This is a genomic window from Clostridium lapidicellarium, from assembly GCF_041224415.1.
Lineage (GTDB): Bacteria > Bacillota > Clostridia > Clostridiales > Clostridiaceae > Clostridium_B > Clostridium_B lapidicellarium.
The window spans coordinates 1-115343 of the sequence record NZ_JBGFFE010000001.1 but is presented as its reverse complement, the minus strand read 5'-3'; the positions used below and the strand labels follow the sequence as shown (position 1 = coordinate 115343).

Genomic DNA, 115343 nt, shown 5'->3' with positions numbered 1-115343 from the left:
GGTGGATTACAATAGAGTGTCAGTTTTGATTTTAGATGAATTTAGAGGAGGAAAGCTAGGGTCTATCTCACTGGAGAGGCCATAGAGAACTGTAGATGGATGAGAAAAATTTTTATTGGGATAAACTGGATAAATATAAATTTGCGGATATAAAGAAAAAAATAGATTCTGTAAAGAAAAATTATTTTGATTTAAAAAAAGATTTTGTAAACTATATACTTGAAAATTTAAAATCTGACAGTAGAAAAAATGTAAATACCCTGGCAGCTAACCTTTATAATTTTATTATAAATAGGAAGAAAGAAATTGAAAGAGTTAAAGGAATGTATTCCTTTGATAAAAAAATCGGGAATTGTATAATATATACTGCAGGGGCAGATGAAGTGGGAAGAGGTCCATTGGCAGGACCTATAGCTGCGGCGGCAGTTGTACTGAACCTAAATTACAAATATGATAGAGAACTTATTTTAGGCATAAAGGATTCGAAGCAGCTCACTCCGAAACGGAGAAGCGAACTTTCAAAAGAAATAAAGCACAGGTCGTTAGGATATAATATTTCTACTATAAATAATGTAGAAATAGATAAAAGGGGAATTTCATGGTGTAATAACGAGGTATTGAAGAGAGCTGTGAGAGGGTTGAAATTGCCTGTAAATATGGTTTTATCTGATGGATATTCCATAAAGAGTTTACACAGTGACAATAAATTTATAATAAAGGGCGATACTAAAAGTGCAAGCATAGCGGCAGCTTCAATTATAGCCAAGGTCTACAGGGACAATATTATGGAAGAGTATTCACATATGTACCCTGAATATGGATTTGAACATAATTCAGGGTATGGAACTAGAGAACATATGGAGGCTATAAAAAAGTACGGTATCTGTAAAATACACAGAAGAAGCTTTTTGAAAAATATATTGTAAAATTATATTTGAAAGGCATTTTTAATGAGCCTGATAGATGGAATATTATTGTAGATGTTGAATATTATTTCTATAACGTCGAATCTAAAATTAAATTTATACAGCTTTTTTTTCATTATATACACAGTGGCTGTTTTACGTATTTTAGATTGCTTGGAGTAAGTTACGGCTTCACAGGGGTTTCCGTATAATTTACCATAACGGGATTTTACCTCTATAAAGCAAAGATAATTTCCATCTTTTGCTATGATGTCCACTTCTCCTGTTTTGCATTGAAAATTTCTTTCTAATATTATATACCCTATTTCTTTTAGATGATTCTCAGCTATGTCTTCACCGCGGGAACCTATATCCTTATTGGAAGAATGCATGGCTTTTCCCCTTCCTGTTTTTTAAAACTTTTTTTTATTATAGCATTTATATCGTTTATTTTCACTATGTATAGGATTACTTATCTCAGTTCGCTGATAAAATTCGGTATGTATACGTTTATGCAAATCAACAAGAAGAATATGGAAAGTACGCTTCCAATGCTTATAATATCTCTGCTTTTTCTTCTTATTCCTATAAGAATTAATACAATACCTATTATAAGACCCGATATAACTAAGAAAAAATACATGTGATATTCCTCCTAACACTGGATAAAAAATATCCTGAATTATTTATATTATACAATTATTGTAAATATAAATAAAGATATTTTTGGTAAATAATATTTTCAATTTTAAATAAAATCGTCATTTATGAATTTTCTGTAGCAAAGAGCTTCAGTTAAATGGGGTTCCTCTATGTATTCACTGTGATCTAGATCTGCTATTGTCCTGGATACTTTTAGAATTTTACCATAGGCCCTGGTGGTCAATTTATATTTGGAATAAATTTTCCCGAGTATTTCTGTAGATCTTTTATTGAGTTTACAGTATTTTTTAATGAGGGTACTGTTCATTTCTGAATTATATTGTATTCCCTGGCTTTTAAATCTTTTTTTCTGAATTTTTCTGGAAGCTTCCACTCTTTTTTTTATTGATTTAGAAGATTCACCTTTTTTGTAATTTTGGATATCCTTAAAATTCAGAGAGTTTACAAAAGTGAACAGATCTATCCTGTCCATGAGCGGACTGGATAATTTTGATATATATCTTTTTCTCTCATAGTCGGTGCATGTGCATGGTTTTCCAGAAGCAAAGTTTCCACAGGGACATGGGTTTGTAGCCATTATTGTCATGAAGTTGCATGGAAAAGAAACTCTGCCGGCGGCCCTGTTCAATATTATTTTTTTTTCTTCTAGAGGCTGTCTTAAAACTTCCAGAACATTTTTTTTGAATTCAAGTACTTCGTCCAGAAAAAGTACACCATTGTGAGCTAAGGATATTTCGCCGGGCATTAAATTATTTCCACCGCCTATAAGTGCAGCAGTTGTACTGGTATGATGGGGATTTCTGAAGGGCGGCTTGTTTATAAGCCCTTCACCTGTATTTAAATTTCCGGTGACACTGTATATTTTGGTAACTTCCAGAGAATTTTCGTAACTTAAATTTGGAAGTATTGTAGGAACCCTCTTGGCGAGCATGGTTTTTCCAGAACCGGGCGGACCAACCATAAGTACATTGTGGTTTCCGGCAGCAGCAACTTCTAGAGCTCTTTTGCAGCTTTCCTGGCCGAATACGTCTGAAAAGTCCAATGAAGGACGTGAAGTTTTAGATTGTATTTTTTTATGCTTATAAGGCAGTGAATTTCTATATTTTATAAAATGCACTATTTGTTTTAAATTTTCAAAGGCATAACAGTTTATTCCCTTTATGGAGGAACATTCTTCTGCGTTTTCAGCTGGGACTATGAAATTTTTTATATTATTTTTTATACCTTCCAATGTTATTGGAAGCACACCTCTCACTTTATTTAAATTGCCGGACAGAGATAGTTCACCCAGTATTATAAAATCATCACAGTCATCAAAATTCATTTGCCCTGTGCATATCAATATACCCAGGGCTATGGGCAGGTCAAACAGCGAGCCTGCTTTCTTCATATCTGCAGGAGCCAAATTAACTACTATTTTTCTTACAGGAAATTCAAATCCTGAATTTATTATTGAAGCTTTTACCCTTTCTTTGGATTCTTTTACAGATGTACCTGCGAGACCGACTATATTAAAGGAAGGAAGTCCCCTTTCAATGTCCACCTCCACTGAAACTATATTCCCTTCTATGCCTAAAAAAGAAGATGTATTTAGTTTGGTAGCCATATTATCACCTCTGCTTAATTCTTGACAATAATGTTTTATTTTAAACTTTTAAAATAAAACGCTGCTTTTTTTGAATAAAATGTCCTTATTATGAACATAATTTTTAGGTAATTATATTTAATGGGATGTGAATTATTTATGAATATATATGACCTGTGGTTTGCCTCTGTCAAAATGTCAAATAAGATAAAAAATTATCTGTTAAAAAATTTCAAAAGCACAAGAGAAATATATATACATAGCATTTTTAACAGGGATTCGATATTTGTAAGCAAGGACTATAATAAAATATATGGGGAATTGAAAAAAGCTTGGAATAGAGATAAGCTGGAAAGTTTACTTGAATACTCTTTAAATGAAGGTATAGAATCTGTAAATAGCTGTGCAGAAAAATATCCCTATAGATTGAAGAATTATGATGATTCACCGTCGGTTTTGTTTTATAAAGGGAATATCGATATTTTAAACAATGTAAGTGTGGCAATGGTAGGAGCTAGGGATTGCAGTTTGTATGGAAAAAATGTGGCTCTACTCATAGGGAGAGAGATTTCTATGAATAATTTGAATATAATAAGCGGTATGGCTAGGGGAATTGACGGCTGCTGCCATAGGGCTGCAGTTGAAAACGGCGGGTATACCTGTGCTGTACTGGGATCGGGGATAGATGTCGTGTATCCCAGGGAAAATAAAAAATTATATGATGATATCTTAAAAAAAGGATGTATATTGTCCGAATTTATCCCTCAAACAAAGCCATATCCATATAATTTTCCAATGAGAAATAGAATTATAAGCGGGCTGAGTGACTTGGTGATTGTAATTGAAGCAGGGAATAAAAGCGGTGCATTGATAACGGCCGGCTGTGCGTTGGAACAGGGGAAAGATGTCATGGCAGTGCCTGGTTCTATATTCTCCTCCAAGAGCAAGGGCACGAATACCCTTATAAGGGAAGGAGCTCATGTATTTACTTGCATGGAGGATCTGTTTCAGATATTGCCCGTAAAGTATATGAAAAAGAGGTATATGAAAAATCATAGATTAAACGTTGATGAGGAAAAAATATGTAAATTTATTGGACATATTCCTGTACATATAGATGAAATATGTAGGGTAACTGATATTGACATAAAACGATTATATGAGTTATTATTTGAATTGCAACTAAAAGACGAAATAATATGTCTTCAAGGAAATTATTATGCAAAAATTCAAGATGATGAGAATATTATTAAATAAGTGTTATGTTTAAATAAGGGGGGTGCAGACTCCGGAGCAAATAAGATATCCGGGGTATATGATATGGGACAAAAACTAGTTATAGTTGAATCGCCGGCTAAGGCTAAAACTATAGGAAAATATTTAGGAAAAAATTATGTGGTGAAGGCTTCCATGGGTCATGTTAAAGATCTTCCTAAAAGTCAATTGGGAGTTGATATAGATAATGAATACAATCCTAAGTATATAACAATAAGGGGAAAGGGAACACTTTTGGATAAGCTTAAGAGAGAAGCTAAAAAAAGCGATAAGGTATACTTGGCAACAGACCCCGACAGAGAAGGAGAGGCAATTTCCTGGCATTTATCTCATGTGCTTAAGTTGAGGGAAAGTGAAAAATGCAGGATAGAGTTCCATGAAATTACTAAAAATGCTATAAAAAATTCCATAAAGTATCCGAGAACTATAAATATAAATTTAGTAAATGCACAACAGGCCAGAAGAGTATTGGACAGATTGGTAGGGTATAAAATAAGTCCAATACTTTGGAGAAAAATCAAATGGGGCTTGAGTGCAGGAAGAGTTCAGTCAGTAGCTCTTAAGATGATATGTGACAGGGAAAAAAGTATAATTGATTTCAAACCCAAGGAATATTGGACTATAGAGTGTGAACTTCATAAAAAATCAGCAGTTAGATGTTTTAATGCAAAACTCACTACCTTTAATAGGAAGAAGATTCAAATTGCTACAAAGGAAGAGGCAGATAAAATCACGGAGGATTTGAAAAAAGGGCAGTTTATAGTAAAGTCAATTAAGACTACATGTAAAAATAAAACGCCCCTGCCTCCTTTTACCACCAGTACTCTGCAGCAGGATGCCTATAAGAGATTGAACTTTTCTACTAAGAAAACTATGGCTGTAGCTCAGCAGTTGTATGAGGGCGTGGATGTAAAGGGCTATGGTACCGTTGGACTCATAACCTATATGAGAACAGATTCAGTGAGAATTTCAAAGGAAGCGCAGGAGGACTGCAGAAATTTTGTAATAGATAAATTCGGGAAAAAATATGTGGAAGAAAAGCCCAGAAATTTTAAAAGCAAAAAGAAAAACATACAGGACGCCCATGAGGCCATAAGACCTACTTATATGAAGATAGAGCCGGATAAAGCGAAGGAAAATTTAAAACCAGAACAGTATAAACTCTATAAATTGATATGGAACAGATTTCTGGCGAGCCAAATGGCTTGTTCAAAAATTGATGTTACTTCCATAAGTATAGTTGATGGAAAATATGGCTTGAAAGTAAGCGGATCCAGAGTTAAATTTGATGGGTTCATGAAGGCTTACGAGTATACTACCGAAGATGAAAAATCCAATAAGGCACTTCCCAAACTGCAGGAAGGAGAGCTTCTTATTGAGAAATCCACAGAGAGCAAACAGCATTTTACACAACCTCCAGCTAGATTTTCAGAAGCTTCTCTTGTTAAGACTCTCGAAGAAAATGGGATAGGAAGGCCCAGCACTTATGCACCAATTTTGTCTACACTTTTGGATAGAAAGTATATACAGAGGGAAAAGAGGACTCTTATCCCCACTGAATTGGGAAACATAGTGAATAATATATTGAGTGAATATTTTAAACAGATAGTTGACGTGGAATTTACAGCTGAAATGGAATCCAAATTAGATGCTGTTGAAGACGGAAAAGATGATTGGAGAAAAGTAGTAGATGAATTTTATAAACCGTTGAAAAAATCCATTGATGTGGCAGAGAAGGAAGTTGCCAAAATTACTATAAAAGATGAGGTAACTGATATAAAATGTGAAAAATGCGGCAGAAATATGGTAATAAAACATGGACGGTTTGGAGATTTTTTAGCTTGTCCAGGTTATCCTGAATGTAAAAATACGAAACCCATAGTTGAGGAATTGGATGTGAAATGTCCTAAATGTGGAGGCAAGGTTTTAGTTAAAAGAAGTAGAAAGGGCAGAAAATTTTACGGGTGCAGCAATTATCCAAAATGTGACTTTGTGAGCTGGTATGAACCTGTGAATGAAAAGTGCCCTGCATGTGGAAGCTATATGGTAAAGAAGTATAACAAAACCAGGGGAAATTATTTAGAATGTTCTAACTCAGAGTGCAAATACAGAAAATATGATGTTGAAGAAAATAAGGATGAGAAAATCAAGTGATTCTAAGGCCTGGGTGGAGCTTGCTTACAGGAAATTCTTTTCTCCACCTGAACCTTATTAACAGTATTCTTAGTGCCTTTGGCACTTAGAATATGTTATCCTTTAAGTAGTGCTTATCTTCCGCTTTGAGAAGCTGGGAGTATTGGCAATGGCAGCGTTCGGATAAATAAATTTTGAAATAATTGGATGCAGGAGGCGGAATAGGATTTAAATTTAGAAAATATAGTTGAATTATAATAATTGTTATGTTATTATAATTATTGTGTAAAGAATAATTCAAAATATTTAAAAAAATCTAAAACATTAATCGAGTATATGGTCTAAAGCTCTAATTGAAAATCTTTTTACAAAAACTTAGCAGAAAGTCTGTTGGCTCCGTTTACGGGACAAATGATTATTCTGCTTAAAGTCTGTTGTAATATATAACAGGGTTTTGAGATGAGCCTGATACTATCGTTGATGGATGCACAGGTATTCTTAGATAGTGAAAGTCTTATAGAAATAGGCTGATCTTTATGTCACTTGTGATGTATTGGAAGTTTAGTATATAAGAACCTACTGGCGTTAGCCATGTGGAGTCTCAAATAATCTAAAATATGATGGATTGGAATCGCAGCATTTGTCGTAGAACAAATAAAATTAGTAGATACAAGGAGGATTATAAATGACAACACTATTGAACAAAACAAGGAAATTGAATAAGATATTACAAAAATCAGGAACAGAACCGGTAGTCTTTGATGATATATGTAAGTTATTAAGCGAGGTTTTAGGCTGTAATGTTTATATTATAAGTAGAAAAGGAAAAATATTGGGATATGATTTTCCAGATGGTTTTGAATGTGATACTGTTAAAGACAAGGTAATTAGTGAGATGAGATTCCCTGAACATTATAATAATAAATTATTAAATGCCCGTGAAACTATTCCAAATCTATCCAATCATGGAGTTTGTGTATTTGAAGATGGAAGTCCCTGCAACCTAGATAATAAAATTACAACTATAGTTCCCATAGTTGGAAATAGAGAAAGACTGGGAACGCTGCTGTTAGCAAGTTTTGGACAAAAATTTGTGGATGAGGATCTCGTACTGGCAGAATATAGTGCTACTATAATAGGACTTGAGATATTAAGGTCTAAAAATAACGAGATGGAAGAGGAAGCTAGAAAAAAAGCTGTAGTTCAGCTGGCAATTGGAACACTTTCTTATTCAGAATTGGAAGCAGTAGAACATATATTTAGTGAATTGGACGGAAATGAAGGTTTGCTGGTAGCTTCTAAAATAGCAGATAAAGTTGGAATAACCAGATCTGTAATTGTAAATGCGCTGAGAAAGTTTGAAAGTGCTGGAATTATAGAATCCAGATCACTTGGAATGAAGGGAACTCATATCAAAATATTAAATGATAAATTACTGGATGAATTGAAAAAAATAAAGTAGCAGGAATTAAATTGGTTTTTTTGTTGAATAGACGGAATTGTTATGATATACTACAAAAGGTAGTAAAATACACACATTATCTAATTCATAATAAGGTGCCTTTAGGTAGTTTGTGAATATGAGGATAATGGAGGTAAAAACCTAGGAGGGAAAATAAATGTCGATTATTTCTATGAAACAATTACTGGAAGCAGGTGTCCATTTTGGACATCAAACAAGAAGATGGAATCCTAAAATGGCTCCCTATATTTTTACGGAGAGAAATGGAATCTATATAATAGATTTGCAGAAAACGGTGAAGAAAATTGAGGAAGCTTATGAGTTCATAAAGGAAATTACGGCGGAAGGAAAGGATATACTGTTTATAGGCACGAAGAAGCAGGCCCAGGAAGCTATTGAGGAAGAGGCAAAAAGATGCAATATGTATTATGTGAACAACAGGTGGCTTGGCGGTATGCTCACTAATTTCGTTACTATAAAGACCAGGATAGGAAGATTAGAGGAACTGGAAAAAATGGAAGAGGACGGTACATTTGAGGTTCTTCCTAAAAAAGAAGTTATAAAGCTAAAAAATACCAAGGAAAAACTAGAGAAAAATTTGGGCGGAATCAAGAATATGGATGCTAAAAATTTGGGAGCATTATTTGTTGTAGATCCGAGAAAAGAAAAAAATGCTATATCAGAGGCTAAGATCTTGGGAATCCCTGTGATAGCTATAGTTGATACAAATTGTGATCCTGATGAGATAGATTATGTCGTACCAGGTAATGATGATGCTATAAGGGCTGTTAAATTGATTACTTCTAAAGTAGCGGATGCTGTAATGGAAGGAAGACAGGGAGAACAGTTAGCAGAAGAAGAATAGATTTTAGGATCAAATACAGATATGAGAGGAGTTGAAAAAACCGCTATTTGGAATAAGGTGAGCTTAGTGGGCTTGATGTGTAATTCCATGGTTTGTAGTTTTTTTGAAAATAGCGGAATATATTTATGATAACTGCACAAATGGTGAAAGAACTGAGAGAAAGAACTGGAGCAGGAATGATGAACTGCAAAAAAGCTTTGCAGGAAGCCAATGGTGATGCTGAAAAAGCCGTTGAAATATTGAGGGAAAAAGGGTTATCTGCTGCAGCCAAAAAATCCGGCAGGATAGCGGCTGAAGGATTGGTTAAAACCTATGTTTCAGAAGATGGAAAGACTGCATCGATAGTGGAAGTAAATTGTGAAACTGATTTTGTAGCAGTGAATTCAGATTTTGTAAACTTTGTAGACAATTTATCAAAGCAGATAATTGAGTCTAATTCTTCTACTGTGGAAGAACTACTTGAAGAGAAGTATAGGGCGGATGACAGTAAAACTGTTAAAGAGACATTAATAGCCTTAATCTCAAAATTAGGGGAGAATATGGCTGTTAGAAGATTTAGAAAGTTTTCTGTTTCGGATGGACTGATTGGAAGCTACATCCACGGCGGCGGTAGAATAGGAGTTCTGGTAAAACTGGAATGTGACAAACAGAACGAAATTTTAGAGGAAGTTGCGAAAGATGTGGCTATGCAGGCAGCTGCTACAAATCCATTGTTTTTGAATAGAGATTCTGTGGATGATGCTACTTTAAATAAGGAAAAAGACATATATAGAGCTCAGGCATTGAATGAGGGAAAACCTGAAAAAATTGTGGATAGGATCATCAATGGAAAAATTAAAAAATATTATAAAGAGAACTGTTTGATTGAACAGATTTGGGTCAAAGATTCCGATTTTACTATTGATAAGTATGTTAAGAGCAAATCCAGGGAAATTGGAGCACCAATAAAAGTTTCTGATTTTGTCAGATTTGAAAAAGGTGAAGGAATAGAGAAAAAGAAGGAAGATTTTGCCGAGGAAGTTCGTAAACAGATGGAAGGTAAATAGTTGCTGAAAAGAGAACACTGGGTGTTCTCTTTTTTTAGAATGTGAAAATTTGTAAATTTTGAGTTTTAAGTTTCACTTATGATAATTTGGAGGTATAATATATATGAGTTCAGCTAAATACAGGAGAATAATGCTTAAACTTTCAGGGGAAGCTCTTGCAGGGAAAAAGGGTTATGGAATAGATTTTAATGTAATGAAAAATATATCCATTGAAATAAAGGAAATCGTGGCTATGGGAGTGTCAGTGGGAATTGTAGTTGGCGGTGGAAATATATGGAGAGGCAGAAGTGGAATAGGAATGGACAGGACAACAGCCGATTATATGGGAATGCTTGCTACATGTATAAATGCACTGGCACTTCAGGATTCACTTGAAAATTTAGGAGTGACAACCAGAGTGCAGACAGCTATAGAGATGAGAGAAGTGGCTGAGCCGTTTATAAGGAGACGCGCAATGAGACACTTGGAAAAAAACAGAGTTGTCATATTTGCAGCAGGTACTGGGAATCCTTATTTTTCGACAGATACTACGGCATCACTCAGGGCGGCGGAAATAGAAGCAGATGTTATACTTCTTGCTAAAAAAGTGGATGGTGTGTATGACAAAGATCCACATAAGTACAGTGATGCAAAAAAATTTGACAAATTGACTTATATTGAAGTGCTTGAAAAGGGACTTCAGGTAATGGATTCTACAGCTACATCCCTTTGTATGGACAACAATATACCTATTTTAGTATTTGGTCTGGATAATCCGGAAAACATAAGAAAAATCGTGGCTGGAGAAAAAATTGGCACTATTGTTTGTAAAAAATAAAATGAGGAGGTATTTTGTATGATTAAAGATACTTTGAAGGATGCAGACAGAAAAATGGGGAAAACTATAGAATCTTTGAAAAGAGAACTAGCTTCAATGAAAGCTGGAAGAGCTAACCCTGCTATATTGGACAGGATAGAGGCAGAATATTACGGGAAAATGACTCCCATAAATCAGATGGGAAATATATCTGTTCCGGAAGCCAGGATGCTTGTGATACAACCATGGGATAAAAATGCATTAAAAGCTATCGAAAAGGCAATATTAAAATCCGATTTAGGTATAAATCCATCCAATGATGGAGAGGTTATAAGACTTGTTATACCTGAGTTGACGGAAGAAACCAGAAGGGAACTGGTTAAAAAAATAAAGAGATCAGGGGAAAATTCCAAAGTGGCTATAAGGTCAGTGAGAAGAGACGGCAATGACAAATTTAAGGAACTTAAGAAAGAAAATGATATTTCGGAAGATGAAATAAAAAAAGCTGAAGCTGAGATACAAAAGAAAACTGACAGATTTATAAAAGATATAGATGATATAGTTGAAAAAAAGGAAAGGGAAGTTATGTCATTATAATAAAATTTTAAAGGCCTGCCATATATCAGGTTTTTTATCAAGTGATTTTAATGAATGGAGACATATCTATGTTAAAATTTTTTAATAATAGTCAGAGAGAACGTGAAAATGAAGATATATCTATTGATTTGAATAATATTCCCAAACATATAGCTATTATAATGGACGGAAATGGGAGATGGGCCAAGGAGAGAAATCTACCCAGAGTGGCGGGGCACAAGGCAGGAGTAGAGGCTGTAAGAGAGATTGTAAAAGAATGCAGTACCTTGAAGGTGAAATATCTTACACTTTATGTATTTTCAACTGAAAATTGGAAAAGGCCTGTGGATGAGGTAAGTGCACTTATGAGCCTCCTCGCAGAATATCTGAAGAAAGAATTTAAAGAATTGAATGATAATAATGTGATAATAAATTATATTGGAGATATATCTAAATTACCGACTATATGTCAGAGAGAGCTTATTGCGTCCCATAAAGATACTAAAAATAACACTGGATTGACACTGAATCTGGCATTGAACTATGGGGGTAGGGCTGAGATAACCAGAGCTTTTAAGCTTATGTATAAAGATATAAAATTGGGTAAAATAAGTGAAAAGGATATAAATGAGAATATGATATCGAATTATATGTATACTAAAGATATGCCTGATCCCGATCTTATAATAAGACCAAGCGGAGAACAGCGCCTGAGCAATTTTCTCTTATGGCAGTGTGCTTATTCCGAATTTTGGTATTCAAATATAAAATGGCCGGATTTTAGGAAAAAACATCTCTATAGGGCTATTTATGATTATCAAAACAGAGATAGAAGGTTTGGAGGAATAAAATAGTACTTAATTGTAAATTGTAAATTGAAAATTACATATTGTGGAGGTGGATAAGTGAGTAACAGGTATTTAGGGGCAGCTACACTCATACCCTTTATTCTGATTTTGTTTTTAGGCGGAATTTATTTGAAATATGGTATTATGATTCTTTCAATTATGGGAATGTATGAATTTTACAAAGTTGTAAGAAAAAAAGGTATAAATACTGTAAATATAATAGGATATTTGATGTGTATAGCATATTATATCATGGCAGTGAATAGGGGAATAAACTATAAATTTATATTTTTTATTGTACTGATTTCAATATTCCTGTTATTGTGCATTCCTGTTTTGAATCCGGATTATGATTTCATAGACATAGCGTGTACTTTATTTGGCTTTTTATATGTGGCCGTATTTTTTAGTTCTGTGGTTTTGGTAAATAATATGTCCTATGGAAATTATCTTGTGTGGATTATATTCATATCTGCCTGGGTGTGTGATACGGCAGCCTATTATACAGGTAGATTTTTGGGAAGGAGGAAACTTTGCCCAAAAGTGAGCCCCAAAAAAACCGTAGAGGGATCCATCGGGGGAATATTGGGAAGTATAATTATCTGTACACTGTTTGGATTGTTTGCCATAAGAAAAGGCGTACCCATTGCACTGCATCATTATACTATAATGGGGGTGCTGTCCGGAGTTTTATGCCAATTCGGTGATCTGGCTGCTTCTACAATAAAAAGATCTGCAAAAGTAAAAGATTACAGCAATTTAATACCTGGACACGGCGGTATACTGGATAGATTTGACAGCATACTTTTTTCAGGGGTAGTAATATTATATTATTTAATGTTTATAGTGTCTATTTAGTAAGAGAAGTATATTTTATATGCTTCTCTATTATTTATTTTATAGGGTAAATATGGTATAGTTGATCATGTTAAAATCCAATTCAATTTTTGGTATGATTTAAAATAAGGAGTTGTTATTTATGAAAAAAATTTCAATACTTGGGGCTACGGGCTCTATAGGAACTCAAACCCTGGATGTATTGAGAAAAGATAGAGAAAACTTTCAGCTTATTGGAGTATCTGCAAATAGTAATTTTGAAAGACTTCTGAAAATAGTAAAGGAATTTAGGCCTTCCTATGCAGTACTGACTGAAAGGGAAGCTTATTTAAAATTTAGAGAATACTTTAAAAACGAAAATGTCAGTTTAAAAATATTATTTGGCAAGGAAGGATTGAACACTATAGCAAGTTTGCCTCAAGTTGACATGGTGGTTACCTCTATAGTTGGGATGTCGGGACTTATTCCAACTATAAAGGGCATTGAGTCGGGAAAGGATATAGCATTGGCCAACAAGGAAACTCTTGTGGTAGGGGGAAAGCTTGTTACAGAACTTGCAAAAAAGAACAATGTGAATCTGATACCTGTGGATTCAGAACACAGTGCTATTTTTCAGTGCCTTCAGGGAAATAAGCACAGTGATGTAGGAAAACTTATCATAACTGCTTCCGGCGGACCTTTTAGAGGAAGAGGGAGAGAAGAACTTTTAAATGTCACTGTACAACAGGCACTTAGGCATCCAAACTGGTGCATGGGGAAAAAAACAACTGTAGACTCTGCTACTCTTATGAACAAGGGTCTAGAAGTTATAGAAGCACACTGGCTTTTTGATTTCCCTTATGAGAAAATAAAAGTGGTAATTCACCCTGAAAGTATAGTCCATTCCATGGTGGAGTACAGAGATGGAAGTGTCATAGCACAACTTGCAAGCACGGATATGAGGCTCCCGATTCAATATGCCCTGAATTATCCTAAAAGGGGAAATGCCGCAGTGGACAAATTGGACTTTTATAATTTGAAAAAGTTGACTTTCGAGAAACCCGATATAGATACCTTCAGGTCATTGAAGTTGGCCTATGAGGCAGGAAAGATCGGAGGAACCATGCCTGCTATCTTAAATTGTGCAGATGAAGAAGCTGTGAAGCTTTTCCTTTTAAACAAAATTAAATTTTTGGATATAAGTTGTATAGTGGAGGAATGTATGAATAAATTTTCTTCTAAAGATGATTTTGAATTAAAGGATTTACTTTATATAGAAATAAAAGTCAAAGAATATGTAAAAACTAAATTCGGTAAATAAGAAATGTGATTGGGAGGAATAATTTTGTATATAATAGCAGCTATAATTGCCTTTGGACTATTGATTATAGTTCATGAATTCGGACATTTTATAATGGCAAAACTAAATGGGGTAAAGGTAGAAGAGTTTTCTGTAGGTATGGGTCCCAAACTTTTTGGAATAAAAGGAGGGGAAACTGAATATTTAATAAAGCTGCTTCCTATTGGTGGTTATGTAAGGATGCTTGGGGATGAGGGCAAAAGTGAAGATCCAAGAGCGTTCAACAACAAGAGTCCCGGAAGAAAACTCAGCGTTGTAATAGCGGGACCTATAATGAACTTTATACTGGGAATTATTTTGTTTTCAATCATAGCTTCTGCCAGGGGATATGTATCACCGGTGGTAAAAAGTACAATTTCAAATGAACCGGCAGCTGTGGCAGGCATTAAAGCAGGAGATAGGATAGTCAGGGTAAATAATTCTAAAATTTCAACTTGGCAGGATTTTGTAACTGAAGTATATACTGCAGAGGGAAATCCCATTAATATAACTTATGAAAGGCAAGGAACCTTGAGCCGTGCTAGATTAACCCCTATAAAAGACAAAAAGGAAAACAGATATATGGTTGGAATAGAAGGTACCATGGTAACCAGTCCTAATATCGGTCAGTCCATATCCTATGGATTCATAGAAACCAAGTCACTGATAAAGCAGACATTTACTTTTTTCAAGATTTTGTTTAGGGGCAAAGCTTCTATGAATGATGTGGGAGGTCCTGTAACCATAATAAAGATTTCTGGTGCAGCGGCCAAAGCCGGTATAATGAGTTTGCTTGCTTTTTCTGCCTATATAAGTATACAACTTGCCATATTTAATGTAATACCTTTTCCGGCATTGGACGGAGGATATATAATTTTGTTTTTGTTTGAAATAATAACCGGAAGAAGAGTAGACGATAATAAAGTTGGAATGATAAATTATGTGGGCTTTGCCATACTTATGGCTCTTATGGTAGTTGTAACCATAAAAGATATACTTTATCCTGTACAATTTTAGAAAATCAAATTATCATCCGGGGGTGAAACAAGTGAATAGGCTAAAAACTAGAAAGGTGAAAATAGGAGATATATTTATAGGAGGAAATTTTCCTGTAGCAGTGCAGTCTATGACTAATACGGACACGAGAGATGTGGAAACTACAGTGGCCCAGATAGATGAACTGAAGAGAAATGGCTGTGATATAGTGAGATGTGCTGTTCCGGATAAAGAAGCCTGCAGTGCACTTAAAAAAATCATTAAAAAGGTGGATGTACCACTTGTGGCAGATATACATTTCGACTACAAATTAGCTCTTGGTTCCATGGACAATGGTGTTTCAGCTCTTAGAATAAATCCCGGAAACATTGGTGATGCATATAAGGTGAGAGAAGTGGCTGCGGAAGCTGAAAAAATGAAAATTCCCATTAGAATAGGAGTGAATTCCGGTTCCTTAAAAAAGGATATTCTGAATAAATACGGAGGTGTATGTGCCAAAGCTCTGGTGGAAAGTGCATTGGAACATGTACGGATATTGGAAAATGTAGGATTTTACAATATAGTCATATCCATAAAATCCTCTGATGTTACTCAGATGGTGGAAAGCTATAGGGAAATATCCGGAATTGTAGATTATCCCCTGCATTTGGGGGTAACTGAAGCAGGCACTGTTTGGAGAGGAACTATAAAATCAGCTGTTGGAATAGGAACTCTCTTAATGGAAGGCATAGGAGACACCATAAGAGTATCTCTTACCGGAGATCCGATAGAAGAAGTAAAGGCTGGAAAAGAAATATTAAAATCCTGTGGCCTTCTGAAAGAGGGAATTGAATTTATATCTTGCCCAACCTGCGGCAGAACGGAAATTGATTTGATTGGTATAGCCAAAGAGGTGGAGACTAGGCTTTCAAATGTCCATAAGAATATAAAAATAGCTGTTATGGGATGTGCAGTAAACGGTCCTGGAGAAGCCAGAGAAGCTGACATAGGTATAGCAGGAGGCAAAGGAGAGGGGCTTATATTCAAAAAGGGAAAGATAATCAGGAAAGTTAGAGAAGAGGATTTGGTAGAGGCACTTATGGAGGAAATAGATAAAATTTGATTATCTGCCTTGTCAACTGTACATTGCTAACTGTACATTGTCAATTGTACATTGCTAATTGTATAAAGGGGGTATTTTGGGAATGAGCCTTGATGTTGTCAAAACTTTACAGAGGGACTTTAACTGTAATGGTAATAGTTTGGAAGAGAATATAGAACTTTTGAAAATACAGTACTTGAAAAAAAGCAATAAGTTGAAGGTAGTAGTAAAATCCAGAGAAAACTTAAATCAGGAAATACAAAATAGGATAAAAAATATAATAAATAAAAAACTCGGAAGTTCTTTTAATGTTGATCTCATATGTTATAGGGATATATCAAATGTATCCTTGAAAGAGATAAGTGAGAATTATTGGATTCAATTGGTGGATGTCATAAGTTCTTATATACCTGTTTGTAAGGAATTTTTACTAAAGTCCCCTAGAAAAGTAGAAAATGATGCAATTGAAATTTTTAGCGGAAATGAGTTCATATGTGGATTTTTGAAAAATAAAGGTATAGAAAAGCTTATGGGGAAAGGTATAAGCGATATATTTGGTGTGAATTGTTCCATAACATTAAATTATGATGAGAAATTAAACGTAGAGAATTATTTGGAGGAAAGTGAAAAAAAAGAAAAAAAGTATATAGCGGATATTTTAAATTGTAAAAATGTGAAAAATGAAAATTCCGATAATATACAGAGGTACAGACAAAATAAGAAATACGGTGGAAACTCACATAGAGAAACTGTGTCCAGCGGCGGTAATGTTATATTTGGTAGGAGCATAAGAGGTGATATTACCGACATACGCAGTATAACAGAAATTTCCAGATCAATTATTATAAAGGGCGAGATATTCAAAAGGGAGATTATAGAAACCAAAACTGGAAGGAAAATAATTGCTTTCTATATAACGGACTATACCAGTTCTATTATTGTAAAACTTTTTCCAAAGCCTAAAGATACGGACAGAATAATAGATGAGGTAAAAGAAGGTCTGTTTTGCATGGTCAGAGGGGAAGTTATAAACGACATTTATGCCAGAGAGCTGACTGTAATTGCCAGGGACATAGTCAAAGTCAAGAAAGTTGAAAAACTGGATAATGCACCTAAAAAGAGAGTTGAGCTTCATGTACATACCCAGATGAGTGCCATGGATGCAGTTAATTCTGCATCTAGTCTTGTTGAGAGGGCAGCCAGATGGAACCATAGGGCTATTGCCATAACGGATCATGGAGTTGTTCAGGCTTATCCGGAGGCTATGGAAGCTGCCCAAAAAAACAACATCAAAGTTATATATGGTATAGAATCCTATCTGGTGGATGATGGGATACCTATTGCTATAAATGGAGATGAAAGAACTCTGGAGGATGCTTATGTGGTTTTTGATATTGAAACCACAGGATTTTCCAGCATAAATGACAGCATAATAGAAATAGGGGCTGTGAAGGTAAAAAAGGGAAAAGTGGTAGACAGATTCAGCGAATTTGTAAATCCCGGAAAAGCTATACCCCAGCGTATCGTAGAACTCACGGGAATTACTGATGAAATGGTGTATAAATCCCCTGGTATAAGTAAAATACTGCCTAAATTCATGGAATTTATAGGAGATTCTGTGGTGGTAGCCCATAATGCCAGTTTTGATGTGGGATTTATAAAAAAGAACTGCGGCGATCTGAATTTAAAATTTGGGAATCCTGTCATGGATACCATCCCTCTCTGTAAATTTTTGTTTCCGGAACTTAAAAAATTCAAGCTGAATATAGTGGCGAAGCATCTGGGGGTATCCCTTGAGAACCACCATAGAGCAGTTGATGATGCAGGGGCCACCTGTGACATACTTTTAAAATGTTTTAAACTTTTAAGAGAAAGGGGAATATTCAATTTAGGAGACTTGAACAGAGAATTTTTGAGCAACATAGATGTAAAAAAACAAAATATGTATCATCTTATAATATTGGTTAAAAATCAAAAGGGACTTAAAAATTTATATAAACTTGTATCGGAATCTCATTTGAATTATTTTTACAAAAAGCCCAGAATGCCCAAAAGTCTGATAATGAAGTATAGAGATGGGCTCATAATAGGAAGTGCCTGTGAGGCAGGACAGGTGTACAGGGAAATACTCAGCGGCAAAAGCGATGAAGAATTGAAAGATATCCTGGACTTTTATGATTATTTGGAAATACAACCTATAGGAAATAACCAGTTTCTCATAAGAGAAGGGCTTGTTAAAGATGAAGAGGAATTGAAAAATATAAACAGAAAGATATGTGAATTGGGAAAAAAGAATAACAAACCTGTAGTGGCTACCTGTGATGTGCATTTCATGGATCCCAAGGATGAAGTGTTCAGGCGCATAATAATGTCAGGTCAGGGATATTCTGATGCTGACAATCAGCCTCCTCTTTATTTTAGAACAACAGATGAGATGCTTTCTGAATTTGAATATTTGGGCAGGGAAAAGGCGGAAGAAGTGGTTGTTGAAAATACCAACAAAATTGCAGATATGATAGGAGAAGTAAAGCCCATACCGGACGAGACATTTCCTCCTAAAATTGAGGGAGCGGAACAGCAGATAAGGGACATGACACTTAAGAAAGTACATTCTGTTTATGGAGAAAAACTTCCTGAAATTGTGGAAAAAAGGCTTAAAAGAGAATTGAGTTCCATAATAGATAATGGGTATGCAGTTCTCTATTTGATTGCGGAAAAGTTGGTGGCAAAATCCTATAAAGATGGCTATTTGGTTGGATCAAGGGGCTCGGTGGGTTCTTCTTTGGTTGCAACTATGTCGAATATAACGGAAGTAAACGGACTGCCGCCCCACTATGTCTGTCCAAAGTGTAAATATAGTGAGTTTTTTATGGATGGTTCTGTAGGTGCAGGTGCTGATCTGCCGGATAAAAATTGCCCCAAATGTGGTGAAAAGCTCAGAAAAGACGGTTATGACATACCTTTTGAGACATTTTTGGGATTTTCAGGAGATAAAGAGCCGGATATAGATCTGAATTTTTCAGGAAAATATCAACCTGTAGTTCATAAGTATACGGAAGTGCTGTTTGGAAAGGGCCACGTGTTTAGGGCAGGTACCATAGGTACTATAGCTGAAAAAACTGCTTATGGATATGTAAAAAAATATTTATCAGAAAAGGATATAGTGGTTCCGCAGGCTGAAATAGAAAGGCTCACGCGGGGATGCACGGGAATAAAGAGAACTACAGGCCAGCATCCTGGAGGAGTTATGGTAGTCCCAAGCGACAATGAAATATATAATTTCACACCTATCCAGCATCCGGCAGATGACAATGATACAGATGTGATAACGACTCATTTTGATTATCATTCAATAAGCGGGAGACTTCTGAAATTGGATATATTGGGACATGATGATCCTACGGTGTTAAGAATGCTTCAGGATTTAACAGGTGTTAACCCGAAGAGTATTCCCCTCGGGGACCCGAAAGTCATGAGCTTGTTTACATCTCCGGATGCACTCGGAGTTACAAAGGAGGAATTGGGATGCCCTGTAGGGACATACGGACTGCCTGAGTTTGGAACCAAATTTGTAAGGCAGATGCTGGTGGATACTCATCCTAAAACTTTTTCGGACCTGGTAAGGATATCCGGGTTGTCTCACGGCACTGATGTGTGGATAAACAATGCCCAGTACTATATAAAAGAAGGTTATACAGATCTTAAAGGATGCATAGCCTGCAGAGATGACATAATGATGTATTTGATTCATAAGGGTCTTCCTGCCAAAACATCTTTCACCATAATGGAAAAAGTCAGGAAAGGAAAGGGCCTTAAAGAGGAATATGAGAAGGAAATGAAAGCTCATGGTGTTCCAAATTGGTATATTGATTCCTGTAAGAAGATAAAATACATGTTTCCCAAAGGTCATGCCGTAGCCTATGTTATGATGGCGGTTAGAATAGCATATTTCAAAGTATATTATCCTAAGGCATATTATGCTACATATTTCACTGTGCGTGCTGATGAATTTGATGCGGATATAGTTGTTCAAGGAGAAGATGCCATAAAGAAAAAGGTAGATGAATTGTATGCCCTGGGGAATAATGCTACTCAAAAAGACAAAGGTCTGATTACCATATTGGAATTATGTTATGAGATGTATAAAAGAGGAATAAAATTTTTAAAGGTGGATTTGTATAAATCAAGTGCAACGAGATTTTTAATGGAGGATGAAGGTATAAGAATTCCGATAAATTCCCTTCCCGGAGTAGGGGAAAATGCTGCTCAAAATATAGTGGCGGCCAGGAAAAAAGGTGAATTTATTTCAAAGGAGGATTTGAGAATTAGAGCTAAAGTTTCCAAAACCGTAATAGAAACTCTGGATAAATATGGAACATTAAAGGGACTGCCTGAAACAAATCAATTGTGCTTGTTTGTGTAAATTGAGCCGTTTGACTTATAATTTATAAGCATATAAGCAAATTTTCTTGAAATAAAAAGTACAGTATGTTAAAATGAAAATGGTAAATCTACAGAAGTTATCATGACAGTTAAGAGTGGGTTTAAACCCGCTCTTTCTATTTGTAAAAAACGCAGCGAAAGTTGCGTTTTTAAATTATAACAGTTAATAATATTTTTAAATAGATATCTTTCATAGAGATGTGTAAATAAAAGGAGGATTTTAAGTGAGCAGAAATGCCTTAGTAGGGAAAATTACAAAATTTGTAGGGCCCGCAATCAATAATCTGGGTTATGAACTATATTATCTGGAATTTAAAAAAGAGGGAAAAAATAATTATTTGAGAATATATATAGATAAGGAACAGGGAAACATATCATTACAGGATTGTGAGAAGGTGAGCAGGACGGTCAGTGATATACTGGACAGAGAAGATCCCATAAAGGTTTCCTACTATTTGGAGGTTTCATCACCGGGTGTTGAAAGGAAACTTTATACTGACGAGCACTTAAAAAGATATATTGGACGTGATGTGGTAGTAAACATACGGGGGATTTTAATGGGCAAGAAAAAATATGAGGGAAAACTTCTAGGATTTGATAAAAACCAGCTAAAAATTGATTGTATAGATGGGAATACTAGTATTCCCAGGGAGAAGATCTCAACTGTAAATCTGAAAGGTGATTTCTAAGGGGAGGTATATTTTAAAATGAATAAAGAATTTATAGAAGCCTTAAGAGAAATAGTTAAGGAAAAAGGGATAAGCGCAGATTTGATGTTTGCTACCATAGAAGATGCACTTGTCGCTGCTTATAAAAAAAATTACATGGGACATGGAGTAAACAGCCAAAATGTTAAGGTTACTATGGATAGGGAAAATGGAGAGATTCATGTATACTCGCAAAAAAACGTAGTTGAAGAAGTAAACGATGAAGTCGGTGAAATAAGTTTGGAGGATGCAAAAAAAATAGATCCACATTATAATATAGGTGATACGGTTAACATAGAAGTTACTCCGAAAAAATTTGGAAGGGTGGCTGCACAGGCGGCAAAACAGGTCGTTATCCAGAGAATAAAAGAGGAAGAGAGAAGAATCATATATAATGAGTTCTCGGAGAAGGAACAGGATATGGTAACGGGAACTGTTATAAGAAAAGATAAAAACAATGTACTCATTGATTTGGGAAAAACAGAAGCGGTTCTTGGCCCCAATGAACAAATACCTGGTGAGAAGTATAATTTTAACGACAAAATTAAGCTGTATATTGTAGAGGTTAAAAACACTACAAAAGGAGCCCAGATCGTTATATCAAGGACACATCCGGGGCTTATAAAAAGATTGTTTGAACTTGAGGTACCTGAGATATTTGATGGAACCGTGGATATAAAATCCATCGCAAGAGAGGCGGGATCCAGGACGAAGATTGCCGTACACTCAAATGACGAAAATGTGGATCCGATGGGAGCTTGTGTGGGACCAAAGGGAATAAGGGTCCAAAATATAGTGAATGAACTAAAAAATGAAAAAATAGATATAATAAAATGGAGTAAGCTTCCAGAGGAGTATATAGCTAATGCACTTAGTCCGGCTAAGGTTCTGGATGTGAATTTGGATGAAAACATGAAGTTCGCACAGGTGGTTGTAGACGACAATCAGCTGTCTTTGGCCATAGGCAAGGAAGGTCAGAATGTGAGATTGGCAGCCAAACTTACTGGGTGGAAAATAGATATAAAGAGTAAATCCCAGATAGAATCAAAGAATAAGGAAGATGAGAAATAGAGGTGTATGTCATATGAAAAAAAAGAAAATACCCAAGAGAATGTGTACAGGTTGCATGGAAGTAAAACCTAAAAAAGAGTTGATAAGAATAGTTAGAAACAAGGAAGGCGAGGTCTTTGTGGATCCTACGGGAAAGAAAAATGGCAGAGGAGCCTATATATGTAGAAATATCCAATGCCTTGAAAAAGCTTTCAAGAGCAACAGACTTCAGAAAAATCTTGAAGTACAGATAGATGAGGACTTGTATAACAGGCTTAGGGAACAGATAGAAAAAGAGTAAAATGTGCAGAAGAAATTATTGAGAGATATAATAAGTAGAGAAAGTTTTACTGAGATTATGGAGAAAATGAGAAACTTTAGTTTCGGAGGTGAAGGATTTGTCAAAAATAAGAATTTATGAATTGGCTAAAGAATTGAATATACCCAGTAAGAAATTAATTGAATTACTGCAGGAGGAATTTGGAGTAAAAGTAAAAAATCACATGAGTGCCATAGAAGAGGAAGATGCGGATTTAATTAAGGAATTTATGGAGGAAAGTGAGGAAAAAGGGGGAGAAAATGATAAAAAATCTCATAAGTACAGAAGCAAAGATGAGAGTACCGGAGAATCCAATAAGAAAGGTAATAGAAAGAGAGAAAAAAATTTGAAGGACAAAGATTCGGAGAAGACCGTTAAAATAGAGGATACCATAACCGTAAAGGAATTTTCAGATAAGATAGGTAAGCCATCTACGGAAGTTATCAAGCAGCTTATATTTATGGGAGTAATGGCAGCTATAAATGACGAGATAGATTTTAATACAGCCCAGAAATTAGGTGAAAAATTTGATATAACCGTGCTGAAGAAGGAAAAGAATATAGATAGGGAAGCTGTAGAACAGCAGGAAGAAGAGGAAGATGACGATATCAATTTGGAAAAAAGGCCTCCTATTATAACTGTTATGGGTCATGTAGACCACGGCAAGACTTCTCTTTTGGATGCTATAAGAAAGTCGAATGTAATTGCTACTGAAGCAGGAGGGATAACCCAGCATATAGGTGCCTACACTGTTACTATAAATGGTCAAAAAATAACTTTTCTCGACACGCCGGGACATGAAGCTTTTACTGCGATGAGGGCCAGAGGAGCTCAGATTACCGATATAGTTATTTTAGTAGTAGCGGCAGATGATGGAATAATGCCCCAGACTGCAGAGGCTATAAGTCACTGTAAGGCTGCAGATGTACCTATAGTTGTAGCTATAAATAAGATAGATAGGCCGGGAGCTAATGTAGATAAGGTAAAGCAGGAACTCATAGATTATGATTTGGTACCTGAAGACTGGGGAGGAAAAGTCATATGTATACCGGTATCTGCACGTACCAAGGAAGGAATCAACACACTGCTTGAAATGGTGCTTTTAACAGCTGAAATGCAGGAATTGAAGGCAAATCCGCATAGGAATGCCAGGGGAACTGTTATAGAAGCAAGATTGGATAAGGGAAGAGGTGCCGTAGCCACCCTACTGGTTCAAAATGGGACACTTCATGTGGGAGATTCCATAATAGTGGGAGATACCTATGGAAGAGTCAGAGCTATGTTTGACGATAAGGGAAAGAAAATTAAATCAGCAGGACCTTCAATCCCGGTGGAAATACTTGGACTTTCTGAAGTGCCTGAAGCAGGAGATAGATTTCACCAGGTTAAGAATGAAAAGACCGCAAGGGAAATAGCCAATAAAAGGAAACAAAAAGTAAGAGAAGAACATCTCCAATCTGCCCATAAAGTTTCATTGGAGAACTTATATAATCAGATAAAAGAGGGAAAAGTAAAAGAGTTGAATATAATAGTAAAGGCAGATGTGCAGGGTTCAGTAGAGGCACTGAAACAATCTCTTCAAAATCTTTCCAATGAAGAGGTGAAAGTAAGGGTTATACATGGCGCTGTTGGGGCCATAACTGAAACGGATGTGACTTTGGCTCTGGCTTCAAATGCGATAATAATAGGATTCAATGTAAGGCCCGATATAAATGCCCAGAATGCTGCTGAAAAAGAATTTGTCGATATAAAGACCTATAGGGTCATATACAATGCCATAGAGGATGTAAAGGCTGCTATGCTTGGAATGCTGGAGCCCGATTATAAAGAAGTGGTACTTGGCAAAGCGGAGATAAGGCAAACCTATAAAATATCCAGTATAGGAACCATTGCCGGCTGTTACGTGATTCAGGGTAAAATGGTGAGAAATGCTAAAGCAAGGGTGATAAGAGATGGAGTAGTTGTATTTGAATCGGAGCTTGCTTCCCTAAAGAGATTTAAGGACGATGTAAAGGAAGTTGCAGAAGGATATGAGTGTGGACTTTCCATTGACAAATTCAATGACATAAAAGAGGGAGATATAGTAGAAGATTATACTATGAAAGAAGTCAGGAAAAAACAGTTATAGATTTAAGAGGTGATATTTTGTGGCTAACTATAGAATTGGGAGAATTAATGAAGAGATGAAAAGGGAGATAAGTGACATAATCCGAAATGATGTGAAAGATCCGAGGGTAACTGCCATGGTGAGCGTCACAAGAGTCGATGTTACAAGAGATCAAAAATACGCTAAAGTCTATGTGAGTATATATGGAAAAAACAAATCAAAAGAAGAGACTTTTGAAGCTCTCAAAAATTCAGAGGGATTTATAAGGAGAGAAGTCGGGCATAGGATAAAGTTGAGGAATACTCCGGAGATAATTATGAAACTTGACGATACCATAGAATATGGAATGCACATAGACAGCATTCTTCACAAGATAAAGGAGAATGAAAAGCATGATAATGAATGATATAGTCAATAAGATAAAGAATTCTGACAATATTGCAATTACTTTTCATTCCTCCCCCGATGGGGATGCTCTGGGAAGTTCATTGGCATTATTTCAAGGATTAAGGAAAATGGGTAAGAAAGTTGAAATCCTTTCAAGGGAAAAGGTATTGGAGGATTTTGAATTCCTGCCATGCAGCGAGGAAATAAATGGACAAAATTTCAAAGCGGGACCGGATGTCCAATGTGTAATAGTGCTTGATTGTGGGGATGTAAAAAGAATAAATGCAGAATTGGATTTTGAAAACAAATCGTGTAAAATAATAAATATAGATCACCATGCAACAAACGAGCTCTATGGAAATTTTAATTATGTGGATACGAATGCAGCTGCTGTAGCGGAAATAGTATATCAGGTTCTTAAACTGATGGATGTGGAGATAGATAAAAATATAGCGGAATGTCTTTATACATCTATAATTACGGACAGTGGTTCTTTTAAATACAGCTCTACTACTGCGGTAACTCATGCCATAGCAGGTGATTTGATAAATACAGGTATAGATTTCAGTGAAATTCACAGGATTATTTTTGAAAATAAAAAGTTCCAGAGAATAAAGCTTTATGGTAGAGCAATTGACGGTATGGAACTTATAGGAGATAAGATCTGCATTATGAGGATTACCCAGGATATGCTTTCAGAAGTTGGTATGGGTTCTGAAATTGATACTTCTGATATTGTAAATATCGGCATGAAGATAGATACGGTGGAAGTGGGAATCCTGCTGAAACAGGTAGAGGATGGAATAAAGGCAAGCCTTAGATCAAAATCGAAAGTGGACGTGAGAAAGATAGCGGAAATATTTAACGGTGGAGGTCATTTAAGGGCAAGCGGCCTTAAAATTGAGGGAAAGTCCATGGATGAAGCAGGAGATATGATATTGAAGGAAGTTGAAAAAGAGTTTGCATGATGGATGGTGTTTTTAATATAAATAAGCCTGAAGGTATTACATCCTTTGATGTAGTTAGGAAAGTCAGGCATTTGTCGAAAATCAGGAAAGTAGGCCATGCAGGCACTCTTGATCCAATTGCTTCAGGAGTACTGCCATTGTGTTTAGGTGGGGCCACTAAATTTGTGGACTATATAATGAAAGATGAAAAGGTGTATTTAACTTGCATGAAACTTGGAATAAGGACGGATACTTACGATAGAGAAGGCACTGTACTGGAAATTTTAGATTTTGATTTGAGTGAAAAAGACGTAGAAGATGTCATTTTGAGCTTTGAGGGAGAAATAGAACAGATTCCTCCCATGTATTCTGCCATAAAAGTGAACGGGAAAAGACTCTACGATTTGGCAAGACAGGGAATAGAAGTGGAGAGGAAAAAGAGAAAGATAAATATATATTCTATAAAAATTTTGAATATGGATTTACCTTATGTGATATTTGAAGTAAGATGTTCTAAGGGGACTTACATAAGAAGTCTTTGCAATGATATTGGAGATAGGTTAAATTGCGGTGCTGTCATGTGGAGCTTAAAGAGGACATCTACTGGAAATTTTCATATTTCGGATTCAATTGATTTGAAAGACTTAAATAGGGAAAATATACTGCAATATATTGCTCCTGTAGATACTGCGCTTACACAGTATCCCGCAGTCAACCTGGAGGATGTGTATATAAAAAATGTCTTAAATGGTATTCCAATAGCGGACAGAATGTTTTTAGATAAGATATCGAAAAATAGATTGTACAGAGTATATATATATAAAAATGAATTTGTAGGTCTGGGCATTTATAGGACCGTTGAGTTTAAAATGGTTAAGCTATTTATTAGGAGTAATCGATTATGAAAGTTATGGAAGATAATTTTAAAGAACATTTTAGGGAAAATACATATATAGCGTTGGGAAGTTTTGATGGACTCCATCTGGGTCATATGCGCCTTATAAATAAAACAATAGAGCTTGCTAGGAGCAGTGGGGCAGAGAGCATGGTGTTTACATTTAAAAATCATCCTCTCATGACTATAAATCCTGATTTGGCGCCTAAGATTTTAATGGATAATCAATCTAAAATAGATGTATTGAGAGATGCAGGACTGGATATAATAAACATGGTAAACTTCAATAGGGAATTCATGAAAATAGGTCCTGAGGATTTTGTAGTCAACCTTTTGAATAATTACAGGGCAAAGGGTTTTGTAGTTGGTTTCAACTACAGATTTGGATATAAGAATTTGGGAGACGTGGATTTATTGAGGAAGTTGAGCAAAAAATATGAGTTCCATTTAAATGTCATTGATTCTGTAAAATATAAGGGACATGTGGTTAGCAGTTCAATTATAAGAACCATTATAGCTGACGAAGGAGATATGGGAAAGGTAAGTAAACTTTTAACAAGACCCTTTATGATACAGGGCAGGGTAATGCATGGGAAGGAACTTGGAAGAAAATTGGGATTTCCTACGGTGAACCTGGATTATGATAAGAAATTCGTAATACCAAAAGGCGGAGTATACTATACTATGGTTGAATTTGATGGAAAAATATTCAAGGGTATAACCAATGTAGGATATAACCCTACTACTTATGACAATAAACTCAGCATTGAAACCAATATGCTGGGTTTTGAGGGAGATATATATGGTAAAAATATAAAAATATATTTTATTGAAAGAATAAGAGACGAGGTAAAATTCAATAGTTTGGCTGAATTGGCCCAGCAGCTGGAGATGGATAAAATGTACGTAAATAAAAAAAATGAGAATTAATTTTAAAAATTAATTTACAATATTGAGTTTATTTGCTATAATTACAGACGTGATCCTTATGCTAAGAATTTCGACTTGCCAACGTTGTTCTTGGAATAAAGGGGATTAACAATTGGAGGTGTAACAAAAAGTGGAAAAGGCAGTTAAAGAAAAAATAATAAAAAAATATGGAAGGCACGAAGGGGATACTGGATCTCCCGAAGTACAGATAGCTCTGCTTACGGAAAGAATAAATCATTTAAATGAGCATTTGAAAGTTCATAAAAAAGATCATCATTCCAGAAGGGGTCTTTTGATGATGGTTGGTAAGAGGAGAGGTCTTCTTAATTATTTGACTAAGCAGGATATTGAAAGATACCGTGCTATTATTAAGGAATTGAATTTAAGGAAATAATCTTGGGGAGCGGGCTTTTACCGCTCTATTATTTTAATAAAATTGTAATTCATTGGAAGGAGGTATATTTTTAATGAGTGAAATAGCTCAAACTACTGTAGCAGGAAGAACTATAAAAATTGATTATGGCAAAGTGGGTAGGCTTTCTGACTGTGCCTTACTCATAAGTTATGGAGATACAGTGGTTTTAATAAATGCGAATTCTTCGGATAAACCGAGGGAAGGAGTGGATTTTTTCCCTTTAAGTATAGAATATGAAGAGAGGATGTATTCTGTTGGCAAGATCCCTGGAGGTTTTATAAAAAGGGAGGGAAAACCCACGGAAAAAGCAATACTTCATGCCAGGGCGATAGATAGGCCGCTCAGACCGCTTTTCCCGAAGGGATATAGAAATGATGTCCAGGTAGTGTGTACTATACTGTCTGTCGATCAGGATAATGTACCTGACATACTGGCTATAAATGGAGCCTCACTGGCTCTTTGCATGTCTGAAAATATTCCTTTTACTACTCCTGTAGGAGCAGTTTCTGTAGGATTGGTAGATGACAAGTTTATAATAAACCCTGATCTTAAACAAAGGGAAAAAAGCAGCTTAAATCTCACAGTTTGTGCTACTAAAGATAGAGTTATGATGGTGGAAGCTGGGGGAGATGAGATACCGGAGGACATAATGTACAACGGTATAGTGTGTGGATTTAAAGAATGTAAGAAGCTGGTGGCATTTCAGGAGGAAATAGTAAAGAAGTATGGCAAGGAAAAAGTAGAGCCTGAATTATACAAAGCAGATGAGGAACTGGAGGGCAGGGTAAGAGAATTTGCCTTTGAAATGATAAAAGATGCCATGCATATAGAGAACAGAGACAGCAGAAATGACGCACTGAAAGCTGTGGATGACAAGCTGGAGGAGGAATTCCTAGAAGATGACCCTGACAGTGAAGCTGACATTTCAGATATAGTCCATAGGATAAAGAGGGAAATAGTTAGAGATATGCTTTTAAAGGAGCATAAGAGAGTGGATGGAAGAGCATTTGACGAGATAAGGCCTATAAGCTGTGAAGTTGGAATTCTTCCCAGAACTCATGGGACCGGACTTTTTACAAGAGGACTTACCCAGGTTATGACTGTTGCCACTCTGGGTTCGCTGGAGGATGTTCAAGTATTGGACGGTGTGGGACCGGAAGAGTCTAAAAGGTATATACACCAATATAATTTTCCATCTTACAGTACGGGAGAAACAAGGCCTCTGAGGGGACCGGGAAGAAGGGAAATTGGCCACGGGGCCCTGGCTGAAAAAGCGTTGAAGCCTCTTATACCAAGTGAAGATGAGTTTCCCTATACCATAAGACTTGTATCTGAAGTATTGAGTTCCAACGGTTCCACTTCTCAGGCCAGCATATGTGGGAGTACCTTGGCTCTTTTGGACGCAGGTGTTCCGATAAAGAGACCCGCTGCAGGAATAGCCATGGGTCTTGTGACAAGCGAAGATATGTCCCAGGAAGAAATATTGACCGATATACAGGGACTGGAAGATTTCTTTGGGGACATGGACTTTAAGGTCGCCGGAACGGAAAAGGGCATTACGGCTATTCAGTTCGATACAAAGATTCACGGCTTGTCTGGCAATTGTATAAAACAGACTCTCTACAGGGCAAGAACAGCAAGATTATTTATACTTAATAAAATTCATGAATGTATTCCCGGACCCAGGGCAGAACTTTCAAAATATGCCCCGAAGGCATTTACCATGTCCATAGATCCTGAAAAAATCAGAGATGTAATAGGTTCTGGAGGAAAGGTAATAAATAAAATAATAGCTGAAACGGGAGTTAAGATAGATATAAAGGAAGATGGAAAGATATTCGTTACCTCAGCCGATGTTGAAAGTGCAAAAAAAGCATTGAAAATGATTGATGATCTTACTAAGGACGTAGTGGTGGGAGAGATATATCTTGGCAAGGTCACTAAAACAACTAATTTTGGTGCTTTTGTTGAAGTTCTTCCAGGCAAAGAGGGACTGGTTCATATTTCAAAATTGGATTTTACCAGGGTAAACAAAGTGGAAGATGTAGTTTCTGTAGGAGATAGAATATTGGTAAAAGTAACTGATATAGACAATCAGGGAAGAATAAATCTTTCTAGAAAAGATGCTATAAGAGAGTCAGAAAAAAAGAATCTCAAGGAGAAGAACATTCAAAAGAAACAGTAAAATAGAAGGGCTTAGGTGCCTTTTTATTTTTTAACAGGATTTTTTGAAATTAATCATTTATGCGAAAGGGGTGAGATCTTCTGCTGTATAATGTCAATATTTCAGCAGTAAAAAAATGTATAATGTATTTGAATTGGATAATGGACTAAGGGTTGTGGTAGAAAATATAGACTATGTGAATTCTGTAAGTGTGGGTCTTTGGATAAAAAATGGATCCAGAAATGAAGAAAAATATGACAATGGTATTTCTCATTTCATTGAACATATGCTATTTAAAGGAACAACCGATAGGACAGCACTTGAAATAGCTGAATCCATAGAAGATGTTGGAGGACAGATAAATGCCTTTACTGGGAAAGAAGCTACATGTTTTTATGTAAAGGTGCTGGATTCACATTTGGATTTAGCTGTAGATGTTCTGGCGGATATGCTGTTTAATAGTAAATTTCTTTCTGAAGATATTGAAAAGGAAAAAGGCGTTATAATTGAAGAAATAAATATGAGTGAAGATTTACCAGAAGATGTACTTTCAGATCTTCACAGCAAAGCTATGTGGGGAGAAGATTCCATATCCCTTCCTATATTGGGGAATGCAAATACTATAAAATCCTTTAATAGAGAGCAGCTTCTAGATTACATAGGTTCACACTATATACCTGAAAATTCTGTAATATCCATAGCTGGAAGAGTAGATTTAAAAAATGTAGAAAAATTGGTAGAAAAATATTTTAAAGACTGGCACGGGAAAAATAAAATTATAACCGATTATTCTTTTCCCAAATTTTTAAGTAATCATCTTTTAAAGAAAAAAGACATAGAACAACTTCATGTGAGTTTGGGAATACAGGGAGTCAAAGGCGGCAGCGATGATATATATCCTCTTTTATTATTGAACAATATATATGGCGGTGGAGCTTCTTCCATATTATTTCAAAAAATACGGGAGGAGAAAGGTCTCTGTTATTCTGTGTATTCATATCTTACTTCTTTTAATAATAACGGTGCAGTTATTGTGTATACAGGTTTGAATGCAAAATATGTTTACGATGTAATATCCAGAATAAAAGAAGAGCTGAAATTATTTTCAAAAAATGGCGTCAAGGCCGATAAATTGAAAAAATCGAAAGAACAGTTAAAGGGAAATTATATACTGGGCATGGAGAGTGTAAGCAGCAGAATGTTCAATAATGGCAAATCTCTTTTATTTAACAACAAATTGAATACTCCCAAAGGTATAATAAAAAAGATAGATGAAATAGATGAGGACACCATAGAGAGAGTTATGAAGAATACTTTTTGTAAGGGAATAGTGAATTCTGCATTTGTAGGCGGTAATATAGACACGAAAATTGTGGAAAATTTATTGGATAAAGCTGTAAAACCTTTTCAGGGATCGAAGACGACACTTATATAATTATAATGTCTGTAGAATAAGTTATATATATCATTCATAGTATGTATTATATCAATAATGAAAATATAATTGGGGGGAATACTATGGATCAAAATATAAAATATTACAGTGAAATGGAAAGATATGAAATTATAAATATAAATGATGGAAATAAATATGATTATCTTGGAAATAATGATATAATAATTGATTCTGGAGGGAATTTAAAAATATTGATTTTAAGTGACAGTAAGTCCAAATTTAGTATTTTCGGAAAAAGTGAATTTATAGAAGTTTCCTGGGAATATGTTAAAAAAATAGGAACTAAGACAATTATAATAGATGCAGAAGAAAAGAATCTCAAAAAATTACACTGAACTTGTTCATTGACAGGTTTCAAATGGGAGGGTTAAAATGAAAATACTGGTTCAAAAATTTGGCGGAACTTCCGTTTCCACTCATGAAAGAAGAAGTAGGGTGGTGGATAAGATATTTAAGGCTAAAGACAAAGGATTTCTACCTGTTGTAGTTGTATCGGCCATGGGGAGAAAGGGTCAGCCCTATGCCACGGATACATTTTTGTCTCTGGTAAGTGAAAATTTTAAAGTCAATAATCCTTTAAGTGTGGATTTACTTATGAGCTGCGGGGAGACAATAAGCACCGTTATTATTGCAGATGAGCTTTCTAAGGCGGGTATGGAAGCTGTTCCACTAACAGGAGGACAAGCAGGGATAATTACTGATGACAACTATAACGACGCTGCCGTCTTGAAGGTTAAAAAAGACAAATTAATGGACATATTGGAAAGTGGAAAAATTCCTATAGTTGCCGGTTTTCAAGGAATATCTGAAAAGGGATATGTAACTACCCTGGGAAGAGGGGGAAGTGATGTCACTGCAGCTCTTTTAGGTACTGCCTTGAATTCGGAATCAATAGAGATATATACGGATGTGGATGGGATAATGACTGCAGATCCCAGAATAGTGTCGGATGCTTCACTGATTGAAAGAATAAGTTATAATGAAGTATTTCAAATGGCAGACCAGGGTGCCAGGGTTATACATCCAAGAGCTGTGAAAATAGCCATGGATGGCAACGTGCCTTTGGTTATAAAAAATACGCTAAATGATGGGAAGGGTACTATAATAACAAATTCTGCGGTAGAAGTACCTGGTAAAGTTGTAGACAGCATAACGTCCATGGACAACAGGGTTCAGATTACGGTAAAATATAGTGAAAACAAGGATTCCCCAAATTATTATACGCTGTTGGATGGACTGGCAAATAACCTTATAAGTCTTGATCTCATAAATGTATTTCCATATGAAGAAGTATTTACTATAGATGATGTGGATATGGACAATTTTGATATAGTGATGAAAAATCTCGGACTTAACTATACTGCCATAAGGGGATGTACTAAAATATCACTTATTGGCAGTGGCATGAGAGGAGTGCCGGGTGTTATCGCAAAAATATTGAAAGTACTGTTTGAGGAAAATATAAAAGTACTCCAGACTGCCGATTCCCATACTACTATATGGTGCCTTGTAAAAAGCGACATGGCGGGCAGGGCTATAAACGCCCTTCACAGGGAGTTTTTGTCAGATAAAAGATAAAGGGTATATGAATCTCCTAAAATGCATAAAATAAGTTCGTTTAAGGAGGAGATTTAAATGCCAGATAAAAACAGTCAATTGCAAAACATAAAAGAGCTGGGAGCACTTAATATTCCACAGCAGAAGGATAGTCCAATTCAGATACTTCCCATAATAGGACAGATAGAAGGTCATATGGTACTGCCTGCTGAAACAAAAACTACCAAATACGAGCATGTGATACCAAATTTGATTGCTGTTGAAAGCGACAGTAATATAAAGGGACTGCTTGTGGTTTTGAATACTGTAGGCGGTGACGTAGAGGCTGGTCTTGCAATAGCGGAGATGATAAGAAGTCTGAGTAAACCCACGGTATCTCTTGTTATAGGAGGAGGACATTCTATTGGTGTACCTCTTGCCACGGCATCCGATTACTCTTTTATATCTCCTACAGCTACTATGATTGTGCATCCGATAAGGATGACGGGAATGGTGATTGGGGTTCCTAAGACCTTTGAATATTTTAGTAAAATGCAGGATAGGATAAATGAATTTATAGTGAGGACATCTAAAATAACTGAAAAAAAATTAATTGAATTGATGCTTCAGACAGATGAGCTGCTAAATGATACGGGAACCATACTAATTGGTAAACAGGCAGTACAGCAGGGGTTGATTGATGAAGTGGGAGGAATAAGCAAAGCTCTCAAGAAATTAAATGAAATGATAAAATGATTGAGTTTGCTACCATAGGACTTATCCTGTGGCTACTTCTGCTAAACAGAAGTTTGCTCAAAAAATTATTAAAGGAAAAAAGAAAATAGTGTAGAATATCTACTAGGGTATACACTAATCATTTTTATAACTTAAATTAAATATTTCTTTTCACTTGAAGGAGGTGGTAACATATGTCTAGAAGTAAAAAAAAGCAGGAATATATTTTTAACAGGGATGTAAAAGGCATATTGCTTACTACATTGGGAATACTTATGGTAATAAGTGTATTTTCACCATCTTCCTCTGGAATAGCCGGGAGATTCGTAAAAAGACTTTTGATGGCTGTATTTGGACTGGGATGTTTTATTTTTCCAGTACTTATAATACTCACAGGATGCTGTTTTATTGTAAAAAGGGATAAGGTGAATTTCAGTAAGAAATTTTATGGAATTTTACTTTTCATTGTGAATACCCTCCTAGTTATACAGATGCTGGTAATGCCTGAATATTATTCCGAACGTGATTTATTTTTGGGAATAAGAAAATTATATAGTTCGAACACCGTATTTCATGGAGGAATAATAAGTTTTTTGATAGATGTTCCGTTATATAAGCTGTTTGGAAATATGGGGTGCTATATTATATTTGCAGCCCTTTATATAATTTCATTTATAATTATAAGTAAGATCACTATATATGATATACTACATAAATTAAAAATGATTTTCTCGAAAAAGAAGAGAAAAACCAGTAAGAATATTAAAATTAAAGAAAACAATAAGGCGGGAGATGAAGAATTAGAGAGCAGTAATGGCGGTGCTGAAAGAAATGAGAAAGCTGATTTTATTAAAAATCTAAATAACAGAATAAAGATATTGGATTTTATGAAATCTTCAGATCCAAAAGAAGAAAATAGCATGGGTAAATATTCACATGCCGGTACAGAGTTAAACAGCTTTGAAAGTGGCAAAAATGGTTCCGCTGAGAATAAGTCGGATTCCATAAATGAAGAGCTGGATAAGAAAATGACGGAAAGCGGGAAAAATCAAAACTCTTCGTATAAATTTCCCCCTGTAAATCTGCTGAATCAAAATATACAGTCCAAATTGAACAAGCAGGATAAAAGGGAACTTATAAATAGTGCAAATAAACTAGAAGAAACCTTGGCCAGCTTTGGTGTGGACGTAAAGGTGCTCCAGGTAAGCAGGGGGCCTTCTGTAACTAGATTTGAAATCCAGCCAAGTCCCGGGACTAAAGTAAGTAAGATCGTAAACTTGTCCGATGACATAGCTCTTGGGCTTGCTACTTCGGGGGTTAGAATAGAAGCACCTATACCGGGAAAATCCGCTATTGGAATAGAAGTTCCCAACAGGGAACTCACGCCGGTATATTTGAGGGAAGTTGTGGAATCTCATGAATTTATAGATTCAAAGGGCAAACTTACTTATTGTCTGGGAAAGGATATAGGTGGAAACTGCATTGTATCGGATCTTACAAAGATGCCGCATATACTCATAGCAGGTGCTACAGGGTCAGGTAAAAGTGTTTGTATAAATACTCTTATAGTGAGTTTGCTGTATAAGTATTCACCTGATAATGTTAAATTTTTGATGGTGGATCCCAAAGTGGTTGAACTGAGTGTGTACAATGGGATACCTCATTTGCTCATACCTGTGGTGACAGATCCTAAGAAAGCTGCAGGAGCCTTGAATTGGGCTGTCCAGGAGATGAACAGGAGATATAAGCTCTTTGCAGATAACAGTGTTAGAAATATAGAGGGGTATAATGAATTATTTAAAAATAAAAAAGTAGAGAGCAAAATGCCATTCGTGGTAATAATAATCGATGAGCTTTCGGATTTGATGATGGTATGTCCAAATGAAGTGGAAGATTATATAGGACGTCTTGCACAGATGGCAAGGGCTGCAGGAATGCATCTGGTTATAGCTACACAAAGGCCTTCCGTAGATGTGATTACAGGGGTGATAAAAGCCAACATCCCTTCCAGAATATCATTTGCAGTATCCAGCCAGATTGACTCAAGGACTATAATTGACAGCAGCGGGGCGGAAAAACTCCTTGGAAAGGGAGATATGCTGTTTTATCCTGTGGGAGAAGCAAAACCTATGAGAATACAAGGAGCTTTTATATCGGAAAATGAAGTTGAAAAAGTTGTGGATTATATAAAGAACAGACAGGGTGAACCTCAATATGAAGATAAGATAATAGAGCAGATAGACACCAATACAGCTAAAACAGATGGAGACTATGACGAGCTTCTCGACGAAGCTATCAAAATTGTATTGGATGCGGGACAAGCTTCCACGTCACTGCTTCAAAGAAGACTCAGAATAGGCTATAATAGGGCAGCTAGAATAATGGAGCAAATGGAAGAAAGAGAAATAATATCAAAAAAGGATGGAAGCAAACCCAGAAAAATACTTATTGACAGAAAGGATTGAATAGTGGAATTTATATATATAGTTTATTCTGGGAGTTGAAAAATTTTCACATAAAGGTTAAATTATATATTGTGTCAGGTAAAACTGGAATTGGATATTTAAAAATGTTTTAATAGGGGGAAATCTAGTGGATAAGTTGAGAGTTGGGCTGATAAGTTTGGGCTGCGATAAGAATAGAGTAGATTCTGAAATAATGTTAAATAATATTGAAACAGAGTATACTTTGGTGAAAAATTTGAAATCGGCCGATGTTATAATTGTGAATACATGCGGTTTCATAGAGGCTGCCAAACAAGAGTCCATAGATACTATACTTCAAATGTCGAATTATAAGGTGGAATTCAACTGCAAGCTTCTGGTAGTTACTGGATGCCTAGCTCAAAGGTATGGAAGGAAGCTCATGTCGCTGCTGCCGGAAATAGATGTGATGCTTGGAGTAAATGATTATGATAAATTGAATGATAATATAAAGAAGTGCATTGAAAATACGGATGATAAAATTTATAATTGTGATTACAGTGATTCAAATATAAATGAAGGCGAGAGAAAACTTACCACTCCTTTTTACAGCGCTTATTTAAGAATTGCCGAGGGATGCGACAATTCTTGTACTTATTGTATAATTCCAAAAATTAGGGGAAAATATAGAAGTAGGAGTATGGAAAGTCTGCTGAGAGAATGCAGCTCTCTTGCTTCGGAAGGCGTTAAGGAGATAATAATTATTGCCCAGGATACTACTGAGTATGGAGTTGACATATATGGCAGGGAAATGCTTCCTGAACTCATCAGGAAGGTGTCTCAAATTGACGGAATAGAATGGATCAGACTTCTTTATTGTTATCCTGAGGAAATAACAGATGCTCTCATAGATGAAATTGCTTCCAACGATAAAGTGTGCAATTATATAGATATACCTCTTCAACACATAAGTGACAATATATTGAAAGCTATGGGAAGAAAAGGCAGAAAGAAAGATATAATGGAAATTATAGATAAACTCAGAGCAAATATTAAGGATATTTCCATTAGAACTACCATGATGGTAGGGTTTCCAGGAGAGACCGAAAGTGATTTTGATGAGCTGAAGGGATTTATAAAATACGCAAAGTTTGAAAATATGGGAGTGTTCAAGTATTCGAGAGAAGAGGGAACTGCAGCTTTTAAGATGAAGGATCAGGTTCCGGAAGAATTGAAATCTATAAGAAAGGGAGAGCTGATGCTGCTCCAGCAAAAAATTGTTGAATCGGCTGGAAAAAGTAAAATAGGAAAGGTATATAAAGTAATTGTAGAGGGCAAGAAGGGAAATTTATGGTATGGAAGAAATTATGAAATGGCTCCAGACATAGATGGGCTTGTATATATAAAATGTGAAAGTGAATTGGAAAGAGGTACTATGATTGATGTAAAAATAATTCGTAGTATTCAATATGATTTGTTGGGAGTTGTATGTGATGAACTTGGCGAATAAACTTACAATACTTAGAATGTTGCTGATTCCATTTTTCCTGATATTCATGGCTGTAAAGGATATGCCATATGGGAAAATTATTGCAATAGCTATATTTATATTGGCATCAATAACAGATAAATTAGATGGGTACATAGCTAGAAGTAGAAATCAAGTTACTAAATTTGGTAAATTCATGGATCCTCTAGCAGATAAGCTTTTAGTTACTGCAGCCCTTATATCTCTGGTGGAATATCATATAATACCGACCTGGGTGGCCATGATAATAATAGCCAGAGAATTTGCGGTAACTGGTCTTAGAGCAATTGCAGCATCGGAGGGAGTTGTAATAGCCGCAAGCCCCTGGGGAAAAGCCAAAACTGTGACTCAGATACTGGCGATAATACTTGCACTTATAAATTTGGATTATAACCACGTATCTTTTGGGTTATTGAGGAGTCTATGGGATCATCCCCATAAAGTTTTGAACTGTATTACTTATGTTGCCATGACCATAGCAATAGTTATGACGGTTATTTCGGGTGTGGATTATTTTGTCAAAAATAAAGAGGTATTCAAGTCGGATAAATAGTGAACTGTTGATTAAGATCTAATTATGTTGTACATAATTAAAATATATTTCAGATATAAATTGTTGATTAAATATGTTGACTAGTTGAAGTGGATAGTATATAATTTATTTAGAACATGCGTTCGTATAAGGGAGGAAGTGATCTTTTGTCAAAATTAAGTGATGAAAAGTTACAGGCTATAGAATCTGCCATGGGACAGATAGAAAAACAATTTGGAAAAGGTGCTGTAATGAAATTGGGTGAAAACAGCGTGTTGAATGTGGATGCTATTTCTACAGGATCTTTGGATTTGGATATAGCGCTAGGTATTGGTGGAGTGCCTAGAGGAAGGGTAGTGGAAATATTCGGACCTGAATCTTCAGGAAAGACCACTGTTGCACTTCATATAATTGCAGAAGCACAAAAGGCAGGTGGGGCGGCAGCTTTTATAGATGCAGAGCATGCATTAGATCCCAGTTATGCAAAAAATTTAGGCGTAGATATAGAAAATTTAATTGTATCCCAGCCGGACAGCGGCGAACAGGCTCTTGAAATTGCAGAAGCACTGGTGAGATCAAATGCAATAGATGTCCTGGTAGTGGATTCAGTGGCAGCTTTAGTTCCAAAAGCTGAGATAGAAGGCGAGATGGGAGATCCTCATGTGGGACTTCAAGCAAGACTTATGTCCCAGGCACTTAGAAAACTTACATCTTCTATAAACAAGTCCAGATGTGTAACTATATTTATAAATCAATTGAGAGAAAAAGTAGGGGTCATGTTTGGAAATCCCGAAGTCACTCCTGGCGGAAGAGCCCTCAAATTTTATGCTTCTGTTAGAATGGATGTAAGGAGATCTGATGCTATAAAGCAGGGAGATACTATAATAGGCAATAGGACGAGGGTAAAGGTAATAAAGAACAAAGTGGCTCCGCCATTTAAACAGGCTGAGTTTGATATAATGTACAATCACGGTATTTCTAAAGAGGGAAATGTGCTTGATGTTGGAGTAAGAGAAGGGCTAATACAAAAAAGCGGCTCATGGTTTTCCTATAAAGAAACCAGGCTCGGCCAAGGTAGGGAAAATGCAAAGCAGTTTTTAAGAGAAAATCCTGATATTTCCTTTGAAGTGGAGAGTAAAATAAGGGAAAAATATAATTTGCCTGAATTAAAAAAACCTTCTATAAATGGCAAAAGGGAGAAAGATCCCAAGGCAGGCACTAAGAAAAATGAATCAAACAATTCTTAGTGATGGTAGAGTTGTCTGTAAAATCGCAGGTATTTGTCCTGCGATTTTGTTGATAAGATTGATTAAAATGTGTAAATTCTATCTGAACTCAAGAATTGCTTATTATCTGGAATAAGATGTATATAACTTGACAATAATTAAAATATAATATAAAATTAAGACAAATTCTGGTTTATCGTATATTTAGGAATTGCCAATTGAATAATATGACACCTTTTCTATGCTTGCATATTTAACTGTGATATATAAATAGATTTTATAATAGTAAAATAGAAGCAAAGGAGGTGTTCATGTGAATTCCGTGATAATATATGAGATTATTGCTGGTATACTAATAGCAATTGCCCTATTGTGTGAATTTAAAATTAGCAAAAATAAGGTAGATGCTATAAAATCACAGACTCAAAATGAGTCTAATAGATTAAAGGAAGAGGCTAAACGGGAAGCTGAATCCAAAAAAAAGGAAGCTATACTAGAGGCTAAAGAAGAAATTCATAGATTAAAAAATGATGTTGAAAAAGAATCTAGAGATAGGAGAAATGAATTACAAAGGCTGGAGAGAAGATTAATACAGAGGGAAGAATTGCTTGATAAAAAAAGTGATGCTTTTGAAAAAAAAGAAATTAATCTGGATAAAAAACAGCAGGAAGTCGGTAAGTTACAGTCAAAGGTAGATGAATTATATCAGAAACAAAGGGAAGAACTTGAGAAATTATCAGGTTTGAGCTCGGAGGAAGCCAAGGATATTTTATTAGAAAAAGTGAAAAAAGAAATAAAACATGAATCTGCTATGATGATTAAAGAAACTGAAACCAAAGCTAAGGAAGAAGCGGATAAGAAAGCTAGAGAAATTATAACTTATGCTATTCAAAGATGTGCTGCGGATCACGTAGCTGAAACAACAGTGCATGTTGTAAATCTGCCCAATGATGAAATGAAAGGAAGGATAATAGGGCGAGAGGGAAGAAACATAAGAGCTCTTGAAACTTTAACAGGTGTGGATCTGATAATAGATGATACACCTGAAGCAGTAATATTGTCGGGATTTGATCCTATAAGACGAGAAGTTGCAAGAATAGCGCTGGAAAAACTTATAATTGATGGAAGAATACATCCGGCTAGAATTGAAGAAATGGTTGAAAAAGCCAAGAAAGAACTGGAAAGCGATATTAAGGAAGAAGGGGAACAGGCTACTTTTGAGACAGGTGTCCATGGACTTCATGTAGAATTAATAAAATTATTAGGTAGGTTGAAATATAGAACCAGTTATGGTCAGAATGTCTTAAAACACTCTATAGAAGTTGCACATTTAGCAGGTCTTATGGCTTCAGAAATTGGTGTGGATCCCACAACAGCCAAAAGGGCTGGACTGCTTCATGATATAGGAAAAGCTGTGGATCATGAAATGGAAGGGCCACATGCTATTATAGGTGCGGAAGTTGCTAAAAAATATAGAGAATCGCCGGTAATCGTAAACGCTATTGCGGCTCACCATGGAGATGTAGAATTTCAATCTTTAGAAGCGGTGCTTGTTCAAGCGGCGGATGCAATATCTGCAGCAAGGCCAGGAGCTAGAAGAGAGACATTAGAGGCTTATATTAAACGCTTAGAAAAATTAGAACAAATAGCAAATACATGTGAAGGCGTAGAAAAGTCATATGCCATTCAAGCGGGAAGAGAACTTAGAATTATAGTTAAACCAGAAGATATTGACGATGCAGGGGCCTTTGAAATGGCAAGGAACGTAGTTAAAAAAATAGAAAACGAACTTGAGTATCCTGGTCAAATTAAGGTAAATGTTATTAGAGAAACCCGTGCAATTGAATATGCAAAATAGTAGATAAAATTTTTATTGAAAAGAAACCTTCCTTTTAGGTTTTGTAACCTTTACAAAACCTAAAAGGAATTTTTGATCTTTTGTAGAATACTTATATATAACAACAATAATAAACAACAATAAACAAAGATACTATTATATTATATAGGAGGGTTATTATGGAAGTATTAAAGGTTTCAGCAAAATCAAGTCCTAATTCAGTTGCAGGAGCATTAGCAGGGGTTTTAAGAGAAAGAGGAGCGGCAGAGATACAGGCTATAGGTGCAGGAGCATTGAATCAGTCGGTTAAAGCTGTAGCTATTGCAAGGGGGTTTGTAGCACCCAGTGGAATCGATTTAATATGCATTCCAGCGTTTACGGATATTGAAATAGATGGAGAGGAAAGAACTGCAATTAAACTTATTGTGCAGCCTAGATAAAAAATAAATTTTGCGTTTATGTTGGACTTGCAGATTTGTCTTTATGATTTATCTCAAGTCCTTTGTGTAATTTGAAGAGTCATTATGTTGACTATATGAAATACTGTGTTAAAATGTAAAAAGATATACAGTAATTTTAATAGTTGTGATAGTTTTATGTATAAAGTTTGGAGGAAAGATTATGGCGGCAGCAGTTGAGCTGATGAGACCTAAACAGTGGATTAAGAATTTTTTCGTATTTGCAGCAATCATTTTTTCAGGAAATTTTCTAAAATTAAACTTACTGAAAATCAATGTGATAACTTTTGTTCTGTTTTGTTTTACCTCTTCTATAATCTATATATTAAATGATATTGTGGATATTGAAAAAGATAAATGCCATCCAAGTAAAAGGAAAAGACCTCTTCCAAGTGGACGTATATCTAAGAGGACAGCAGTTGTTTTAGATATTGTACTGTTTATTTTGGTGGTATTTTTTTCCTGCATTTTTTTAAATGTAAAAATTTTATCGATATATTTAATATATATAGCGGTAAATATATGGTATTCTTTTATGCTCAAAAATTTAGTAATAATAGATGTTATGACTATTGCCTTTGGATTTGTTCTCAGAGTTGCAAGCGGAAGTTTGGCTACGGGGGTACAAGTATCACCTTGGCTTATTTTATGTACGGTGCTTTTATCCTTGTTTTTAGGACTTAACAAGAGGAAAAGTGAAATTATAGCTTTGAAAGACAAGAGCACTTCTTCCAGAAGAATACTTGAAAAATATTCTGTAAGAAATATCGACAAAATGCTTACTATAGTTAACCCATCCACATTAATGGCTTACTGCCTTTATACTTTTTCTTCTACACAGAGCAGAACGATGATGCTCACTATACCATTTGTATTATATGGGATATTTAGATATGAATATTTAATGGACAGGGAAAACATAGGAGAAAAACCGGAAGATGTATTTGGAAGGGATGTACCATTTTTAATAAATATACTACTGTGGATAATAGCTGTTATAATTATAATATATCTTAAACTGTAGGCAGAAGGGAAATCAATTTATAATGGAAATTAAAGGTTTTTGGAATAGTAGTGATGTTATAAAGGACGAAAATAGAAAAAATGGCGGTATATATTATAATGTGGTTATATTTCTGGGAATGGTATTATCCATACTGTGGATAATATTTGTAAAGTCAGTTCCATTTTCAGATTTCAGCTATTACTATAATTTGGCAGTAAGTATAGCAAATGGCGGCCAGTGGGGCGACACTTATACTTCGGTGGGGTATCCTATAGTACTGGCAGGTGTATTTAAATTATTTGGGGCCAGTATTTTTACAGCAAAAGTTTTTAATTTACTTTTTACTTTTATAAATTACATGTGTTTTAAATATATTTTATTTAAAGTGAAGTTGAGAGAGATAGACAAAAAAATTATATTTTTTATTTTTGTATTTTTCCCCAGCAATATAGTATATAATAATATTTTAGGTACGGAATTGATGTTTACAAGTATACTCTTTATTATAACTTGCCTTTATTTTGGAGATATAAAATATAAATACTTTTTAATGGGTGTGCTTACGGGATTGGATACCATGGTAAAACCTTTCTTTATTGTGTTTTTCTTTGCTGTATTTTTAGTAGATATTATAAAGTATAAAAAATTTTTTATGCCTTTGAAAAATTCCCTTGTAGTACTTGTAATGTGTGCAGTTGTCATTTCGCCCTGGATATATAGAAATACGAAATTAATGGGCCAGCCTACCTATGTTTCCAATAACGGCGGGATAGTCTTGTACATAAACAATAATTCAAGAAACAGTAATGGAAGATGGATGGATGCAAGTCAGGTTGAAAATTCTGTAGTAAAAACCGGCCAATATAAAAGTGCCAATAGAACTCAACAAAATAAGATGCTGCTGGATGCTGCAAAAAAATGGATAAAATCTCATCCTGCACAATTTATAAAACTTGGTTTTAAAAGATTGTTTAATACATATCTCTTTGGAGACGATATTTTATACAGCACCTATGGCAGTGGAATAAATAAAAATTTGAATAATCTAGTATTTTTAATCGGCAATTTTATACGGGTATTGGTTTTCTTACCTGCTGTAGTATTTATTTTAATTTATTTTTTAAAGACACTGTTTAGTATATTCAGAGGTGAAAGCCACTTGATGGATGAATTTAAATTGTATATGATGATGTTATTTTTCATGTTCACCTGTGTTTATTTTATAACGGAAGGGCAGGGCAGGTATGCTTTTCCTGAAACTTTTGTGTTCGTCTGTTATTTTTATTTTGCATTAAAATATATAGTATTTAAATTTAAGAGGATAAGATCATGATTTCATTGATATTGGTGTCGGTATTTTTAGGAGCGATAGGTCAGGTGCTTGTGAAATACGGAGCAGTAAATTTACAGCTGGATTTTACGTTAAAATATATATTGCCAAGTATTTTGTGCATATTGAAGAATATTCCCGTAATGCTTGGGATTATATCCTATGGATTGAGTTTTCTCCTGTGGATAAAAGTTTTGAGTAAAGTTGAATTGAGCTATGCATATCCTATGGTAAGTTTAGGATATGTGATAACTATGTTTTTTTCTTATTTTATATTCAAGGAAAATATAACTTTTATAAGAGTATTGGGAGTTGGTTTTATAATAATAGGGGTAATATTGATTTCGAGAAGTTGATGATTTGTAAACTGTAAATTAAATAAGGGGGAGAAATAAAAAATGATATTGTCGAAAAAAGCTGAAAAGATTAAGTCATCTATAACTCTGGAGATAACTGCGAAAGCTAATGAAATGAAATCCACTGGAATAGATGTAATAGGATTTGGTGCAGGAGAGCCGGATTTTAATACTCCGGAAAATATTCAGAGAGCTGCTGTAGATGCCATGAAGAAAGGTCATACAAAGTACACGCCGGCTTCCGGAATTCTGGAACTTAAAAAGGCTGTCTCGAGAAAATTCAAAAGGGACAACGGTTTGAATTACAATACAGATCAAATTATAATATCCACAGGGGCAAAGCAGTGCCTCTGCAATGCATTTGAAGCTGTCTTAAATCCAGGGGATGAGGTAATTATACCTGTTCCGTATTGGGTAAGTTATCCTGAATTAGTCAGGCTTTCAGATGGCGTTCCGGCATTTGTAAATACAAAAGAGGAAAATAATTTCAAATATACTGTAGAGGATTTAGAAAGGGCTTATACTGAAAGGACTAAAATGATTCTGATAAACAGTCCCAATAACCCTACGGGCAGCATTTATTCAAGAGAAGAGCTGGAAAAAATAGCTGATTTTGCAAAGCGCAGGGATATACTTATTTTGTCAGATGAAATATATGAAAAACTTATCTATGGTGACAGTAAACACGTCAGCATATCGAGTATATCTGAGGATTCCTATAAGAGAACAATTGTTGTAAATGGTGTTTCTAAAACTTATGCTATGACGGGATGGAGAATAGGCTATTGTGCAGCAGACAAGAATATAATCAAACTCATGTCCAATGTTCAAAGCCATACTACGGGGAATCCAAATTCCGTAGCCCAATATGCTGCACTTGCGGCTCTCAATGGAGAAAACAGTCAAGTTGAAAAAATGGTAAATGAATTTAAAAAGAGAAGGCAGTATATGATAGAGAAAATAGATACGATTCCAAGTCTGTCCTGTTTAAAACCAGAGGGAGCTTTTTATGTAATGCTGAATATATCGAAAACTTTTGGAAAAACTATTGACGGACAGAAGATAGGGAATTCACTTGAATTTTCTAATCTGCTGCTTGAAAAGGAAAAAGTCGCGGTAGTCCCAGGATTGGGATTTGGATTGGATGGATATGTAAGATTATCTTATGCTACTTCTATGGAAAATATAAAAAAAGGTCTGGATAGAATAGAACAGTTCGTAGATAAATTGAAATAAAATATAAAAATCAGTATTCAAATATGACTAAAAAATGGTATAATGATTAGGAAGATCTGAGATATGTTATAAAATACAATAATAAACTAAGATAGAGGTGTATTAGATGGTTTCTAAAGAAGTTATAGTTAAAAGCCCGACGGGATTACATGCAAGACCCGCAACACTGCTGGTTAAGAAAGCTTCTTCATTTAAGTCCGATTTATCAATAGAGTTTGATGGTAAAAAAGCGAATATAAAAAGCTTGATTGGAGTGCTTTCCTTAGGAGTGACCAAGAATTCAACTGTTAAAATAACTGCATCCGGCGGCGATGAATCACTGGCTATGGAAGAAATTATTAAATTGATAGATTCATTGGAGACATTGTAATAGATTTTACTGTTTATCAATGATTTATAAAAATTAATTGTTGGAAATGAAATAGAAGACCGGTTAAGAGGTCTTCTCATTTTGTTTTACAGCTGTTTTTAGTTTTAAAAAGCAATATTACCATGTCGATACCTGCCACACCTATGATTATATATATTATTCTTCCAATTAAATTGACAGGCTCTCCAAATATGATTTGAATTATGTTGAAATTAATCAGACCTACAAGACCCAGAATTATTGCACCTATGATGGTTAATATTAAGGAAATTTTATCTATTATGCTGAATTTATACATAACTTTATCTATTGAGGCAGAATTTATTTCAGCTCAATAAATATTCACCTCCATGCTATTATATTTTTCTAATTAAAGTATATTAGTAACTTGCTAAAATAGAACTATTTACATGTTTTTATAAATTTATACGAATATAATTATGTAATGTAAAATAAATATATGGTATAATGTGAATGAAAAGAAATAAATCATAGTATATGTACGGAGGTATTTTGCAATGAGAGATACATACAATAATCCATTAAATAAAAGATATGCTTCTCAAGAAATGAGCTATCTATTTTCTGATGATATGAAATTTAAAACTTGGAGAAAACTTTGGGTGGCCCTGGCAGAATGTGAAAAGGAGCTTGGCCTTAATATAACTTCTGAACAGATAGACGAGTTAAAAGCCAATGTGGAAAATATAAATTATGAAGATGCGGAAAAGAGAGAAAGAGAAGTACGCCATGACGTCATGAGTCATGTATATGCCTATGGACTCCAGTGTCCCAAAGCAAAGGGAATAATACATTTGGGTGCAACTAGCTGTTATGTAGGCGATAATACGGATCTTATAATTATGAGAAGGGCACTTTATTTAATAAGGGGCAAGATATTAAATGTGATAAACTACCTGAAAAATTTTGCATTGAAATATAAAGATCTTCCTACGTTGGGTTTTACACATCTTCAGCCTGCCCAACTCACCACAGTTGGAAAAAGAGCGTGTCTTTGGATACAGGATCTATATCTGGATATAGAGAATATTGATTTTGTCATAGATAAAATCAGATTTAGGGGAGTAAAAGGCACCACGGGAACCCAGGCCAGTTTTATGGATCTCTTTGACGGAAATGAGGAAAAAGTAAAAATGCTGGATAAAATGGTAACAAAAAAAATGGGGTTCAATCAAGAATTTATGGTTACAGGCCAGACTTACACCAGAAAACTTGATTCCATAATACTGAACACTCTTTCGGAAATAGCACAAAGTGCCTATAAATTCAGCAATGATCTCAGAATACTTCAGAGCATGAAAGAAATGGAAGAACCTTTTGAAAAAAATCAGATAGGATCTTCTGCCATGGCTTACAAGAGAAACCCAATGAGATCTGAGAGAATGGGTTCTCTATGCAGATATGTGATTGTAAATGCCTTGAATTCGGCGATAACTGCATCCACACAGTGGTTTGAGAGGACACTGGATGATTCTGCAAACAGGAGAATAGTTTTGCCTGAAGCATTTCTGGCACTGGATGGTGTTTTGAATTTGTATATGAATATATCTGAAAATATGGTAGTTTATCCGAAGACAATTGCATCTCATGTATTTAAGGAACTCCCGTTTATGGCTACGGAAAATATAATTATGGAAGCTGTTAAAAGAGGAGGGGACAGGCAGGAACTTCATGAGAGGATCAGAGTCCACTCCATGGAAGCAGCCAAAAGGGTAAAATCGGAAGGATTGGAAAATGATCTCCTGGAAAGAATTATAGAAGATCCGTTTTTCAAGATGAAAAGGGAGGAAATAGTATCCCTGGTAGATCCTAAAAAATTTGTCGGGAGGGCACCAAGCCAGGTAGTGGATTTTATAAAGGGGCAGATTGATCCGCTGCTTGAGGATAATAAAAAGTATCTGGGAAAGGAAGCCAAGATAAATGTATGACATTGCTATTATAGGTGCAGGTGTAGAGGGATCAGCCATTGCAAGAAGGCTTTCCAAATACAGGCTAAAAGTTTGTCTTATAGAAGAACGAGATGATGTATCCTGCGGTGCTTCCAAAGCTAACAGCGGTATAGTACATGGGGGCTATGATGATAGACCGGGTACTTTAAAGGCAGAACTGTGTGTAAGGGGAAACAGGATGTATGATAGGTTGAACAGGGAATTGAATTTTGGATACAGAGAAACAGGCTCCCTTGTAATAGCTTTCTCTGAAGAAGAGAAAAAACATCTCGAGAAGCTGTATGCCAGCGGTATAAAAAATGGTGTAGGTGGAATGAAGATAATAGATGGAAAAAGAGTGAAGCAAATGGAGCCATATGTCAATAAAGATGTTAAATGGGCTCTGTACTGCAGAAATTCAGGAGTTTGTTCTCCCTATGAATTTACCATAGCGTTGGCGGAAAATGCCGTGGAAAATGGAGTGAATTTGAAACTTGAAAATAAAGTTATAGGTATAGACAAAAGAAAAGATTATTTCGAAATAGTTACTAACCAGGAGAGGATAGAGTGTAAATATGTGATAAATGCAGCAGGTGTCTACAGTGATAAAATATCCAATATGGTTGGATTGGACTATTTTCATATAATTCCAAGAAAAGGAGAATATATACTCTTTAATAAAGATCAGTCCTATCTGGTAAACAGTATAATATTTCAAGTACCCACGGAAAAAGGTAAGGGTATTCTGGTGACTACAACTTATCATGGCAATTTGATGATAGGACCTAATGCCCAGGAAATTTCAGACAGGGAAGATGTAAACACCAATCAGGAAATTTTAAATTATATTGTCAAAACTGCCAGAAAATCTGTAAAGGGCTTTGACATGAAAAAGGCCATAACTTCTTTTGCTGGGATAAGGCCTACAAGCAGTACCGGAGATTTTATAATAGAAGAAACTGAAGTAAAAGGATTTATAAATGTAGCTGGCATAGATTCTCCAGGACTCACATCTTCACCAGCCATAGCAGAAAAAGTGGTGAACATACTTGACAATATGGGAGTCAAATTGGAGGAAAAGGACAATTTTAATCCCTATAGAAAACCTATAATAGTAAAAAAAGATAGAGAATTTGCAGGTGACATAAATGCGGTGGAACCTGATAAACATATTATATGCAGGTGTGAACAGGTGACAGAATCAGAAATTATAGATGCACTGCACAGATCCATAAAAATAATGTCTATTGACGGGGTAAAACGTCGTACTAGAGCAGGAATGGGTATGTGCCAGGGAGCGTTTTGCGGTCCAAGAGTCAGAAAAATTATAGCAAGAGAGATGGGTATACCTGAGGAGCAAGTCAGGCAGAGAGGGCCGGGTTCTTCCATACTTTCCGAAAGGGTAAGACGGGTGGATGTGATGAATATCAAATAACCCTTGAATTTCATATCTTGATAATATAGCAAACTTGATTTGGAGGTATTGATATTGAAAAGATCAAGAAATGATGCGGATGATCTGGTTCAGATTGCTCTTTATATGCTGCCTAAATATATCAAGAGGATAGAGAGATATGATAAGAGGTATTATGGTGACTCACACCACCATGACGGATCCCATCGTTACCGTGACCATGATGAATATGCTGATCTCAAGGATTTGATTGGATTCATAGAAAAAAATATCATCAATGACAGGGACAAGGGGAACGTACAGGGCAAAAAGACTGCTGGGGAAAATTCCAAAAATATGAATAAAGGTCCAATCACTGGTGAAATACAAAAAAAAGTATGGGAACAGATTGAAAAGATGGATCAGGATGACGAAGTTCAGGATAATAAAAACAGCATAGATACGGAAAATGTGAAGCAGGAGGACTTACAGGGGAATGATAAATTATTGCCTAAAAATGAAAGCTTTTCAGTATGCGGCGGCGAGATAAAAAATTTGCTGAATAAATTTGTCGATAAAAAGGTTGATCTTTCCGTTGAGGGAGTTGATAGCTGCAATTTTGAACAGCTGGATTTAATATGTGCAGATGAAAACTTGGCCGAGTTTAAAAACGTGAAAGGTGAAATTGTACTGGTGCCTGTGAAAAATATAGTTGGAATGATACTTCCTGAGCCTGTAAGTATAAGTGAAAGTTTTACCGAAGATGATATGACAAATTGCTGCCCTCTGGAAAAGTCTTTCCAAAATTATTTTAGCGAACTTGTCGGGAAAAGAGTGAGTATGCAGACACAGGGTCAGGGCAAATTCAGATATCTGTCTGACAGGGTTGTTACAGGTACGGGAAAGGGATTTGTCATTGTTGAGGATAAAACTGTTATATTGTTTTGCAAGATAGTATTTGTAAAAGAACCGAGATTAGATGGATGTAAAAACTCTTAAAAAAGTACCTGGAATTTCAGATCCAGGTACCTTTTATATCTATTTATTTGCATTTTTAAGCTTTTCAATTCCAATTTTTATTCTTTTTATTGATTCTTCTTTTCCTATGATATCTGCTATTTCAAAAGCTCCCCCGGGGGTGGATTTTTTACCTGAGAGTGCTGTCCTTATAGGCCAGAGCACCACTCCGTTTTTAACCTGCATATCCGATATTAAATTCATACAACATTTTTCTATATTTTCAAAAGTCCAGGGATTGAGTGCTTCCATTCTTGGAAGAAATTTTTCAAGTGTGACAAGTGAATTTTGTAAATTTGTTTTCATTCTCTTATGAATATACATATCCACAGGATAATCTGGAAGTTCCTGAAAGAAATCCAGAAAATTAGGTATTTCGGTAAGTACTTCAATTCTGGTTTTAAGCAATTTACTGATTTTCATAAAATCCAAATCTTTTGAAATAACTTTTTTGTAATAGGGAATGGCAAGAGAATTAAATTCTTCTAATTGCATATTTTTGATATACTGTCCATTCATCCATTTTAATTTTACCGTGTCAAATATTGCTGGCGATTTGTTTATATTTCTGTAATCGAAATTTTCCACCAGCTCCTTTAAATTGAAAATTTCCTTTTCACTTCCTGGATTCCAGCCTAAAAGGGCTATATAGTTTAAGACGGCTTCTTTAAGATATCCTTTTTCCAGCAGATCTTCAAAAGATGCATCACCATTTCTTTTACTCAATTTATGATGTTGGTCTTTCATTATTGGAGGACAGTGAATATATTTTGGAATCTGCCATCCAAAGGCTTCATATAACCTGTTGTATTTTGGAGCCGAAGAGAGATACTCGCTGCCTCTTACTACGTGGGTGATTCCCATGAGGTGATCGTCTATTACATTTGCAAAATTATAAGTTGGATAACCGTCGGATTTTATGAGTATCATGTCATCCAGTTCAGAATTGTCTACGGATATGTCCCCGTAAATTTCATCGTGAAAGGTTGTGACACCAGTTTCAGGATTATTTTGTCTTATAACATGGGGTACACCGGCAGCTAATTTTTCCTTTACTTCTTTTTCTGAAAGGTGAAGACAGTGTTTGTCATACTTATAGTCTCCTGATGTCTTGGAATTGGCTCTAAGTGTATCAATTCTTTCCTTTGTACAAAAACAATAATAAGCCTTTCCCGTTTCTATTAGTTTTTTTGCATATTTCAAATATATGTCGGTTCTCTGGCTTTGTACATATGGACCTACTGGGCCGCCTATGTCTGGTCCTTCGTCATATTTTAAACCTGTAATTTTTAAAGTATTGTAAATTATATCTAAAGCACCTTCTACAAATCTTCCCTGATCCGTATCTTCAATTCTGAGTATAAAGTCTCCTCCAGCATGTTTTGCTATTAGATATGTATAGAGGGCAGTTCTTAGATTGCCTACATGCATATACCCTGTGGGACTCGGTGCAAATCTAGTTCTTACCTTGGCCATTTTTTTTCACCCCTATTTATTTTAAAGTAAAAACCTCTCATCCGTTTGTTTTAGACGAAAGGTCATGAGTATGAGCTTGACGCTACCCTCTAAATGATATAATAATAGAGATCTTGTGTCAAGATATTTTTAATTTAGCTGCTTTGTAAATGCAAGTAAATTGGATTAAATATCTGAAATATATAGATCATTGTAATATTGCGGGCAAAAGTGAATTTGACATATATGAGTATTATTGATATAAATAACATAGCATATATGTTGCATATATAATATATATAGTATATAATTATATATATAAACATCATATATAAATGCGAAGAAAATAAATTTTAATGGTTAGGTAAGTATTTTATGGGAGGAAAAAAGTAATGTCTATAAGAGTTGCAATTAATGGTTTTGGAAGAATAGGAAGGTTGGTTTTGAGAATTGCCCAGGAGAGATTGAAAGGAACTGTTGACATCGTAGCAATTAATGCTAGAGCAAATGATGAAACTCTTGCACACCTTTTTAAATATGATTCCTCTTATGGTAAGTTTAGAGGAAATGTAAAAGTAGGGAAGAATTCCATGATTGTAAATGGTTCTGAAATAAAGATCTTTAGAGAAAAAGATCCTGAGAATTTACCTTGGGACAAGTTAAATGTGGATATAGTAGTAGAATCCACAGGAAAATTTAAAACTAGGGAAGGTCTATATAAGCATATAGAAGCCGGGGCAAAAAAGGTTATAATTACAGCACCTGCTAAAGGTGAAGATATAACAATAGTCATGGGAGTAAATGAAGAGGAGTTTGATGTAAAATCCCACAATATTATTTCAAATGCATCTTGTACAACTAATTGTCTGGCTCCCTTTGCAAAAGTGCTTGATGAAAACTTCGGTATTGTAAATGGTTTTATGACTACAGTTCATTCCTATACAAACGATCAGAGATTACTGGACAAAACCCATAAGGATCTGAGAAGGGCAAGAGCAGCTGGCCAATCCATAATTCCAACTACTACAGGAGCAGCTAAATCAGTTGCAAGGGTGCTTCCAAATTTGAAGGGGAAACTAAATGGACTTGCTTTTAGGGTACCTACGGCTACAGTGTCTGTTACAGATTTAGTATGTCAGCTTTCAAAACCTGTTACTGTAGAGGAGATAAACAAAGCTTTTAAGAGGGCAGCTGAAGGACCTATGGAAGGAATATTGGGGTATTCTGACGAGCCTCTGGTGTCAGTAGATTATAAGGGAGATGACAGATCTTCCATAATCGACGGCCTTTCGACTATGACATCAGGAAATATGGCTAAGGTAATATCCTGGTATGACAATGAGTGGGCTTATTCCTGCAGAACGGTAGATCTTGTCAATTATGTGGCAGAAGAAATGGAAAGGGAATCTGAAATCACTTCTGAAAAAGAAAAGGTTCCAGATAGAATATAATTTTAGCCAAATCATAAATTTTCCTATAATAATTAATATAAAATAATGGGTAGCTTCTTACAAGCTATCCATTATTTTTATAGATTTATTCCAAATATATTTTTTACTATTAAGCCCACGATGAAGGAAAAAAGAGCAACTCCCAAGCTTACCCCTGCCATTTGAGCAAATCTCTGCTTGAAATTGAATCCCTTTGCTACGGATATATAATAGTTGAAAATGGATATTATGATTATAGCGATGACAAGAGTCAAAATAAGTGCCGGTATATACATGTCTTTTGGCATAAGAAGAAATGGAAGTATGAGCAGGATAACGGTTATTAAATAGGAAGCTCCGGTATAAATACTGGATTTCATGGCGCTTTTTGTATTTTCTGCCTTCTCGGCAATATATTCGCTGGCAGCCATGGAAAGAGTGGCAGATGTTCCTGTGATTATTCCGGCCAATGCAATCACTTTGGTATTTGCCATGGAAAGAGTAAAACCTGCAACACTTCCCGTTATTTCCACAAGGGCATCATTTAGTCCAAGTACTATGGAACCTATGTATTTGAGCTTTTCCTCATCAAGCATGTCAAGCAATAGAAACTCATGTTTTTCTTCATCCTTTGCAATCCTTGAAAATTCCGGGAGAGGCTTTGACAGCTTACCATAACTGTAACCCTTTATAGCTTCAGTTTCTCGTCCTTCCATTTGCTTTACAGCAAAGGTAAATCCAAAAATCCTTGCTATAATAGAATAGAACCATACCTTCTTTTTATCAGGTGGGATCTCTTTATCGGTATATGTTCTTATAAATTTGTAATGCTGTTTTTCATCTTCCGCTATTTTTAAAAGTATTTTTTTGTTGCTTTCATCTTTTGCTATTTTAGCTACATTTATATATATCTGTCTTTCAGTTATTTCTCTCTGCTGCATTTTTACCAAAATTTCATTTAGATCACTGTTTATTTCCATTTTATCTACGACCTTTTTATATGTTTATTTTACTTCAAAAGGAAGTATGTAACATCTATTATAATACTGTAATTCTGTACTTACAAGTTGGAAACAACTTATAATGGTTATAATAATTATAAATGTATAGTAAAATAAGATTACGCAAAAAATAAGTAAATAAGTATAGGAGAAATTTATATGAATTTATATGAGGACGGGGCTCTTGAAGAGTTACTCCGGTGGAAGAAGGAAATGTTAAAAAAACCTAGCTCTACAAATGAATTTACAAAAAGAGTTCAGGAAAAATTAAACAGGTTCATCCCTGAAAAAGGTCAGAATATAATTACCAAGTCCATAAAAAGTATGGTCAAAACAGTTATATTTGGATATAAATATACCTCTGGAACTCCTATTCACAATATGAATTTAGAATCCAGGGAGAATTTAGTGAAGGGGAAAATGAAGTTTTACAGGAGTGCGGCTGCAATAAGCGGTGCAGGTACCGGAGGAGCTGGAATTATTGTAGGCTTAGCTGATTTTCCCATATTGCTTGGACTGAAAATGAAATTTTTGTTTGATACTGCCGGTATTTATAGTTTCAATGTAAAAAATTACAAAGAACGGCTGTACATACTGTATATATTCCAAATAGCATTTTCAAGCCAGAGCAGAAGGAGAGAAGTTTATGAGATAATTTCAGAATGGGATAGTTATTGCAGATCGCTTCCTAAAAACAGGGATGATTTTGACTGGAAGACATTTCAACAGGAATACAGAGATTATATTGACATTGCAAAGATGCTCCAGATTATTCCCGGCATTGGGGCGGCAATAGGGGCTTATGCCAATTATAAACTGATGAATCAGCTGGGTAGTACTGCCATGAATGCCTACAGGCTCAGGGTTTTTAAATAACTTTTATGAGTTTTAGTTCACTGATGATGTTATAATAAAAACAGTATACAGATTATAACATTATTTGGAGGAGGAATATCGTATGTCAGTTAGAACGGTAAGAAAAATAGTAAAGGGAAAAATACAGCAGGATGGTGCAGGAGTGAGGCTTTTACGGGTACTGGCACTGGATACAGTTGAAGAATTTGATCCTTTTTTGATGCTGGATGTTTTTGATTCGGAAAATCCAAAGGATTATGTAAAAGGATTTCCATGGCACCCCCACAGGGGGATTGAGACTGTTACCTATCTGATGAGCGGAAAAAATCGAACACGGAGACAGTCTTGGCAATAAAGGTGTGATTGAGGATGGCTGCTGTCAGTGGATGACAGCCGGAAGTGGAATAATCCATCAGGAAATGCCGCAGCCTTCGAAGAAAATGCTGGGATTTCAGCTTTGGATAAATATACCGCAAAAGGACAAGATGTGTACTCCAAAGTACAATGACATAAAAAAGGACAGTATACCTGAAATAAAAAGAAAAGATTTTAGCGTAAGGATAATTTCGGGACACTATGGGGACACTCATGGAGCTTTTAGAGGAGAGTATGTAAAAGCTGGCATTTTGGATGTTAATATGGAAAAAGATGCTGAATGGTCTATTAAAACTGATGCTGAATACACTGTATTTGTATATATTTTTAGCGGATATGGATATTTTGACAAAAATGAAGAACGTTGTTGTATTCAGGGAAAAAGTGCAGTTCTATTTAATACGGGAGAAGAAGTCAGGATTCATTCCGGAAAAGATGGAATGCGTTTTACGATATTTATAGCAAATCCTCTTAAAGAACCTGTAGCCTGGGGAGGACCTATTGTTATGAATACCAGGGAGGAACTTGAAAAGGCTTTTGAAGAAATTGACAGTGGAACCTTTATAAAGGACGCTAAAGATACTAACTAGGTCAGCTGCAGTTTTTGCATTAAAACAGCAGATAATTGTGTAAAATTATCTGCTTCACCAATTCCACGTCTGCATTATCATCCTTGTGGAAACTCTTCCAATTTTCAAAAATTAACCTGTATAAAGATATGTAGTTATTAAAACTATATGTTGAAATATATAAATATATATGATATTATATTCATATAAAAGATGCCAATTGTGCACTGTGCATTAGGTAAAGTAATAAATATTCAGATCGAAATTAAAAGGAGCAGATTATGCCTATTATAGAAGTTCTTCAAGAATGGTATAAAAATATATCCCAAAACAGCATGTGCATGGGAATACATATAGAAACCGTAGATAATTCCGGGTGGTGCGTATGCATTGACTTATTTGAAACGGCTTATGAAAATAGAAGTTTTCAAACTGTGTACATGAGAAAGAGCCGCAGCAATTGGTTTAAATGTACCAAAAAAAATGGACTGTTTAAGGGCAGCGGTGGAGTTCAGAACCTGGAGGATATTTTGAAGGTATTTTATTGCTGGATAAAAGCCAGAAAAGCTTAATTCGTGTATTTTGAGGGAGGTAAAATAATATGGAGACAAAAAAGAATTATAATTTAGTTGTTTTTGGTGATTCAATAACAGAAGGAGTTGTATATGACAGCAGAAAAAGAAGGTATTCAAATCTCAAAAATTGCTTTGCCAATCTAGTTGGAAGGCATATTAAGGGTACAGTATGTAATTCTGGCAGGTTTGGAAGTACAATCAAAAGGGGAGTAAAGAAAATGTACAATGATGTTATAAAAAAGACCCCGGATATCGTATTGATAGAATTTGGTGGAAATGACTGCGATTTTAACTGGAAAAATATAGCCGATGATCCTGATTCCAAACACAAGCCCAAGACAGATATTCTAACTTTTCGTGATATATTGTCCGATATGATATATACTTTTGACGAATCCAATATAACTCCAGTGCTTATGACACTTCCCCCAATAGATTATAAAAGATATTTTAATTGGATAACGAAAGGAAATGAGACAGCTGAAAAAAATGTTTTAAAGTGGCTGGGATCTAAAATAGAAATTTACAATTGGCACAGAAAATACAGCGAAATGATTACAAGGGTGGCACATAAGACAAAGACTAGTTTAATTGATGTACGATCTGGAATTCTCAAACAAAATGACTATAGTAAATTTTTATGTATGGATGGCATTCACCCCAACATGGAAGGGCATTCTCTTATTGCCAGCATAATACTCAATTTTGTCAAGGACAATTATAGCTTTTTATTGATTTGAAGAATAATGTGGGCATGATGAGCATATTAATTTTATGTGAATGTGAATATGCGTGGTTGGTGATTGCGTTTATGTTAAGAAGTCCTTTTTACAAAATATTTGACTGCCGTGGTGAAAAAAAACAGGATAATTTTCCAAAAGCATCAGGTACATTTATTCAACCTGATATGGTAACGGAATGGGACGATTTTCAGTGGCAGAGAGAACTTTCATATTTAAAAGAAGTTAAAATGAAATATATTGTAATGAATACTTTTGTGGTTCAAAATCAAAATATAAGAAGAGTGTATGGGATCTCAACGGAAAATGGTAACAGGGTGGAAAAAGTGGATATAGTTGATATCTGTCTGAGAAATTGTGAGAGGTTGGGCTTTAGAGTATTTCTTGGGATCGATTATAATGTTTTATGGTGGAAAATTGGGCCCAGAAAACCAAAATGGTTATATGAACAGATGAAGAAGGGAAATATGGTAGTGCGGGAACTGTATGAAAAATACCATGATAAATATAAAAATGCTTTTTATGGATGGTATTGGACTTATGAAGTGGATAATCTCAATTTTAAAAATTTCAGGGATTTTGAGATATTGGCCAATGCGGTGAATATAAATTTGAAATATATGGACAAAAATAATATGCGGCTGCCCTTTATGATATCGCCTTTTATGAATTCAGAATATTCAACTCCGAAGACCTATGCGGATAATTGGGAACATTTTTTTAAGACAGCTGGTTTGAAGAGAGGAGATATATTCTGTCCGCAGGATTCAGTGGGAGGCGGCGGACTTGATATAAACCAGGTAAAAAATTGGTTTCAAGCTCTTGGAGAAGCTGTAAAATCAAAAAAGAAAGTTTTATTTTGGGCCAATGTGGAGACTTTTGATCACAATAATTGGTCAAGTGCATTCATTAAAAGATTTATAAGACAGATGAAACTTGAAAGCCCATTTGTAGATGATATAATTACTTTTTCTTACAGCCACTATTATAGCCCTAGTAACATAAATGGTGGTTTTCACAGAGCTTATAAAAGATATTTGTACAATCATGAAATTTCCAATAGAAGACCGGAGCCACCTAAATGGGTTAAGATTGACAGGATGGACGGGAAAGTTTTAATTCGGTGGGAAATATCCGGAAATGCAGCAGGATACAGGTTATATTGCAATGGAAAAGAAATATATCACCCTGTTGTACAGAGAAAATATGGGGGGAATAAGGGACAGGTATTTGGAAAATTCGTGTATGAAGATATTTCGGTAAAATCTAAATATCAAATAGAGACCGTGGATTTTTGGGGTAATGTATCAAAAAAAATTACAGCGTAAAAGTATTGTATATTATCCTGGTATTGGGGCTATTGTCTTCATATTTTTTATAAAATATGTTATCCTATAATAAATGATATTCATTATCATCTATTATAGGATCTTTTATTTCTCAGAAAGCTGTATGACTTATTTTAGTTGAAATATTGAAAGGGGCGGTAAAATGGATGTCAAACAACCTGATTATGGGAACTGGGTTCCTCTAAAAATCATATATGTACTAGGTATCTTGTCTATTATAATGATATGTATCAGCATAGTTAGCTTTGGAAAATTTTCCTTTTTGATGAATTTACCTGTCTATATTTTATGGATCCTGCGAATACTTGCTTTGGCAATTACACTAATTGTTATGGCATTTTTGCTTTATATGCTGATCTCCCGGTACTTGTTTTCTTATAACGGAGGGGCTGTTTCTTCAAAAATACTGGATTATGTACTTGGACATCTACAATGGGACGGGAGCGGAAAACTTCTGGATATCGGCTGTGGAAGCGGGGCAATGACTGTAAAGGCGGCAAAAAAGTATCAAAGGGCAAAACTTGTGGGAATTGATTACTGGGGAATAGAATGGGATTATGGAGAGGCACAGTGCAGACGAAATGCCAGCCTTGAAAGAGTTGATGACAGAATTGATTTTACAAGAGGTGATGCAGCAGCTCTTCCATTTGAAGATGAATACTTTGATGCTGCCGTAAGCAATTTTGTATTTCATGAGGTAAAGAGCCAGAAAGATAAAAGATTGGTGGTGAAGGAAGCTCTCAGAGTAGTTAAAAAGGGAGGGGCTTTTACCTTCCATGATCTTTTTCTGGATAAAAATCTTTATGGGAATATAGATGAATTCGTTGAGGAATTGAAAAATGAAAATATATCTGAAATTGCAGTTATAAAGTCAGAAGATGAGATAAACATACCCAGAATACTTAAACTTCCATTTATGCTGGGCAGTACAGCACTGATCTACGGCAAAAAATAAATTGAATATTTTTAGTTCCCGAAAATATGAAGTGTTTTTTCTTTTAAAATCGTTATTATTATAGAGGGGAGGTGCAATTAAACACATATCCTAAAAATTAGAAAGGGGAAAGAGTATGGTAAGTCTTCTAATATTATTAATACCATTTTTTTTAGTAGCGGTATTAAATATTATGTTGAAGAAAAATAGTAAGAAGTTTGGAAAGAAAATATTATGGCAACACCGCTTATTCGGGTATCTTTTTATATTGTATCTTATGATTAATTTAGTACAAGTAGGTGTTCCTTCTTGGTTTGAATGTAAAATAAGTTTAAATCAAGGACAACCAATATTTCATACTGATAATATGAATTTAGTGCCCTTTAAAGATTCATTGGACATTACAAGTATACTAAATATTATATTATTTATGCCTTTTGGAATCTTTTTGCCAACTTTGTGGGATAAATACCGTAAGTTATTGCCAACATTTTGTTATGGATTCACTTTTTCTCTTATTATCGAAGTAAGCCAATTGTTTACAAGAAATCGTACTTTTGATATAAATGATTTAATTTTTAATACTTTAGGAACTGTATGCGGTTGGGTAGTTTTTAATAGTCTTAGAGAGATTTTTTATAAATTAGCTGATAAAACAGTAGTTAAAAGTTTACCTAGCGATACTTTTATTAGTAAATTAGAACCACATTTATACATTGTGATTGCTTTTATATGTGTTTTTTTTTCATATTAGTTTATCTGTAATGCTTTTATGATATACTTATAATTAATTTGTAAATTGTTTTGTAATTTGGAGAGTGTTGTAATGGGCAGGGCATATACGGAAGAAGAAAGAGAAAAACTTAAAATAAGGATCAAACAACTGGGAAAGGAAATGTTTGAAAAAGAGGGCTTTAAGAATTTCCGGATTCAGAAGCTGACTAAAGAGTCAGGGATTTCCCTGGGAGGGTTTTATACTTTTTTTGAAAACAAGGAATCCCTTTACAGGGAGATTTTAAATGATGAAAAAAATAGAATACGTGCAAAGATAATTGACTGGGTAAAAAAATGTCATATAAGACCAAGAGATTTTTTTATAGAGATTGCAGACAAGTTTCAGGAAAAAGCCAGGGAAAACAAATTGTATGAAGCCAGGGAATCATATAACCTTGTAGATGAAGTACTTCTTGATACGGAAGATACAAATAAAAGAGAAAACCTGGCTTTCATACAGAAGCTCAGAGAAATATGGGAAGAGAAGGGCATTTATTTAAATGGATCCAATGAGGAAATATATGGGATACTGGCCCTGTTTGGAGTTGTGGCCATGAAATGGTACGTAATGGATGAAAGTGTGTTTGAAAAATTATATGTGGAAGTCTGTGACAATTTAATTGGGAAAATAGCAGGAACAGCTGATTCTTAGCATGAGATAAGTTTTTTGCAGAACAGTGAAATTATGGTACATCTTATCTATGAAAAAATATTTACTTTTTCATAGATAAATAGTATAGTTAAAGCAGGTTATGAATAACTTGAAAGCAGGTTGATGATATGAAATCAGTGAGAACAATAATCATATTCATTGTCCAGCTGTGGTTGTTCAGACAGATGAATACCTTGTTTATTACGCTGTTTGTCATGGGAACCATTTCTCTTGCCGCCCTAAATTTAGTTAATAGAAATTTATTGAAAAGGAGTGAGTGATTATTGTGTATGTGGTAAATTTAAATAGAGTTGGAAAAGATGATGTCATGCTGGCGGGTGGAAAGGCTGCTAATTTGGGTGAGATGATTCAGGCGGGTTTTCCGGTACCGTCAGGTTTTTGTATAACCAGTGAAAGCTATGATCAGTTTATAAGGAAAAATAAATTTCAGAGTGTTATAGAAAAATATCTGAAAAAAATTTATCTTGATGGGAGCAGAAGCAGAGAATTATCACAGGAATTGATGGACTTGTTGTCCAGGGGAAGATTCCCGGAGGAAATGAAAGAAGATATTGTGAAGGAATATGAAAAGCTTGGAGAAAAGGTTCCCGCGGCAGTTCGCTCCTCAGCTACAGCTGAGGATCTGCCTGAAGCAAGTTTTGCAGGTCAGCAGGAAACTTATCTGAATGTCAGGGGCAAAGAAAACATACTTGATGCTGTGAAAAAATGTTTTTCATCCCTTTGGTCTGAGAGGGCAATAGAGTACAGAAAGAAAACAGGATATGACAGGAGAAAAATATCTCTAGCTGTTGTAGTGCAGGAGATGATAGAGGGAGATGTATCCGGAGTACTCTTTACTGTAAATCCAACTAATGAAAATACTCATGAAATGATGATAAATTCATCCTATGGACTTGGGGAAGCTGTTGTATCCGGAAAGGTCACGCCTGATATTTTTACCTGGGACAGAAAAGAAGGTAAAATCACAGACGAGATTTTAGGAAGCAAGAAAATGAGCATCCTGTACCGGAAAAACGGAGGTACAATTCAGGTGGAAAATGAAGAAAAAAATAGGAATAAATTTTCCTTGAGCCCCAGGGAAATTGAAGAGCTTGTGAAAACGGCAGCAAATATCGAAGGGCATTATGGTCATCCGCAGGATATAGAATGGGCGGTTAAGAATAATAAAATTTATATTCTTCAGTCTAGGGAAATCACTACACTCGGCAGGAATACAGAAGAGCAGATAAAAACTGTAAAGCTCTCTAAAACTCAGTCTGAAATTATGAACAATCTTATCGAACACTGCCCTACTCCAATTTATCCATTGGAGTTTGAACCTTTTAACCATATAACAAAAGTTAAATTGGAGCTGCTTTCTCAATTTGGCATTCTCATGAAAAGTCAGCTTGGTATGAGGGATGAAGGTACGGTATTTATAGAAAAATCAAGTATACATATTTCTCCTAAGATACTTAAGCTTCCCTTTAAGATAAAACATTTTCTGGACTATTCAAATAATTTGAAGCATACCAAAGATATTTTCAGCAGTGTGAATTACAGGCTTTCAAAAATAGAGAAAGATAAGATTCAAAACAATCTTCAGGAACCTTCCCTTGGAGAGCTGCTGGATTGCCTGGGGGAGATAATGAAAATTTCAGATGAAATTGTCTATGTGCGTTTCAGATATAATATATTCCCGGGTTTTTTAATAAGCAAGTTCATCCACTCAAAACTTCAGAAAATAAAAAAGGGCATGACGGAATACGACCTTTTAAGCAATTTAAGTTATAGAACCTGGAACATGAATAAGGCGGTAGAAAAGCTTGCTCAAATAGTAAATGAGAATGATAATTTAAAAAATGAGATTGTACAGCTGAAGTTTAAAGATAAAAGTGAGCTTGAAATGAAGCTGGAGAATATAGCATGCTCTTATAGAAAATTTGGGGACTTTTACAGGAACATACTGCAGGAATTCGGCTGGAAATCCATAAACAGCTACCAGGCGTTCAGCACGGTTTCCTGGAATGAGGACAAAGGCAGTCTCATTACCCTGCTCAAGGTGGCCATGAAGAGTAAAGCTGGAGAATATGATACAAATAAATATGGTGATATATGCAGCAGAATATGTGATATTTTTTCAAAGAGGACAGCTGATAAGCTGCTTGCAAAAGTAGCGCAGATCAGATCTTATCATGTAAACAGGGAAGAAAGTTTGTACATGCTTGAAGAATGTTATGGCCTTTCAAGAAAAATTCTTGGGGAAATTGCAGTTAAATGTCCTGAAGTATTCAAATATAGGAAGGATATATTGTATTTGACTTTAGATGAAGTATACAGACTTGACGAAGAGCAGGACAGAAAATTTTTTGTAAATAAAATTAAAATGAGAAAGAAAAGCCGTGGAAAAAATAAAATACTGTGGGAAAGTCTCCAGTTGGGCAGCCAAAATAATGGAGAAAATGTATTAAAAGGAGTCTGCGGCAACAGGGGGAAGGCTTCAGGGCAGGTTTGCATTGTAAAAGATATAGGTGAATTTTCAAAACTTAAAAGTGGGGATATACTGGTTTGCAGATATACGGATCCTTCCTGGACTCCACTGTTTTCCATTGCAAAGGCAGTGATTTCCGATACTGGAGGACCTCTTTCCCATAGTGCCATTGTAGCCAGGGAGTACAATATTCCTGCGGTGCTTGGCTGCGGTAATGCCACAAGTGTGCTCAAAGATGGAGACAAGGTAGTAGTGGACGGAGACAAGGGTACTGTGGAATTTTAGGGTTGCCTATTTAAAACTCTGAATATTTATTGCATTTTCTTTCAAAAGGTTGTATTTTAAAAAGAGAGGAATAATTATTATGACTACAGTTTATATGAAACCAAATTACATTTTAATAAATGTGGGATACAGACAACCTTCTGTTCACCATCATCTTGCCAAACATATTATATTGTCCCTTGATGGAGATTTAATATGTACTATAAATTCTAACGGAGAATAATTATTGATTCAAGTGTACTGCATACGGTTCAGTCCAGGAATAACAAACTGCTTGTATTTCTTATAGATGAGGCGAGCAGTCTAGCTCAAGACATGAAAAAAACCTATTATGTGGAGCATCTTATTCTATTATACCCCCGGAAATGGTTTGTAAAATGAGAAGAACTTATAAGAAATCTGTTGATTTGCAGGAAACCACAAGAAAGCAATATGATTACTTTTGCCACCGGACATTTTCACTGCTTAATTTGAATTTTGAAGAACAAATTGCTAAAGATGATAGAATTCAATGGGCGCTGAATCATGTTTCTAATGCAAGCAGTATTGACACTGAAACAATCTCTGCAATTTGCAGGAGTGTTCATCTTTCCCAAAGTAGATTTTCTCATCTTTTCAAAGAGCAGGTGGGTGTGCCCTTGAGCAGCTATCTGGCTTTGCTTAAATTGAGAAAGGCATATCAACTTTTATTGAAGAATTTTAATATTACTTTTGCCGCTATAACTGCTGGATTTAACAGCCCATCTCACTTTTCTTCCACCAGTAGAAAATTTCTCGGAATAACTGCCAGTGAGATTAAAGGGCAGTGTAAAATATTTTAAACGGTTATAAGAATCAGCATGTATTTGAAAGTCAGCTTATTATTTCTTTATTATAATAAAGGCATGGGCATCAGAGATAAAATATTACTGTTTCCATGTTCTTATTTATTTTTTGGAGATGATAAAATGAAAGCAAAAAAAATTTCCTTTAAGAAAGGACTATATCAGTTGAATTCAGAACCTAATTTTAACTTTCAGTTAAATAGAGTGATAATGTGGAATGGCGGGCGTTTAGAAGATATTGAGAAGATTGCTTCTAAGATTGTGAGCAGCAAAAGCTGGAAAGAAGAACTTATAAAACTGGCGTATGAAGCTGAAACAGAGGGGAGAATTGAAAATTCAATCGCCTATTACAGAATGAGTGAATTCTTTATGTATGATGGTGATCCTGATAAAGCAGCAGCATATTCAAAGGCTGCAAACATGTTTTATAAATTTTATTCAGATTACTTTTCGGATGGAGAGGTAAAGGTCTTTCAAGTTCCCTATGAAGATGTATATTTGCCAGTCATGTATGCAAAAGCTCAGGGGGTAAAAAAGGATACCATCTTGCTTCATGGAGGCAATGATTCATACTTTGAGGAATTCTTTTTTCCCATGCTGTACCTTTCACAGCGGGGTTTTGATGTATATCTTTTTGAAGGACCCGGCCAAGGTGGCGTATTGAGGCTGCAGGGCAAACATTTTACCTATAAATGGGAGCTGCCGGTAAAGGCAGTTTTGGACTATTTAAATATTGACGAAGTAACAATTATAGGTGCTTCACTTGGTGGATATCTTGCACCTCGGTCGGCTGCTTTTGAAAAAAGAATTAAAAGAGTTGTGGCATGGTCCGTTTTCCCTGATTTTTCAGACGTAGTAATGGGGGCAATTCCTCCTAGAGCTCAAAAGCTGATTCGATTTTTGTTTAAGTTAAGAGCCGGCAAGATCATAAATTTTATAATTGACAAAAAATTAAAACATGGTAATGAGATGATCAACTGGGGACTCAAACATGGGATGTATGCATATGAGGCCAATACTCCCTATGAATATCTGCAAAAAATAAGTAAATATAAAATGGCGCCAGTAGCGGATAAGATAAATCAAGATGTTTTAATTATTGGAGCATCCCGGGATCATTTTGTAGATTATCGAAAAGTTGGTCAGGAAATAAATATTCTTATCAATGTTCACTCCCTGACCTTTCGATTGATGACAGAAGCAGAGCAGGCAAGCAATCACTGTAATTGTGGAAACTGCAAATTAGTAATGGATACAATTGTTGATTGGATAATGGTGATGAAAAAAGAAAATAGCATTTAACATATCTTGACTGAATGTCAATTATACAATAAAATATGAAAATGGGTGGTGTTTATTAAAAACTGTACCAATATTATTTATATACATAAAGCCAATGCTTAGTAAAATCAAGCATTGGCTTAAAATTTTCAATTCCGGAAATTCAACTGCTGGTTGAATTTCTTCAATATGCTAAACCAGAAATCCATAGGTAAATTTAAGAAGCTGAGCTATAATGTGTTTGTAGGGCTCTATAATGTCAAACTTAAATTTCTACTAATTGTAAATTGCGAATTAAGTGAATATGGCAGCATTTGAATAAAAATATTGGAGGAGTGGATTGTGGACAGGTTACAGATAGGTGAAATAATATCAAAGCTTAGAAAAGAAAGACAGATTACTCAGGAACAACTTGGAAAATATATAGGTGTTTCTACAGCGGCTGTGTCAAAATGGGAGATGGGCAATTCTTATCCTGATATTGAACTCCTTCCGGAACTTGCTTCTTTTTTTGGGGTTTCCATAGATAGGCTTTTAAATTACAGAATACAGCTTTCCGGAGAAGAAGTAATGGATATATTTAAAAAATGTGAAGCACTTCTAACTGGAGAGGATATGGAAAAAGGCGTTGAGCTTGGCAAAAAATATATAGAAAAGTATAGTTCAAGTTATTTCCTGAAATTCAGGATAGGATTTTTATACGATATGTATTCCTGGAGAAGTAAAAATAAGGCAGAGGCAGATAAAGTGGAGGATTATGCTAAGAAACTGTTTGAAGATATAGAGAAAAACTGCAGTGATAAAAATATAATTGAACAGGCACTTTATGTACTGAGCAGCATATATTCATCAAGAGGTCAAGATGAAAGGGCAGTGGAGGTACTCAAAAAAATAAATAAAAGTGAATACCAGGTTGACTTCATGCTGGCAAATATATATTTGAAAAAGAAAGATACTTTAAATAAAGGGCGCAAAATCCTTCAGGGACAGCTCTGGAAGGATATTTTTTATATGAGTTTTATCTTGATGTGTCTTGCAAAATCCTATTGTGAAGACAAGAATAATCTAGAACTGGCAGAAAGATATCTTAATACGGCAATTGATATTAAAAGGGTATTTTCACCTGAAGCCGAGGCTGTACTTGGACTTCATATAGAATATATGGATTTTGCAAATATGTATTCAAAAATGGGAGAAAATGAAAAGGCTCTCGGCATGCTTGAAAAATGGGTGGAGTATATTGAAATGAACAATCTGAACGAAAAAAAGAGAATTTCTTCTGTATGGTGTTTTGATGAGCTTTCGGGAAATAGATCAGGTTTTACACTGGATATGTATGAAAATATGAGCAAGCTGCTTGAGGATGATATATTTGATCCTGTAAGGGAAGACGACAGATTTAGACAGATTTCAGATAAAGTGAATAAGATAAAAAAACATAAGTGATTTTAAGAAGGGAAGATGCAGAAATGAAATTAAAAGTTTTAGTGGATAATAATACATATATTGACCAATATTATTATGGTGAACCTGCTGTTTCATATTATATTGAAGACGAGGATACTATATTGTTATTTGATGTAGGTTATTCTGATATATTTCTCAGAAATTCCGCTTCATTAGGTGTAGATTTAAAAAAAGTAAGTGCTATTATTATTTCACATGGCCATAATGATCACACTGGAGGGTTAAAATATTATTTTGAGCAGCAGTATAAAAACAATATAAACATTATTGCACATCCGGATGCCTTTAGAGAAAAATTTGAAGGAAATTTAAAAATCTGTTCTCCCATTTTACAGGGGGAACTAGAGAAAAAGTGCAATTTAATACTTTCAAAAGAACCTAAAAAAATCAGTAAACACATAACTTTTTTAGGGGAAATACCGCAGACAAATGATTTTGAAAGAAGAAGACCTATTGGAAAACAAAATGTTGATGGAGTTTTGGTTGAGGATTATCTGATGGATGATACAGCACTTGCATATAAAAGTAAAAATGGTATTTATATTATTACCGGATGTTCTCATAGTGGAATATGCAATATAATAGAATATGCAAAGAAAGTATGTAAGGATAATAGAGTATTGGGAGTTATAGGTGGGTTTCACTTATTTGAAATAGATGAGCAGGTTAATAAGACAGTTAATTATTTAAGACAAAATAATATAAAAGAGTTATACCCCTGTCATTGTACATCTTTTACTGTTAAAGCGGAGATAAATAAATTTTTACCTGTGAGAGAAGTTGGGGTAGGATTAGAAATAAATTGGTGAATTAATTATTTTAGAGAGAAGTAAAAATAATTTAAGACATTTTGTAGATCAATCTTAATGTGATTATAATATAATTGTATCGGCTTAGACTGGTACAATTATTTTATTTTGATGGGAGATAGCACAGGTGATTACAGGTGAATTGAAAAATAAAGTAGATAAAATATGGGATATATTTTGGTCTGGTGGCATTACAAACCCTTTAGAGGCAATAGATCAGTTTACATATCTTCTGTTTATAAAGAGCCTGGACAATGTGAAATTCAAGCAAATATTTCCCAAGGATAAGCAGTACTTGAGGTGGGATATATTTAAAAATAGAAGAGCGGAAGAAATGTACAGGATAGTATCTGAAGAGGTTTTCCCTTTTATAAGAGGCATTCAGGAAAATAGAAATTCTGCATATTCGAAATGTATGTCCGATGCTGTTTTTAAAATACCCTCGCCTCTTATGCTGGTTAAAATAGTTGCTGCCATAGACAAGCTTGATTTAAAAGATGGGGATTCGGAGGGGGATCTCTATGAATACCTGCTTTCTAAAATTGCTGTTTCAGGTACTAACGGCCAGTTCAGGACTCCAAGGCACATAATAAGCCTGATGGTAAAATTAATAAAGCCTGTACCAAAAGACGTTATAGTTGACCCCGCCATGGGGACTGCAGGTTTTTTGGTGGGAGCAGAAGAATATTTGAGGGAAAATTATGGCGGTTCATTTAAAGATGATTTCAATAACAATATGTTCAATGGATTTGAAATGGATAGGACTATGCTTAGAATTGCTTCCATGAACATGATGCTTCATGGAGTTGAAAATCCCAATATTGAATACAGAAACTCCCTTTCTAAGGAAAATAAATACAGAGAAAAGTACACTGCTATTATTACAAATCCTCCTTTTAAGGGAAGTCTCGATTATGAAGCAGTTTCTCCGGAACTCCTAAAGGTCACAAAGACTAAAAAGACAGAACTTTTATTTCTGGCACTTTTTTTGAAAATATTAAAGACAGGTGGAAGATGTGCCTCTGTTGTTCCAAAGGGAGTGTTATTTGGCTCTACTAAAGGACATAGAGACATGAAAATGGAAATAATAGACAACAATAAGCTTGAAGCTGTTATAAGTATGCCAAGCGGAATTTTCAAACCCTATGCAGGGATATCCACTTCAATCATCATATTTACAAAGACAGGAGTCGGTAAAACTGACAAGGTATGGTTCTATGACATGAAATCCGACGGCTTTTCACTTGACGATAAAAGAGTTCCTTTAGCGGACAATGATATACCTGATATAATAGCTAGGTTCAATAATTTAAAAAACGAAATAGGGAGAAAGAGAACTGATCAGAGCTTTTTTGTACCTGTAGAGGAAATAAGAAAGAATGACTATGATCTTTCTATAAACAGGTATAGGGAAGTGGAGTATAGGGAAATTCATTACGATGAGCCCAAAGTTATCCTGGGTAAAATAAAGAAGCTTGAAAAAGAGATAGCAGACGGCATAGATGAATTGGGCAAGATGATTGATTAGCTTGCAAGAGCTTGATTATATGGTAATATATATTTAGTAATGGATCTTTGTCTATGAGAAGTTTTGCTATATGATAATCTTAAATTGTGGTGATATGGGGGGATAATAGTGGATAGGCAGGATTTGATAAAAGCGGCAGAGGATTTTGTCGAGAACTCAAAGTATAATTATATAGATGAGAAAGAAGCTATTTCAGAAGATGTCATAGGGATGAAAATTTTTGAGAAACCAATTTTTGCATTTGGATCTGCCAGTGACGAGTATTTTTTATTGCTAAAGAAACCGTCTGCAGTTGGAAAGCATTTTATGGCACCGAAGGAATGGCTTCCAAATTCTAGGACTGTTATATCCTTTTTTCTGCCTTTTAGTGAAATAGTAAGGAAGGGGAACAGAAATGATATGTTGTGGCCTTCTAAGGAATGGCTTCATGGGCGTATTGAAGGCCAAAATTTCTTAAATAAGCTTTGTAGTCATTTGAAATCAAAATTAATAGAAGAAGGATATGATAGTGTAGTACCTTCCTTGGATGAAAGATTTTGGTCAGTGAAATTTGAAGGTGGTCAACTACATCCTGAATTGTCTTTTACAAGCAACTGGTCTGAGAGACATGTAGGTTTTGTATGCGGTCTCGGATCGTTTGGACTTTCAAGAGGGCTTATAACTCAAAAGGGTATGTCCGGGAGAATTGGAAGCATTGTTACAGAATTATATTTATCTCCTGATGAGAGAAAATACAAGAATGTGTATGAATACTGCATAATGTGTGGAAAATGTGCTAAAAATTGCCCTTCACGAGCCATATCCATAGAAAGAGGGAAAGATCATATTGCCTGTGCCAGATTTTTAGATAAAACATCTGAAAAATATAAACCTAGGTATGGGTGTGGAAAATGCCAGGTTGAAGTACCCTGTGAATTTAAAATACCTAAGAAAAGTTGCTAGGTTAAGTGATTCTTAAGTTCAGATGCAGTTTTCTAATGGGAAATGCTCTTTTATATGAATCTTGTTCAAAATTTTGAAAAAAATATATAGAATAAACCTTCATCATTTTACCTAAAATATATGTGTGTTGAAATATTATGAAGGGAAGTTTTATAGTTATGGACAATGATTTACTGGAAAAGTTCAAGAATAAATTGAAATCACAAAAAAGGGAAGCAGAGGATCTATTGAGACAGATGGAAAGAAATGATACTATAAAGTCAAATGAAGAGTTTTCGTCTGAGCTTTCTGCCTATGATAATCATCCTGCAGACAGTGCCAGCAGTTTATTTGATAAGGAAAGGGGACTGGCTTTTCAAAAAAATGAGGAAGTTGTTATAGAGAAAATAGACAATGCTTTGAAAAACATAGAAAGGGGCACTTATGGAATATGTAAAGGCTGTGGCATGGAAATAGACAAAAAAAGGCTTGAATATGTTCCCTATGCGGAATATTGTTCCAGCTGTCAGAGGGATATAGATAATTTAAAGCCTGCAGAAACAAAAAACAGGCCTTCCGAGGAAGATGTAATTGAAGATACGATGGAAAATGGATGCGGCAGTCAGACGGAATTTGATGCAGAGGATAGCTATCAGGCAGTTGGGAAATTTAACGGTAGAAAGAATATAGTGGAGGAATATACGGATGAAGATGAGGAATATGTGGAGCCTGTAGAGTCTATAAGCAACGAACAGTATAAAAATCAGCTTCCATGATGCCCTTGATATTTTTGTATTTATATTGTTTGACCTCGGGCCAAAAAAAATGTTAAAATATTTCAGAACATAAATTAAGTATGTCCATTATATCAGGGAGGTATGTAGTTCAATGAATGCTATTTTGGAAAGAAAAAGCATACGAAAGTATACAGATAAAATGATTTCAAAAGAGATAATAGAAAAAATTTTGAAAGCGGGAATGTCTGCACCTTCAGCAGTTGATGAACAGCCATGGCAATTTATTGTTATAGATGATAAAGATACATTAAATGAAATCACTAAAATACATCCTTATTCACAAATGCTCAAGGAGGCCAGCCATGCGATTGTCGTATGTGGTGATATGAGGTTGAAAAAAGTTGATGAAGATTTTTGGATACAGGATTGTTCTGCTGCTGCAGAAAACATGCTTGTTATGGCACAAGCTCTGGGGTTAGGTGCAGTATGGCTTGGAGTATATCCGATAGAGGAAAGATTTGAAGGTATCGGAAAGCTTTTAAAGCTTCCTGAACAGATAATACCTTTTTGTGTAATATCCCTGGGCTATCCCGGGGAAAAGAAAAATGCAGGTGACAGATATAACCCTGAAAGGGTGCACTGGAATAAATGGCAGTAATGATGTGCTGCAGAGGTTGAAATGCAGAAATTTCAATCTCTGTTTTACTATAAATTGTGGAGAAAAGGGAGAGTAAATGGCAAATTTTTTGGAAAATGAAGATGTAATTAAAAAGCTGGAAGAATATTTACGGTGCTTTGAAAATGAGAGTATAGGTATAAGTATAGAAGAAGAAGGCAAGTCAGACAGGCTGTTATCCTATGATGAACCTATATTTTATAAAAATGGTGAAAGTATTATAATAAGTTTAAAACAGGGAAATAATAAATTTGAGATAAAGCTGTCTTCCATAAAAAGCTGTACTAAGGATGTCTGCGGGGGATTGCAGGATCTGTTGATAATATTACATGACAATACATATATACAGATTTATAATAAAAAATAATTTTGAAAATTTGTATAACATAAATTTCTAATATGATTATTTATTCATTTGTTCTTACAAATTTATGCTATTTATGATAAAATTGAAAGTAGTGATAAAAAGTATGTAAACCTTATAGATTTTCATATAAAATAGAGCATAATATAATGTTAAAGTCCGTATGGCTCAAACTATTAAAAACTAATAGATGCTTGAAAAGGAAATTTATGATAAGCTCTATGAGAAAACAAAAACTTGAAAAGACGAAATATCAATGTCTTTTACTTTATGATAAAAAATTTTTAAGAGGAGATTCAGATGAATTATAATTATATGTCAAACAACGTTCAACCAACTAGCTCAAAACAGGTTTATCACAGTATCCAAAACAGGATTTTAAATTTTGATTTGAAACCAGGGGAAAAAATCAGTGAAAATCAAATGTGTAAGGAATATGACGTTTCACGTTTTATAATACGTAACGTATTTACAAGATTGAACCAGTTGAAGTTATTGACTGTCTATCCGCAGAGGGGAACCTATGTGAGTTTGATCGATATAGGTTATATAGAAGATCTCATGGTACTTAGATCTGCAGTGGAAAAAGAGGTTTTGTATGAAATGCTTACAAGACTTGAAGATGACAAGAGACTTTCATTGGTGAGCAAGCTGGAAAAGAATTTGAAATTGCAGAATAATTGTCGAAATATGAAAGTATATAATAAAAAATTTCAGGATTTAGATACTGAATTCCACAAGATTATAATTGACAGTGTAAAACGCTATAGATTGGTAAAGATTTTAGAGGATCCAATGCTTCATGTCATGAGATGGCGTAATTTTGATGTGGCTTTTGTCAATAAAATACCTGAGGTAATAGATGAACATGAAGTTATAGCAGATGCAATTAAAGAAAAAGATTTGAACAAGGCTCAAAAAGCCATAGAAAAACATTTGACAACCGATTCAAATATGGTGGCAAGGGCAAAAAAAGAATATCCACAGTATTTTACAAAATAAAAATTGTACATGCTGTGCTGCAATTATGGAAAATTTGTACTCTGAACCATTCAGGAAATTGATATTGATTTAAATTAATCAATTCCCTGAATGGTTTTTTATTTTTTGCAATAATTTTAAATTTTTAATTTTGGGAAAGGCAGTATGGATATATGTTAAACAGCTGTTCTGGTCTTATAAATTAATTACATAAATTTCTGCAAATTTATTTACAAATAAAAAAGAGTGTGATACTATGTAATTGTGAACTTGTTAACAAGGATACAAGAAAACTAGACACCAAGATTTAAAGGGATAATAATTGATTTGTAGAGTCTGCTTTAAAGATAAGGGAGGAATCCTCAGATATGTATACATTGGGAGTTGATATAGGATCAACGACATCGAAATGTGTCATCTTGGAAGATGGGAAAAAAGTAATTGCTTCTTCTATTGTAACTGCAGGAACGGGTACAAATGGACCTGATAAGTCAAGAAAAGAAGTATTAGAAAAGTCCGGATTGAAACAAGATGATTTGAACTATGTTGTAGTTACAGGATATGGAAGATCTACCTATACTTATGCTGATGCAGAGATAAGTGAGTTAACCTGTCATGCATTGGGAGTTCAGCATGTATTTCCTGATGCAAGGACAATTATTGATATTGGTGGACAAGATGCAAAAGTTCTTAGCTTGAATGAAAAAGGTAGAATGGTAAATTTCCTGATGAATGATAAATGTGCAGCGGGAACGGGAAGGTTTTTGGATGTTATGGCTAGGATTTTGCAGCTGGATATTGGTGATTTGGAAGTCAAGGCGGCAGCGGCAAAACATCCGGTTAAAATTTCCAGTACTTGTACCGTGTTTGCAGAATCAGAGGTTATATCTCAACTGGCAGCTGGAGTTGAATTGAATGATCTTGTTGCTGGAATCTGCAGCTCCGTAGCAAGTAGAGTCGCTTCTCTTGCAAAGCGTATTGGGATAAGAGAAAAGGTTTGTATGAGCGGCGGTGTAGCCCGTAACGGCGGGGTCAGAAATGCCATGTCAAAGGAATTAGGTGTAGAAATTTTTTATTCACCTTCTGCTCAATTGATGGGTGCGCTTGGTGCAGCATTGGCTGCTTATAATAAAGTGAATTAAAAAGAAGGAGGAGTTAGAAATGGCTGAAGAAAAGAAAAAGAAGAAGAGAAGGGTTTTGGATCCTAATTCAGCTGCATATAAGCTGAATCAAATTGTTGTAAACCATTATAAGGGAGTTCAGGAAGCAAAAGACAGGGGAGAAAAAATTGGATGGTGTGCAAGCAATTTTCCACAGGAAATTTTTCAAACAATGGGAATTAAAGTCTGTTATCCGGAAAATCAGGCAGCGGCGATTGCAGCCAGGGGAGCAGGTGAAAGATTATGTTCCGAAGCAGAGAGCGAAGGCTATTCCAACGATATTTGTGCCTATGCAAGGATAAGTCTTGCATATACAAAATTGAAGGATGTCAAAGAACAGAATATGCCGCAGCCGGATTTTCTACTATGTTGTAACAATATTTGCAACTGCATGATCAAATGGTATGAAAGCATTGCCAAAAAACTGAATATACCGCTTATTTTAATAGATATACCGTTTAATCCTGATTATGAAGTATCTGATGCCCAGGTTGCCTATATTAAAAGTCAGTTTATAGATGCAATTAAACAGCTGGAAAAAATAACGGGAAAGAAATGGGACGACGATAAATTCAAGGAAGTTATGAAAGTTTCAAATCGTACTTCAAGAGCATGGCTCGAAGCTACCAGCTACACTAAGTATCAACCTTCTCCGTTAAACGGTTTCGATTTGCTGAATCATATGGCAGTAGCGGTATGTGCTAGGGGAACGGTAGAAGCTGCGGAGGCTTTTGAAACTTTAGTCAAGGAATATAAAAAGGCTGTTAAAGAAGGTACAAGCACTTTCCATGCAGACGAGAAATATAGAATTATGTTTGAGGGAATTGCGTGCTGGCCTTATCTTCGTGTTACGTCAAGAGGTCTTAAATCCAGGGGAATAAATATGGTAGCAACAATTTATGCAGATGCCTTTGGGTTCTTATATGATGATTTTGACGGTCTTGTAAAAGCTTATTGCAGAGTTCCCAATGCTATAAATTTGGAACTTGCCCGTGATAAGAGAGTTGCCCTGGCCAAAAAAACTGGAGCAGAAGGTTTGCTAGTACATACCAATAGATCTTGCAAGCTCTGGAGCGGATTCATGTATGAAATGAGCCGACAGATTGGGAAAGAATGTGATATACCTGTTGCATCCTTTGATGGAGATCAAGCTGATCCACGTAATTTCTCGGAAGCCCAGTATGAAACCCGTGTGCAGGGATTAACTGAAATTATGGAAGCAAATAAGGGGGATAAATAAAATGGATGTATTAAATAAATTGTTAGCGGAATTTCATGATATTGCTGAAAACCCGGATAAGCAGCTTCAGTCTTATCTTAGTGAAGGTAAAAAAGTGGTTCTCTGTGCACCTGTGTATACACCTGAGGAAATTGTACATTCTATGGGAATTGTTCCGATGGGAGCCTGGGGTGCAGATATTGAGATAAAGGAAGCCAAAAAGTATTTTCCTGCATTTATATGCAGTATAATGCAATCTATTTTGGAACTCGGAATTACCGGCAAGTATAAAGGAGTATCAGCTATTCTAATACCTTCCCTATGTGACTCACTGAAATGTCTTGGACAAAACTGGAAATATGCAGTGAAGGATATTCCCTTTATACCAATGACTTATCCACAGAACAGAGCCAGTGAAGCGGGGAAGAAATTTACCAGGGCTGGATATGAGAGAGTTATAAAAGATCTTGAAAAAGCAACTGGTGCATCTTTCTCCGAGGAATCACTTTGGAATTCCATCAGAGTATATAATACACACAATGCTGCAATGAGGAAATTAAGTGATCTGCTGGTTGAGTATCCACAAATAAATGCTTCACAGAGAAGCGACATATTCAAGAGTGCATATTTTATGAAAAAAGAAGAACATACTGAATTGGTAAATAAATTTGTACGGGCTCTGAGAGAAAGCAGCAAAGGAAAAGATAAAAAGATAAAAATTGTCACATCTGGAATTTTGGCTGACAGTAGAAACCTGTTGAATATTCTGGATGACAATAATATGCAGGTTGTGGGAGATGATATTGCAGATGAATCACGTCAGTATAGAGTAGATACGGACACAAAATCTGAAAAGTCGTCTCTGGATGCACTTAGTGCAAAATTTTCCGATATGGGCAATTGTTCCGTACTGTATGATGCAGACAAGAAAAGGGCTGACTATATTGTGAATTTGGCAAAGAATACAGGTGCAAACGGGGTAATTATTTTCATGACCAAGTTCTGTGACCCTGAGGAATTTGATTGTGTATTTGTAAGAAAGGCCCTTGATTCGGCAGATATTCCAAGTACAGTAATTGAAGTTGACAGGCAGATGGCTAATTATGAACAAGCTAAAACAGCAATTCAAACTTTTAAAGAAATGCTTAGTTAAGTTTTAGATTATTTACCTTAATTAGAAAAGGAAGATCTGATATATGAGATTGGAAAATATAACAATAGGGCAAGTTTTGTTACAGAGACTTAAAACTATGGCAGATGAAAATGCATTTGAATACAGGGATGCTTTTTATACATGGAGAGATTTGGACGAACTTTCCGACGTATTTGCGGTTAAATTACTGAAGTGCGGGATTAAATATGATACTCATGTTGCTATCTGGGGCGGCAACACTCCCAACTGGATAATTACCTATGTGGCGCTGGCTAAAATTGGAGCTGTATCCGTGTTGATCAACCCGAGATATAAAGAGGAAGAATTAGCTAAAACTTTTGAATATTCAGACGTGGAGTATGTTTGCTATGGTGATTGCTGCAGCAATAGTAAAAATATTATAGACCATTTGAATGATAGAAATATAGGGAAAGTAAAAGAGTATATGTATATGGGCAAAAATGAGCATTACAGGGAAGGCAGAGCTCAGATCTTGAAAAATTTAAATCCTTCCGATATGGAAAATCTGAAAAAAGCGGAAAATAAAGTTACTCCACAGCATATTGCCAGTATTGTGTTTACATCCGGCACTACATCTTTTCCAAAAGGTGTTATGCTCACCCACTACCAGCTTGTGAATATTTCAAGGGAAGCGGTGGAACAGATGAAATGGGAAACGGGTGATAGAATGTGCATGTCAGTTCCCTTATTCCACTGCTTCGGGTTGAGTACTGGTTTTCTTGCCAGCTTGAGAGTGGGGTTTTGCATTTATTTGCTTCCGGAGCTTCATACCTCCTGTATTTTAAAATGTATCCACAAGTATAAAATTACTATTTTAAATGGCGTGCCTACAATATTTCTGGCCCTGCTGAGCAATCCCGAGAGGAGGAAATACGATCTGTCCTCTTTGAAGTCGGGAATTATAGCCGGATCAAAGGTATTTAAGGAAGATTATTTAAAGATATGTAAAGAGCTAAAATTTAAAAAATTACAGCAGTCCTACGGACAGACGGAAACGTCTCCCTGTGTTACTTTCAATGGCTATGATGATTCAATGAATATTAAATGCATTTCCGTGGGAAAAGTGATCCCCAATGTGAAAATAAAAATTGTCAGTACAAAGGATGGGCATGATTTGGGGCCTTATGAGTCCGGGGAAATCCTGGTTAAGGGCTTCAATGTAATGAAAGGATATTATAAATGCACAAGGCAAAATTGCGAAAAGGTTAAAGATGGATGGCTCTATACGGGAGATATCGGCTATGTTGACAACTGTGAAAATCTTTATATTACTGGTAGAAAAAAAGATATTATAATAAGATCTGGAGAAAATATATCGCCAGTGGAAATAGAGGAGGCAATTTTGAGATATCCCGGTGTCCTTCAGGTAAAGGTGTTTGGAATACCCGTACCTGTTGTGCAGGAGGAAATAGCAGCCTGTATTGTTGCAGAGAATGGAAAACTGGATGTAGATGGTCTTGTGAGATATTTAAAAAAACATATTGCTGATTATAAGGTTCCAAAATATATTTATATTTTTAAAAAATTCCCAATGAATCTCAATGGGAAAGTGAATGTAAAACAGTTAAAAAAAGAAGTTCAATGGAAGGTAAGTAAGGAGGAAGATTATGATTTTAACAGAACAGCATCAACTGATTAGAAAACTGGCAAGAGGTTTTGCTGAAAAAGAACTTACATCTGATATTTTGGATGAAGTTGAAGCTACGGGAAAATTCCCTGAAGAGATTTTAAAGAAAATGGCCAAGGCAGGTTTCTTTGGAATAAAAGTTCCAAGGGAATTGGGAGGTGCCGGAGCTGATAATCGTGCCTATGTGATTGTAATGGAGGAAATTGCAAGAGTAAGCGGGGTTGCCAGCATATATGTTTCCTCTCCAAATTCTCTTTCTGGAGGTCCCCTGCTGCTGTCGGGAAATGATGAGCAGAAAGAAAAATATCTGAAGCCGGTGGTAACGGGAGAGAAAAAAATTGCCTTTGCATTGACTGAACCTGGAGCGGGATCCGATGCAGGTGGAATGTCTACAACAGCAGTTAGAGACGGAGATTATTATGTTCTAAATGGTCGTAAAACTTTTATTACAATGGCACCTTTAGCTGATTTTGCAGTGATCTATGCAAAAACAGACATGAGCAAGGGTACAAGAGGCATTTCTGCTTTTGTTGTCGATATGAAACAGGAAGGTGTGTCCTGTGGAAAGCCGGAGGCTAAAATGGGAGTAATCGGGTGTGCAACCAGCGACATTATTTTAAATAATGTCAGGGTACATAAGAGCAATCTTCTTGGAGAATTGAACAAAGGGTTTATAAATGCCATGAAAACTCTTGATGTGGGACGTATTGGTGTTGCATCTCAATCCATCGGTATAGCCCAGGCAGCACTTGATGAATCCATTAAATACGCGAAGGAGAGAAAGCAATTTGGAAGAAGAATTGGAGATTTCGAGGCCATTGCTTTTATGATTGCGGACATGGCTACAAAGTTAAAAGCAGCTAAAGAACTAGTCTATGATGCTGCATATCTCAAGGATACCAACCAGGATGCCTCGATGGCATGTTCCATGGCCAAGTATTATGCATCGGAAATCTGCAATGAAATCTGTGCAAAAGCCGTCCAGATTCACGGTGGGTATGGATTCATAAAAGATTATAAGGTGGAGCGTTTATATAGAGACTGCAGGGTATTTACTATTTATGAAGGAACATCTCAGGTACAGCAAATAGTAATTTCCAGGAAGCTGTTAAAGAAGTAGGAAGGGGAGTTGTAATTTATGAAGATTTTAGTATGTGTAAAACAGGTACCTGATACAAATGAAGTCAAGATTGATCCTGTAAAAGGGACGCTGATAAGAGAGGGAGTACCTAGTATCTTAAATCCCGACGATGCCAATGCACTTGAAGCTGCATTGACTATAAAAGATGATAATCCGGGTACAACGGTTGCTGTAATGACCATGGGACCTCCACAGGCATCTGTTATGCTGAGAGAATGTCTTGCCATGGGAGCTGATGAAGCGTATTTACTCAGTGATCGTGCTTTTGGAGGAGCAGATACTTGTGCTACATCCACTACTATTGCAGCAGGTATAAAAAAATTTGGACCTGTGGATGCCATTTTTGCAGGAAGACAGGCAATAGACGGCGATACAGCCCAGGTAGGGCCGCAGGTGGCGGAGAGACTTGGTCTGCCTGTAGTGACTTATGTACAGAATATAAAATTTGATGGAAATAAACTAGTTGTGCAGAGACAGCTGGAAAATGGATATGAAGTAGTGGAAGTTCAGGTTCCCTGTCTTCTTACAGTAGTGAAAGAACTAAATGAGCCAAGATATATGAGTATTTATAGAATTGTTGATGCTTATAAAAAAGAAATTACTGTGTGGAACCACGAGGATATATCCCTGGATCCGAAAGAATGTGGATTGAATGCATCACCTACACAGGTGTTTCGTTCTTTTACACCACCACCAAAGGGAAAAGGTGAAATGCTGAAAGGATCCGTTAATGAAATGGCATCTAGTCTTATCTCCAGGTTAAAAGAAAAACACGTATTATAAGAAAGGGCGGCTGAGTAAAATGACTATGAGAGTTTTAAAAGATAAATGCAAGGGTTGTACTAAATGTGTGCAGAACTGTCCTTTTGGTGCAATCACTATGAAAAATAAAATTGCTGATATTGGAGGAGCTTGCACTGGATGTGGGGTTTGTGTAAAAATATGCCCCTTTGGAGCAATAGAAAAAGTTGAAGAAGAAAAGAAATTAGTTGATCTAAGTGCCTATAAAGGCGTATGGGTATTTGCAGAACAGCGTCAGGGAAAGATTATGCCTGTAGTTATAGAACTTTTGGGAGAAGGTAAAAAACTTGCGAAAGAAGTTGGAACAGAGCTTTGTGCAGTGCTTTGTGGAAATAATGTAGGAAAACTGGCTGACAAACTCTTTGCCTATGGTGCCGATAAAGTTTATGTGGCAGATCATCCTGAATTGGAGAATTATCGTACCGATGCTTATGGCAAGGTTATTTTTGAAGCTATTTCAAAATACAAACCGGAAATAGTATTGTTGGGAGCTACACATATAGGACGTGATTTGGGACCCTGCCTTGCTGTAAAGTGCAGTACCGGATTGACTGCGGATTGTACTAAATTGGAGATTGATCCTGAAGACAAGAAAATAAAGCAGACAAGGCCGGCTTTTGGTGGGAATCTCATGGCTACCATTGTCTGCCCTAATAATCGTCCTCAAATGTCTACAGTAAGACCTGGAGTTATGGATAAAGCTGTTTATGAAAAAGGCCGTAAAGGACAGCTTGTAAAATTAAATGTTGAATTTGAGAAAGGTGACATCAGAACAAAAGTTGTGGATGTAGTGAAAAAAGTGGAGAATGCAGTTTCACTGACAGATGCAGATATTATTGTGTCCGGAGGTATGGGACTTGGCAAGTCTGAAGGATTCAAATTGTTGAAACAGCTGGCGGATAAATTAGGTGGAACTATTGCTGCTTCAAGGGCCTGTGTAGATGCAGGGTGGATTGATCACTCCTATCAGATAGGACAAACAGGCACTACTGTAAAACCCAAAATTTATTTTGCATGCGGTATTTCAGGAGCCATACAGCATCTGGCAGGCATGCAGAATTCTGATTATATAGTTGCCATAAACAAAAATGAAAATGCACCTATTTTCAAGGTAGCCGACTATGGCATTGTAGGTGATTTGTATCAGGCGATTCCTGCAATATTGGAAGAATTGGATAAATAATAATTTAGGAGGAAATGATTATGAAAAATAAACTATTGAAAGGTGTAAGAGTTATTGAGCTGGCAAACTTTATAGCTGCGGCAACTGCAGGTCGTTTTCTTGCTGATCTGGGTGCAGATGTTATAAAAATAGAAAGCCCAAAAGGAGATCCTATTCGGTATACGGCTCCAAGTGAAGGAAGACCCCTTGATATGCATGAGAATACCACATGGGATCTTGAAAATGCAAATAAGCGCTGCATTTCATTGAATATGAAAACTCCAGAGGGAAAAGAAGCTTTCTTTAAACTTCTGGATACGGCAGATATATTTATTACGAACTGGAGAGTTCATGCTTTAGAACGTGCCGGAGTAGATTACGATAGCTTAAAAGGCAGATATCCTAAGCTTGTTTATGCAATGTGCACCGGTTATGGAGAATATGGTCCTGACAAGGATTTGCCTGGATTTGATTTTACTGCTTTCTTTGCAAGGGGAGGTTATCTTGAAACACTGCGTCAAAAAGATTCCGTTCCCATGAACGTGGTACCCGGATTGGGAGATCACAATGTAGGTATGAACCTGGTAGCCGGCATTCTGGCTGCACTATATCAGGCAAAAACCAAGGGAAAAGGTGAAAAAGTCACTACAAGTCTGTTCCAGACTGCTGTTTTCAATATGGGAATGATGATTCAGGCTGCACAGTATAAGGATATTGGGACTCCATATCCTATAAATGTTCGTGAGGGCAATAATCCGCTTCTTGCAGCTTGGAAAACAAAAGAAGGAAGATATATACAGACATGTACACCTGATTATAATACCTATTATAAAAAATTCATGTCTGCAATCGGAAGAGACGATCTAGTTGATTCTGAAAGATATTTTCCAATTCAAAATGTACAAAAGGCAGGAGTGGGCTATGAAGTCTATGACATTGTAATGGAAGCTATTGGAAAGATGACAGTGGAGGAGTGCAGTGAGAGATTGACAAAGGCGGATATACCTTTTGCTCTTGCACAGTCACTAGAGGAAATACTTGAAGATAAACAGGCATGGGCCAACGAATGCTTCTACAGCATGAAATATGATAATGGAAATACCCGAACATTGGTCAGGCCACCTGTAAACTTTGCTGAAATGGGAGAGCCGGAGTATGTACGTGGACCTATGATAGGCGAGCAGGGCAGGAGTATTTTGAAGGAAATTGGATATACAGATGACCAAATCAATAAATTAATTGATGATAAGGCACTTTATATTGGAGAATAAATAAATTGATAATTTCATACCGGTATATGTTATGAAGGCAAATGTCCTGATATATACTGGCATGAAATAAAATTTTTAAAAGTGAACTGGTTGACATATTATTTGAATATTGACACAATTTTTTAATAGGATTACAGAATTAGGGAGGTGGATTTAACATGAAATTTATCGATTTTCCTTCTATGAATGTCAAAATCGAAGGTATGGAAAACATAAGTATACCTAAAATGATGAAAATAAGACAGATTTATGATTCTTTCAAGATTGAAAATTTAAAAGAGTGGATAGAAAGGGAGATGGAAAATAATCTTTCCCATAAGGAGAATTTTAAAGGAAAGAGGATTTGCATTACTGTTGGAAGTAGGGGAATTCCCGATTTAGACATAATTGTAAGGACTATTGTTGATAAGTTGAAAGAGTGGAAGGCTGAGCCTTTTATTATACCTGCAATGGGAAGCCATGCGGGTGGAACTGCGGAAGGTCAAAAGGATTTCATAGCAGGATATAATATTACAGAAAAAACTATGGGAGTTCCCATATTGTCTTCTATGGAAGTTGTTAAAATAGGCCAGCTGCCTGACGAGACACCGGTTTATTGTGACAAAAACGCCTATGAATCAGATGGAATCGTTGTACTCAATAAGGTAAAACCCCATACGGATTTCAGGGGGAAGCATGAGAGCGGCATGGCAAAGATGATGGCCATAGGTCTTGCAAAACATAAGGGAGCTTCCATGTTTCACATGAAGGGATTTTCATCTTTTGCAGAGAGAATTCCCCAAGTCTGTGACATCTTTCTAAAAAATGCCCCTGTTGCCTTTGGTGTTGGGATTGTCCAAAATGCCTATGATGAGATAAGCAATTTGGAAGTCATGGAAAAAGCTCATATTCTTGAAAGAGATGCCGCCCTGCTTAAAATAGCAAAGGAAAAGATTGCAAAATTTAAAATGCCTTCTATAGATGTACTCATTATTGATGAAATTGGAAAGAACATCAGCGGAAACGGATTTGATCCCAATATTGTAGGAAGGAGCAATTCTCCTGGATTTGATGATGTTATCGATTTAAAGAAACTTTTCATAAGGGGTCTTACAGAGGAAACACATCACAACGGATGCGGTTTGAGCAATGCGGATATTACTACAATAAAGTGTGTTCGTGACGTTGATTACGAATCTACTTGGATTAATGTATCCACTGCTACAATGCTGAACGGCGGACGTATTCCAATGTATGCTAACAGTGATAGAGAGGCACTTTTGATTGCCATTAGAACCTGTACGGGAATAGACTTTGACAAGGTGAAGGTGGTACATATAAAAAATACATCCTCAATGGACATAATTGAGGTATCGGAAAGTTATTACGACGAACTGAAAAACAGGGATGATGTTGAAATTTTAAGTAAACCAGAAGATATAAAATTTGATAAAGATGGATTTATGATTTAAAAGGAGGATCGTAAATGAAAATTTTAAAAACTGTTGAAAAAGTTCCAGGAGGGCTGATGATTATCCCTTTATTCCTTGGAGCAATAATAAATACATGTTTTCCTCAGATAATAAAAATTGGCGGGATTACAACGGCAACTTTTTCTACGGGTGCTCTGGCATTTATAGGATGCAATTTGTTATGTGTCGGTGCCCAGATAAATCTTAAAGGTGTGGCAGAATCGTTGAAACGTGGAGGAGTACTTACAATTGCAAAATTTCTTGCGGGTTTCATTCCTGCCATAATTGTAGTGAAGATATTTGGAAATGATGGTATACTAGGAATTACACCTATGTTGCTTCTGGCAGCTGTTACGAGTGATAACTGCGGTATATACCTTGGACTTATGTCCGAGATTGGTGATAAATATGATTTAGGTGCACAGGCATTGCTTGGCCTTACTGTAGGTCCCCTGTTCACACTGCTTGGACTGGGAGTTGCCGGATGCGGTTTTAACCCCATTGCTATAGTTGCATCAGTTGGAACAATGGTTGTAGGTTTTATACTGGGCAATCTTGATGAGGATATAAGAAATTTCTTAAAGAGTGGAATTATGTTCACGCTGCCCTTCTTGGGATTTTCCGTTGGAACCGGATTGAATATTGTAAACATAATTAGAGGCGGTTTCACAGGTATTTTGTTGGGAGTATTGGTTATTGTGCTGTCATTTATATTTTTGGTTCCTGCCGACAAATTTATACTTCGCCGTCCTGGATATGCTGCCGTTGCAAATTGTTCGTCTGCCAGCAGTTCCGTAGCAGTTCCTGCTATTGTGGCCCAGTCGATACCAAGTTTGTCTGGACAAGTTGCAACTGCAACTACTGCTATAGCAGCTTCAGCGGTAATAACTGCAATTGTATGTCCTATATTGACATCAGTTGTAGTCAAAAAGTGGGGATGGACAAAAGAGTCCGTTGAAAGTAGCAATATAGAAGATGCATGATTACTATAAATAAATGCTAATAATAAAAATAAAAGGCCGGCGGCAATTATTTTGACCGTCAGGCCTTTTTTATGGTATTGATGCAAATGGTAAATAAAAATGAGTAACAAATACAACTACTATACATAGACTATTATATATATGATGGTCTATTTTTTATTTATTATAGCAAATATATTGACATTACATAGATATTAGTCTATATTATAGATATAGATAATTATCTATGTATGGAGTGATTTTATGAATTTGGATTATGAATTAAACGCAAAAATATTCAAAGCACTGTCCGATCAGAACAGATTGAAAATTATTAATATACTTTCCTGTGGTGAAAAATGTGCCTGTGATTTACTGGAGTACTTTGATTTTACACAGCCTACTTTATCCCATCACATGAAAGTGCTTATGGACTGTAAACTTGTCAAGTGCAGGAAGGAAGGGGTCTGGAGCCATTATTCCCTGGATAATACTAATGCAAATAGGCTGGTGCTGTTTTTAATGAATATTGTAACGGATACGGAAGAGTGTATCTGTAAAAGCAGGAGTACTTGTTTATGTAAAATTGACGATGAGAAATAAATTTATGTGATAAGGAGAGATTTATATGAAAAAGATGATGATTTTTGAACCGGCGACGTGCTGTTCTACGGGATTGTGTGGACCGTCTATAGATCCTGAATTGTTGAGGGTTTCTACTGTTGTTGATAATCTTCGGAAGAAAGGTGTATCAATTGAAAGATATAATTTGACCGGCAGTCCCCAAGTATTTGTGGACAACAAAACAATCAATAAGGTGTTGAATAGAGAAGGTATAGAAATGCTTCCGATAACCATGGTGGATGGTGCAATAGTGAAGACAAAGGCATATCCAACAAATAGGGAATTTTGTAAATTGCTGGGTATATCAGAGGATTATCTAAAAACTGGACTTAAGGTAAAATCTAAAGGTTGTGACTGTGGAGGAAGGTGCTGCTGATGCTTAAAAAATTTGATCCCTGCAGTATGAATTTAACTGAATATTTGTTCTTCACAGGTAAGGGCGGTGTAGGCAAGACCTCCACTGCCTGTGCCACTGCTGTTGCCCTTGCAGATCAAGGCGAACAAATCATGCTCGTTAGTACGGATCCCGCTTCAAATTTGCAGGATGTATTCAATACGGAACTTGATAATAAGGGAGTTAAAATTAAAGAAGTGCCAAACTTGACAGTTGTTAATCTAAATCCTGAAAAGGCTGCCGCAGAGTATAGAGAAAATGTAATAGCCCCATATGCTGGCAGACTACCTGAAGCAGCTATAAACAATATGAAAGAGCAATTGAGTGGTTCCTGTACTGTTGAAATAGCTGCTTTTAGCGAATTCTCAAAGTTTATCACCGATGAGAAAATGGAGAGAAAATTTGATCATATAATATTTGACACGGCTCCAACTGGTCACACACTTAGGATGCTTCAGCTGCCTTCGGCCTGGAGCAATTTTATAGGTGAGAATACTCATGGAGCTTCATGTCTCGGGCAGCTGTCAGGACTTGAAGATAAAAAAACATTATATGGAGATGCCGTTGATACTTTATCAAATAAAACAAAGACTACTCTTGTACTTGTATCCAGACCTGAAGCCGCACCTTTAAAGGAAGCAGCCAGAGCTTCTAAAGAATTGAGAGATATAGGAATAAATAACCAAATGCTTATAATAAACGGTATTCTTAAAATTCATGACGATGACATTTCAGATTCAATCTACCTGAAACAGAAGAATGCGTTGGAAAATACGCCTGGGCTCTTGAAGAATCTTGAAACCTATGAAATACCGCTTAGACCATATAATGTAACGGGAATTAGAAATGTAAGGGCGTTTTTGGAAAAAGACGATATTGTTGAGTGCAGCAGTGCAAATTTAAATATAAATAAAATATTTAAATTAAAGGATATAGTTGATGACCTGTATAGGAATGATAAAAAAGTAATATTTACTATGGGAAAAGGTGGTGTGGGAAAGACTACCATTGCAGCTGCCATTGCTCTAGGACTTTCCCAAAAAGGTGTAAAAGTTCATCTGACCACTACTGATCCGGCGGCAAATTTGAAATCCGTCCTGGATAAAAGCTGTGGAATTACACTTAGCCAGGTAGATGAGAAGAAGGAGCTTGAAAAATATAAAACAGAGGTATTAAATAATGCCAGAAAAACCATGGACAAAAGTGATATGGCATATATTGAAGAAGATTTACGATCTCCGTGCACACAGGAAATAGCTGCATTCAGGGCTTTTGCAGAGATAGTGGAAAAGTCTAAGGATGAAGTTGTAGTGATAGATACGGCTCCTACAGGGCATACGCTGTTATTGTTGGATTCAACAGAAAGCTATAACAGAGAAATTAAGCGTTCAGAAGGTAATATACCCCAGTCTGTCAGGGAGCTTTTGCCTAAACTTAAAAATGCCAATGATACGGAAGTTATTATTGTAACTTTGGCTGAAGACACTCCAGTATATGAATCCCTGCGTCTTGAATCAGATCTGGAACGTGCTGGAATTGCAAGCAGGTGGTGGGTCATAAATTCCAGCATGTATGCATCTGATACTACAAATAATGTGCTCAAGGCCAAGGCAAGTAATGAAATACCGTGGATAAAAAAAGTTAATGAAATCTCCAATGGAAATTTTGCATTAATAAAATGGAAGGCGGAAGAAATTAAAAATGAAAAATTATTTGATTTACTTGGTTAGGGAAAACTGGAGGAAAAAATGAAACCCAAAGTGGCTTTTATATGTGTCCATAACTCATGTAGATCACAGATGGCCGAGGCAATAGGAAGGTTATATGGAAGTGAGGTATTTGATTCTTACTCAGCTGGCACTGAAATTAAATCCGGAATAAATAAAGATGCAGTCAGGGTAATTAAAAAATTATACGGTATTGATATGGGTAAAACTCAGCACGTTAAGCTGATTGATGATTTACCCGAAATTGATATAGTGATAAAAATGGGCTGTAATGCTGCATGTCCATTTTTGATGTCCAAATATGAAGAAGACTGGGGCTTTGAAGATCCTACGGGAAAAAGCGATGAGAAATTTATTAAAACAGCTAAAATAATTGAGAAAAGGGTAAAAAATCTAATAAAAGAGATAAGGAATAAAGCTCAGAGCATAATTTGAAGATAAAAGACCGACAGCAGTTATTTTGACTGTCGGGTCTTTTTTTATTTGTCCGTTCTAAAATGATATTGTTGCAGATAAGAAACAAAATTCATATTTGCAACAATGTAAAATGCATATTGCGGTTATAAGAGCTAAAGGTAAATTATTCATTTTTTTGTTCTATTAATGCAACAACAGTATATGGAAAATATCTGCAATCACTTGGTATAGGAATGTTTAACCGGTGGTATGATAGTTGCTTTCTCATAAAAAATACATGGAGAAATGGAGGGTATGATTATGAATAATTTAGATAAATTCAAAAATATAATTTGTGATACTTTAAATATAAAGAATGTAAAGAATATTAAGGATGAAATGGGACCAGATGAAATAAAAGATTGGGATTCATTGGCACACATGGAGCTGGTTACAGCATTGGGAGATGAATTCGGAGTAAATTTTGATGTGGTTGACATATCCAGAATGTATACTATTGGAGATATTAAAAAGATATTGAAAAAGTATGGGGTGAAACTATGACATTTACGGATTATGTGTTTGAAAAATCCAGGTATTTAAAGAAAACTGCATTAATATATGGCAGAAGCATTAGCTATGAGAAGGTTTACCACAGTATAAATTATGTATCCAATTTGCTTAATAAAAATAAATGTTCAAAGAAAGATAGCATACTTGTTATTTCTGATAATTCTGTTTTTTTTATAGAAACTTATTTTGGAATAATTAAAAATGGGAGTGTATGTGTTCCGATCAATCCCAGTATGTCTGAAGACGATGTGAAATATATTATAGATATTTTAAAAATAAAAATAATCTTTTGCCAGAAGAAATATGAAACCAGGATAAAAAAATTGATTTGTAATGACACAATTTTATACAGCGAAGAAAGCATGGGAACAAGTGAAAATGAGCTTGGTTCAGGTGATTCCATAGATGTAAAAAAAGATACAGCACTTATTATGTTCACATCGGGCTCTACTTCAAAACCGAAAGGTGTCATGCTCACGCATTACAATTTGATGTATAATACCAATTCTATTGTGGAATATTTGCATTTGACTGAAAAAGACAGGATAGAGGTTGTGCTTCCTTTTTATTACTGCTATGGGACATCTCTTTTGAATACACATTTTAGATGCGGCGGAAGCATTGTAATAAACAATAGGTTTATGTTTCCCCAAACTGTCATAGAGGACATAGAGAAATATAGCTGCACTGGTTTTGCAGGGGTTCCGAGCACTTACCAGATATTGTTGAGAATGACTGATTTTAAAAATGCCAAAATGCCGTCGCTAAGGTATGTAACACAGGCTGGAGGAAGGCTCCCGGAGGTATTTATAGTGGAATTGTATGAGGCTCTTAAGGGAGTGGACATATACATTATGTATGGGCAGACTGAGGCTACAGCCAGGTTGTCATATCTTCCGCCTTCTCAGATTAAAAACAAGCTGGGTTCTATAGGAAAAGGGATTCCGGGTACGGAATTAATGATCCTAAGTAAGAAGGGCCTTCCAGCTGAAATAGGAGAAGTGGGAGAAATAGCCGCTAAAGGCGGAAATGTGATGAAAGGGTATTTTAATGATGAAGTGGAAACAAAAAAAGTGCTTAGGGACGGTATTTTGTATACAGGTGATTTGGCCTTTAAAGATGGGGATGGATATATATTCGTGGTTTCCAGAGAGAAGAATATAATAAAATGTGCCGGAAACAGGATAAGCCCCAGGGAGATTGAAAATACCATATGTGGTATAAAACAGGTTGTGGAATGTGCTGTCATAGGGGTTGAGGATGATATTTTAGGTGAGGCAGTAAAGGCTTTTGTAGTTTTAAAAGATAGTAACAGCGGCATAGATTCAAAATATATAGTGGATTACTGTATGGAAAGGCTTCCAAGGTATAAGGTACCCAAATATGTACAGTTTTTGCCGTCACTTCCTAAAAATTCATCAGGTAAAGTACTGCTTAAAAATCTGAAGAATATGTAAGATAAAACAAGGCAGGTGAATATATGTGGAAATAGACCATTTGATACAAAACATAGTGTTGGGCAATCAATTTAAAGTACCTCAGGAAAAGAAGGGAGGTATACTGCTCGATATAATCAAAAAACAGCTTGAGTCCAACCAAATCAGTCCCAATATAAGCAGTATGTACAAAAAATTCTCTGTAAATATTCCAAAAATTTCAAGACTTTCAGAAGTTCCGTTCATTCCGGTAAACATGTTCAAAAAATTCGATCTTTTGACCTGCAGCAATGAAGATGTAATAAGAATTTTAAATTCCAGTTCCACTACTTCCGGAATTCCCAGCAAGATATATCTGGATAAAATTACATCGATAAGGCAGACTCAGGGTCTTGTAAATACTTTAAAGAATTTTATTGGGAAAAGTAGAAGGCCTCTTCTGATCCTGGATACGGAAGCCGTAAATAGAAAAAGTGATGTATTGAGTGCGAGAGGAGCAGCCATTAGAGGAATCAGCAGTTTTGCCAGCAGTATAACTTATGCTATGGATAGAAAAGGTGAAAATTTGGGAATAAATTTATCCAGATTGAAAAAATTTGAAAATGAAAATAGAGACAAAGAAGTATTGGTATATGGATTTACCTATATAATATGGAGTAAATTTGTAAAAGAATTGAAGAAGAGAAATATTAGTTTGTCTCTTCCTAAAATGAAACTTCTTCACAGCGGCGGGTGGAAAAAACTTGTTTCTGAAAGTGTTGGAAAAGAGGAATTTAATGGAAGGACAGCAGAGGTCTTTGGGACCGAAGAAAAAAATATACTGGATTTTTATGGTATGGTGGAACAACTGGGAGTGGTATTTGTAGATTGTGAATATGGGTATAAACATATACCGGATTTCGCAGATGTTATAATAAGAGACTTTAATACCTTGAAAGAAGTGGAGATCGGCCAGAGTGGAATTATAGAGGTCATGAGTATTTTGGGCTCCAGCTATCCTTCACAGGGTATTTTAACGGAAGATGTAGGAGAATTTATGGGTATTGACGATTGCAGATGTGGAAGACGGGGCAAATATTTTAAATTCAAGTCCAGAATGGAGAAAACTGAAATCAGGGGCTGTGGAGATACATTTGCAGAAAGGAGGGCCGTTAAATGATAGATTGTTATCTGCTGGATGGATCCTTTTATGAAGTGAAAAAAGTTTTTAGTGGATTTGATGAAATAGAAAATATTTTAAAAGAAAATGTAAAACTGTTAAATTCAATGCCGGTGGAAGCTGTTATTCTCATATTGGACGAATACAGCAAAAGGTTGTCTAGAGATAAACAGCTTCTTAAAATTACAGGGACAACTTATCTTTCGTTCTATTTTAGAAAATCAAATATAGAAAAATTGATAGAAATCAATTTGAAGGATAAAAAATATTTAAATGAATTTGTTCCCATAGGTAGCGGTAGATTCATAAGAGCCCAGGGGAGAGGAATCATCTGCCACTGGATTGCAGGAAATGTACCTACTCTTGCTGTCTATTCAGTTTTTCAGTCGCTTATAGCTAAGAATTCAAATCTTGTGAGACTGCCTAAAAAAAGCATTTCTATAGTTTTGAGATTGTTGAAACCTTTGGAAAATATAGAGGTAATTTATAATGGAAAAATATATTCTTCTGAAAACATGTTGAAAAACATATCTCTGGTATATTTCCCTAGAGAAGATGAATCGTTGAATAAATACATGTCGGCTGCTGCAGATTCAAGAATTATATGGGGGGGAGAAAGTGCAGTGAATCATATTACTTCGCTTCCTAAAAAGACCACCTGCAAGGATATAGTTTTTGGACCAAAATATTCTTTTGCCGTATTTGATAGATATGCTGTTGAAAGTGACAGCTGCAGTGAATATATAAACAAATTTGTAACGGATGTAGTTTTGTTTGGACAGAAAGCCTGTTCTTCACCTAATGTACTTTTTATAGAAAAAAGTAATATCCCTTTGAAACATATTGTCAAAGTACTTGAAAGATCTTTTCAAAAAATAGGTAAAAGGTATAAAAATATTCTAGATGAAAATACCTGCGCAGAAATTCTTAACAAGAGGGGGATGTACAGCCTCGATTTGACCAGAGACATTTGCTGCAGCGGTGGATTGGAATATACTATTTTAATTGATGATGAAGTAAAATTAGAAGAGCCTGTAGGGGGAAGATGCATTTTTGTAAAACAGGTAAACAGCATATTTGATGTAAAGGATTTGATTACCCGCAGAATACAGACTATAGGCTATGCCATTGATGACAAAGACAAACTTTTTAAATTTGCAGGTATGGCTACATCGGCAGGTGTGAATAGAGTAGTGGGTTTTGGAGCCATGAATAATTATGATTCTCCCTGGGATGGATGTTTTATGATAAATGAACTTGTATTGTGGTGTAGTCTAAATATTTAGATAGATTTTAGGATTGCCGGCAGGAGACCTTTAAAGTGAGGCTCCTGACTTTTTTATATAAGGGAGGTTGTATTATATGAGAGGATTGACAATTGATGAATTGAAGATTGGGGACAGAGCCTGTTTTGAAAAGATTGTATCTGAAGATGACGTATATTCGTTTGCTGAAATAACGGGGGATTTCAATCCACTCCATGTAGATGAAAAAAAATGCAAGGAGGTGTTCAGAAAAAGAATAGCACATGGAGCACTTATAGCTGGATATTTATCTGCCTGTATAGGAATGTATCTTCCAGGACCAGGTACTATTTATCTGAGTCAAAACTCAAAATTCAATTTGCCTGTGTATTTTGGAGATACCATAAAAGCGGAAGTGGAGGTTTTGAAAATATACAAAAATGAAAATATAGTGAAACTTAAAACTACCTGTACTAATTCAAAAGGCCATAGGGTCTTGACAGGTGAAGCTTTTGTCATGCCGCCGTCAATAGCATAAATTATTAAAATACGTTATTGATGTTTTAAAAACCAGAATTTACAGATGCTTTTTATCATAAAAATGGTTGAATTTATGATATGATTTTTTATGTGGAGTACTGCACATCTACTTATATTTTATCCGAACGCTACCATTGCTAATACTCCCAGCTTCTCAGAGTGGGAGATAAGCACTGCTACGCGCCTGGATAAGTTCTTTTAATGTTCAGGTGGAGAAAAAGTATTACTTATTTAGCAAACTTCGCCTGAGCCTAAGAATCACTTGATGTTATATGATTTTAAAAGGGGGTTTATTTCATGAAGGATGAAGAACTGGTAAGCTTTGATAATTTGCTGAAAGGAGACGTAAAATTTTTGAAATCCAGAATAAGACAGTTATATCAAGTTATTGAAAGCTCCTACGACGGGATATATATAACAGATGGAAATGCAAATACCATATTTCTGAATAAGTCCTATGAGAGAATCACCGGAATGAGAAAAAACGAAATGCTCGGTAAAAATATGAGATATCTGGAAAAAAATAATTATATATCCAAATCAGGGACACTTATGGTGTTGAACAGCAGAAAAAATGTTACAATCGAACAGAAGTTTAAAACAGGCAAGACGGTATTGGTTTCTAGCAGTCCCATATTCAACGAAGACGGTGAGATAACCATGGTGGTTACAAATGTGAGAAATGTCACGGAACTCTATGAATTGAAGGAGCAGCTGGAAAAGAACAGGGAGATCATGGGAAGATATCATTTGCAACTGGAAGCAATGAGACAGCAGATTCTTGAGTGTTCGGATATTATAGTGAAAGATGAAAAGATGATCAATACACTCAATATGGCAAAGAAAGTTGCAAAAGTAGATACCACTGTGCTTTTGCTGGGGGAAACTGGAGTTGGCAAGGAAAAAGTAGCTAAATATATACATAAAAACAGCAGGAGAAGCAATAAGAATTTTATAAAAATAGACTGCAGTTCTATACCTCGTAACCTTATAGAATCAGAATTTTTTGGCTACGAGAAAGGATCGTTTACAGGTGCAAGCAAGGAAGGGAAGATGGGTCTTTTTGAATTAGCTGACGAAGGTACGGTTTTCTTGGATGAAATCGGTGAACTCAGTCTGGATATGCAGGTGAAACTCTTGAGGGTGCTTCAGGAAGGGGAGATTAGAAGAGTTGGCGGTACTGATACTATTGAAATCGATATAAGGGTGATTGCCGCAACTAACAGAAATTTGGGAAAAATGGTTGCTGAAAAGAAATTCAGAAAGGATCTGTACTATAGGTTGGATGTAGTACCTATTACAATTCTACCACTCAGGGAAAGAAGGGGCGATATTGAACCTCTTATAAACTATTTTATGGGTGTATTTAATAAAAAATATAATTTTGATAAGATTATAACCGGTGCTGCAGTGGACTCCTTAAAGGAATACAGGTGGCCGGGAAATGTCAGGGAATTAAAAAATATAATAGAGAGAGTCATAATTATGACCTCAAGGGATAAGATACTTAGAAGTGATTTGCCTATAAGGGAAGTTTGGGACAGCAGCAAATTTGAAACCGATATGATAAAGAATCACTTAAATCTAAGGGATGCAGTTGAAAATTTAGAAGAATCCATGATAGAAAGTGCTTTTAGAGAGCATGGAAATGTAAGGGATGCGGCAAAGGAACTTGGAATAAATGCTTCCACTTTAGTTAGAAAGAGAAAGAGATACAGAAATAAATATATGTTGCAAAAATGAAATCAGTTGCAATTATGCAAATAAGAGATATATTTAATAAACTGCGTAAGTAAAAAAATAATGTTGCGATTATGCAATAAATACAATTGTAGTGTTTTTATAATACAAAATTCATATGGTTCTGTAATTGTCTTTAATTAAGGGCTATATGAATTTTTTATATTTTGTATAGAGAATTGGTATCAAAATTGCTTGAATATGATTGTGTAAGTAAAAAAATTATATCTATATGAAATGAAAGGAATGATTGCAATGTCTTTAATGACAGGAGAAGAATATGTGGAAAGTTTGCGTAAACTAAAGTTAAACGTTTATTATCTGGGGAAAAAGGTGGAAAGCCCCGTAGATAATCCTGTAATTCGTCCATCTCTTAATTCTGTTAAGATGACTTATGATCTGGCCCAGCAGCCGGAGTATGAAGATCTTATGACGGCAAAGTCAAATATAACAGGTAAAAAAGTAAACAGGTTCACTCATTTACATCAAAGTGCCGAAGATCTGGTAAAGAAGGTAAAAATGCAGAGACTATGCGGGCAGAAAACTGCTGCCTGTTTCCAAAGATGTGTTGGAATGGATGCTTTTAATGCAGTATACAGCACTACTTTTGAGATAGACAAACAGTACAATACCAATTATTTTGAAAATTTCAAAAAATATCTGGCATATGTTCAGGACAAGGATCTTACAGTTGATGGTGCAATGACAGATCCCAAGGGAGATAGAGGATTATCTCCGAGCAAACAAGTTGATCCGGATTTGTATTTGAGAGTCGTGGAAAGAAGACCGGACGGGGTTGTAGTTAGAGGGGCAAAAGCCCACCAGACAGGAATCTGCAATTCTCACGAAGTGCTTGTAATGCCTACACAGGCTATGAAACCTGAGGATAAGGATTATGCAATATCTTTTGCGGTGCCTACTGACACAAAGGGGATAACCATGATAATTGGGAGGCAGTCCTGTGATACTAGGAAACTGGAGAAAGATGCTGACATTGATGTAGGCAATAAGAATTTTGGCGGTGTAGAAGCACTTACAGTATTTGATAATGTATTTGTTCCAAACGACAGGATATTTTTAAATGGTGAGACTGAATATGCGGGTATGCTTGTGGAAAGGTTTGCAGGATATCACAGGCAGAGCTACGGCGGTTGTAAAGTGGGAGTGGGAGATGTACTTATAGGGGCTGCCGCACTGGCTGCTGAATATAATGGAGTGCCTAGAGCATCACATATAAAGGACAAATTGATAGAAATGATGCATTTAAATGAGACATTATATGCATGTGGAATTGCCTGTTCATCCGAGGGATATCCTACAAAAGCAGGTAACTATCAAATAGATTTGCTGCTTGCAAATGTATGTAAGCAGAATGTAACAAGATTTCCCTATGAAATTGTAAGACTGGCGGAAGATATAGCAGGAGGCCTTATGGTAACAATGCCTTCGGAAAAGGATTATAAAAATCGTGAAGTAGGAAAATATGTAAAGAAGTATCTGGTGGGAACTGCATCTGTTCCTGTGGAGAACAGAATGAAAATACTTAGGCTTATAGAAAACTTGAGCCTTGGTACTGCAGCAGTGGGCTATAGGACTGAGTCAATGCATGGAGCAGGTTCGCCGCAGGCACAGAGAATAATGATATCGAGACAGGGAAATCTGGGCCAGAAGAAATCACTGGCAAAAGCCATAGCAAGGATAGAAGAATAGTAAATATGAAAATGGGGTGATTTTCACCCCATACGTAAAATGGCGAGGTGCTGCATTTATGAAGAAAAAAATAATGGAGGTAATTGATAAAAGCATAAGACCTTATTTAAATAGTCATAATGGTGATATCCAGCTTGTTGGAGTGAAAGATGGAGTGGTTAAAGTCAGACTTTTGGGGCAGTGCAGCAATTGTGCCTTATCCAGGGATACTGTTAAAAATGTGATTGAAACTTCTTTGAAATTAAAAATCGAACAGGTGAAAGAGGTGGAAGTTGTAGATTATATAAGTCAGGACACTTTAGAGCTGGCAAAAAAAATATTGAATAAGGGTTTGGGTGACTAAGTGCTGAATGTGGGGATTAAATATTGCGGAGGATGTAATCCCAGATACAACAGAAAAAAATTTTTAAATGATTTGGAAAGAAGTTTTAATTATAGTTTTGAAGTGGCTCAATTAGGTAAAATATACGATATATTGATAATTTTATGTGGATGTAATAGTTGCTGTGTTAACTACAGCGAACTTAAATTTAAGTTTAAAAGAATATTGGTGAGATCTGAAGAGGATTTTAATGAAGTTAAAAATCTGCTGGATCGATATTCCGATGAAATATAGGGGGGAAATTATCTTTATGAATTGGAAGAATATATATAAGGAAAAATTGGTGAGTGCAGAAGAAGCCGTTTCCAAGATAAAATCTAATGACAGGGTAGTTATTGCACATGCTACTGGAGAACCGTTGAATATAGTAGATGCGATGGTTAAAAATAAGGAAAATTATGAAAATGTTGAGATAGTTCATATGGTAGCTATGGGTAAGGGCGAATATGCTAAACCCGGAATGGAGAAGCATTTTCATCACAATTCACTATTTGTAGGGGCTACCACCAAAGATGCTGTAAATTCAGGCAGAGGTGATTATACACCCTGTTATTTCTATGAAGTGCCGGGTTTATTTAGAGATGGCTATTTACCGGTGGATGTGGCGATAATACAGGTAAGCAAGCCGGATAAATATGGCTACTGCAGTTTTGGAGTTTCCAATGATTATACCAAGCCGGCAGCGGAAAGTGCAAAACTTGTAATTGCGGAAGTAAATGAAAATATGCCGAGGACTTTGGGGGATTCATTTATACATGTATCGGATATCGACTATATAGTGGAAGTTTCACATCCGTTGATAGAACTAAAACCGGCTAAATTGGGAAAAGTAGAAAAATCTATAGGAAAATACTGTGCATCCCTGATTGAGGATGGTTCGACTCTTCAGCTTGGTATAGGTGCTATTCCGGATGCTGTACTCATGTTTTTAAAAGATAAGAAGGATTTGGGGATACATTCTGAAATGATATCAGATGGAGTGGTGGATCTGGTTAATTCGGGAGTTATCAACAATAGCAAAAAAACTCTTCATCCCGGCAAGATAGTTGTGACATTTTTAATGGGAACGAGAAAATTATATGATTTTGTGGATGATAATCCTATTATAGCTTCTTATCCGGTAGATTATGTAAATGATCCTCGGGTCATCATGCAAAATTACAAGATGGTATCGATAAATTCCTGTGTTCAGGTGGATTTAATGGGCCAGATATGTTCTGAAAGTATAGGATTGAAGCAGATAAGCGGAGTTGGAGGTCAGGTGGACTTTATAAGGGGAGCCAATATGGCCAAAGATGGTAAAGCCATTATTGCCATACCTTCTACTGCAGCAAAGGGAAAGGTTTCCAGGATAGTCCCACTGCTGAATACCGGGGCCGCAGTTACCACTAACAGATGTGATGCTGATTATGTGGTTACAGAATATGGCATTGCCCATCTTAAGGGAAAGACTTTGAGAGAAAGGGCCAGAGCTTTGATAGATATTACTCATCCTGATTTTAGAGAACCGCTAATCAAAGAATTTGAGAAGAGATTTAATGATAAATTTTAAAAAATAGAAAAATAAAAAATGAGTAAAGGAGAATAATTCCATGGCACATAAAAGAGAATATGGGAAAGAATGTCCTTATATACCGGCAGGTCCGTTTAAAATACGTGTTCCGGGGGTGCACTACAGGTTTGAAATTGCAGATTATGTTCAGGGACTTTTAATGTGTGCTGTTTGTCTCAGTGCTATTCCAATGCTTCAGCAGTATTTGGGAATGCCCTTTGAAGTTGCATTGGCTATTGTTATTCTTAATGGAATTCTTTATTGTACTCATGTCCTTTTGGGTGATCCAGTTGTACCGGGATGGGTTACTCCCGCTATACCACTTTTGATGTTATATGTCAGTGAATTTCCTATGGGACCTGAAAGAGTACAAGCGCTTATTGCATTTGAATTGAGTTTGGGTATTTTTGCTGCACTTCTTGGCATTACAGGATTAGGCAAGAAAATAATTACACTGATACCAAACTGCATGCAAGCCGGTATTATAATGGGAGCTGGCATTGCAGCTGTAAATACCGTATTTGGTAAACAAGGTTATTTTGAAAAATATCCATGGTCAATTACAATCTGTATAGGCTTGGCATTTTGGCTTTTATTTTCAAATTATTTCAAAAGCCTGAGAAATAAAAATAAAGTTCTTCAAGTTATTTCAAATTTGGGAATTTTACCTTGTATACTGCTGGCAGTATTAGTAGCACCGCTTGTAGGTGAAACTATGTGGCCAAGTATTAAATGGGGATTTTCAAATCCTTCTTTTGGAGAATTGTGGAGCCATTGGACATTCTGGTCCGTAGGATTTCCATCGGTGAAAATGTTTGTACAGGCTATACCTATGGTATTTTCAGCTTATGTAATATTATTTGGTGAAATGATTCAGGCACAGGCATTACTGGAAGATGCAGGAAAAGTTCGCCCGGATGAGCTTGTAGACTATAATCCCAACAGGTCACATTTGATATTTGGACTGCGTAATTGTCTGATGTCGATTATAGGACCTGATATAACTATGTGCGGCCCTCTATGGGCAGCTATGCAAGTTGTGGTATGTGATAGATATAAGCATGGTAGAAAAGCTATGGATTCTATAAATGGAGGCGCGGGTTCATTCAGGTTCGGTACTTTGACAGGCTATTTTTTGATGCCTATAGTTACTCTTGTCACTCCAATTTTAAATATAGCGCTGGCTTTGACAATGATGGTTCAAGGATATGTTTCTGTAAGAATAGGTATATTAAAGGCACGTACTATAAATGATCTGGGAATTGCAGGTGTGATGGCTGCTGTAATAGTTGCTAGAGGTGCTGCATGGGGTCTTGCCGTAGGCATAGTATTGAGTTTGTTGGTCTTGCTTGGCAATAAAAAGAATCTAGATGTAAATATTTTTGTTAGAGAAGATAAAAAAACTGAAGTTAAGGAAGAAGTTTAAAATTTATATATTTTTTAAATAAGAAAGAGTTTTCTAAAGGTCAAAAGTTACATGATTTTTGGAAAACTCTTATTTAATTATTTTTGTGACAATGTGATTAATTCATTTTTCATAATTTTATAGTCTATCAAAAAGTGACATTTTGTAAAGTTAATCTCAAGGTGACATTATCACAAGTTAACAACAAATTCATAATATAACGTTGTAAATTTGAATTGTATAATTTATGGTATAATGAGTTTATTAAATTGAATATGTTGATAAAACTTTTAATTGATATTAATGTAGAGAAGAAATTTTTAAATGATAAAAATTTCCTTTTTTATCGGATTAATTGAATCGGCGGCAATTTTTATAATTTGCGTGCTATTTAATAGATTATATGCTGGGTTTAAAATTTTAGGTATTATAGGCTTGTTCTTTCTGGTTTTGTCAGCAATATTATCTGGAAGTTTAGCAAAGTGGAGAAAGAATAAGATTAAATTATGCAGTTGAAGATAAAAGTGTACGTAAGTATAGAATAGATTTTCATATTAGTACTTTTTTGATAGGAATTACTAATATGATATTCAGTTTAATTTCATATTTTATTCAATAACAGGATGTGAAATCATGCTTGAGGTTTTGATTTGTGAGGACAATGCGGTCTATAGGGAAAAATTTAAAAATGTTGTTGAAGATATTATATTAAAAGAGAATATCGATTTAAAAATATCCCTGTGTACCGAAAATCCCATGGAAGTAATTGAATATATAAAAAGGCGGGATATTACAGGTATTTATTTTCTGGATGTGGATTTGAAGTGCAGTATGAATGGCATAAAATTGGGTGAGAAGATAAGAGATTTTGATCCACGGGGATTTATAATTTTTACTACAGTTCATATGGAAATGAGCTATATGGTGTTTAAATACAAGGTGGAGGCCATGGATTATGTGGCAAAAGACGAGGAGAATTTTACAGACAGAGTGAAAGACTGCATGCTTAAAGCTTATGGCGATTACTATAGGGAGAGTTCAAAGGACAAGTATATCTCTATAGATGAAGACTGCAGGATTATCAATATAAAATTGAGAGACATCCTTTTTATAGAAACCAGTGCCGCAGCGCACAGGATAAGGGTTCATGAAGAAAACAGACAGATTGAATTTTACGGAAGTCTGAAGGATATACAAAAAAAGCTTACTTCCAATTTTTACAGGTGCCATAAATCCTATATTGTCAACAGGGATAAGATTGCTGAAGTGGACATGAAGTCAAACAGGATAACCATGACAAATGGAGAAAAATGCTATGTTTCCTTCAGATACAAAAGGGGGCTTAAAAGGTGATTATAAAAGAATTCCCCTTAAGTAAACTTTTCACGGAGCTTGTGCTTCCTCCCATACCTGTCAGTATATTGTGCTGCATTTCAATATGGATCTTGTCCGGATACAAAACCGACTTTCACAAAGCTGAAAAATATTTTTTAACTTCTTACCTGATAGGAATGGTACTTCAAACAGGCTCTTATGTCATAGTGTTTCCATTGCTCATTGCTGTGACAATAGCTGAGTTAAAAAACAGTAAAGATATGATGGATACTTTGAAGGTACTCATGGCTATATTTTCCATATACTTTGTAGAAGTCATGCTCAAAGCCCTTAACGGGGCTTATTTTTACTGGAAAGACAGTTCCCGTATAAAAAATTATGCAATGGTGTATGCAGTAGTACCTGCAGGTGTATTTTTAATATCTATACTTAAGAATACTGTTTTTAAGGGAAGAAACAGATACGCGAAAGATTCACTCTGGAGAGCAAGGCTCAGATTGATGTTTGCTCTGAGCATACCCATAATGGTGAGCATAAGGCTTATATATCCCTACGTGAATTCCAGAAGTTACGGCAGCTTTTCCTTTGTAATAGACTGGTATATACCAATTGCAATACCTCTTTTTTCAATTGTGCTCATACTATTCATAATATACAACTATGAAAAAAGCATAGGCATACAGGTGGAACTAAAAAGGGAAGTTGAAGAAAGACATCGTCTGGAGGAATATGCCTCTGTAGTTGAGGAAATGTACGGCCAGACGAGAAAATTCAAGCACGACTATAAAAACATGCTTTTGCCCCTTAAAGGATATATAGATAGTGAAGATACAAAAGGACTTAAAAAATTTTTTTATGAAAATGTGATGCATATAGATGACCACATAAATTGGAGCAGTACGAATATAGACAAACTCGGGTATATCAGGATTTCAGCTTTGAAGGCTCTTATATCCGCTAAACTCATAAAAGCACTTTCAAAGAATATAGATGTGAGAGTAGAAATAGTTGAGAATATATCCAGGGTTGACATGAATATAATGGATTTGTGCAGAATAGCTGGAATACTTATGGACAATGCCCTTGAAGGTGTAGAAAAGTGTGACACGCCCCGCTTGTATTTTTGCGCCTTCAACAGAGGGTCTTATGTGGTCCTGGTTTTTAAAAACAATTTCAAAGGTGAAAAACCTGTGATCCATAAAATATGGGAGAAAGGTTTTTCTACTAAAGGAGAGGACAGAGGCCTGGGACTTTATACGGTAAAGAACATAATAGATGAAAAATACAACAATGTTTTTATGAATACAAGTGTTGAAGACAGCCAGTTTATCCAGGAATTATGGATTAAGGATACAACTTCACCAACGTAAAATTTCTATTCTTTACCGTAATAATCAGTATGCTTTTATGAATCCACAGCGGCTGATTCGGAAATATGGATAAAATTGAATATGATATCTGTTAACATTTAAACCGGGAGCTCAAGGGTATTGATATCTTGAAAGTTTCCGGCTTTATTTTTTAGATCAGGAGGGAAAACATGGAGCCTATTTTGGAAGTTAGAAATTTGAACAAATTCTATAAAAACAAACAGGTACTTAAAAATATCAGCATGAAAGTATTCAAAGGTGATATATACGGATTTATAGGTCCCAATGGTGCTGGAAAAACTACCACTATAAAGAGCATACTGGGGCTTGTAAGGCCCTCCAGCGGTAAAATTTATATTGAGGGAAGAGATATTGTCAAAGATAAATATAAAAACCCGGGGGATATAGGTGCAGTGATAGATTATCCAAGTTTTTACAACAATCTGTCCGCCTTCAGAAATTTGAAATTGTATGCCAATGTACTGGATATAAGAGGGGATAGGATAATGGAAGTCTTAAATATGGTACATCTTCAGGAATACAAGGACAGAAAGGTTTCAAATTATTCCATGGGGATGAGACAGAGGCTTGCGGTGGCCAGGGCATTTTTATCCAAACCTGAAATTGTGATATTGGATGAGCCCACCAATGGTCTGGACCCGGAAGGTGTGAGGGATATAAGAAATCTGATAAAAAGGCTTTCAGAAGACGAGAAGGTTACTTTTATGTACTGTTCTCATATTTTAAATGAAGTGCAGAATCTGTGCAGCAGGGTGGCAGTCATAAATAAGGGCTCAATTCTGGCGGAGGGCTGCGTGGATGAACTTTTGAACGCTGACAGGGAAAGGTACAGCATATTTACGGGTGAAGCGGAAAAATTGAAAAAGGTGTTAAATGGCTATTGCCTGGAAATGCATGATATTGAAGGTGGAGTTTCCATAGAAATAAACAGGGGAGATTTCAAATTGATAAATAAAGTTATGGCAGAAGAAAATGTGGAGATAAATGATATTGTCAAAAAAAGCATTTCTCTTGAAGAATATTTTATGGAGGAGGTTGGATACTGTGGGTATGATAAAAAATGAGCTTGTAAAATTTTTTGTCTCTTCCAGAATATTTATCTATGGAGGCACAATACTTCTATTTATATTTGTTGACAATATAGTATTTGGAGATAATTCTGCAAAGGGGATGATTTACCGCAATTTTTTGAAATCCAACATGGAAACCCAGATCTTTGCCATACCTATAATTCTGGCACCTGTAGTTTCAGATATATTTACACAGGACTACAGAAGCGGCTGCATGAAATTTTTTATGATCTACAAAAGGAGAGAAAAGGTGTTTGCAGCAAAGGCGGCGGCACTTGTTTTTATAACGGAAACCATGCTACTTCTTGTTTTTGGAGTTTTGACAATCATTTATTTGTGCAGAAATGGCGGACAGGTTTATGGCTGGAAAGTGGAGCTTTTGAGGGAAGCAGCTTTATTTACTGCAGCCCTGATACCTGTGCTTCTCATATATATCATGATCTGCATACTGTTAAAAAACAGCGGAATAATATGCGTACTGGTGTTTCTGCTTCTTATAATGTCCGATTTCATTCCAAAGGTCATGGGGAATATAACTCCCAGGAGATTTCTGTGGGGGTGGGTTTTAAATAATGGGTATCACAGCTTCGATATTGTGCTGTTTTTGGCATATTCAATTTTTTTCGCCTTCATTGATATAAGGCTTTTTGTAAGAAAGGAGATTTTATGTTGACCTGGAAATTTCTAAAAAACGAGATTGTAAAGATTGTGTATTCCCAAAAGACCTGCATACTGCTGATATTTGTGCTGTTTATGATTGGAGCCATATGTTACATGATGCACCTTGATAAACTGAATATAATAAACGGTGTGCCGAAAACAAGAAACTACAGTACACAGCTTAGAATGGAGATATTGAATATGAACAGTATCGTATTTTTGAAGCTGTTCAGCACGGAATTTGTGTTCAGAACAGTGGTACCCTATTTTGCATTTTTTATGGTGGTGGTTTCAGTGGAAATTTTCGGTGAAGACTTCTTCAGCGGAAATATGAAATATTTTATAAGATTATCCGGGGGAAAAGGACAACTTTTTAAAGCTAAAGTACTGGCTGTGATCTTTTATTCATTTTCAGTGGTTGTGGTGACTTTCCTGCTTGGTTTTGTCATAAGTTCCCTGGTATTTGCACTTAGCTTTCACGGCTTTTTCAGGATTATGATCATCTACCTGTCGGCAGCTGTGCCTGTGGCATCTTTCGGTCTTATAATAGGACTTATGTCCATGTTTATAAGAAATAAGAATATGAGTATAACGATAGGTATTATCCTCTCCATATTTCTGACTGTTTCGGACAGGCTTACGATTACGAGCAGTTTTTCACCCATAGGTGTCCTGGGACTTATGGAGAAAATGAGGGCGGACAATGTATCCCTGATTTCCCTGCTTATGGCAGATGTAACTTCTGCAGTTTATCTTGCGATTGCTTATTTTGCAGGCAGAAAAATTTTTAAAATGAAAGAATTCAACTGCTGACCTTATAGAATCCTTATAATTGTCTGCTATCATCTTTATACAGGAAAGGATGATTGAAATGGATAATTTGATTTTGGAGACCAGTGATCTCTGTAAAACTTTCAAAGGGGAATATGCGGTGAAGAACATATCCCTCAAGATAAAGAAAAATTCCATCTATGGACTTCTGGGACCCAATGGGGTTGGGAAATCCACCACACTGAAAATGCTGACAGGTATGCTTCGCCCCACAAGCGGGAAGATCTTATTCGAAAACAAGTCCTGGAGTAGGGGCAATTTGAAGGATATAGGAGCCCTTATTGAATCCCCGCCTCTTTATGGAAACCTTACTGCAAGGGAAAATCTCAAGGTGAGAACTACTGTTTTGGGTTTGGCGGAAAGCAGAATTGATGAAGTGCTGAGCATAGTTGATCTTAAAAATACAGGGGAAAAAAGAGCACATCAGTTTTCAATGGGCATGAAGCAGCGCCTTGGTATAGCTCTGGCCCTTATAAACAAACCCAGGCTTTTAATTTTGGACGAGCCCACTAATGGACTTGATCCTTTTGGAATACAGCAGTTGAGAGAACTTATAAGATCATTTCCAAAGCAGGGCATAACAGTTATACTGTCAAGTCATATATTGAGTGAAGTAGAACAGGTGGCCCAGGAAATAGGAATTATTTCAGGTGGAGTTTTGGGATATCAGGGAGACATGAAAGCAGGAGAGGATCTGGAAAAACTTTTTGTGGAAGTTGCAGGAAAATACAGAAGGGAGGGCGAATAGCATGGCAGCATATTTTAAGTCCGAGGCTTTGAAGGCAAGACATAGTTTTTCAAAAAAACTTGTTTTTCTGGCACCTGCTTTTACCATAGCAGCGGTACTTTTTCTTTCTAGAGCCTATTTCCATCAGAATGTCTATAACTGGTGGTATGTAATGATACTTCCGGGAATGATATCCGTAGTGTGTACCCTTGTGGCAGGACAGGATGGTAAAATGAAAAACATGGCGGTGATGTCACTGCCGGTGGATCTTAAAAAAGTGTGGATGTCCAAGATACTTTTGTGCATGCTTATTGTGGTGGAAGCTTCAGCTGTTATTCTGGCCGGTGCTGTAGTAATCGGGAACCTCCTGGGCGTAGGTATTTTCAAATTGCCTCTTTTAAACCAGTTTGAAGGAATTTCAGTGCTCGTACTCACCTTTTTATGGCAGATCCCCCTTTGCCTTTTTCTTGGAAGCAAAATGGGAATGTTTCCTACAATTATTATAAATATGACAGCTTATATGGTGCTCGGGATATTGTGTGCAGTGAAGGGTTTGTTCTGGATGGTACCCTATGCCATTCCCGCAAGACTCATGTGTCCCATTTTAAAGATTCTTCCAAATGGCCTGCCGGCTGCACCGGGAAACCAGACCTTCAGGCCGGAGCTTCTTTCAAAAGGTGTCATCCTGCCTGGAATTGCAATTACACTGGTTTTGCTTTTAGTACTTGTATTTGTAACTTCAAAGTGGTATGAAAGACAGGAGGCAAGATAGATGGTTCAGTTCTTTAGGCTTGTCAGGGCAGATTTCCAGAAAATAAAGAGGAGCTCTCTTTTATGGATTCATATTCTTGTACCGATTTTTATAGCAGCGGCATTTGTTGCCTACTATTCATTTTCTTCTGTAAAAGAAGTTTCAAAGATATCCGGATATTTCGAAGTATTGTCCATAGGATTTCCCCTCATAATTGGAATAGTGACTAGTAATGCACTTGAGCAGGAGGAAGATGCGGGGAATTTTCAGCAGCTTTTGACGGCAGAGTGCAGAATGGCCGGATTTTTAAGCAAAATAGTAATGCTCTTTTTGCTGGAATTATTTTCCCTGTTCATTGCATCAGGTCTTTTTACAGCTGGAATGAAGTTTTTAAATGGTGACAATCTAATTACTGCAGCAATTTATGGGAAAATTGTTTTACTGCTTTTTTCGAGTATGATATTTTTATACTTTCTCCATGTACTCTGCAGTCTGAAATTCGGCAGCGGGGCGTCCATAGGTCTTGGAATCGGTGAGAGTTTGATTTCGGCTCTAATGCTCACGGGTCTTGGAGATAAGATATGGAAGTGGATTCCCTGTGCCTTTGGGGTGAGATTTTCCGATTATTATATTGCCTTAAATGCAAATACTACAAACAGGGCTTATATTATGGGGGATTTTAAAAGTGGAATTTGTACCTGCACTGTAATGACAACTGTTATAATTATAATAAGTGTGGTTTTCTTTTACTCTTTTGAGGGAAGAAGCGGAGATTGAGCAGATGAGGTGATAAAATGGCTAAGATACTGGCAATTGACGATGAAGAGGGGATTCTCGAAATTATAAAAACTGCGCTTTCCAGAGAAGGGCATGAAGTTACTGCTGTCAGCAATTTTTCAGATTTTACGGTGGAAAGATGTAGAGATTATGATCTGATACTTCTGGATATAATGATGCCGGATATGGACGGGTTTACACTCTGCAGGAAAATCCGGGATCTGGTGGATTGTCCTATTATATTTTTGACGGCAAAGACTTCTGAAAGTGACATTATAAAAGGGCTTGGACTGGGTGGAGATGATTATATCACAAAACCCTTTGGAATTGGGGAGCTGAGATCCCGTGTGGCGGCCCATCTCAGACGGGAGCACAGGGAAAAGAGCAACAGTTTTGCCCTGGGAAGTGTTAAATTTAAAATGTCTGCAAAAGAAGTGTATGTAAAAGATAAAATGGTGCCTTTGACAAAGAGTGAGTATGAAATCAGTGAATTTTTAGCCTTAAATCATGGCCAGGTGTTTTCAAGGGAAAAGATATATGAATCCGTGTTCGGATTTGACAGGGAAAGTGACAGCTCTGCCGTAGTGGAGCATATAAAGAACATAAGGGCAAAATTTGACAGGGTGAATTGCAATCCAATAAAGACAGTCTGGGGGATTGGCTACAAATGGCTTTAAAGAACAGTGTGAGTTTTAGAAGTTTGTTTGTGAAATATATTCTATATTTTATTTTCGGTACTTTTATGCTTTTTCTGTTTGTCTTCTTTGGACTTGATTTTATACTCAAAGCAAATATTGTGTTCCCCGCCAATTATTTTGAAAAGAAGGTTGAACAAAACAGGTATGAAATTACAAGGGCGAAAAAAGTAACTGAAGTTTTGGTGCCTGAAGGCTGCCAATATGGTGTTTACAGCAGGCGGGGCAGGATTCTCTATGGGAATTTTAAAGTCAGAGAATTTCAGAAGGTATGGAGGGATTTTGAAAACAATAAAGTGACTTCAGGGAGAAATCGTTATTACAAGTTTTTTTACAGAAGTAATGAAATCTGTATTGTCAGGTATCCACTGAGGGCGCAGTTTACAAATTTATTTCTCAGGAAATATTTTCCTGATATCGAAAATTTATTATATATTCTTGCATTCTTAATTTTTATAACATACGTGCTTTTGCTTTCCGCAAAGTTCGGCAGATATGTTTCAGGAGAAATGAATGTTCTGATGAAAGTAACAGAAAAAATAAAACATCACAATCTTGATTTCAATCCAAAACATTCAAGAATCTATGAGATTGACAGAGTTATAAATTCTTTGGATGATATGAAAAGGGCATTGAGAGATTCACTGGAAAGACAGTGGAATATGGAAAGTGCAAGGAAAAATCAAATTTCTTCACTGGCCCATGACATAAAGACACCTCTTACCATTATAAAGGGAAATGCAGAGCTTATGAAAGAGAGCTGCAGTGATTACAATGTTGCAGAGTATAATCAACATATCCTTAAAAGTGCCGGTGAAATTGAACGTTATCTGGAGCTGCTTATAAATATGATAAAGTCGGAAGTCAGTATTGCTTTTAATCCGGTCAAAATAAATGTGAAAACATTTTTTGAAAAGCTGGAAACTCAGGGGAAGGTTATTTCGGAGAGAAAAAATATTCAGTTTGTGGGCAGCAAAGAGAAAAATGTACCGGAATTTTTTCATGGAGATGAAGAGCTGCTGTACAGGGCCATTGTAAATGTGATATCAAATGCGGTTGAATATTCCCAGGAAGGTGGAAAAATTAATTTCAAATTAGGGAGAAAGAATAGCAGTATAAGTTTCTCAGTTGAAGACAGTGGTAGGGGATTTTCAAAGGAGGAACTGCAGCTGGCCGGGGAACAGTTTTACAGGGGTGACAGCAGCAGAAACTCAAAGAATCATTACGGCATGGGACTTTTTATTGCCAAATCCTTTGTAAGGCTTCATAGGGGCTGTATAAAATTGTCAAATTCTAAAATTACGGGAGGAGCCCTCGTAATACTTGAAATACCGTTTGATGAATTTTGAAGTGCTGTACAATTATTTTAAAAAGTAGTTGTACAGCACCCCTGAATTTCAAATCACAATTTTTCGTCATCTATTGAGTTAAACCAGTTATTTATAGGTTTCATAATTGAACTTATACATCCATCTTCAAAAGGAGATTTGAGATTAGCCAGTTTTACCAATTCCAGAAATGACTTTGTGCCTCCAACCTTGCATATTTTTATATAGTCCTTCCACGCGGAGTTTTTGTCTACTGCTGCTTTTTCCCAGAACTGAAGTGCGCATATCTGTGCCAGTGCATAATCGATATAGTAGAAAGGTACGTTGAATATATGGGACTGCTGGAACCACCAGCATCCTCTTTCGAGAAAATCACATCCGGTATAATTTTTATGGGGAAGATATTTCTTTTCTATATTCCTCCAGGCTGTTTTTCTGTCCTTTGGAGATGCTTCCGGGTTTTCGTATACGTAGTGCTGAAATTCGTCCACGGTAACACCATAGGGAATAAACTCTACAGCACTTTCCAGGTGGGCAAACCTGTATTTGTCTGCATCCTCACTAAAGAAAAGCTCCATCCATGGCCAGGTAAAAAATTCCATACTCATGGAATGTATTTCACAGCTTTCATAAGTTGGAAAGATACATTCCGGAATTTCAATCCATCGGGAGAGGTAACTTTGAAAAGCATGGCCGGTTTCATGAGTCAGTACGTTCACATCTCCCGAAGTGCCGTTGAAATTTGAGAATATGAAAGGTGTCTTGTAATCCGGTATATAAGTACAGTATCCGCCGCCCGCCTTGTTTTCTTTAGTTACCAGATCAAGAAGATTTTTATCTAGCATGAAATTAAAGAATTCTCCAGTTTGAGGAGACAATTCGGAATACATTTTAAATGCATTTTTGACTATCCATTCCGGTCCGCCTTTTGGTATGGCATTTCCCGTATTGAATTTGAAATTTTCATCATAATAGAAAAGACTGCTGAGTCCCAATCTTTTTCTCTGCCTTTCATAGAGTTTTGAAGCGGCGGGTACGAGATATTTTTTCACCTGCTTTCTAAAATTGGCCACCATTTGAGGATTGTAATCACTTCTCTTCATTCGTATATAACCGAGCTTTACGAAATTTTCAAATCCCAGTTTTCTGGCTATCTTAGTTCTTATTTTAACAAGATTATCATATATTCTGTCAATTTCATCTTCATGATCTGCGAAAAATTTATATTTTGAATCTGAAGCATTTTTCCGCATTTCTCTGTCTCTACTCTGCATGAAAGGTGTTAACTCTGAGAGATTTCTGGTTTCACCCATAAATGTAATTTTTGCAGAGGCCAATAATCTGGTATACTTGGAGGATAGTTCATTTTCAAGCTGTAAGTCTTCTATAATATTTGGCGAAAAGGATTTTAAAGAAAATTCTGCTAAAGTGAAAAATTGTCTTCCAAGTTTTTCTTCCAGCTTTTTTCTAAATTTAGAATGAATCAGCTCTTTGTAAAATTTAAAATCAAGTTCTTCATATAATGGCGAGTATTTATCCCAGTAATTCTGCTCTTCATCATAATATCTATCTTTTGTATTTATACTGTGCCTTATTTCAGCCAGAGTTCCCATTGTTTCCAGATGGTTTCTAATATGGTTTATATGATTTATGCATTCAAGTTGATTTTTACAGCTGTTGGAAACTTTCAATTCATGTATAAGAGAATCGAACGATACTTTGATCTTTTCATAATCAGGCCTTTCATATTTAAATTCGCTGAATTTCATTTAAATTAACCTCCAATATAATTTGAACTTATTAATATTATAGTATAGATGGAGGAATTTTCAAAATGGATAATTTGATGTTTGAAATTAAATTTGGTAAAATATAAGTAAAATAATGAAAGGATAAGGTATGTAATTGATGAAGATTAACTAATTCAGCTTTTTGAATTAAATTTATATGTGATTTTGTGGGCCGGAGGGTCTTTATTTTGCTGGATTAGTTTAAATGGAATTACAATAATGTGATACTGCAGCTGCAGTAGTCTTTTATATATTTGTTTTTTGTTTATCTTTCCAGCTTTGCGAAGAGGAGAGATTTTTTTATGCTTATCTTAGAAATTAACAATTTAAAAAAGTATTTTAATGACAGGTTAATTGTTTCTGTCGATAATCTAACTATAAGCAGTGGAGACAAAATAGGTGTTGTTGGGAGAAATGGTGCAGGTAAGACCACTTTTTTAAATATACTGGCAGGGGAGGAGAGCTGTGAAGGTATAGTAAAAAGGAACTGCTCAATTTCCTATATAAGACAGTTCCCCAGGGAAAATATAAAAGCTCATGGCAAAATATTGAGTGAGTTTGGAATTGGCAGAAAGGCTGGCATAGATGACTTAAGCGGTGGAGAATATACTAAACTAAATATTGCAGCTGCCCTTAGCGGTGAAGGCGAACTACTTTTAGCAGATGAGCCCACCTGTAATCTGGACTATGAAGGTATCAGCCTTTTACAAAAGAAGCTTGAGAAAATTGAGACTTTTGTATTGATAAGTCACGATAGGGAGCTGATGGATTCACTCTGCAGCAGGATAATTGAGATAGAAGATGGTAAACTTGCTTTATATGAAGGCAACTATTCGAGTTATAAGAGACAAAAAACTTTGGAAATGCAGTTTAGACAGAAAAAATATGAGCACTATATAAGTGAAAAATCGAGACTGCAGAGAACAATTGAACAGACGGAAAAAAGTTCAAAATCGATGAGAAAAGCTCCAAGACGGATGGGTAATTCTGAAGCAAGGCTTCATAAGGGAAGTACAAGTGAAAAAAGAAAAAAAATAAGCAATTCTGTGAGAAGGATGAAAGTACATCTGAAAAATCTTCAGGTTGAAAAAAAACCTTATAAAGTTCCCGGAGTCAAGTTTGACTTTTCACTGGTGAATCCTCCTGAAAATAAGATAGTCATATCAGGAAAAAATATATGCTTTAATTATGGCAGTGTCAATGTTTTAAAAGATGCAGACTTTGAAATTTATAATGGAAGCAAAACGGCAATTGTGGGATCAAACGGTTCGGGGAAGACTACTCTTATGAATCTCATGGAAGGTGATTCTAAGTCAGTGTACAAAGTGCCGAAGGCTGTAATAGGGTATCTTTGCCAGGATTTTTCGAATCTTGACAGTGAAAAAACTGTAATTGACAATGTAATGAGAGATTCCGTGCAGGACGAGATTTCGGTGAGAACTGTTCTGGCAAGGCTGCTTTTTACAGGAAGTGATGTGTATAAAAAGGTTTCTGTGCTCAGCGGGGGAGAAAAAATAAAAGCTTCTTTTGCGAAAATTTTTGTTTCAGATGCAAATATACTTCTTCTTGATGAACCTACCAATTATCTTGATCTGCAGTCTGTTGAATCACTTGAGGATATCCTTGAATCCTACCTGGGAACGGTGGTATTTGTATCCCATGACAGAAAATTCATAAATTCAATTGCAGATAGAATGATGTTATTGAAAGACGGGAAGATAACTGAATTTGGTGGAAATTTGAGGGAATTTGAAAGACATCAGAAGTTGAAAAAGGACAGTGAAGGACATAGAGTGGAGAAATCGGTTTTGCAGATGAAGCTTACTGAAATTATATCAAGAATGTTGCTGCCGGGCAGCGATAAGGAAATGCTTGAAGTGGAATATAAAGATGTTTTAAATAGATTAAAAAACTTAGATAAAAAATAATATAATGGAGAGAATATGAATATTACAATAATTTCTGTAGGAAAATTGAAGGAAAAATATTTAAAAGATGCGGCGGCGGAGTATTCCAAAAGACTTTCCAGATACTGCAAACTGAATATCATTGAAGTCATGGATGAAAAGGTTCCGGAAAAGACTTCCGAGAGGGAAAAAGATCTTATAAAGCGGCGTGAAGGCAAGAGAATATTAAAGTATTTAGATAATAGAAGTTATATAATATCCCTTGACTTAAAAGGAAATATGATGACCTCCGTAGAGTTTGCCCGCAGTATAGAACAGCTGACATTGAAGGGAAACAGCAGCATAATTTTCATAATTGGAGACTCTCTGGGAATTTCTGAGGAAATTTTACAGAAGTCAGACTATAGATTATGTTTTTCTAAAATGACTTTTCCCCATCAGCTTTTCAGAATAATGCTTCTGGAGCAGATTTACAGGACATTTAAGATATTGAGGGGGGAACCTTACCACAAATGACGGAGGTTTTTTGTGTAATGGGTTGATATGAGCGGGATTAAGAAGCTATACTAAAGATAATGCTTAATAAAAGTTTTATAAAAATATGATTTTAAATCATAAAATGTGTTATAATATAAATACAAAGAGAGAAAATAAAAACAGGATGCTGAGAACATCCTGTAGTGTACAATCTAGTTGCTTAGGCAACTGGTAACACTAGATTTTTAAAATAAAAAACAGTAGTCTCCATTTGCGGACGGGGCTACTATTTTTTTATTTCTTTAATAAGTAAAACTATAAATGTTAACAGTGAAATGAGGAATAATCCTGCTTCAAAAAGTAACATTAAGATGTCTTTCATTGTATCACCTCCCTTCAGCAGGGATGAGTGATACCAGTAGCCCACATGCAACGTATTCAATTGTACCAGTAAATTATAGCATGTCTTTTGATTTAATTCTATAGATAATATGATTTTGATCGTGTCAATTTACTGTAGGTTAAAAAGCTACAGACTTTCCC

General features: G+C 35.7%; 110 protein-coding genes and 1 pseudogene (1 of these 111 running past the window's edge). 103 read left to right on the top strand and 8 right to left on the bottom strand.

Translation table 11 applies throughout. The features are described 5' to 3' along the window. Positions 1-85, top strand: partial view of a ribosome biogenesis GTPase YlqF gene (ylqF, locus tag AB8S09_RS00555; RefSeq protein ID WP_294180468.1) — the final stretch only. Its footprint begins 758 nt before the window's first position; only the last 85 of its 843 coding nucleotides appear in the window; its start codon lies off the left edge, out of view; it ends in the stop codon at positions 83-85. Positions 86-95: 10 nt separating this feature from the next. Next, positions 96-926, top strand: coding sequence for a ribonuclease HII (gene rnhB, locus AB8S09_RS00550; protein WP_294180470.1), 831 nt, complete (start codon positions 96-98; stop codon positions 924-926). 2 nt (positions 927-928) lie between these two features. On the opposite strand, the gene AB8S09_RS00545 is transcribed toward rnhB, so the two are convergent. The 3 genes from AB8S09_RS00545 to AB8S09_RS00535 form a co-directional block, all read right to left on the bottom strand. After that, positions 929-1297, bottom strand: a complete 369-nt coding sequence (locus tag AB8S09_RS00545) for a YraN family protein (RefSeq protein WP_294180471.1) — start codon at positions 1295-1297, stop codon at positions 929-931. Between the two features lie 80 nt (positions 1298-1377). Continuing rightward, on the bottom strand, positions 1378-1548 hold the full coding sequence (locus tag AB8S09_RS00540; RefSeq protein WP_294180473.1) for a hypothetical protein: 171 nt from the start codon (positions 1546-1548) through the stop codon (positions 1378-1380). Between the two features lie 105 nt (positions 1549-1653). Beyond that, a complete protein-coding gene (locus AB8S09_RS00535; RefSeq protein WP_294180476.1) occupies positions 1654-3174 on the bottom strand; it encodes a YifB family Mg chelatase-like AAA ATPase in 1521 nt (506 codons plus the stop codon). 138 nt (positions 3175-3312) lie between these two features. On the opposite strand from AB8S09_RS00535, the gene dprA reads away from it, so the two are divergent. The 38 genes from dprA (at position 3313) to AB8S09_RS00345 (ending at position 46779) form a co-directional block, all read left to right on the top strand. Further along, complete coding sequence (gene dprA, locus AB8S09_RS00530; protein ID WP_369868309.1) at positions 3313-4410, top strand: DNA-processing protein DprA; 1098 nt, start codon at positions 3313-3315, stop codon at positions 4408-4410. A 63-nt stretch (positions 4411-4473) separates the two neighbouring features. Next, the gene (gene topA, locus AB8S09_RS00525; protein ID WP_294180480.1) at positions 4474-6582 is read left to right on the top strand and encodes a type I DNA topoisomerase; all 2109 of its coding nucleotides are present in this window, start codon (positions 4474-4476) and stop codon (positions 6580-6582) included. A gap of 664 nt (positions 6583-7246) precedes the next feature. After that, positions 7247-8023, top strand: a complete 777-nt coding sequence (gene codY, locus AB8S09_RS00520; RefSeq protein WP_294180481.1) for a GTP-sensing pleiotropic transcriptional regulator CodY — start codon at positions 7247-7249, stop codon at positions 8021-8023. A gap of 157 nt (positions 8024-8180) precedes the next feature. Next, on the top strand, positions 8181-8888 hold the full coding sequence (gene rpsB / locus AB8S09_RS00515) for a 30S ribosomal protein S2 (RefSeq protein WP_294180484.1): 708 nt from the start codon (positions 8181-8183) through the stop codon (positions 8886-8888). A 125-nt stretch (positions 8889-9013) separates the two neighbouring features. Further along, the gene (gene tsf / locus AB8S09_RS00510) at positions 9014-9934 is read left to right on the top strand and encodes a translation elongation factor Ts (RefSeq protein ID WP_294180485.1); all 921 of its coding nucleotides are present in this window, start codon (positions 9014-9016) and stop codon (positions 9932-9934) included. Between the two features lie 103 nt (positions 9935-10037). After that, complete coding sequence (gene pyrH, locus AB8S09_RS00505; RefSeq protein WP_294180487.1) at positions 10038-10751, top strand: UMP kinase; 714 nt, start codon at positions 10038-10040, stop codon at positions 10749-10751. 18 nt (positions 10752-10769) lie between these two features. Beyond that, on the top strand, positions 10770-11327 hold the full coding sequence (frr, locus tag AB8S09_RS00500; RefSeq protein ID WP_294180488.1) for a ribosome recycling factor: 558 nt from the start codon (positions 10770-10772) through the stop codon (positions 11325-11327). A 68-nt stretch (positions 11328-11395) separates the two neighbouring features. Next, positions 11396-12160, top strand: coding sequence for an undecaprenyl pyrophosphate synthase (gene uppS / locus AB8S09_RS00495; protein ID WP_294180490.1), 765 nt, complete (start codon positions 11396-11398; stop codon positions 12158-12160). A 51-nt stretch (positions 12161-12211) separates the two neighbouring features. Next, positions 12212-13012, top strand: a complete 801-nt coding sequence (locus AB8S09_RS00490) for a phosphatidate cytidylyltransferase (protein ID WP_294180492.1) — start codon at positions 12212-12214, stop codon at positions 13010-13012. A gap of 121 nt (positions 13013-13133) precedes the next feature. Then, positions 13134-14291, top strand: coding sequence for a 1-deoxy-D-xylulose-5-phosphate reductoisomerase (locus AB8S09_RS00485; RefSeq protein WP_294180494.1), 1158 nt, complete (start codon positions 13134-13136; stop codon positions 14289-14291). Positions 14292-14315: 24 nt separating this feature from the next. Next, positions 14316-15326 (top strand): RIP metalloprotease RseP, encoded by a 1011-nt coding sequence (gene rseP / locus AB8S09_RS00480; RefSeq protein WP_294180496.1) that lies wholly within the window; start codon positions 14316-14318, stop codon positions 15324-15326. A 31-nt stretch (positions 15327-15357) separates the two neighbouring features. Further along, positions 15358-16407 carry a flavodoxin-dependent (E)-4-hydroxy-3-methylbut-2-enyl-diphosphate synthase gene (gene ispG, locus AB8S09_RS00475; RefSeq protein ID WP_294180498.1) on the top strand — a complete coding sequence of 350 codons (1050 nt, stop codon included), beginning with the start codon at positions 15358-15360 and terminating at the stop codon, positions 16405-16407. Positions 16408-16489: 82 nt separating this feature from the next. Next, positions 16490-20809 (top strand): PolC-type DNA polymerase III, encoded by a 4320-nt coding sequence (locus AB8S09_RS00470; protein WP_294180500.1) that lies wholly within the window; start codon positions 16490-16492, stop codon positions 20807-20809. A gap of 244 nt (positions 20810-21053) precedes the next feature. Next, on the top strand, positions 21054-21518 hold the full coding sequence (gene rimP, locus AB8S09_RS00465) for a ribosome maturation factor RimP (protein ID WP_294180501.1): 465 nt from the start codon (positions 21054-21056) through the stop codon (positions 21516-21518). A gap of 18 nt (positions 21519-21536) precedes the next feature. Next, the gene (gene nusA, locus AB8S09_RS00460) at positions 21537-22607 is read left to right on the top strand and encodes a transcription termination factor NusA (protein ID WP_294180502.1); all 1071 of its coding nucleotides are present in this window, start codon (positions 21537-21539) and stop codon (positions 22605-22607) included. A gap of 13 nt (positions 22608-22620) precedes the next feature. Continuing rightward, positions 22621-22887 carry an RNase P modulator RnpM gene (gene rnpM, locus AB8S09_RS00455; protein WP_294180504.1) on the top strand — a complete coding sequence of 89 codons (267 nt, stop codon included), beginning with the start codon at positions 22621-22623 and terminating at the stop codon, positions 22885-22887. A gap of 97 nt (positions 22888-22984) precedes the next feature. Further along, on the top strand, positions 22985-25033 hold the full coding sequence (infB, locus tag AB8S09_RS00450) for a translation initiation factor IF-2 (RefSeq protein WP_294180505.1): 2049 nt from the start codon (positions 22985-22987) through the stop codon (positions 25031-25033). Between the two features lie 19 nt (positions 25034-25052). Then, the gene (gene rbfA / locus AB8S09_RS00445; protein WP_294180507.1) at positions 25053-25418 is read left to right on the top strand and encodes a 30S ribosome-binding factor RbfA; all 366 of its coding nucleotides are present in this window, start codon (positions 25053-25055) and stop codon (positions 25416-25418) included. After that, positions 25405-26367: a DHH family phosphoesterase gene (locus AB8S09_RS00440; RefSeq protein ID WP_294180509.1), complete on the top strand. Its 963-nt coding sequence runs from the start codon at positions 25405-25407 to the stop codon at positions 26365-26367. The genes rbfA and AB8S09_RS00440 overlap by 14 nt, the downstream gene beginning before the upstream one ends. Next, the gene (gene truB / locus AB8S09_RS00435) at positions 26367-27251 is read left to right on the top strand and encodes a tRNA pseudouridine(55) synthase TruB (RefSeq protein ID WP_294180656.1); all 885 of its coding nucleotides are present in this window, start codon (positions 26367-26369) and stop codon (positions 27249-27251) included. The genes AB8S09_RS00440 and truB overlap by 1 nt, the downstream gene beginning before the upstream one ends. After that, positions 27248-28171, top strand: a complete 924-nt coding sequence (locus AB8S09_RS00430; RefSeq protein WP_294180511.1) for a bifunctional riboflavin kinase/FAD synthetase — start codon at positions 27248-27250, stop codon at positions 28169-28171. Before truB ends, AB8S09_RS00430 begins: the two co-directional genes overlap by 4 nt. 130 nt (positions 28172-28301) lie before the next feature. Continuing rightward, positions 28302-28565 carry a 30S ribosomal protein S15 gene (gene rpsO / locus AB8S09_RS00425; RefSeq protein ID WP_294180513.1) on the top strand — a complete coding sequence of 88 codons (264 nt, stop codon included), beginning with the start codon at positions 28302-28304 and terminating at the stop codon, positions 28563-28565. A 73-nt stretch (positions 28566-28638) separates the two neighbouring features. Continuing rightward, positions 28639-30771: a polyribonucleotide nucleotidyltransferase gene (locus tag AB8S09_RS00420; RefSeq protein WP_294180514.1), complete on the top strand. Its 2133-nt coding sequence runs from the start codon at positions 28639-28641 to the stop codon at positions 30769-30771. A 115-nt stretch (positions 30772-30886) separates the two neighbouring features. Further along, a complete protein-coding gene (locus tag AB8S09_RS00415) occupies positions 30887-32185 on the top strand; it encodes a M16 family metallopeptidase (RefSeq protein ID WP_294180516.1) in 1299 nt (432 codons plus the stop codon). A gap of 83 nt (positions 32186-32268) precedes the next feature. Continuing rightward, positions 32269-32541, top strand: coding sequence for a YlmC/YmxH family sporulation protein (locus tag AB8S09_RS00410; protein ID WP_294180518.1), 273 nt, complete (start codon positions 32269-32271; stop codon positions 32539-32541). Positions 32542-32578: 37 nt separating this feature from the next. After that, a complete protein-coding gene (dapG, locus tag AB8S09_RS00405; RefSeq protein ID WP_294180519.1) occupies positions 32579-33784 on the top strand; it encodes an aspartate kinase in 1206 nt (401 codons plus the stop codon). Positions 33785-33841: 57 nt separating this feature from the next. Next, the gene (locus tag AB8S09_RS00400) at positions 33842-34498 is read left to right on the top strand and encodes a ClpP family protease (RefSeq protein WP_294180521.1); all 657 of its coding nucleotides are present in this window, start codon (positions 33842-33844) and stop codon (positions 34496-34498) included. Positions 34499-34671: 173 nt separating this feature from the next. Continuing rightward, positions 34672-36942, top strand: coding sequence for an FtsK/SpoIIIE family DNA translocase (locus AB8S09_RS00395; protein ID WP_369868308.1), 2271 nt, complete (start codon positions 34672-34674; stop codon positions 36940-36942). Between the two features lie 127 nt (positions 36943-37069). Beyond that, positions 37070-38410 carry a 30S ribosomal protein S12 methylthiotransferase RimO gene (rimO, locus tag AB8S09_RS00390; RefSeq protein ID WP_369868307.1) on the top strand — a complete coding sequence of 447 codons (1341 nt, stop codon included), beginning with the start codon at positions 37070-37072 and terminating at the stop codon, positions 38408-38410. Then, positions 38394-38981 carry a CDP-diacylglycerol--glycerol-3-phosphate 3-phosphatidyltransferase gene (gene pgsA, locus AB8S09_RS00385; RefSeq protein ID WP_294180527.1) on the top strand — a complete coding sequence of 196 codons (588 nt, stop codon included), beginning with the start codon at positions 38394-38396 and terminating at the stop codon, positions 38979-38981. The genes rimO and pgsA overlap by 17 nt, the downstream gene beginning before the upstream one ends. A 116-nt stretch (positions 38982-39097) precedes the next feature. Next, entirely contained in the window at positions 39098-40207 is a 1110-nt protein-coding gene (gene recA / locus AB8S09_RS00380) for a recombinase RecA (protein ID WP_294180529.1), read from the top strand. A gap of 292 nt (positions 40208-40499) precedes the next feature. Then, complete coding sequence (gene rny, locus AB8S09_RS00375; RefSeq protein ID WP_369868306.1) at positions 40500-42044, top strand: ribonuclease Y; 1545 nt, start codon at positions 40500-40502, stop codon at positions 42042-42044. A gap of 158 nt (positions 42045-42202) precedes the next feature. Beyond that, positions 42203-42463 (top strand): stage V sporulation protein SpoVS, encoded by a 261-nt coding sequence (gene spoVS / locus AB8S09_RS00370; RefSeq protein ID WP_294180531.1) that lies wholly within the window; start codon positions 42203-42205, stop codon positions 42461-42463. A gap of 181 nt (positions 42464-42644) precedes the next feature. After that, positions 42645-43505, top strand: a complete 861-nt coding sequence (locus AB8S09_RS00365) for a decaprenyl-phosphate phosphoribosyltransferase (RefSeq protein WP_294180533.1) — start codon at positions 42645-42647, stop codon at positions 43503-43505. Between the two features lie 22 nt (positions 43506-43527). Then, a complete protein-coding gene (locus AB8S09_RS00360) occupies positions 43528-44820 on the top strand; it encodes a hypothetical protein (protein ID WP_369868305.1) in 1293 nt (430 codons plus the stop codon). After that, positions 44817-45173 (top strand): EamA family transporter, encoded by a 357-nt coding sequence (locus AB8S09_RS00355; protein ID WP_369868304.1) that lies wholly within the window; start codon positions 44817-44819, stop codon positions 45171-45173. The genes AB8S09_RS00360 and AB8S09_RS00355 overlap by 4 nt, the downstream gene beginning before the upstream one ends. 42 nt (positions 45174-45215) lie before the next feature. After that, on the top strand, positions 45216-46409 hold the full coding sequence (locus AB8S09_RS00350) for a pyridoxal phosphate-dependent aminotransferase (protein ID WP_369868303.1): 1194 nt from the start codon (positions 45216-45218) through the stop codon (positions 46407-46409). A gap of 106 nt (positions 46410-46515) precedes the next feature. After that, on the top strand, positions 46516-46779 hold the full coding sequence (locus tag AB8S09_RS00345) for an HPr family phosphocarrier protein (RefSeq protein ID WP_294180537.1): 264 nt from the start codon (positions 46516-46518) through the stop codon (positions 46777-46779). A 76-nt stretch (positions 46780-46855) separates the two neighbouring features. On the opposite strand, the gene AB8S09_RS00340 is transcribed toward AB8S09_RS00345, so the two are convergent. After that, positions 46856-47077, bottom strand: coding sequence for a DUF378 domain-containing protein (locus tag AB8S09_RS00340; RefSeq protein WP_294180538.1), 222 nt, complete (start codon positions 47075-47077; stop codon positions 46856-46858). A 220-nt stretch (positions 47078-47297) separates the two neighbouring features. Between AB8S09_RS00340 and purB the strand changes: the two genes are divergently transcribed. Genes purB through AB8S09_RS00325 form a run of 3 tightly spaced genes read left to right on the top strand, consistent with a single transcriptional unit; the run spans position 47298 to position 51120 of the window. Continuing rightward, entirely contained in the window at positions 47298-48728 is a 1431-nt protein-coding gene (purB, locus tag AB8S09_RS00335; RefSeq protein WP_294180539.1) for an adenylosuccinate lyase, read from the top strand. After that, on the top strand, positions 48721-50163 hold the full coding sequence (locus AB8S09_RS00330) for an NAD(P)/FAD-dependent oxidoreductase (protein ID WP_294180541.1): 1443 nt from the start codon (positions 48721-48723) through the stop codon (positions 50161-50163). The genes purB and AB8S09_RS00330 overlap by 8 nt, the downstream gene beginning before the upstream one ends. 54 nt (positions 50164-50217) lie before the next feature. Then, positions 50218-51120: a hypothetical protein gene (locus tag AB8S09_RS00325; RefSeq protein ID WP_369868302.1), complete on the top strand. Its 903-nt coding sequence runs from the start codon at positions 50218-50220 to the stop codon at positions 51118-51120. 39 nt (positions 51121-51159) lie between these two features. Here AB8S09_RS00325 and gltX read toward each other — a convergent pair whose 3' ends face one another. Further along, complete coding sequence (gene gltX / locus AB8S09_RS00320) at positions 51160-52614, bottom strand: glutamate--tRNA ligase (protein ID WP_294180544.1); 1455 nt, start codon at positions 52612-52614, stop codon at positions 51160-51162. 371 nt (positions 52615-52985) lie between these two features. On the opposite strand from gltX, the gene gap reads away from it, so the two are divergent. Next, positions 52986-54044 carry a type I glyceraldehyde-3-phosphate dehydrogenase gene (gene gap, locus AB8S09_RS00315; protein WP_294180546.1) on the top strand — a complete coding sequence of 353 codons (1059 nt, stop codon included), beginning with the start codon at positions 52986-52988 and terminating at the stop codon, positions 54042-54044. Positions 54045-54121: 77 nt separating this feature from the next. Here gap and AB8S09_RS00310 read toward each other — a convergent pair whose 3' ends face one another. Continuing rightward, the gene (locus AB8S09_RS00310; protein WP_369868301.1) at positions 54122-55003 is read right to left on the bottom strand and encodes a VIT1/CCC1 transporter family protein; all 882 of its coding nucleotides are present in this window, start codon (positions 55001-55003) and stop codon (positions 54122-54124) included. A gap of 180 nt (positions 55004-55183) precedes the next feature. Here AB8S09_RS00310 and AB8S09_RS00305 point away from each other — a divergent pair, with 180 nt between their 5' ends. From AB8S09_RS00305 to AB8S09_RS00025, 57 genes and pseudogenes are all read left to right on the top strand, one after another. After that, positions 55184-55900, top strand: coding sequence for an EcsC family protein (locus AB8S09_RS00305; protein ID WP_294180549.1), 717 nt, complete (start codon positions 55184-55186; stop codon positions 55898-55900). An 82-nt stretch (positions 55901-55982) separates the two neighbouring features. After that, a pseudogene (locus AB8S09_RS00300) lies at positions 55983-56844 on the top strand (pirin family protein). 260 nt (positions 56845-57104) lie between these two features. Beyond that, positions 57105-57395, top strand: coding sequence for an Imm53 family immunity protein (locus tag AB8S09_RS00295; RefSeq protein WP_369868300.1), 291 nt, complete (start codon positions 57105-57107; stop codon positions 57393-57395). Between the two features lie 29 nt (positions 57396-57424). After that, positions 57425-58138 (top strand): SGNH/GDSL hydrolase family protein, encoded by a 714-nt coding sequence (locus AB8S09_RS00290; RefSeq protein WP_294180554.1) that lies wholly within the window; start codon positions 57425-57427, stop codon positions 58136-58138. Next, positions 58135-59466, top strand: coding sequence for a DUF4434 domain-containing protein (locus AB8S09_RS00285; protein ID WP_369868299.1), 1332 nt, complete (start codon positions 58135-58137; stop codon positions 59464-59466). The genes AB8S09_RS00290 and AB8S09_RS00285 overlap by 4 nt, the downstream gene beginning before the upstream one ends. A 163-nt stretch (positions 59467-59629) precedes the next feature. Beyond that, complete coding sequence (locus AB8S09_RS00280; protein ID WP_369868298.1) at positions 59630-60442, top strand: class I SAM-dependent methyltransferase; 813 nt, start codon at positions 59630-59632, stop codon at positions 60440-60442. Between the two features lie 115 nt (positions 60443-60557). Further along, positions 60558-61175 (top strand): VanZ family protein, encoded by a 618-nt coding sequence (locus AB8S09_RS00275; protein WP_369868297.1) that lies wholly within the window; start codon positions 60558-60560, stop codon positions 61173-61175. Positions 61176-61247: 72 nt separating this feature from the next. After that, positions 61248-61847: a TetR/AcrR family transcriptional regulator gene (locus AB8S09_RS00270; RefSeq protein WP_369868296.1), complete on the top strand. Its 600-nt coding sequence runs from the start codon at positions 61248-61250 to the stop codon at positions 61845-61847. 128 nt (positions 61848-61975) lie between these two features. Then, positions 61976-62128: a hypothetical protein gene (locus AB8S09_RS00265; RefSeq protein WP_294180564.1), complete on the top strand. Its 153-nt coding sequence runs from the start codon at positions 61976-61978 to the stop codon at positions 62126-62128. A gap of 5 nt (positions 62129-62133) precedes the next feature. Beyond that, positions 62134-64623 carry a PEP/pyruvate-binding domain-containing protein gene (locus tag AB8S09_RS00260; protein WP_369868294.1) on the top strand — a complete coding sequence of 830 codons (2490 nt, stop codon included), beginning with the start codon at positions 62134-62136 and terminating at the stop codon, positions 64621-64623. A gap of 79 nt (positions 64624-64702) precedes the next feature. Beyond that, positions 64703-64846, top strand: a complete 144-nt coding sequence (locus tag AB8S09_RS00255; RefSeq protein ID WP_369868293.1) for a hypothetical protein — start codon at positions 64703-64705, stop codon at positions 64844-64846. A 154-nt stretch (positions 64847-65000) separates the two neighbouring features. After that, positions 65001-65444: a helix-turn-helix transcriptional regulator gene (locus AB8S09_RS00250; RefSeq protein ID WP_369868292.1), complete on the top strand. Its 444-nt coding sequence runs from the start codon at positions 65001-65003 to the stop codon at positions 65442-65444. Between the two features lie 126 nt (positions 65445-65570). Then, entirely contained in the window at positions 65571-66749 is a 1179-nt protein-coding gene (locus tag AB8S09_RS00245; RefSeq protein WP_294180569.1) for an alpha/beta fold hydrolase, read from the top strand. 321 nt (positions 66750-67070) lie between these two features. Next, entirely contained in the window at positions 67071-68174 is a 1104-nt protein-coding gene (locus AB8S09_RS00240; RefSeq protein ID WP_294180571.1) for a helix-turn-helix domain-containing protein, read from the top strand. A 23-nt stretch (positions 68175-68197) separates the two neighbouring features. Further along, the gene (locus AB8S09_RS00235) at positions 68198-69004 is read left to right on the top strand and encodes an MBL fold metallo-hydrolase (protein WP_294180572.1); all 807 of its coding nucleotides are present in this window, start codon (positions 68198-68200) and stop codon (positions 69002-69004) included. A gap of 127 nt (positions 69005-69131) precedes the next feature. Beyond that, positions 69132-70532 (top strand): class I SAM-dependent DNA methyltransferase, encoded by a 1401-nt coding sequence (locus AB8S09_RS00230; protein ID WP_294180573.1) that lies wholly within the window; start codon positions 69132-69134, stop codon positions 70530-70532. A 108-nt stretch (positions 70533-70640) separates the two neighbouring features. Next, positions 70641-71474 carry a 4Fe-4S binding protein gene (locus AB8S09_RS00225; protein ID WP_294180574.1) on the top strand — a complete coding sequence of 278 codons (834 nt, stop codon included), beginning with the start codon at positions 70641-70643 and terminating at the stop codon, positions 71472-71474. A 158-nt stretch (positions 71475-71632) separates the two neighbouring features. After that, positions 71633-72229, top strand: coding sequence for a TraR/DksA C4-type zinc finger protein (locus tag AB8S09_RS00220; RefSeq protein ID WP_369868291.1), 597 nt, complete (start codon positions 71633-71635; stop codon positions 72227-72229). A 112-nt stretch (positions 72230-72341) separates the two neighbouring features. Next, entirely contained in the window at positions 72342-72848 is a 507-nt protein-coding gene (locus AB8S09_RS00215) for a nitroreductase family protein (protein ID WP_294180578.1), read from the top strand. 76 nt (positions 72849-72924) lie between these two features. Next, positions 72925-73233, top strand: coding sequence for a hypothetical protein (locus tag AB8S09_RS00210; RefSeq protein WP_294180579.1), 309 nt, complete (start codon positions 72925-72927; stop codon positions 73231-73233). Positions 73234-73530: 297 nt separating this feature from the next. Next, on the top strand, positions 73531-74232 hold the full coding sequence (locus tag AB8S09_RS00205) for a GntR family transcriptional regulator (RefSeq protein WP_294180580.1): 702 nt from the start codon (positions 73531-73533) through the stop codon (positions 74230-74232). A gap of 347 nt (positions 74233-74579) precedes the next feature. Further along, on the top strand, positions 74580-75353 hold the full coding sequence (locus tag AB8S09_RS00200) for an acyl-CoA dehydratase activase (protein ID WP_294180582.1): 774 nt from the start codon (positions 74580-74582) through the stop codon (positions 75351-75353). A gap of 19 nt (positions 75354-75372) precedes the next feature. Then, positions 75373-76611 (top strand): 2-hydroxyacyl-CoA dehydratase subunit D, encoded by a 1239-nt coding sequence (locus AB8S09_RS00195; RefSeq protein ID WP_294180584.1) that lies wholly within the window; start codon positions 75373-75375, stop codon positions 76609-76611. A gap of 1 nt (position 76612) precedes the next feature. Beyond that, the gene (locus tag AB8S09_RS00190) at positions 76613-77743 is read left to right on the top strand and encodes a 2-hydroxyacyl-CoA dehydratase subunit D (RefSeq protein WP_294180586.1); all 1131 of its coding nucleotides are present in this window, start codon (positions 76613-76615) and stop codon (positions 77741-77743) included. A 43-nt stretch (positions 77744-77786) separates the two neighbouring features. Next, the gene (locus tag AB8S09_RS00185; protein WP_294180588.1) at positions 77787-79403 is read left to right on the top strand and encodes a class I adenylate-forming enzyme family protein; all 1617 of its coding nucleotides are present in this window, start codon (positions 77787-77789) and stop codon (positions 79401-79403) included. Beyond that, complete coding sequence (locus AB8S09_RS00180) at positions 79372-80511, top strand: acyl-CoA dehydrogenase family protein (protein WP_294180591.1); 1140 nt, start codon at positions 79372-79374, stop codon at positions 80509-80511. Before AB8S09_RS00185 ends, AB8S09_RS00180 begins: the two co-directional genes overlap by 32 nt. An 18-nt stretch (positions 80512-80529) precedes the next feature. Then, positions 80530-81315 carry an electron transfer flavoprotein subunit beta gene (etfB, locus tag AB8S09_RS00175; protein WP_294180593.1) on the top strand — a complete coding sequence of 262 codons (786 nt, stop codon included), beginning with the start codon at positions 80530-80532 and terminating at the stop codon, positions 81313-81315. Between the two features lie 19 nt (positions 81316-81334). Then, complete coding sequence (locus tag AB8S09_RS00170; protein WP_294180596.1) at positions 81335-82516, top strand: electron transfer flavoprotein subunit alpha; 1182 nt, start codon at positions 81335-81337, stop codon at positions 82514-82516. A gap of 20 nt (positions 82517-82536) precedes the next feature. Next, positions 82537-83766 (top strand): CaiB/BaiF CoA transferase family protein, encoded by a 1230-nt coding sequence (locus tag AB8S09_RS00165; RefSeq protein WP_294180597.1) that lies wholly within the window; start codon positions 82537-82539, stop codon positions 83764-83766. 158 nt (positions 83767-83924) lie between these two features. Next, positions 83925-85217 (top strand): nickel pincer cofactor-dependent isomerase, group 22, encoded by a 1293-nt coding sequence (locus AB8S09_RS00160; protein WP_294180599.1) that lies wholly within the window; start codon positions 83925-83927, stop codon positions 85215-85217. 14 nt (positions 85218-85231) lie between these two features. Then, on the top strand, positions 85232-86200 hold the full coding sequence (locus AB8S09_RS00155; protein WP_369868290.1) for a 2-keto-3-deoxygluconate permease: 969 nt from the start codon (positions 85232-85234) through the stop codon (positions 86198-86200). Between the two features lie 243 nt (positions 86201-86443). Beyond that, a complete protein-coding gene (locus tag AB8S09_RS00150) occupies positions 86444-86782 on the top strand; it encodes an ArsR/SmtB family transcription factor (RefSeq protein WP_294180603.1) in 339 nt (112 codons plus the stop codon). A 25-nt stretch (positions 86783-86807) separates the two neighbouring features. Continuing rightward, positions 86808-87179, top strand: a complete 372-nt coding sequence (arsD, locus tag AB8S09_RS00145; protein ID WP_294180604.1) for an arsenite efflux transporter metallochaperone ArsD — start codon at positions 86808-86810, stop codon at positions 87177-87179. Beyond that, on the top strand, positions 87179-88927 hold the full coding sequence (arsA, locus tag AB8S09_RS00140; RefSeq protein WP_294180607.1) for an arsenical pump-driving ATPase: 1749 nt from the start codon (positions 87179-87181) through the stop codon (positions 88925-88927). Before arsD ends, arsA begins: the two co-directional genes overlap by 1 nt. Positions 88928-88945: 18 nt before the next feature. After that, positions 88946-89359, top strand: coding sequence for an arsenate reductase ArsC (locus AB8S09_RS00135; protein WP_294180609.1), 414 nt, complete (start codon positions 88946-88948; stop codon positions 89357-89359). Positions 89360-89641: 282 nt separating this feature from the next. Continuing rightward, a complete protein-coding gene (locus AB8S09_RS00130) occupies positions 89642-89884 on the top strand; it encodes an acyl carrier protein (protein ID WP_294180611.1) in 243 nt (80 codons plus the stop codon). Continuing rightward, a complete protein-coding gene (locus AB8S09_RS00125) occupies positions 89881-91350 on the top strand; it encodes an AMP-binding protein (RefSeq protein WP_294180613.1) in 1470 nt (489 codons plus the stop codon). The genes AB8S09_RS00130 and AB8S09_RS00125 overlap by 4 nt, the downstream gene beginning before the upstream one ends. 40 nt (positions 91351-91390) lie before the next feature. Then, positions 91391-92488 (top strand): LuxE/PaaK family acyltransferase, encoded by a 1098-nt coding sequence (locus AB8S09_RS00120; protein ID WP_369868289.1) that lies wholly within the window; start codon positions 91391-91393, stop codon positions 92486-92488. Continuing rightward, positions 92485-93774, top strand: coding sequence for an acyl-CoA reductase (locus tag AB8S09_RS00115; protein ID WP_294180616.1), 1290 nt, complete (start codon positions 92485-92487; stop codon positions 93772-93774). Before AB8S09_RS00120 ends, AB8S09_RS00115 begins: the two co-directional genes overlap by 4 nt. A 76-nt stretch (positions 93775-93850) precedes the next feature. Further along, positions 93851-94270 (top strand): MaoC family dehydratase, encoded by a 420-nt coding sequence (locus AB8S09_RS00110; protein WP_294180618.1) that lies wholly within the window; start codon positions 93851-93853, stop codon positions 94268-94270. 299 nt (positions 94271-94569) lie between these two features. Then, a complete protein-coding gene (locus AB8S09_RS00105) occupies positions 94570-96015 on the top strand; it encodes a sigma-54 interaction domain-containing protein (RefSeq protein ID WP_369868287.1) in 1446 nt (481 codons plus the stop codon). Positions 96016-96267: 252 nt separating this feature from the next. Then, on the top strand, positions 96268-97722 hold the full coding sequence (locus AB8S09_RS00100; RefSeq protein WP_369868375.1) for a 4-hydroxyphenylacetate 3-hydroxylase family protein: 1455 nt from the start codon (positions 96268-96270) through the stop codon (positions 97720-97722). A gap of 58 nt (positions 97723-97780) precedes the next feature. After that, complete coding sequence (locus AB8S09_RS00095) at positions 97781-98065, top strand: NifU family protein (protein WP_294180622.1); 285 nt, start codon at positions 97781-97783, stop codon at positions 98063-98065. Continuing rightward, complete coding sequence (locus AB8S09_RS00090) at positions 98066-98338, top strand: hypothetical protein (RefSeq protein WP_369868286.1); 273 nt, start codon at positions 98066-98068, stop codon at positions 98336-98338. It abuts the gene before it with no gap. Between the two features lie 16 nt (positions 98339-98354). Next, on the top strand, positions 98355-99656 hold the full coding sequence (locus tag AB8S09_RS00085) for an acetyl-CoA hydrolase/transferase family protein (protein ID WP_294180626.1): 1302 nt from the start codon (positions 98355-98357) through the stop codon (positions 99654-99656). A gap of 40 nt (positions 99657-99696) precedes the next feature. Beyond that, positions 99697-101082, top strand: coding sequence for a hypothetical protein (locus AB8S09_RS00080; protein ID WP_294180628.1), 1386 nt, complete (start codon positions 99697-99699; stop codon positions 101080-101082). Positions 101083-101554: 472 nt separating this feature from the next. Next, positions 101555-101680 carry a hypothetical protein gene (locus tag AB8S09_RS00075; protein WP_367112672.1) on the top strand — a complete coding sequence of 42 codons (126 nt, stop codon included), beginning with the start codon at positions 101555-101557 and terminating at the stop codon, positions 101678-101680. A 14-nt stretch (positions 101681-101694) separates the two neighbouring features. After that, positions 101695-102414, top strand: coding sequence for a LytR/AlgR family response regulator transcription factor (locus AB8S09_RS00070; protein WP_294180630.1), 720 nt, complete (start codon positions 101695-101697; stop codon positions 102412-102414). Continuing rightward, positions 102411-103766, top strand: a complete 1356-nt coding sequence (locus AB8S09_RS00065; RefSeq protein ID WP_369868285.1) for a sensor histidine kinase — start codon at positions 102411-102413, stop codon at positions 103764-103766. Before AB8S09_RS00070 ends, AB8S09_RS00065 begins: the two co-directional genes overlap by 4 nt. A gap of 170 nt (positions 103767-103936) precedes the next feature. Next, a complete protein-coding gene (locus AB8S09_RS00060) occupies positions 103937-104851 on the top strand; it encodes an ABC transporter ATP-binding protein (protein WP_369868284.1) in 915 nt (304 codons plus the stop codon). Continuing rightward, positions 104832-105530 (top strand): hypothetical protein, encoded by a 699-nt coding sequence (locus AB8S09_RS00055; RefSeq protein WP_369868283.1) that lies wholly within the window; start codon positions 104832-104834, stop codon positions 105528-105530. Before AB8S09_RS00060 ends, AB8S09_RS00055 begins: the two co-directional genes overlap by 20 nt. Further along, positions 105524-106330, top strand: coding sequence for a hypothetical protein (locus AB8S09_RS00050; protein WP_369868282.1), 807 nt, complete (start codon positions 105524-105526; stop codon positions 106328-106330). The genes AB8S09_RS00055 and AB8S09_RS00050 overlap by 7 nt, the downstream gene beginning before the upstream one ends. Before the next feature lie 58 nt (positions 106331-106388). Next, a complete protein-coding gene (locus AB8S09_RS00045; protein ID WP_369868281.1) occupies positions 106389-107096 on the top strand; it encodes a lantibiotic protection ABC transporter ATP-binding protein in 708 nt (235 codons plus the stop codon). 1 nt (position 107097) lies between these two features. Further along, entirely contained in the window at positions 107098-107847 is a 750-nt protein-coding gene (locus AB8S09_RS00040) for a lantibiotic immunity ABC transporter MutE/EpiE family permease subunit (protein ID WP_369868280.1), read from the top strand. Next, positions 107848-108603 (top strand): lantibiotic immunity ABC transporter MutG family permease subunit, encoded by a 756-nt coding sequence (locus tag AB8S09_RS00035; protein ID WP_369868279.1) that lies wholly within the window; start codon positions 107848-107850, stop codon positions 108601-108603. It abuts the gene before it with no gap. Positions 108604-108620: 17 nt separating this feature from the next. Further along, positions 108621-109280 carry a response regulator transcription factor gene (locus tag AB8S09_RS00030; protein ID WP_369868278.1) on the top strand — a complete coding sequence of 220 codons (660 nt, stop codon included), beginning with the start codon at positions 108621-108623 and terminating at the stop codon, positions 109278-109280. Continuing rightward, on the top strand, positions 109271-110647 hold the full coding sequence (locus AB8S09_RS00025) for a HAMP domain-containing sensor histidine kinase (protein WP_369868277.1): 1377 nt from the start codon (positions 109271-109273) through the stop codon (positions 110645-110647). Before AB8S09_RS00030 ends, AB8S09_RS00025 begins: the two co-directional genes overlap by 10 nt. Before the next feature lie 53 nt (positions 110648-110700). Here the strand turns inward: AB8S09_RS00025 and AB8S09_RS00020 are convergent, their stop codons facing one another. Then, the gene (locus AB8S09_RS00020; protein WP_369868276.1) at positions 110701-112395 is read right to left on the bottom strand and encodes a M3 family oligoendopeptidase; all 1695 of its coding nucleotides are present in this window, start codon (positions 112393-112395) and stop codon (positions 110701-110703) included. 323 nt (positions 112396-112718) lie between these two features. Between AB8S09_RS00020 and abc-f the strand changes: the two genes are divergently transcribed. Together abc-f and rlmH are read left to right on the top strand one after the other, a co-directional pair. Then, on the top strand, positions 112719-114344 hold the full coding sequence (gene abc-f, locus AB8S09_RS00015) for a ribosomal protection-like ABC-F family protein (protein ID WP_294180646.1): 1626 nt from the start codon (positions 112719-112721) through the stop codon (positions 114342-114344). A 15-nt stretch (positions 114345-114359) separates the two neighbouring features. Continuing rightward, positions 114360-114839, top strand: coding sequence for a 23S rRNA (pseudouridine(1915)-N(3))-methyltransferase RlmH (gene rlmH / locus AB8S09_RS00010; RefSeq protein ID WP_294180648.1), 480 nt, complete (start codon positions 114360-114362; stop codon positions 114837-114839). Positions 114840-115086: 247 nt separating this feature from the next. On the opposite strand, the gene AB8S09_RS00005 is transcribed toward rlmH, so the two are convergent. Continuing rightward, positions 115087-115167 (bottom strand): putative holin-like toxin, encoded by an 81-nt coding sequence (locus AB8S09_RS00005; RefSeq protein WP_330655533.1) that lies wholly within the window; start codon positions 115165-115167, stop codon positions 115087-115089. Positions 115168-115343: the final 176 nt, after the last annotated feature.

Excerpts from the sequence above, each read along its gene's own strand:
- rnhB (WP_294180470.1), top strand. The coding sequence starts at position 96 with ATGGATGAGAAAAATTTTTATTGGGATAAACTGGATAAATATAAATTT.
- AB8S09_RS00545 (WP_294180471.1), bottom strand. The coding sequence starts at position 1,297 with ATGCATTCTTCCAATAAGGATATAGGTTCCCGCGGTGAAGACATAGCT.
- AB8S09_RS00540 (WP_294180473.1), bottom strand. The coding sequence starts at position 1,548 with ATGTATTTTTTCTTAGTTATATCGGGTCTTATAATAGGTATTGTATTA.
- AB8S09_RS00535 (WP_294180476.1), bottom strand. The coding sequence starts at position 3,174 with ATGGCTACCAAACTAAATACATCTTCTTTTTTAGGCATAGAAGGGAAT.
- dprA (WP_369868309.1), top strand. The coding sequence starts at position 3,313 with ATGAATATATATGACCTGTGGTTTGCCTCTGTCAAAATGTCAAATAAG.
- topA (WP_294180480.1), top strand. The coding sequence starts at position 4,474 with ATGGGACAAAAACTAGTTATAGTTGAATCGCCGGCTAAGGCTAAAACT.
- codY (WP_294180481.1), top strand. The coding sequence starts at position 7,247 with ATGACAACACTATTGAACAAAACAAGGAAATTGAATAAGATATTACAA.
- rpsB (WP_294180484.1), top strand. The coding sequence starts at position 8,181 with ATGTCGATTATTTCTATGAAACAATTACTGGAAGCAGGTGTCCATTTT.
- tsf (WP_294180485.1), top strand. The coding sequence starts at position 9,014 with ATGATAACTGCACAAATGGTGAAAGAACTGAGAGAAAGAACTGGAGCA.
- pyrH (WP_294180487.1), top strand. The coding sequence starts at position 10,038 with ATGAGTTCAGCTAAATACAGGAGAATAATGCTTAAACTTTCAGGGGAA.
- frr (WP_294180488.1), top strand. The coding sequence starts at position 10,770 with ATGATTAAAGATACTTTGAAGGATGCAGACAGAAAAATGGGGAAAACT.
- uppS (WP_294180490.1), top strand. The coding sequence starts at position 11,396 with ATGTTAAAATTTTTTAATAATAGTCAGAGAGAACGTGAAAATGAAGAT.
- AB8S09_RS00485 (WP_294180494.1), top strand. The coding sequence starts at position 13,134 with ATGAAAAAAATTTCAATACTTGGGGCTACGGGCTCTATAGGAACTCAA.
- AB8S09_RS00470 (WP_294180500.1), top strand. The coding sequence starts at position 16,490 with ATGAGCCTTGATGTTGTCAAAACTTTACAGAGGGACTTTAACTGTAAT.
- nusA (WP_294180502.1), top strand. The coding sequence starts at position 21,537 with ATGAATAAAGAATTTATAGAAGCCTTAAGAGAAATAGTTAAGGAAAAA.
- rnpM (WP_294180504.1), top strand. The coding sequence starts at position 22,621 with ATGAAAAAAAAGAAAATACCCAAGAGAATGTGTACAGGTTGCATGGAA.
- AB8S09_RS00440 (WP_294180509.1), top strand. The coding sequence starts at position 25,405 with ATGATAATGAATGATATAGTCAATAAGATAAAGAATTCTGACAATATT.
- truB (WP_294180656.1), top strand. The coding sequence starts at position 26,367 with ATGGATGGTGTTTTTAATATAAATAAGCCTGAAGGTATTACATCCTTT.
- AB8S09_RS00430 (WP_294180511.1), top strand. The coding sequence starts at position 27,248 with ATGAAAGTTATGGAAGATAATTTTAAAGAACATTTTAGGGAAAATACA.
- AB8S09_RS00420 (WP_294180514.1), top strand. The coding sequence starts at position 28,639 with ATGAGTGAAATAGCTCAAACTACTGTAGCAGGAAGAACTATAAAAATT.
- AB8S09_RS00415 (WP_294180516.1), top strand. The coding sequence starts at position 30,887 with ATGTATAATGTATTTGAATTGGATAATGGACTAAGGGTTGTGGTAGAA.
- AB8S09_RS00410 (WP_294180518.1), top strand. The coding sequence starts at position 32,269 with ATGGATCAAAATATAAAATATTACAGTGAAATGGAAAGATATGAAATT.
- dapG (WP_294180519.1), top strand. The coding sequence starts at position 32,579 with ATGAAAATACTGGTTCAAAAATTTGGCGGAACTTCCGTTTCCACTCAT.
- AB8S09_RS00400 (WP_294180521.1), top strand. The coding sequence starts at position 33,842 with ATGCCAGATAAAAACAGTCAATTGCAAAACATAAAAGAGCTGGGAGCA.
- AB8S09_RS00395 (WP_369868308.1), top strand. The coding sequence starts at position 34,672 with ATGTCTAGAAGTAAAAAAAAGCAGGAATATATTTTTAACAGGGATGTA.
- pgsA (WP_294180527.1), top strand. The coding sequence starts at position 38,394 with ATGAACTTGGCGAATAAACTTACAATACTTAGAATGTTGCTGATTCCA.
- recA (WP_294180529.1), top strand. The coding sequence starts at position 39,098 with ATGCGTTCGTATAAGGGAGGAAGTGATCTTTTGTCAAAATTAAGTGAT.
- spoVS (WP_294180531.1), top strand. The coding sequence starts at position 42,203 with ATGGAAGTATTAAAGGTTTCAGCAAAATCAAGTCCTAATTCAGTTGCA.
- AB8S09_RS00365 (WP_294180533.1), top strand. The coding sequence starts at position 42,645 with ATGGCGGCAGCAGTTGAGCTGATGAGACCTAAACAGTGGATTAAGAAT.
- AB8S09_RS00360 (WP_369868305.1), top strand. The coding sequence starts at position 43,528 with ATGGAAATTAAAGGTTTTTGGAATAGTAGTGATGTTATAAAGGACGAA.
- AB8S09_RS00355 (WP_369868304.1), top strand. The coding sequence starts at position 44,817 with ATGATTTCATTGATATTGGTGTCGGTATTTTTAGGAGCGATAGGTCAG.
- AB8S09_RS00350 (WP_369868303.1), top strand. The coding sequence starts at position 45,216 with ATGATATTGTCGAAAAAAGCTGAAAAGATTAAGTCATCTATAACTCTG.
- AB8S09_RS00345 (WP_294180537.1), top strand. The coding sequence starts at position 46,516 with ATGGTTTCTAAAGAAGTTATAGTTAAAAGCCCGACGGGATTACATGCA.
- AB8S09_RS00340 (WP_294180538.1), bottom strand. The coding sequence starts at position 47,077 with ATGTATAAATTCAGCATAATAGATAAAATTTCCTTAATATTAACCATC.
- purB (WP_294180539.1), top strand. The coding sequence starts at position 47,298 with ATGAGAGATACATACAATAATCCATTAAATAAAAGATATGCTTCTCAA.
- AB8S09_RS00330 (WP_294180541.1), top strand. The coding sequence starts at position 48,721 with ATGTATGACATTGCTATTATAGGTGCAGGTGTAGAGGGATCAGCCATT.
- gltX (WP_294180544.1), bottom strand. The coding sequence starts at position 52,614 with ATGGCCAAGGTAAGAACTAGATTTGCACCGAGTCCCACAGGGTATATG.
- gap (WP_294180546.1), top strand. The coding sequence starts at position 52,986 with ATGTCTATAAGAGTTGCAATTAATGGTTTTGGAAGAATAGGAAGGTTG.
- AB8S09_RS00310 (WP_369868301.1), bottom strand. The coding sequence starts at position 55,003 with ATGGAAATAAACAGTGATCTAAATGAAATTTTGGTAAAAATGCAGCAG.
- AB8S09_RS00305 (WP_294180549.1), top strand. The coding sequence starts at position 55,184 with ATGAATTTATATGAGGACGGGGCTCTTGAAGAGTTACTCCGGTGGAAG.
- AB8S09_RS00295 (WP_369868300.1), top strand. The coding sequence starts at position 57,105 with ATGCCTATTATAGAAGTTCTTCAAGAATGGTATAAAAATATATCCCAA.
- AB8S09_RS00290 (WP_294180554.1), top strand. The coding sequence starts at position 57,425 with ATGGAGACAAAAAAGAATTATAATTTAGTTGTTTTTGGTGATTCAATA.
- AB8S09_RS00280 (WP_369868298.1), top strand. The coding sequence starts at position 59,630 with ATGGATGTCAAACAACCTGATTATGGGAACTGGGTTCCTCTAAAAATC.
- AB8S09_RS00275 (WP_369868297.1), top strand. The coding sequence starts at position 60,558 with ATGGTAAGTCTTCTAATATTATTAATACCATTTTTTTTAGTAGCGGTA.
- AB8S09_RS00270 (WP_369868296.1), top strand. The coding sequence starts at position 61,248 with ATGGGCAGGGCATATACGGAAGAAGAAAGAGAAAAACTTAAAATAAGG.
- AB8S09_RS00265 (WP_294180564.1), top strand. The coding sequence starts at position 61,976 with ATGAAATCAGTGAGAACAATAATCATATTCATTGTCCAGCTGTGGTTG.
- AB8S09_RS00255 (WP_369868293.1), top strand. The coding sequence starts at position 64,703 with ATGACTACAGTTTATATGAAACCAAATTACATTTTAATAAATGTGGGA.
- AB8S09_RS00250 (WP_369868292.1), top strand. The coding sequence starts at position 65,001 with ATGAGAAGAACTTATAAGAAATCTGTTGATTTGCAGGAAACCACAAGA.
- AB8S09_RS00245 (WP_294180569.1), top strand. The coding sequence starts at position 65,571 with ATGAAAGCAAAAAAAATTTCCTTTAAGAAAGGACTATATCAGTTGAAT.
- AB8S09_RS00235 (WP_294180572.1), top strand. The coding sequence starts at position 68,198 with ATGAAATTAAAAGTTTTAGTGGATAATAATACATATATTGACCAATAT.
- AB8S09_RS00220 (WP_369868291.1), top strand. The coding sequence starts at position 71,633 with ATGGACAATGATTTACTGGAAAAGTTCAAGAATAAATTGAAATCACAA.
- AB8S09_RS00215 (WP_294180578.1), top strand. The coding sequence starts at position 72,342 with ATGAATGCTATTTTGGAAAGAAAAAGCATACGAAAGTATACAGATAAA.
- AB8S09_RS00210 (WP_294180579.1), top strand. The coding sequence starts at position 72,925 with ATGGCAAATTTTTTGGAAAATGAAGATGTAATTAAAAAGCTGGAAGAA.
- AB8S09_RS00205 (WP_294180580.1), top strand. The coding sequence starts at position 73,531 with ATGAATTATAATTATATGTCAAACAACGTTCAACCAACTAGCTCAAAA.
- AB8S09_RS00200 (WP_294180582.1), top strand. The coding sequence starts at position 74,580 with ATGTATACATTGGGAGTTGATATAGGATCAACGACATCGAAATGTGTC.
- AB8S09_RS00195 (WP_294180584.1), top strand. The coding sequence starts at position 75,373 with ATGGCTGAAGAAAAGAAAAAGAAGAAGAGAAGGGTTTTGGATCCTAAT.
- AB8S09_RS00190 (WP_294180586.1), top strand. The coding sequence starts at position 76,613 with ATGGATGTATTAAATAAATTGTTAGCGGAATTTCATGATATTGCTGAA.
- AB8S09_RS00185 (WP_294180588.1), top strand. The coding sequence starts at position 77,787 with ATGAGATTGGAAAATATAACAATAGGGCAAGTTTTGTTACAGAGACTT.
- AB8S09_RS00180 (WP_294180591.1), top strand. The coding sequence starts at position 79,372 with ATGATTTTAACAGAACAGCATCAACTGATTAGAAAACTGGCAAGAGGT.
- etfB (WP_294180593.1), top strand. The coding sequence starts at position 80,530 with ATGAAGATTTTAGTATGTGTAAAACAGGTACCTGATACAAATGAAGTC.
- AB8S09_RS00170 (WP_294180596.1), top strand. The coding sequence starts at position 81,335 with ATGACTATGAGAGTTTTAAAAGATAAATGCAAGGGTTGTACTAAATGT.
- AB8S09_RS00165 (WP_294180597.1), top strand. The coding sequence starts at position 82,537 with ATGAAAAATAAACTATTGAAAGGTGTAAGAGTTATTGAGCTGGCAAAC.
- AB8S09_RS00160 (WP_294180599.1), top strand. The coding sequence starts at position 83,925 with ATGAAATTTATCGATTTTCCTTCTATGAATGTCAAAATCGAAGGTATG.
- AB8S09_RS00155 (WP_369868290.1), top strand. The coding sequence starts at position 85,232 with ATGAAAATTTTAAAAACTGTTGAAAAAGTTCCAGGAGGGCTGATGATT.
- AB8S09_RS00150 (WP_294180603.1), top strand. The coding sequence starts at position 86,444 with ATGAATTTGGATTATGAATTAAACGCAAAAATATTCAAAGCACTGTCC.
- arsD (WP_294180604.1), top strand. The coding sequence starts at position 86,808 with ATGAAAAAGATGATGATTTTTGAACCGGCGACGTGCTGTTCTACGGGA.
- arsA (WP_294180607.1), top strand. The coding sequence starts at position 87,179 with ATGCTTAAAAAATTTGATCCCTGCAGTATGAATTTAACTGAATATTTG.
- AB8S09_RS00135 (WP_294180609.1), top strand. The coding sequence starts at position 88,946 with ATGAAACCCAAAGTGGCTTTTATATGTGTCCATAACTCATGTAGATCA.
- AB8S09_RS00130 (WP_294180611.1), top strand. The coding sequence starts at position 89,642 with ATGAATAATTTAGATAAATTCAAAAATATAATTTGTGATACTTTAAAT.
- AB8S09_RS00125 (WP_294180613.1), top strand. The coding sequence starts at position 89,881 with ATGACATTTACGGATTATGTGTTTGAAAAATCCAGGTATTTAAAGAAA.
- AB8S09_RS00115 (WP_294180616.1), top strand. The coding sequence starts at position 92,485 with ATGATAGATTGTTATCTGCTGGATGGATCCTTTTATGAAGTGAAAAAA.
- AB8S09_RS00110 (WP_294180618.1), top strand. The coding sequence starts at position 93,851 with ATGAGAGGATTGACAATTGATGAATTGAAGATTGGGGACAGAGCCTGT.
- AB8S09_RS00105 (WP_369868287.1), top strand. The coding sequence starts at position 94,570 with ATGAAGGATGAAGAACTGGTAAGCTTTGATAATTTGCTGAAAGGAGAC.
- AB8S09_RS00100 (WP_369868375.1), top strand. The coding sequence starts at position 96,268 with ATGTCTTTAATGACAGGAGAAGAATATGTGGAAAGTTTGCGTAAACTA.
- AB8S09_RS00095 (WP_294180622.1), top strand. The coding sequence starts at position 97,781 with ATGAAGAAAAAAATAATGGAGGTAATTGATAAAAGCATAAGACCTTAT.
- AB8S09_RS00085 (WP_294180626.1), top strand. The coding sequence starts at position 98,355 with ATGAATTGGAAGAATATATATAAGGAAAAATTGGTGAGTGCAGAAGAA.
- AB8S09_RS00080 (WP_294180628.1), top strand. The coding sequence starts at position 99,697 with ATGGCACATAAAAGAGAATATGGGAAAGAATGTCCTTATATACCGGCA.
- AB8S09_RS00070 (WP_294180630.1), top strand. The coding sequence starts at position 101,695 with ATGCTTGAGGTTTTGATTTGTGAGGACAATGCGGTCTATAGGGAAAAA.
- AB8S09_RS00060 (WP_369868284.1), top strand. The coding sequence starts at position 103,937 with ATGGAGCCTATTTTGGAAGTTAGAAATTTGAACAAATTCTATAAAAAC.
- AB8S09_RS00050 (WP_369868282.1), top strand. The coding sequence starts at position 105,524 with ATGTTGACCTGGAAATTTCTAAAAAACGAGATTGTAAAGATTGTGTAT.
- AB8S09_RS00045 (WP_369868281.1), top strand. The coding sequence starts at position 106,389 with ATGGATAATTTGATTTTGGAGACCAGTGATCTCTGTAAAACTTTCAAA.
- AB8S09_RS00040 (WP_369868280.1), top strand. The coding sequence starts at position 107,098 with ATGGCAGCATATTTTAAGTCCGAGGCTTTGAAGGCAAGACATAGTTTT.
- AB8S09_RS00035 (WP_369868279.1), top strand. The coding sequence starts at position 107,848 with ATGGTTCAGTTCTTTAGGCTTGTCAGGGCAGATTTCCAGAAAATAAAG.
- AB8S09_RS00030 (WP_369868278.1), top strand. The coding sequence starts at position 108,621 with ATGGCTAAGATACTGGCAATTGACGATGAAGAGGGGATTCTCGAAATT.
- AB8S09_RS00025 (WP_369868277.1), top strand. The coding sequence starts at position 109,271 with ATGGCTTTAAAGAACAGTGTGAGTTTTAGAAGTTTGTTTGTGAAATAT.
- AB8S09_RS00020 (WP_369868276.1), bottom strand. The coding sequence starts at position 112,395 with ATGAAATTCAGCGAATTTAAATATGAAAGGCCTGATTATGAAAAGATC.
- abc-f (WP_294180646.1), top strand. The coding sequence starts at position 112,719 with ATGCTTATCTTAGAAATTAACAATTTAAAAAAGTATTTTAATGACAGG.
- rlmH (WP_294180648.1), top strand. The coding sequence starts at position 114,360 with ATGAATATTACAATAATTTCTGTAGGAAAATTGAAGGAAAAATATTTA.
- AB8S09_RS00005 (WP_330655533.1), bottom strand. The coding sequence starts at position 115,167 with ATGTTACTTTTTGAAGCAGGATTATTCCTCATTTCACTGTTAACATTT.